The organism is Streptomyces sp. NRRL WC-3626, assembly GCF_000718785.1.
Lineage (GTDB): Bacteria > Actinomycetota > Actinomycetes > Streptomycetales > Streptomycetaceae > Streptomyces > Streptomyces edwardsiae.
In genome coordinates this window covers 113,245-227,412 of record NZ_JOCA01000023.1, presented here as the reverse complement: position 1 = coordinate 227,412, position 114,168 = coordinate 113,245, and the positions used below count along the sequence as shown (strand labels likewise).

General features: G+C 71.1%; 101 protein-coding genes, 2 pseudogenes and 2 riboswitches (1 of these 105 only partly in view). Of the genes and pseudogenes, 37 read left to right on the top strand and 66 right to left on the bottom strand.

Annotated elements, in window-relative coordinates:
- Positions 1-180: 180 nt before the first annotated feature.
- From IF28_RS0129135 to IF28_RS0129070, 13 genes are all read right to left on the bottom strand, one after another.
- Positions 181-960, bottom strand: coding sequence for a DUF899 family protein (locus tag IF28_RS0129135; protein WP_030226298.1), 780 nt, complete (start codon positions 958-960; stop codon positions 181-183).
- Between the two features lie 63 nt (positions 961-1,023).
- Positions 1,024-1,359, bottom strand: coding sequence for an ArsR/SmtB family transcription factor (locus tag IF28_RS0129130; protein WP_030226296.1), 336 nt, complete (start codon positions 1,357-1,359; stop codon positions 1,024-1,026).
- Entirely contained in the window at positions 1,356-1,853 is a 498-nt protein-coding gene (locus IF28_RS0129125) for an SRPBCC domain-containing protein (RefSeq protein WP_030226293.1), read from the bottom strand. Before IF28_RS0129125 ends, IF28_RS0129130 begins: the two co-directional genes overlap by 4 nt.
- Positions 1,854-1,970: 117 nt before the next feature.
- Positions 1,971-2,621, bottom strand: coding sequence for an aspartate/glutamate racemase family protein (locus tag IF28_RS0129120; protein ID WP_030226289.1), 651 nt, complete (start codon positions 2,619-2,621; stop codon positions 1,971-1,973).
- Positions 2,622-2,627: 6 nt separating this feature from the next.
- Positions 2,628-3,077 (bottom strand): GNAT family N-acetyltransferase, encoded by a 450-nt coding sequence (locus IF28_RS0129115; RefSeq protein ID WP_324616060.1) that lies wholly within the window; start codon positions 3,075-3,077, stop codon positions 2,628-2,630.
- The gene (gene panD, locus IF28_RS0129110) at positions 3,007-3,429 is read right to left on the bottom strand and encodes an aspartate 1-decarboxylase (protein ID WP_030226280.1); all 423 of its coding nucleotides are present in this window, start codon (positions 3,427-3,429) and stop codon (positions 3,007-3,009) included. Before panD ends, IF28_RS0129115 begins: the two co-directional genes overlap by 71 nt.
- 380 nt (positions 3,430-3,809) lie before the next feature.
- A complete protein-coding gene (locus IF28_RS0129100; RefSeq protein ID WP_030226278.1) occupies positions 3,810-4,319 on the bottom strand; it encodes a copper chaperone PCu(A)C in 510 nt (169 codons plus the stop codon).
- Entirely contained in the window at positions 4,316-6,604 is a 2,289-nt protein-coding gene (locus IF28_RS0129095; protein ID WP_030226273.1) for a heavy metal translocating P-type ATPase, read from the bottom strand. Before IF28_RS0129095 ends, IF28_RS0129100 begins: the two co-directional genes overlap by 4 nt.
- A complete protein-coding gene (locus tag IF28_RS0129090) occupies positions 6,604-6,858 on the bottom strand; it encodes a hypothetical protein (protein ID WP_030226271.1) in 255 nt (84 codons plus the stop codon). The genes IF28_RS0129095 and IF28_RS0129090 overlap by 1 nt, the downstream gene beginning before the upstream one ends.
- Positions 6,859-7,070: 212 nt before the next feature.
- A complete protein-coding gene (locus tag IF28_RS0129085; RefSeq protein WP_030226269.1) occupies positions 7,071-7,667 on the bottom strand; it encodes a sigma-70 family RNA polymerase sigma factor in 597 nt (198 codons plus the stop codon).
- Between the two features lie 152 nt (positions 7,668-7,819).
- Complete coding sequence (locus IF28_RS0129080; protein ID WP_030226265.1) at positions 7,820-8,560, bottom strand: hypothetical protein; 741 nt, start codon at positions 8,558-8,560, stop codon at positions 7,820-7,822.
- A gap of 139 nt (positions 8,561-8,699) precedes the next feature.
- Positions 8,700-9,341, bottom strand: coding sequence for a sigma-70 family RNA polymerase sigma factor (locus IF28_RS0129075; protein ID WP_030226262.1), 642 nt, complete (start codon positions 9,339-9,341; stop codon positions 8,700-8,702).
- Positions 9,342-9,531: 190 nt separating this feature from the next.
- Entirely contained in the window at positions 9,532-10,236 is a 705-nt protein-coding gene (locus IF28_RS0129070) for a hypothetical protein (protein WP_030226259.1), read from the bottom strand.
- A gap of 254 nt (positions 10,237-10,490) precedes the next feature.
- On the opposite strand from IF28_RS0129070, the gene IF28_RS0129065 reads away from it, so the two are divergent.
- Complete coding sequence (locus IF28_RS0129065; RefSeq protein ID WP_037894202.1) at positions 10,491-11,609, top strand: MFS transporter; 1,119 nt, start codon at positions 10,491-10,493, stop codon at positions 11,607-11,609.
- Complete coding sequence (locus IF28_RS38865) at positions 11,606-12,652, top strand: hypothetical protein (protein WP_030226252.1); 1,047 nt, start codon at positions 11,606-11,608, stop codon at positions 12,650-12,652. Before IF28_RS0129065 ends, IF28_RS38865 begins: the two co-directional genes overlap by 4 nt.
- Here the strand turns inward: IF28_RS38865 and IF28_RS0129055 are convergent.
- The gene (locus IF28_RS0129055; RefSeq protein ID WP_030226250.1) at positions 12,649-13,827 is read right to left on the bottom strand and encodes an acyl-CoA dehydrogenase family protein; all 1,179 of its coding nucleotides are present in this window, start codon (positions 13,825-13,827) and stop codon (positions 12,649-12,651) included. The two genes, IF28_RS38865 and IF28_RS0129055, sit on opposite strands and share 4 nt — an antisense overlap.
- A 110-nt stretch (positions 13,828-13,937) precedes the next feature.
- Between IF28_RS0129055 and IF28_RS0129050 the strand changes: the two genes are divergently transcribed.
- The gene (locus IF28_RS0129050) at positions 13,938-15,680 is read left to right on the top strand and encodes a CoA transferase (protein WP_030226247.1); all 1,743 of its coding nucleotides are present in this window, start codon (positions 13,938-13,940) and stop codon (positions 15,678-15,680) included.
- On the top strand, positions 15,677-17,347 hold the full coding sequence (locus tag IF28_RS0129045; protein WP_030226245.1) for a class I adenylate-forming enzyme family protein: 1,671 nt from the start codon (positions 15,677-15,679) through the stop codon (positions 17,345-17,347). The genes IF28_RS0129050 and IF28_RS0129045 overlap by 4 nt, the downstream gene beginning before the upstream one ends.
- 80 nt (positions 17,348-17,427) lie before the next feature.
- Here IF28_RS0129045 and IF28_RS0129040 read toward each other — a convergent pair whose 3' ends face one another.
- From IF28_RS0129040 to IF28_RS0128990, 11 genes are all read right to left on the bottom strand, one after another.
- Complete coding sequence (locus tag IF28_RS0129040; RefSeq protein WP_030226244.1) at positions 17,428-18,249, bottom strand: metal ABC transporter solute-binding protein, Zn/Mn family; 822 nt, start codon at positions 18,247-18,249, stop codon at positions 17,428-17,430.
- Positions 18,207-19,076 carry a metal ABC transporter permease gene (locus IF28_RS0129035; RefSeq protein ID WP_030226241.1) on the bottom strand — a complete coding sequence of 290 codons (870 nt, stop codon included), beginning with the start codon at positions 19,074-19,076 and terminating at the stop codon, positions 18,207-18,209. Before IF28_RS0129035 ends, IF28_RS0129040 begins: the two co-directional genes overlap by 43 nt.
- Positions 19,073-19,708 carry an ABC transporter ATP-binding protein gene (locus IF28_RS0129030; RefSeq protein WP_030226239.1) on the bottom strand — a complete coding sequence of 212 codons (636 nt, stop codon included), beginning with the start codon at positions 19,706-19,708 and terminating at the stop codon, positions 19,073-19,075. Before IF28_RS0129030 ends, IF28_RS0129035 begins: the two co-directional genes overlap by 4 nt.
- Before the next feature lie 159 nt (positions 19,709-19,867).
- A complete protein-coding gene (locus IF28_RS0129025) occupies positions 19,868-20,890 on the bottom strand; it encodes an ABC transporter substrate-binding protein (RefSeq protein WP_030226237.1) in 1,023 nt (340 codons plus the stop codon).
- Between the two features lie 36 nt (positions 20,891-20,926).
- A complete protein-coding gene (locus IF28_RS0129020) occupies positions 20,927-21,700 on the bottom strand; it encodes an ABC transporter ATP-binding protein (protein WP_030226235.1) in 774 nt (257 codons plus the stop codon).
- Positions 21,700-22,803, bottom strand: a complete 1,104-nt coding sequence (locus IF28_RS0129015; protein ID WP_030226232.1) for a FecCD family ABC transporter permease — start codon at positions 22,801-22,803, stop codon at positions 21,700-21,702. Before IF28_RS0129015 ends, IF28_RS0129020 begins: the two co-directional genes overlap by 1 nt.
- 122 nt (positions 22,804-22,925) lie before the next feature.
- Positions 22,926-23,005, bottom strand: a riboswitch (cobalamin riboswitch).
- A gap of 86 nt (positions 23,006-23,091) precedes the next feature.
- Entirely contained in the window at positions 23,092-23,787 is a 696-nt protein-coding gene (locus tag IF28_RS0129010; RefSeq protein ID WP_234325369.1) for a TauD/TfdA family dioxygenase, read from the bottom strand.
- 115 nt (positions 23,788-23,902) lie between these two features.
- Complete coding sequence (locus tag IF28_RS0129005) at positions 23,903-25,204, bottom strand: MFS transporter (protein WP_030226228.1); 1,302 nt, start codon at positions 25,202-25,204, stop codon at positions 23,903-23,905.
- Between the two features lie 187 nt (positions 25,205-25,391).
- Positions 25,392-26,090, bottom strand: coding sequence for a (2Fe-2S)-binding protein (locus tag IF28_RS0129000; protein WP_030226226.1), 699 nt, complete (start codon positions 26,088-26,090; stop codon positions 25,392-25,394).
- 35 nt (positions 26,091-26,125) lie between these two features.
- Positions 26,126-26,530 (bottom strand): hypothetical protein, encoded by a 405-nt coding sequence (locus tag IF28_RS0128995; RefSeq protein WP_078621501.1) that lies wholly within the window; start codon positions 26,528-26,530, stop codon positions 26,126-26,128.
- A 62-nt stretch (positions 26,531-26,592) separates the two neighbouring features.
- Positions 26,593-26,719, bottom strand: a riboswitch (cobalamin riboswitch).
- Between the two features lie 54 nt (positions 26,720-26,773).
- Positions 26,774-27,754 carry a ferric reductase-like transmembrane domain-containing protein gene (locus IF28_RS0128990; RefSeq protein ID WP_030226219.1) on the bottom strand — a complete coding sequence of 327 codons (981 nt, stop codon included), beginning with the start codon at positions 27,752-27,754 and terminating at the stop codon, positions 26,774-26,776.
- A 1,048-nt stretch (positions 27,755-28,802) separates the two neighbouring features.
- Between IF28_RS0128990 and IF28_RS0128985 the strand changes: the two genes are divergently transcribed.
- The gene (locus IF28_RS0128985) at positions 28,803-29,213 is read left to right on the top strand and encodes an FKBP-type peptidyl-prolyl cis-trans isomerase (RefSeq protein WP_030226216.1); all 411 of its coding nucleotides are present in this window, start codon (positions 28,803-28,805) and stop codon (positions 29,211-29,213) included.
- Between the two features lie 40 nt (positions 29,214-29,253).
- Here the strand turns inward: IF28_RS0128985 and IF28_RS40310 are convergent.
- Positions 29,254-29,439 (bottom strand): annotated as a pseudogene (locus IF28_RS40310) (hypothetical protein); the annotation flags it as partial.
- A 346-nt stretch (positions 29,440-29,785) separates the two neighbouring features.
- Between IF28_RS40310 and IF28_RS0128980 the strand changes: the two are divergent.
- The gene (locus IF28_RS0128980; protein WP_234325368.1) at positions 29,786-31,393 is read left to right on the top strand and encodes an endo-1,4-beta-xylanase; all 1,608 of its coding nucleotides are present in this window, start codon (positions 29,786-29,788) and stop codon (positions 31,391-31,393) included.
- Between the two features lie 361 nt (positions 31,394-31,754).
- On the opposite strand, the gene IF28_RS0128975 is transcribed toward IF28_RS0128980, so the two are convergent.
- Together IF28_RS0128975 and IF28_RS0128970 are read right to left on the bottom strand one after the other, a co-directional pair.
- A complete protein-coding gene (locus IF28_RS0128975) occupies positions 31,755-32,093 on the bottom strand; it encodes a GNAT family N-acetyltransferase (protein WP_030226211.1) in 339 nt (112 codons plus the stop codon).
- 22 nt (positions 32,094-32,115) lie between these two features.
- A complete protein-coding gene (locus IF28_RS0128970; RefSeq protein WP_030226207.1) occupies positions 32,116-33,105 on the bottom strand; it encodes a pirin family protein in 990 nt (329 codons plus the stop codon).
- A gap of 121 nt (positions 33,106-33,226) precedes the next feature.
- Between IF28_RS0128970 and IF28_RS0128965 the strand changes: the two genes are divergently transcribed.
- The gene (locus IF28_RS0128965) at positions 33,227-33,715 is read left to right on the top strand and encodes a carboxymuconolactone decarboxylase family protein (protein ID WP_030226204.1); all 489 of its coding nucleotides are present in this window, start codon (positions 33,227-33,229) and stop codon (positions 33,713-33,715) included.
- Positions 33,716-33,925: 210 nt separating this feature from the next.
- Here the strand turns inward: IF28_RS0128965 and IF28_RS0128960 are convergent, their stop codons facing one another.
- Complete coding sequence (locus IF28_RS0128960; RefSeq protein ID WP_030226200.1) at positions 33,926-34,336, bottom strand: (4Fe-4S)-binding protein; 411 nt, start codon at positions 34,334-34,336, stop codon at positions 33,926-33,928.
- 31 nt (positions 34,337-34,367) lie between these two features.
- On the bottom strand, positions 34,368-34,676 hold the full coding sequence (locus IF28_RS0128955) for a GNAT family N-acetyltransferase (protein ID WP_030226197.1): 309 nt from the start codon (positions 34,674-34,676) through the stop codon (positions 34,368-34,370).
- A gap of 201 nt (positions 34,677-34,877) precedes the next feature.
- Between IF28_RS0128955 and IF28_RS0128950 the strand changes: the two genes are divergently transcribed.
- Positions 34,878-35,345 carry a MarR family winged helix-turn-helix transcriptional regulator gene (locus tag IF28_RS0128950; RefSeq protein WP_030226194.1) on the top strand — a complete coding sequence of 156 codons (468 nt, stop codon included), beginning with the start codon at positions 34,878-34,880 and terminating at the stop codon, positions 35,343-35,345.
- A gap of 23 nt (positions 35,346-35,368) precedes the next feature.
- On the opposite strand, the gene IF28_RS0128945 is transcribed toward IF28_RS0128950, so the two are convergent.
- The gene (locus IF28_RS0128945) at positions 35,369-37,180 is read right to left on the bottom strand and encodes an ABC transporter ATP-binding protein (RefSeq protein ID WP_037894200.1); all 1,812 of its coding nucleotides are present in this window, start codon (positions 37,178-37,180) and stop codon (positions 35,369-35,371) included.
- 278 nt (positions 37,181-37,458) lie between these two features.
- On the opposite strand from IF28_RS0128945, the gene IF28_RS0128940 reads away from it, so the two are divergent.
- The 4 genes from IF28_RS0128940 (at position 37,459) to nhaA (ending at position 42,182) form a co-directional block, all read left to right on the top strand.
- Positions 37,459-37,956: a VOC family protein gene (locus IF28_RS0128940; protein WP_030226189.1), complete on the top strand. Its 498-nt coding sequence runs from the start codon at positions 37,459-37,461 to the stop codon at positions 37,954-37,956.
- Positions 37,957-38,136: 180 nt separating this feature from the next.
- Positions 38,137-38,781 (top strand): trimeric intracellular cation channel family protein, encoded by a 645-nt coding sequence (locus IF28_RS0128935; protein WP_030226186.1) that lies wholly within the window; start codon positions 38,137-38,139, stop codon positions 38,779-38,781.
- A 118-nt stretch (positions 38,782-38,899) separates the two neighbouring features.
- Complete coding sequence (locus tag IF28_RS0128930; RefSeq protein ID WP_030226183.1) at positions 38,900-40,156, top strand: amidohydrolase; 1,257 nt, start codon at positions 38,900-38,902, stop codon at positions 40,154-40,156.
- 148 nt (positions 40,157-40,304) lie between these two features.
- Positions 40,305-42,182 carry a Na+/H+ antiporter NhaA gene (nhaA, locus tag IF28_RS0128925; protein WP_030226179.1) on the top strand — a complete coding sequence of 626 codons (1,878 nt, stop codon included), beginning with the start codon at positions 40,305-40,307 and terminating at the stop codon, positions 42,180-42,182.
- A gap of 99 nt (positions 42,183-42,281) precedes the next feature.
- Here the strand turns inward: nhaA and IF28_RS0128920 are convergent, their stop codons facing one another.
- The 3 genes from IF28_RS0128920 to IF28_RS0128910 form a co-directional block, all read right to left on the bottom strand.
- The gene (locus IF28_RS0128920) at positions 42,282-43,439 is read right to left on the bottom strand and encodes a cellulose-binding domain-containing protein (RefSeq protein ID WP_030226175.1); all 1,158 of its coding nucleotides are present in this window, start codon (positions 43,437-43,439) and stop codon (positions 42,282-42,284) included.
- A 73-nt stretch (positions 43,440-43,512) separates the two neighbouring features.
- Positions 43,513-44,883, bottom strand: a complete 1,371-nt coding sequence (locus tag IF28_RS0128915; protein ID WP_030226172.1) for a cellulase family glycosylhydrolase — start codon at positions 44,881-44,883, stop codon at positions 43,513-43,515.
- A 265-nt stretch (positions 44,884-45,148) separates the two neighbouring features.
- Complete coding sequence (locus tag IF28_RS0128910) at positions 45,149-46,051, bottom strand: RNA polymerase sigma-70 factor (RefSeq protein ID WP_030226169.1); 903 nt, start codon at positions 46,049-46,051, stop codon at positions 45,149-45,151.
- A gap of 176 nt (positions 46,052-46,227) precedes the next feature.
- Here IF28_RS0128910 and IF28_RS0128905 point away from each other — a divergent pair, with 176 nt between their 5' ends.
- Positions 46,228-46,716, top strand: coding sequence for a carboxymuconolactone decarboxylase family protein (locus IF28_RS0128905; RefSeq protein ID WP_030226167.1), 489 nt, complete (start codon positions 46,228-46,230; stop codon positions 46,714-46,716).
- Between the two features lie 43 nt (positions 46,717-46,759).
- On the opposite strand, the gene IF28_RS0128900 is transcribed toward IF28_RS0128905, so the two are convergent.
- From IF28_RS0128900 to IF28_RS40225, 5 genes are all read right to left on the bottom strand, one after another.
- Entirely contained in the window at positions 46,760-47,227 is a 468-nt protein-coding gene (locus IF28_RS0128900; RefSeq protein WP_030226165.1) for a hypothetical protein, read from the bottom strand.
- A gap of 108 nt (positions 47,228-47,335) precedes the next feature.
- Complete coding sequence (locus IF28_RS0128895) at positions 47,336-47,668, bottom strand: hypothetical protein (protein ID WP_030226162.1); 333 nt, start codon at positions 47,666-47,668, stop codon at positions 47,336-47,338.
- A 91-nt stretch (positions 47,669-47,759) separates the two neighbouring features.
- A complete protein-coding gene (locus tag IF28_RS0128890; RefSeq protein WP_030226160.1) occupies positions 47,760-49,229 on the bottom strand; it encodes an aldehyde dehydrogenase family protein in 1,470 nt (489 codons plus the stop codon).
- Positions 49,230-49,261: 32 nt separating this feature from the next.
- Positions 49,262-49,393 carry a hypothetical protein gene (locus tag IF28_RS40230; RefSeq protein WP_267883073.1) on the bottom strand — a complete coding sequence of 44 codons (132 nt, stop codon included), beginning with the start codon at positions 49,391-49,393 and terminating at the stop codon, positions 49,262-49,264.
- The gene (locus IF28_RS40225) at positions 49,393-49,524 is read right to left on the bottom strand and encodes a hypothetical protein (protein ID WP_267883072.1); all 132 of its coding nucleotides are present in this window, start codon (positions 49,522-49,524) and stop codon (positions 49,393-49,395) included. The genes IF28_RS40230 and IF28_RS40225 overlap by 1 nt, the downstream gene beginning before the upstream one ends.
- Before the next feature lie 203 nt (positions 49,525-49,727).
- Here IF28_RS40225 and IF28_RS0128875 point away from each other — a divergent pair, with 203 nt between their 5' ends.
- On the top strand, positions 49,728-51,422 hold the full coding sequence (locus IF28_RS0128875; RefSeq protein WP_051713922.1) for an IclR family transcriptional regulator domain-containing protein: 1,695 nt from the start codon (positions 49,728-49,730) through the stop codon (positions 51,420-51,422).
- 84 nt (positions 51,423-51,506) lie between these two features.
- Positions 51,507-53,678 (top strand): DEAD/DEAH box helicase, encoded by a 2,172-nt coding sequence (locus IF28_RS0128870; protein ID WP_030226153.1) that lies wholly within the window; start codon positions 51,507-51,509, stop codon positions 53,676-53,678.
- An 86-nt stretch (positions 53,679-53,764) separates the two neighbouring features.
- Here the strand turns inward: IF28_RS0128870 and IF28_RS40010 are convergent, their stop codons facing one another.
- Complete coding sequence (locus IF28_RS40010) at positions 53,765-53,983, bottom strand: hypothetical protein (RefSeq protein ID WP_234325367.1); 219 nt, start codon at positions 53,981-53,983, stop codon at positions 53,765-53,767.
- Positions 53,984-54,005: 22 nt separating this feature from the next.
- Entirely contained in the window at positions 54,006-59,528 is a 5,523-nt protein-coding gene (locus IF28_RS36610; protein WP_234325366.1) for an AAA domain-containing protein, read from the bottom strand.
- A gap of 288 nt (positions 59,529-59,816) precedes the next feature.
- Here IF28_RS36610 and IF28_RS36605 point away from each other — a divergent pair, with 288 nt between their 5' ends.
- The 4 genes from IF28_RS36605 (at position 59,817) to IF28_RS0128845 (ending at position 64,794) form a co-directional block, all read left to right on the top strand.
- The gene (locus IF28_RS36605) at positions 59,817-60,689 is read left to right on the top strand and encodes a hypothetical protein (RefSeq protein WP_234325365.1); all 873 of its coding nucleotides are present in this window, start codon (positions 59,817-59,819) and stop codon (positions 60,687-60,689) included.
- A gap of 86 nt (positions 60,690-60,775) precedes the next feature.
- The gene (locus IF28_RS0128855; RefSeq protein ID WP_030226149.1) at positions 60,776-63,325 is read left to right on the top strand and encodes a GmrSD restriction endonuclease domain-containing protein; all 2,550 of its coding nucleotides are present in this window, start codon (positions 60,776-60,778) and stop codon (positions 63,323-63,325) included.
- Positions 63,326-63,361: 36 nt separating this feature from the next.
- Complete coding sequence (locus IF28_RS0128850) at positions 63,362-63,967, top strand: hypothetical protein (RefSeq protein ID WP_030226146.1); 606 nt, start codon at positions 63,362-63,364, stop codon at positions 63,965-63,967.
- Between the two features lie 56 nt (positions 63,968-64,023).
- Positions 64,024-64,794 (top strand): hypothetical protein, encoded by a 771-nt coding sequence (locus tag IF28_RS0128845; RefSeq protein ID WP_234325364.1) that lies wholly within the window; start codon positions 64,024-64,026, stop codon positions 64,792-64,794.
- A gap of 331 nt (positions 64,795-65,125) precedes the next feature.
- Here the strand turns inward: IF28_RS0128845 and IF28_RS0128840 are convergent, their stop codons facing one another.
- Together IF28_RS0128840 and IF28_RS0128835 are read right to left on the bottom strand one after the other, a co-directional pair.
- Entirely contained in the window at positions 65,126-66,889 is a 1,764-nt protein-coding gene (locus IF28_RS0128840; RefSeq protein WP_030226140.1) for a hypothetical protein, read from the bottom strand.
- A 239-nt stretch (positions 66,890-67,128) separates the two neighbouring features.
- Positions 67,129-67,782 carry a hypothetical protein gene (locus tag IF28_RS0128835; RefSeq protein ID WP_030226137.1) on the bottom strand — a complete coding sequence of 218 codons (654 nt, stop codon included), beginning with the start codon at positions 67,780-67,782 and terminating at the stop codon, positions 67,129-67,131.
- Between the two features lie 268 nt (positions 67,783-68,050).
- On the opposite strand from IF28_RS0128835, the gene IF28_RS0128830 reads away from it, so the two are divergent.
- A complete protein-coding gene (locus IF28_RS0128830) occupies positions 68,051-68,413 on the top strand; it encodes a hypothetical protein (RefSeq protein WP_030226134.1) in 363 nt (120 codons plus the stop codon).
- Positions 68,414-68,507: 94 nt separating this feature from the next.
- The gene (locus IF28_RS0128825; protein ID WP_234325363.1) at positions 68,508-70,397 is read left to right on the top strand and encodes a serine/threonine-protein kinase; all 1,890 of its coding nucleotides are present in this window, start codon (positions 68,508-68,510) and stop codon (positions 70,395-70,397) included.
- A gap of 25 nt (positions 70,398-70,422) precedes the next feature.
- On the opposite strand, the gene IF28_RS0128820 is transcribed toward IF28_RS0128825, so the two are convergent.
- Together IF28_RS0128820 and IF28_RS40005 are read right to left on the bottom strand one after the other, a co-directional pair.
- Positions 70,423-71,262: an SMI1/KNR4 family protein gene (locus IF28_RS0128820; RefSeq protein ID WP_234325362.1), complete on the bottom strand. Its 840-nt coding sequence runs from the start codon at positions 71,260-71,262 to the stop codon at positions 70,423-70,425.
- A gap of 26 nt (positions 71,263-71,288) precedes the next feature.
- Positions 71,289-71,621, bottom strand: a complete 333-nt coding sequence (locus tag IF28_RS40005) for a hypothetical protein (protein WP_030226125.1) — start codon at positions 71,619-71,621, stop codon at positions 71,289-71,291.
- Between the two features lie 146 nt (positions 71,622-71,767).
- Here IF28_RS40005 and IF28_RS0128810 point away from each other — a divergent pair, with 146 nt between their 5' ends.
- On the top strand, positions 71,768-72,406 hold the full coding sequence (locus tag IF28_RS0128810; protein WP_030226123.1) for a hypothetical protein: 639 nt from the start codon (positions 71,768-71,770) through the stop codon (positions 72,404-72,406).
- A 36-nt stretch (positions 72,407-72,442) separates the two neighbouring features.
- On the opposite strand, the gene IF28_RS37180 is transcribed toward IF28_RS0128810, so the two are convergent.
- A complete protein-coding gene (locus IF28_RS37180) occupies positions 72,443-74,785 on the bottom strand; it encodes a hypothetical protein (RefSeq protein ID WP_051713921.1) in 2,343 nt (780 codons plus the stop codon).
- Between the two features lie 328 nt (positions 74,786-75,113).
- On the opposite strand from IF28_RS37180, the gene IF28_RS39540 reads away from it, so the two are divergent.
- Complete coding sequence (locus tag IF28_RS39540; RefSeq protein ID WP_051713920.1) at positions 75,114-78,419, top strand: type ISP restriction/modification enzyme; 3,306 nt, start codon at positions 75,114-75,116, stop codon at positions 78,417-78,419.
- A gap of 6 nt (positions 78,420-78,425) precedes the next feature.
- Here IF28_RS39540 and IF28_RS0128795 read toward each other — a convergent pair whose 3' ends face one another.
- Together IF28_RS0128795 and IF28_RS0128790 are read right to left on the bottom strand one after the other, a co-directional pair.
- A complete protein-coding gene (locus tag IF28_RS0128795) occupies positions 78,426-78,833 on the bottom strand; it encodes a hypothetical protein (RefSeq protein ID WP_030226115.1) in 408 nt (135 codons plus the stop codon).
- Between the two features lie 101 nt (positions 78,834-78,934).
- On the bottom strand, positions 78,935-79,387 hold the full coding sequence (locus tag IF28_RS0128790) for an ATP-binding protein (RefSeq protein WP_030226112.1): 453 nt from the start codon (positions 79,385-79,387) through the stop codon (positions 78,935-78,937).
- A 174-nt stretch (positions 79,388-79,561) separates the two neighbouring features.
- Here IF28_RS0128790 and IF28_RS0128785 point away from each other — a divergent pair, with 174 nt between their 5' ends.
- On the top strand, positions 79,562-80,419 hold the full coding sequence (locus IF28_RS0128785; RefSeq protein WP_030226109.1) for a helix-turn-helix domain-containing protein: 858 nt from the start codon (positions 79,562-79,564) through the stop codon (positions 80,417-80,419).
- A complete protein-coding gene (locus IF28_RS0128780) occupies positions 80,416-80,622 on the top strand; it encodes a DUF397 domain-containing protein (protein WP_030226107.1) in 207 nt (68 codons plus the stop codon). Before IF28_RS0128785 ends, IF28_RS0128780 begins: the two co-directional genes overlap by 4 nt.
- Positions 80,623-80,664: 42 nt before the next feature.
- Here IF28_RS0128780 and IF28_RS40000 read toward each other — a convergent pair whose 3' ends face one another.
- The gene (locus tag IF28_RS40000) at positions 80,665-81,618 is read right to left on the bottom strand and encodes a hypothetical protein (protein ID WP_078621495.1); all 954 of its coding nucleotides are present in this window, start codon (positions 81,616-81,618) and stop codon (positions 80,665-80,667) included.
- Between the two features lie 154 nt (positions 81,619-81,772).
- On the opposite strand from IF28_RS40000, the gene IF28_RS0128770 reads away from it, so the two are divergent.
- Complete coding sequence (locus IF28_RS0128770) at positions 81,773-82,606, top strand: SDR family oxidoreductase (protein ID WP_030226105.1); 834 nt, start codon at positions 81,773-81,775, stop codon at positions 82,604-82,606.
- A 38-nt stretch (positions 82,607-82,644) separates the two neighbouring features.
- On the opposite strand, the gene IF28_RS0128765 is transcribed toward IF28_RS0128770, so the two are convergent.
- Both IF28_RS0128765 and IF28_RS39995 read right to left on the bottom strand, forming a co-directional pair.
- Positions 82,645-82,965 carry a hypothetical protein gene (locus IF28_RS0128765; protein WP_030226103.1) on the bottom strand — a complete coding sequence of 107 codons (321 nt, stop codon included), beginning with the start codon at positions 82,963-82,965 and terminating at the stop codon, positions 82,645-82,647.
- Between the two features lie 89 nt (positions 82,966-83,054).
- Complete coding sequence (locus IF28_RS39995) at positions 83,055-84,110, bottom strand: protein kinase (RefSeq protein ID WP_051713919.1); 1,056 nt, start codon at positions 84,108-84,110, stop codon at positions 83,055-83,057.
- Between the two features lie 151 nt (positions 84,111-84,261).
- Here IF28_RS39995 and IF28_RS0128755 point away from each other — a divergent pair, with 151 nt between their 5' ends.
- Entirely contained in the window at positions 84,262-86,259 is a 1,998-nt protein-coding gene (locus IF28_RS0128755) for an N-6 DNA methylase (protein WP_030226098.1), read from the top strand.
- A 191-nt stretch (positions 86,260-86,450) separates the two neighbouring features.
- Positions 86,451-87,116: a maleylpyruvate isomerase family mycothiol-dependent enzyme gene (locus IF28_RS0128750; RefSeq protein WP_030226096.1), complete on the top strand. Its 666-nt coding sequence runs from the start codon at positions 86,451-86,453 to the stop codon at positions 87,114-87,116.
- A 2-nt stretch (positions 87,117-87,118) separates the two neighbouring features.
- On the opposite strand, the gene IF28_RS0128745 is transcribed toward IF28_RS0128750, so the two are convergent.
- Positions 87,119-88,468, bottom strand: coding sequence for an erythromycin esterase family protein (locus IF28_RS0128745; RefSeq protein WP_030226093.1), 1,350 nt, complete (start codon positions 88,466-88,468; stop codon positions 87,119-87,121).
- Between the two features lie 385 nt (positions 88,469-88,853).
- Here IF28_RS0128745 and IF28_RS0128740 point away from each other — a divergent pair, with 385 nt between their 5' ends.
- Complete coding sequence (locus tag IF28_RS0128740) at positions 88,854-91,826, top strand: carbohydrate binding domain-containing protein (RefSeq protein WP_030226090.1); 2,973 nt, start codon at positions 88,854-88,856, stop codon at positions 91,824-91,826.
- Positions 91,827-91,889: 63 nt separating this feature from the next.
- Here IF28_RS0128740 and IF28_RS36590 read toward each other — a convergent pair.
- From IF28_RS36590 to IF28_RS0128720, 4 genes and pseudogenes are all read right to left on the bottom strand, one after another.
- A pseudogene (locus IF28_RS36590) lies at positions 91,890-94,030 on the bottom strand (glycoside hydrolase family 3 C-terminal domain-containing protein).
- A complete protein-coding gene (locus IF28_RS0128730; RefSeq protein ID WP_030226087.1) occupies positions 94,027-94,845 on the bottom strand; it encodes a carbohydrate ABC transporter permease in 819 nt (272 codons plus the stop codon). The pseudogene IF28_RS36590 and the gene IF28_RS0128730 overlap by 4 nt, the downstream one beginning before the upstream one ends.
- Complete coding sequence (locus IF28_RS0128725; RefSeq protein WP_030226085.1) at positions 94,842-95,798, bottom strand: carbohydrate ABC transporter permease; 957 nt, start codon at positions 95,796-95,798, stop codon at positions 94,842-94,844. Before IF28_RS0128725 ends, IF28_RS0128730 begins: the two co-directional genes overlap by 4 nt.
- Positions 95,799-95,808: 10 nt before the next feature.
- Positions 95,809-97,113: an ABC transporter substrate-binding protein gene (locus tag IF28_RS0128720; protein ID WP_030226082.1), complete on the bottom strand. Its 1,305-nt coding sequence runs from the start codon at positions 97,111-97,113 to the stop codon at positions 95,809-95,811.
- 139 nt (positions 97,114-97,252) lie between these two features.
- Here IF28_RS0128720 and IF28_RS0128715 point away from each other — a divergent pair, with 139 nt between their 5' ends.
- Positions 97,253-98,275: a LacI family DNA-binding transcriptional regulator gene (locus IF28_RS0128715; RefSeq protein ID WP_030226079.1), complete on the top strand. Its 1,023-nt coding sequence runs from the start codon at positions 97,253-97,255 to the stop codon at positions 98,273-98,275.
- A gap of 184 nt (positions 98,276-98,459) precedes the next feature.
- Here IF28_RS0128715 and IF28_RS0128710 read toward each other — a convergent pair whose 3' ends face one another.
- The 4 genes from IF28_RS0128710 to IF28_RS0128695 form a co-directional block, all read right to left on the bottom strand.
- On the bottom strand, positions 98,460-99,896 hold the full coding sequence (locus IF28_RS0128710) for a GH1 family beta-glucosidase (RefSeq protein ID WP_030226075.1): 1,437 nt from the start codon (positions 99,894-99,896) through the stop codon (positions 98,460-98,462).
- 60 nt (positions 99,897-99,956) lie between these two features.
- On the bottom strand, positions 99,957-100,877 hold the full coding sequence (locus tag IF28_RS0128705) for a carbohydrate ABC transporter permease (protein WP_030226072.1): 921 nt from the start codon (positions 100,875-100,877) through the stop codon (positions 99,957-99,959).
- A 12-nt stretch (positions 100,878-100,889) separates the two neighbouring features.
- The gene (locus tag IF28_RS0128700; protein ID WP_030226069.1) at positions 100,890-101,876 is read right to left on the bottom strand and encodes a carbohydrate ABC transporter permease; all 987 of its coding nucleotides are present in this window, start codon (positions 101,874-101,876) and stop codon (positions 100,890-100,892) included.
- 142 nt (positions 101,877-102,018) lie between these two features.
- Positions 102,019-103,326 (bottom strand): ABC transporter substrate-binding protein, encoded by a 1,308-nt coding sequence (locus IF28_RS0128695; RefSeq protein WP_030226066.1) that lies wholly within the window; start codon positions 103,324-103,326, stop codon positions 102,019-102,021.
- Positions 103,327-103,628: 302 nt separating this feature from the next.
- On the opposite strand from IF28_RS0128695, the gene IF28_RS0128690 reads away from it, so the two are divergent.
- From IF28_RS0128690 to IF28_RS0128680, 3 genes are all read left to right on the top strand, one after another.
- Complete coding sequence (locus IF28_RS0128690) at positions 103,629-104,642, top strand: LacI family DNA-binding transcriptional regulator (protein WP_030226063.1); 1,014 nt, start codon at positions 103,629-103,631, stop codon at positions 104,640-104,642.
- Positions 104,643-104,956: 314 nt separating this feature from the next.
- Positions 104,957-105,376 (top strand): DUF2267 domain-containing protein, encoded by a 420-nt coding sequence (locus tag IF28_RS0128685; RefSeq protein WP_030226060.1) that lies wholly within the window; start codon positions 104,957-104,959, stop codon positions 105,374-105,376.
- On the top strand, positions 105,358-105,999 hold the full coding sequence (locus IF28_RS0128680) for a dienelactone hydrolase family protein (protein WP_030226056.1): 642 nt from the start codon (positions 105,358-105,360) through the stop codon (positions 105,997-105,999). The genes IF28_RS0128685 and IF28_RS0128680 overlap by 19 nt, the downstream gene beginning before the upstream one ends.
- A gap of 40 nt (positions 106,000-106,039) precedes the next feature.
- On the opposite strand, the gene IF28_RS0128675 is transcribed toward IF28_RS0128680, so the two are convergent.
- From IF28_RS0128675 to IF28_RS0128650, 6 genes are all read right to left on the bottom strand, one after another.
- The gene (locus IF28_RS0128675) at positions 106,040-107,035 is read right to left on the bottom strand and encodes a polysaccharide deacetylase family protein (RefSeq protein WP_030226052.1); all 996 of its coding nucleotides are present in this window, start codon (positions 107,033-107,035) and stop codon (positions 106,040-106,042) included.
- Positions 107,036-107,059: 24 nt separating this feature from the next.
- Positions 107,060-108,058: a glycoside hydrolase family 11 protein gene (locus IF28_RS0128670; RefSeq protein ID WP_030226050.1), complete on the bottom strand. Its 999-nt coding sequence runs from the start codon at positions 108,056-108,058 to the stop codon at positions 107,060-107,062.
- A 249-nt stretch (positions 108,059-108,307) separates the two neighbouring features.
- Entirely contained in the window at positions 108,308-108,931 is a 624-nt protein-coding gene (locus tag IF28_RS0128665) for a hypothetical protein (RefSeq protein ID WP_030226049.1), read from the bottom strand.
- An 86-nt stretch (positions 108,932-109,017) separates the two neighbouring features.
- On the bottom strand, positions 109,018-109,821 hold the full coding sequence (locus IF28_RS0128660; RefSeq protein ID WP_030226048.1) for a rod shape-determining protein: 804 nt from the start codon (positions 109,819-109,821) through the stop codon (positions 109,018-109,020).
- Positions 109,818-110,189 (bottom strand): TraR/DksA family transcriptional regulator, encoded by a 372-nt coding sequence (locus tag IF28_RS0128655; protein WP_030226045.1) that lies wholly within the window; start codon positions 110,187-110,189, stop codon positions 109,818-109,820. The genes IF28_RS0128660 and IF28_RS0128655 overlap by 4 nt, the downstream gene beginning before the upstream one ends.
- Positions 110,190-110,240: 51 nt before the next feature.
- A complete protein-coding gene (locus IF28_RS0128650; RefSeq protein ID WP_030226043.1) occupies positions 110,241-110,564 on the bottom strand; it encodes a TraR/DksA family transcriptional regulator in 324 nt (107 codons plus the stop codon).
- Between the two features lie 273 nt (positions 110,565-110,837).
- On the opposite strand from IF28_RS0128650, the gene IF28_RS0128645 reads away from it, so the two are divergent.
- The 4 genes in view from IF28_RS0128645 to secD are tightly spaced (at most 42 nt apart) and all read left to right on the top strand, a layout consistent with a single transcriptional unit that may run on beyond the window.
- Positions 110,838-111,827 carry a HAMP domain-containing sensor histidine kinase gene (locus IF28_RS0128645; RefSeq protein WP_030226040.1) on the top strand — a complete coding sequence of 330 codons (990 nt, stop codon included), beginning with the start codon at positions 110,838-110,840 and terminating at the stop codon, positions 111,825-111,827.
- On the top strand, positions 111,824-112,510 hold the full coding sequence (locus IF28_RS0128640) for a response regulator (RefSeq protein ID WP_030226037.1): 687 nt from the start codon (positions 111,824-111,826) through the stop codon (positions 112,508-112,510). The genes IF28_RS0128645 and IF28_RS0128640 overlap by 4 nt, the downstream gene beginning before the upstream one ends.
- The gene (locus IF28_RS0128635; protein WP_051713917.1) at positions 112,507-112,908 is read left to right on the top strand and encodes a hypothetical protein; all 402 of its coding nucleotides are present in this window, start codon (positions 112,507-112,509) and stop codon (positions 112,906-112,908) included. Before IF28_RS0128640 ends, IF28_RS0128635 begins: the two co-directional genes overlap by 4 nt.
- A gap of 42 nt (positions 112,909-112,950) precedes the next feature.
- Positions 112,951-114,168 carry the 5' portion of a protein translocase subunit SecD gene (gene secD / locus IF28_RS0128630; RefSeq protein WP_051713916.1) on the top strand. It continues 1,089 nt past the right edge of the window, so 1,218 of the gene's 2,307 nt are visible here — the first part of the coding sequence; the start codon lies at positions 112,951-112,953; its stop codon lies off the right edge, out of view.

The window sequence follows — 114,168 nt, the reverse complement described above, 5'->3', positions numbered from 1 at the left end:
TCCGGGCCGGGCGGCGGCACCGGGTCGGGGTGGGTGGGGTCCGGGCCCGGGGTGGGTCCCGGGGTGGGGCCCGGCGGGACCGGGTCCGGGTAGGGGTTCGTCATGGCGCGTGTCCTCCGGCCTGTCGGTCGACGTCGGCTCTGGACTTCTCCCCCGCCTACCCGACGGCCGTCTCTCCAGTCACCCGGCCGGTGGATCAGCGCCCGGGCCGAGCGCGTCGGAGCGGCCGGCCGCGACGCGCGACCACTGGGGGATGGGGCGTCCGTCGCTCCGCAGCCGCACCTCGTCGACGGGCGTGCCCTGGACCCTGGGCCAGCCGGGGGGAGAGTCCTCCCACCGCTCCTGCCGTCCGTACACGGTGAGGTCCATGAGCGCGTAGCTGTAGTCCATGGCCTCCACACCGCGCCGGGTTGTCCAGTACGTCTCGAAGACGCGGTCGCCGTCCCGCAGGTAGCACACGATGTGCATCATGCCGACGTGCCGCCCGACCAGCAGTTCGTCCTGCGAGGGGAGGGCCGAGTACCACGGCACCTCCCAGCCCATGAAGTCGCGGTAGCGGCGGCTCTCCGCGTACGGGCCCTGGCAGAACACCGCGTAGGTGATGTCCCGGGAGTGCAGGTACGACAGCTCCTGGACCTGGGTGGTGACCCAGGTGCAGCCCTCGCACTGCCCGGCCGCGTCGTGGCCGGGGTACCACATGAAGTAGTAGGCGACGAGCTGCCGGCGGCCTTCGAAGGCGTCGAGCAGGGTGAGCGGCCCGTCGGGCCCGGTCAGTTCGAGGCCGGCGGCCACCTCGACCATGGGCAGGCGGCGCCGGGCGGCGGCGATCGCGTCGCCTTCCCGGGTGTGCGCCTTCTCCCTGGTCCGCAGGCGGTCCAGTTCGGCCTGGTAGGCGGCACGATCGGCGGTCGGCGGCAGCGCCGGCGCGCGGTCCGCGGGCCTGTCGTCGTGATCGGTCATGGCTCTGCTCCCATCGTCGTGGGTCGCGTCGTCGCAGGTCGCGTCCTCGTGGGCCGCGGTCCGTCAGGGGACCGCGTCGGGTTCGGGGCGCTCCGCCAGTTCCTTGACTCGCAGCAGACGCGTCTCCCAGGAGCGGCCGATGCGGTCGAGTTCGCGGGCCAGGGCGCCGAGCCGGGCGCCGACGGCGAGATGGACGACCTCGCGTCCGCGCTGCTCGGACTCGACCAGCCCGACCTCGCGCAGTACGTCCAGGTGTTTGCCGATCGCCTGCCGGCTCACCGGAAGGACCCTGGCCAGCGCGGACGCCGACATGGGGCCCTCGCCGAGCCGGGTGAGTATCTCCCAGCGCGTGGCGTCGCCGAGTGCGGCGCACATGACGGGGAGGGCCGGAGCGGTCATCGGCTCCCCGCCGTGGCGGACGGGTTCGTCTCGACGAACGTCTTCGCGGCGGCCAGCTCGGTGAGCCAGCCCTTGTCGTTGCCCTCGCGCTCCTTCAGCCAGGCCGCCGGGTCGTCGGCGAGAGTGGAGAATCCGCTCTCCACGACGCGCAGGGTCACCCCGCCGCCGTCCCGCTCGTCGATCCAGAACTCGACCAGGGTCGAGGGCGCCGAGTCGTCGCGGTACGGGGTGCCGATCCAGCGGAAGGCCGCGTAGCGGGGCTTGTCCAGCTCCACCGTGCGGAACCGGAACTCGCCCAGGGACGGGTGGCGCACCACGGTCACGTCGCCCTCCCGTCGCAGGTCCGGCTCGGCCTCGACCTCGCCGTCGTTGATGTACCAGCCGGGCCGTGCGATCAGCTCCCACACCCGCTCGGCGGGGGCGTCGATGTCGATCTGCCGGGCGATCCGGTCGAGCTCGGCCAGTTCCGTGTCGGTGTAGGTGGTGTCGTTCATGAGAACCTCCGTCGCCGGTCCATGTGCAACTCAAAGATTGCACATCTCGGAGGGGGTGTGCAACCCAAGGGTTGCGGTTGTCCGCATGGCCGATGCCGAGAAGACGTCCCGGCCGCCCTACGCCTCGCCGGGACCCTCCCCGCACAGGCGGGCCGCCGCCAGGAGTCCCGGGCGGGGACTGGAAAGGACGGGTACGCGGGCGGTGGTGAGCCGCCCGGCCTGAGCCATGGATGCCTGGGCGAGGACGATCACATCGGCGCCGGTGACCGCGTCGGCGGCGTCCGCGACCCGGCGTACGTACCCTGCCGGGTCGTCTGCCTCGAAGCGGGCCCACGCGCCCTCGACCAGCACGGTCCGCACATCGACGGGCCGCCCGGCACGATCCGCCTCCTCCTCGACCAGAGCCGCCGTCGGTGCGAGCGTGCTCTCCAGGGCGGCGAGGACGACGACCCGCGATCCGGCCGCCACCGCCTCGGCGGCCATCGGCCGGTCGACACGCAGCACCGGAACACCGGACCGGACGGCCGCGGCCTCCGCCACCCCGCCGATGGTCGAGCAGGTGCACAGCACGGCCCCGGCACCTCCGCCGACGGCTTCGCCCACTCTCGCCCGTACGTCGTCGGCCACCGCCGCGGGCCCGTCGGCGCGGGCGCGCTCCAGCAACTCCGCGTCGACGAAGTGCCGCAGCTCCAGCCCGGGACGGAGCTCGTCGCGCAGCGCGTCGAAGACGGGCACGTGGACGGGCGAGGTGTGCAGCAGTGCGAGCACGGGACGTCAGAACCGCTCGGGGTGCGCCGCGAGCCACTCCTCGGCCGCCCGGATCAGCTCCGGCCCGGCCGCCGGGGCCTCGTCGGGGTGGCGCTCGGCCCACTTGACGACGTACGGGCAGAGCGGGGCGACGACGCTGCTCTCGCGGGCGGCGACGGCGTACAGCTCGCGGGCGAGGGAGCCCGCGATGCCCTTGCCCTCGTGCGCGGGCTCCACGATGGTGTGGACCGGCACGAGCGCGCGCTCGGGGGCGTCGAGCGGGAAGTACTCGATCCGCCCGACGACCTCCCCGTCCGCCACCGCCTCGAGCCGGCCGGCCGCCCGGTCGTCCCGGATCTCGATGTCACCCATGGCCACGTCACACTCCTGCCTCGGTCGGTACCGGTCAGGCCGTGGCGACGGCCCCCGGGCTGCGCTCCTGGTCCGACCCCGGCACCGGCTCGGACGGGTCCGCACCCAGGGCCACGACGCGATTGTCGCCGTCCACGTGCACGACCCGGGGCTCCAGCGCCCGCGCCTCGGCGTCGGTCACCTGAGCGTAACTGATGATGATCACCAGATCACCGGGCCGGACGAGATGAGCGGCGGCCCCGTTGATCCCGATCACCCCGGACCCGCGCTCCCCCTCGATGACATACGTCTCGAGCCGCGCCCCATTGGTGATGTCGACGATGTGCACCAGCTCCCCCGGCAGCAGATCGGCGGCGTCGAGCAGCTCGGCGTCGATCGTCACGGATCCCACGTAGTGCAGGTCGGCGTGGGTGACGGTGGCACGGTGGATCTTGGACTTGAACATGGTGCGCAGCACGTTGGACTCCTGGAAGTCGGCTCCCTGCCTGCTTTGTGCAGGTCAAGGGCGTTCTTCACTCTACACCGGCACTCGTCGCCCTCGAGGATTCCGGAGAACATCGACTCCACTCGGGCAAGAAGGCTCCTCGCCTGCGCTTCCGTCCGATCCAGGCTGTCGCACCATGGCCGACCAAGCACCGACCCGAACCCCTGTCCCGGAATGCGTGCGGACTCATGCTGACCAGATGCTGACTGACCCGACGATGCGCCAGGCCCGCGACGCCCTGGTCCGCGCGACCATCACCGAAGCCGGGTACGAGGTGGCCGATGCGGTCACCGCCTGACAGCGCGTGGCGGAGCATCGTACGCCCCACGGTGCTCCGCCACGCAGCGGCGTCATCAGGACCCGGGCCGGACGACCACCGCCAGGACCTCCATTCGCCCGCTGTGCTCGAAGTGAAGGGTGAAGGACACCAGGTCGCCCTCCGCCCAGCGTTCCGCGGCCGGGACGGTCACATCGCTGCTGTGCGGAGACATGTCGAGGGTGCCCCCGGCGGGGATGGACAGTGACTCCGTGGGCCAGCGGTATGCGGCTCCGCCGGCGGTCATCCGGTGGCTGCTGAGGGAGATGCCCTCGGTGACGTCGGGCGAAGTCACCCCCACCAGCCGGTCCTGGGCGCCACCGGCGTTAATGATCTTGAAGAATGCTGCTGTCTCCGGCACTCCCCGCGACGGGAGGAAGAGCCGCGCGTCGGTGACACCGATGCGTGCGGGTGTACCGGCGTTGCCCGTGGCGGTCCAGACTGCGAGACCGCCCAGGGCCAGCACACAGGCGCAGACCGGTGCCAGAGCGGCCAGGGCGGTGTCCGCGAGTCGTCGCCGGGTGGGCGTCCAGACGGAGGGTGTCATCGAAGGCTGCTCCCACGGGCGGGCGACGTGGACGGACGGCTGCGGGCCGGTGACGGCCGCCAGGCGCGCAGCCGCAGGCTGTTGGCGACCACGAGCAGTGAGCTGACGGACATCGCGGCGGCGGCCAGCATCGGGTTGAGCAGGCCGACCATGGCCAGGGGCACGGTCACGGCGTTGTAGCCGAAGGCCCACAGAAGGTTGACGCGGATCGTGGCCAGCGTGCTGCGGGAAAGGCGGACGGCGTCCGCGAGGGCGTCGATGTCTCCGCGGACCAGGGTGACGTCGGCGGCTCCGATCGCCACGTCGGTGCCGGTGCCCATGGCGATGCCGAGGTCGGCCCCGGCCAGGGCGGCGGCGTCGTTGACTCCGTCGCCGACGACGGCGACCCGGTGGCCCTCTTCCCGTAGTTCGCGGACGAGCCGGTCCTTGTCCTCGGGGGTGCAGCGGGCGTGTACGTCGTCGATGCGCAGGGCGGTGGCGACGGCACGGGCGGGTGCCTCACGGTCCCCGGTGGCCAGCACCGGCCGTACGCCCAGGCGCCGCAGCCGGTCCACGGCCCGGTAGCTGCCGGGCCGCAGTACGTCTCCGACCTCGACGAGCGCTTCGGCCACACCGTCGACGCGGACCACGACGGGCGTGTGGGCGGCCGTCTCGGCGGCGGACAGCGCCTCGTCCAAGGGGGCGGGCAGCTCGTCGTCCGGGGCCAGCACCTCCACCAGCCGTCCCTCGACGTTCCCGCGCACGCCGCGTCCCGGCAGTGCCGCGAAGCCGGTCACGTCCGACAGCGTGCCGTCCGGTGCGGTGCGTCGGGCGTAGGCCGTGACGGCCTGACCCAGCGGGTGCTCGGAGCCCTGCTCGACCGCGCCCGCCAGCCTGATCGCCCGTTCCTCGCCGATGCCGCCGGGTGCGGCCGTGACCCGGGCGACGCTCATGTGCCCGGAGGTCAGGGTGCCGGTCTTGTCGAGGACCACGGCGTCGATGTGCTGCAGTCCCTCCAGGGCCTGTGGGCCGCTGACCAGGACGCCCAGTTGGGCGCCACGGCCGGTGGCGGCCATCAGGGCGGTCGGGGTGGCGAGGCCCAGGGCGCAGGGGCAGGCGACGACCAGGACGGCCACGGAGGCGGTGATCGCGGCCTGCGGGTCGGCGCCCGCGCCGAGCCAGAAGCCGAGGACGGTGGCGGCCAGGGTGAGCACGACCGGTACGAAGACTCCGGCGGCCTTGTCGGCGAGGCGCTGTGCCCGCGCCTTGCCTGCCTGTGCCTCGGTGACCAGGTGGGTGATGCGGGCCAGTCGGGTGTCGGCGCCGACCGCGGTGGCCCGCACCGCCAGCAGGCCGCCGACGTTCACGGAGCCGCCGATCACGGCCGTGCCGGGGCCGACCTCGGCCGGTTCGCTCTCCCCGGTGACCAGGGAGAGGTCGACGGCCGAACTGCCTTCGGCGACGGTGCCGTCGGTGGCCACGCGTTCCCCGGGCCGTACGACGAAGACCTGGCCCACCCGGAGGTCCTCCATGGCGATGCGGCGCTCGCCCGTGTCGTCGCGTACGGCGACCTCCTTGGCGGCCAGTTCCGCCAGTGAGCGCAGGGCCGCTCCGGTGCCGCGCCGGGCGTGTGCCTCCAGGTACCGGCCCGCCAGGACGAACAGGGGGACGCCGACGGCGGCCTCCAGGTAGATGTGGGCGACCCCGTCCGACGCCGTCGGCACCAGGCTGAAGGGCATCCGCATGCCCGGATCGCCGGCGCCACCGAGGAACAGGGCGTAGGAGGACCAGGCGAAGGAGGCCACGACGCCCAGCGACACCAGGGTGTCCATGGTCGACGCCGAGTGCCGCAATGCCCGTGCCGCCCGCTGGTGGAAGGGCCAGGCGCCCCAGACCACGACGGGCGAGGCGAGCACGAAGCACAGCCACTGCCAGTTGCGGAACTGCCAGGCGGGCACCATCGACAGAACGAGCACGGGGACGGCGAGCAGGATGGTGACCGTCAGCCGGTGGCGTTCCTGCTCCGTCTCCGTATCCTCGTCGTCACCGTCCTCTCGGCGCCGCGCTTCGGGCGGTTCGGGCAGCGCGGCGGTGTATCCGGCCTGCTCGACGGCGGCGACGAGCTGTTCCGGGAGCACCTCGGGCGGATGGTGTACGCGGGCCCTCCCGGTGGCCAGGTTCACGCTCGCGGTGACGCCGTCCAGCTTGGCCAGCTTCTTCTCCACCCGCTTCACGCAGGCCGCGCAGGTCATGCCGCCGACCGCCAGGTCGGTCACCTCCTGCACGGACACCGGTTCGCCGGCCATCAGTGTCCGCTCCCGTGGTTCATGCCGCCCATGTCGTCGTCCTCCACGTCCGTGCCGCCGCCCTCATGGCCGTCCTGAGTGATCCCGGGGCCGTGCATCCCGGGCGCGACGGGGCCGACGCCCCGGCCGACGGCGTAGGAGACGGCGAACACCAGCACCAGCAGCACGAGGAACCCGCACAGGGCGGGAGGGGGCAGGACACGGCGCAGCAGGCCGGCGGGCGTACCGGAAGCGGGTTGCCGTGTCTGGGCCATCTGTCGGCTCTCCCGATCGCGTCGCACGCCGCACGGCCTCCGCTGGACCGAGCCGCACCGGTACAGGAGTCGGGGCCGCAGGCTCTCCAGTTCCTCAGGGCAAGTGTGACGCCCGTCACCGGAGAGGTCCGAGGGGCTTCAGGAAGGTCGGCAGCCGTCGGCCGCTGCCCTGGAGCGGCGGCCGACGGCCGGAACGGCGCCCGGTCGTGTCGTCAGGCCACGGCGGGTTCCGCCAGGTGGCGGGTGACGGACCCGTCCGCCGCCCACTCGGCCAGGGCGGTCCGGGCGCGGGACACCCGGGAGCGCACCGTGCCGACCGGGCACCGGCTCAGCTCGGCGGCCTCGGCGTACGGCAGCCCGAGGAGCTGGGTCAGCACGAACGCCTCGCGGCGGTCGCCGGGCAGGGAGTCGACCAGCTCCATGAGGGCGACGCCTTCGTCGAAGCCCGGCAGTCCCGTCGGCTGGGCGCGTTCGGCCGCGGTCTGCCAGTCGTCGGTCCATGCCGTACGGGGACGGCAGGCGGCGTGGCGCAGGCTGTCGATGACGGTCCGCCGGGCGATCGACAGCAGCCAGGTCCGCGCCGAGGAACGCCCCTCGAACCGGGGCAGTGCCGTCAGGGCGCGCAGGAACGTGTCCTGGGTCAGGTCGTCCGCCGCCTGTGCGTCGTCGGCGAGGTACGTCACGTAGCGGCGTACGTCGCGTTGCAGTGCCCGGACGAAACGGTCGACCGCTTCGCTGTCGCCGTCGGCGGCGGCGAGCGCCCAGGAGGTGACCGTCTCGTCGGTCACGGTGGGCAGGGCAGGGGTCATGGTCCTGTGGTCCTTCCTTCAGTCCCGCGCGGACGGGCCGGGCACGGCACAGGTGCCGTCGGCGGTCGCACGGGTGATGGGGAGATCCGGCCGCGAGGAAGCGCGGGCGGGAGACCGCCGCCGTGTGGAAGGCGGTGGCGGTGATCCGGCTGTCAGACGACAGCGGTCTCCCCGGGAGGCCCCCGGGTGGTGAGGGCGTGGACGAGCAGGAGCTGCCGCAGGCGCCGCCTCGGCCGCGGAGCCGGGCGGAAGGAGGGCGGAGTGGAGGGTGGGCAGAGTACCGCCAGGACCAGCCGCAACGGTACGAACGCGCGGTCCGCGCAGGCACGGAGCATCTTGAAGACCGCGGTTTCGCCCTGGGCCAGCCAAAGTCCGCACAGGACGGCGGCCAGCACGTGGGCGGCCAGCATGCCCCAGGAGGACGAACCGGCCAGGTGCGTCATGTCGTGGCCCGTCGGCGCCATGTTGTGGGCGCCGTGAGAGGCCAGGTGATCCGTGGGGTGCAGTCCCGCCGCCACGGCGATGTCATAGGCCCGGGCAACCCGCTCGGGCGTGGGGGCCGCACCGCAGAGAAAGCGGTCGGCCCATTGCCGAAGGGACTGCGCATCCCCCGGTGCCGCCGCCATGGCCGGCCGGTTGCCGGACTGCGCGAGCGTGAAGGCGATATGCAGGCAGGTCTGGACGACAACCGTCAGGCCGGCCACCGTACGGCGGCGACGCTCGTGGGCCCCGAAGGCCCAGCCGACGGCACCGACCACGGCGGCGCCGGAGAGGAGCACCCACCAGGGCAGCCCCTCCCCCGACATCAGCACGTGGCCGAGGGCGGCGAGCACCACGCAGACGGCCGCGAACACCGCGGCCCGCAGCACACGCAGAAACCCACCGGCGAACATGGCGCCCCATCCTGGCACCCTGCGGACGAACCGCTGACACCAGGGATACCCACCCGACCGGACCGCGGCCGGGAGCGAGTCCCGCACGGCCCGGTTGCGAGGCCCCCAGCGGTCGGCCCGGGCCGCTCAGGACACCCGGTCAGTCCGGAGCCCTCACCGGGTCGGCTCGTTCCGCCTCGTGCAGTAACCGCGTCAGCGTGGCACGGGCCCGGGCGACCCGGGAGCGGACCGTACCGACCGGGCAGCCGCTGAGCTCGGCCGCCTCCGCGTAGGGAAGGCCGAGGAGTTGGGTGAGGACGAACGCCTCACGGCGTTCGGCGGGCAGCGCGTCCAGCAGTTCGGTGAGAGCGACGCCGTCGTCGAAGCCGGGCAGACCGCGCTCCTGGGCGCGTTCGGCGGCGGACTGCCAGTCCTCGGTGTCGGCGAGACGCGGCCGGGCGGACGCGTACCGGTAACTGTCGATCACCGCCCGGCGGGCGATGGACAGCAGCCAGACGCGGGCGGAGGAGCGACCCTCGAAACGGTGCAGGCTGCCCAGGGCCCGCAGGAAGGTGTCCTGAGCCAGGTCGTCGGCGGCTTGGGGGTCGGCGCCGAGGTACCCGACGAAGTGCCGGACGTCTCTTTGGAGGGCGCGAACGAACTTCTCGACGGCTTCCGGGTCACCGCTGCGGGCGGTGAGCGCCCAGGCCGTTATCAGCTCGTCGGCCGACTTGCGTTCCTCAGGTGTTCTCGTGGGGTGCGAAGTCCTGTCGCATGCAGCAGGAGGAGCGGGACTGATCACCAGGTGTCCTTTTCGGGGTCCGGAGGGCCGGCACGCGGACATCCGGAGACCGGACCGGGCGGCTCGGGGCACACGGCGGATCCGGTGTGGGCAGGGGGTGGCAGGAGTACGCCTCTACTGCGGCGCACCCCTGGTGCCCGAAGCCGTTCGGGCGTGAGAGGCCCGGGACGGTGTCGGGGAACCGGCTGTCTCAGAGGACAGCGGTTCCCGCGGGTGGACCCCGAGAAGTGATCGCGTACACCAGGAGCAGCCGGCGTGGACTGCGGTCCGTGCGGCCACGGCGCAGGACGACGCCTGGGCGGCGCGGAGGTGCCGGGAGGGCGAGGAGCAGTCGCAGCGGGGCGGCCAGCCGTCCGGCGACGGCCCGCAGGATGCGGAAGGCCGCGCGTTCGCCGTGCGCGAGCCACAGGCCGCTCAGCAGCGCGGCCAGCAAGTGGGCGGCGAGCATGCCCGGGGAGGACATCTCGCCGCCCATGAGGTGGCCGATTCCCGTCACCGGGTCCATGGCACCCGTCGGCACCACGGCGGATCCGTCATGGGTCATGGAGTGCATGGCGTGACCGGTGTGAGCCATGGAGGCCATGTGGTGCGTGGAGGGCGTGCCGTGAGCCGTGCCGCCCACGGACATCGACGACGTCGACAGTTCCTGCGCGTAGGAGAACCACTCGTGCAGTGCCGACTGGGCGGCCACCACGACGGAGGAGACGAGGAGGAGCCCGCGTTCCCGGCCGGCCAGGCACCACGCCGTCCCGCCGCACGCCGCCACCGCGACCGCGAGGGCCCACCAGGGCACGGAGGAGCCCGACATCATGACGTGCCCCAGGGCGGCGAGCAGCACGCAGACGGCCGCGAACACCGCGGCCCGTGTCGTGCGGAGACACCACCCAGCGCCCATGGCGGCTCATCCTTGCATTTCCGGCGCATCGTCTTGCGCGAGTACGAGAAGTTCCCGGGCCCGCGCCTCAATGCGCTCCCGGTGATTCATGTCACGCCAACCCCCGGGAACTCCAGGAGAGTTGCCCTCGACTGCCTCCCCAAGGAGGTGCGTCTGTGACGACGGGACGGACAGCGCAGGCCGGGCGGAACGAGGCGGGTTCGGCGATCGGGGAAGGAGCGACAAGGGCTCTGACCACGCTGCTGACGTGTGCCATGGCCTTCTCGATGATGCAGCTGTTCCTGCTCGGGGCGCTCGGCCCGCGGCTCGTGGCGGACCTCGGCGTCTCGCCGACGGTGCTCGGGCTGACGACCACCGTCGGGTTCGCCACGGCAGCCGTGCTCTCCCCGGCCGGCGGCCGGGTGGTGGACCGGGTGGGGCCCCGGCGCTGCCTGGTGGCCCTGCTCGCCGTGGCCGCGGTCGCGCTGGCATTGATCGGAACGGCTCCCGGCTCCGGGTTCCTGCTGGCCGCCGTCGCGCTCGGCGGATTGCCGCAGGCGCTGGCCAACCCCGCCACGAACAAGGCGATCCTCGCCGCCGTACCGCCTGCCCGGCGCGGCTCGGTGACCGGCATGAAGCAGTCGGGGGTACAGCTGGGGGCGTTCGCGGCCGGGCTGCCGCTCGCGGCACTGGCCGGTCTGACCGGGTGGCGGGGCGCCGTCTGGACCGCCGCCGGCGCCGCGGCGGTGGCCGCCGTGTGGGCGGCACGCGCCCTGCCCGCCGACCCGCCCGCGAAGTCCACTCCGGCCATCTGGGTGCCGCGCGGGATGACCGCGTGGCTGATGGTGTTCTCGCTGCTGCTCGGCTGCGGCATCGCCTCGGTCAACACCTACCTGTCGCTGTACGGCACCGAACGTCTGGGGCTCGGTCCCACGGCGGCGGGGGCGCTGGTGGCCGTGCTCGGTGTCTCCGGGATCGCGGGCCGGCTGGGCTGGTCGAAGGTGGCGGGGCATCCCGGCCGGGCGGTCTGGCTGCCAGGCTCGCTCGCCGTCGGAGCGGTGGCGGCGGCCCTGCTGTTGGCGGGCTCGTTGTCCGCTCGCCCGCTGGTGTGGGTGGCGGCCGTGGCCGTCGGGGTGTTCGCCGTGGCAGCGAACGCGGTGTCGATGGTCCTCGTCATGCAGCGCGCCGCGCCGGGCCGGGCCGGCCAGGACTCCGCGCTGGTCTCCGCGGGCTTCTTCGCCGGGTTCGCGGTCGGTCCGCCAATGTTCGGGGTGCTGGCCGAGGCGGGCCGGTACGGAAGCGGGTGGCTTCTCGTGGCGGCCGAGTTCGCGGGCGCCGGTGTGGTGGCGTTGCTGTGGTCCGTGCGGGAACGCCGGTCGGACGTGCGGTCATGAAGGCACGCCCGGACGGGGACGCTTCCCCGTCCGAGGACCGGCGGGCGGGCCGCGTGGAACCGGACCCGCTACCCGACTGGGCCGCCCCGGCGCTCGACTCCGTCCTCGCCAGGGTCGCCATCACCCGTATCGAGGTCGGCGACCGGTTCCCCCTCTACGCGGATCCGGACACCGGCACGTGGAGGACGACGGCGCGCGGCTCCTGGACCGGCGGCTTCTGGGCGGGACTGCTGTGGCTGCGCGCCCGGCACACCGGCGACCCCTCGGACCGGGAGGCCGCACGGGCGTGCACGGCCCGCCTGGCCGACTGGGCCGGGGCGGACACCTCCGCCCGGGGACTGATCTTCTGGTACGGCACCGTCTTCGCCGATGACGGAGACCGGATCCGGAACCGGGGCGCGCGGGCCTGCCGGGACGCCTTCGATCCGGAACTGGGCCTCGTGCCGTGGGGGTCGGCGTTCGGCGGGCCGCGTCTGATGGCCCGCGTGGACGGCGTACCCGGCATGGTGCCGCTGCTGGCCACGGTGGACGCGGAGGCCGCCCGCTCCCATCTGCGTCGGCATCTCGACCTGTGCCTCGGGAGCCAACCGTCCTCGTGGTCGTGGCTGCACACCGAGGCGACCGGCTGGACCGCCTGCGCCGATCCCCCACCGGGCTGGAGCCGTGGTCCGGCGTGGCTGCTGCTCGCCCTGGCCGAAGGCGCCTGTCTGCCGGACGGCGACTCGTTCGCCGCGCTCTTCGACACGTTGACGCCGGCCTCTTCCGTACCGCTCGCCGACACCGCTCACCCCGGCAGCCCCCTCGACACCTCCGCCGCCGCCATCACCGCGCTGGCTCTGCTGCGACTGGGACGCCGGGACCGGGCCGTCGGCCTCCTCGAAACGCTGGTCGACCGGCACCTGACCACCGACGGCCGCCTCCTGGAAGGCTGTTACGACCTCACGGCCGGAACAGCCGTCCGGCACGAGTTGATCTGGGGCGACTTCTTCCTGGCGTACGCCCTCGCGGAACTCACCGGCCGGGTGGCCGGTGGCACCGGCTAGGCCCGCTCCGCACGCAGCACATGCCGTGCCACGGAGGTGATGTGCAGTTCGTCGGGGCCGTCGAGGATGCGAGCCGCGCGCCCCGTGCGGAACAGGGCGGGGAGCGCGGTGTCCGGGCCGAGCCCCGCCGCGCCGTGGACCTGTATCGCCGCGTCGGCCACCAGTTGGAGCGTGCGGGCCGCCGCGACCTTGGCCAGCCCTACTTCGACATGGGCGTCGACGCCCGCGTCGAGCCGGGACACGGCCTGGTGGACCAACGGCCGGGTCGTGCGGAGGGCGAGCAGTGACTCGAAGACGTGGCGCTGGACGAGTTGCAGGTCGCCGAGCGGGCCGCGGGAGCGGGAGCGGGTGACGGCGCGTTCCCGCATGAGGTCGAATGCACGGCCCGCCTGGCCGAGCCAGCGCAGGCAGCGCAGGGTCCGGCCGAGCTGGAGCCGTTCGGCGGCGACGGCGAGGGCCTGGCCGCGTTCACCGATCAGGTGGTCAGTGTCCACCGCGACACCGTCGAGTGCGATCTCCGCCTGTCCGGCGGCACCGAGCACGGGCAGCTCGCGCACCACCCGGAAGCCGGGAGAGGTGGTCGGGAGCAACAGCAGGGACAGACCGTCGCGCTCCGGGGGCCGCCCGTCCGTGCGCGCGAGGACGGTGACGAGGTCGGCGGTGTCGCCTCCGCTGACGAACCACTTGCGTCCCGTCAGCCGCCAGCCGTCCTCGGTGTCGACGGCGCGGGTGGCGGTGAGGAACGGGTCGGTGCCGGGCACGTCCTGCTCGGTCATCGCGTAGCCGGCCCGCAGCTCTCCGGCGACCAGCGGCGCGAGGTAGCTTTCGCGCACACGCGGGCTGCCGTGCCGCCGCAGCATGAGCGCGTCCAGCAGGGAAGCCGACCCGAGGACCGCCGGTCCGTGATCACTGGCGCCCTCCGCCTCCGCGACATGCGCGTACGACCGCAATCCAAGCCCCTGACCGCCCAGTTCGACCGGAAGGGGCAGTGCCCACAGCCCTTCGTCCTTCGCCTCCCGGCGCAGCCGGTGCAGCGTCCGGGCCGCGTCGGAGCCACCACTGTCCAGAATGCCTTCGCACGGCACCACCCGGGAGCGGACGAAGTCCGCCACCCGCTCCTTCAACTCCCGCACCTCCGGCGGACACTGCGGGTCGCCGAGCGTCTCGTCCAGCATGTCTCCCCCACCTTTCAGGGAACTCCGGCTCTCGCCGGTCCGACTGTCTGTTCGTGGAACCGGTCGGGGGTGATCGCCCCCGGGTTCCCGCGCGTCAGGAAAGGAGAGGCATGGCACCACCAGCCACACCGGCCGTCGCGCAGACGTCCCGGCCCCTCGACGGACTGCGTCTGGAAGCTTCGGGCCCCCCGGGGCCGGCGGACGGACTCGTCGCGGAGCACCTACGGCTGCTCGGCGCGGAGGAGACCGGACGCTCCGGCGAACGCATGACACTCGTCGGACCGGAGTGCGGCGGCATCACCGCCCACGTGACGTGGGGCGACCGCGCCGTCGACGAGGCGACCGCGCAGGCGGCGACGGGCATCATGGCCGTGCACGGCCGCCGGGACGGGTCGCCCCGCGGGCTCGCTGCCGACTACGCCGCCACCGCCGCCGGTGTTCTGACCGTGCAGGGCCTGCTGGCCGGGCTCCTCGCCCAGGCCCGCGGCTCACAGGTGGCAAGCATCGAGGTGAGCGTCGAGCGGGCCGGACTGCTCGCCGTCTCGCAGTACCTCGCCGCGGCCGGAGCGGAAGAGGCTGAGGCCGCGGAGATCGCACCGGGCGGCCCGCCGTTCACCTCCGCCGACGGAATCGTCTTCGAGCTGGAGACGCTCGATCCTGGTGCGTGGGCCGCTTTCTGGCGTGCCCTCGACGCACCGGCGGACGCGGTGCGGCGCGGCTGGCGTCCCTTCCAGTTCCGGTACGCCACGGCCTGCGCGCCCTTCCCGCGAGAGCTGCACGGTGCGGCCCGCGGCCACCGCTGGGAGCGCGTCCGGGAAGCGGCCAGGGCCTCCGGAGCCGAGGTGTGCGCCCTGCACACGCTCACCGAACGGGCCGCCGAGCACGACGGGGCCCCACCCTGGGAGCTGACGGCGCACGAGGCGTCGTACTCGGGCTCCGGCGCACCACCGCCCGTCGACGCCCCGCTGGCCGGCATGACCGTCCTGGAGGCCGGCCGCCGCATCCAAGCACCGCTCACGGCGCATCTGCTGGGGCTGCTCGGCGCCGAAGTGGTGCGGATCGAGCCGCCGGGCGGTGATCCGCTGCGCGGTATGCCGCCGGCCTGCTCGGGTGTCTCGGCCCGCTGGCTCGCCCTCAACCGGGGCAAGAAGGCCGTCGAGGTGGACATCAAGTCCGCCGCGGACCGCGAGCGGCTGCGCGCGATGGCGGCGGACGCCGATGTGTTCCTGCACAACTGGGCGCCGGGCAAGGCCGCCGCACTCGGCCTGGACCACGAGGACCTGTCCGCCGACAACCCCGCGCTCGTCTACGCGTACACCAGCGGCTGGGCCGACCGGCTGCCCGGGGCGCCGATGGGCACCGACTTCATGGTGCAGGCCCGCACCGGAGTGGGCGAGGCGGTGCGGCCCGCGGACGAACCGCCCGTACCGTCCCTGATGACACTGCTCGACGTGCTCGGAGGACTCCTCGGGGCCGAGGCCGTCCTCGCGGGGCTGCTGCTGCGTCAGCGCACGGGAGCCGGTGTGCGGGTGGACTCGTCGCTGCTGGGGGCGGCCGACGTACTGACCATGCCGGCCCGGATCCGCGCGGCCCAGGGCCTCGACCCGCGCCGGCCGGCCGGATTCCGTCGGCCCGTGCCCACGGCCGACGGCTGGATCGCCCTGCCCGCCCACGCCGCCCTCCCGCACGACGCGCACCACCTTTCCACGGCCCGTGCGCTGGAGCGGCTGCACGAGCGCGGCACGGCCGCCGTCCCGGTCGTCACCGACCTCGCCGACCTGCTCTCCTCCGGCCCGGTCAGCCGCGACGCCCACGGTTCCCCCGCCGTCCCCGCCCCCTGGAGGTTCGCATGACCGTCGCCCTGCACGACCTGCTGCCCGCCACGCTGCGCCGTACCTGGGCCGTGGAGGGAACCTGCCCCGACCTGGACCTCTACAGCCTCTACCGCGCCCGTCAGATCGCCGACCCGCACCGTACGGCGGTCCTCGACGGCAAGGGGAAACTCTGTTACACCGCGCTGGACCGCAAGGCCCGATGTCTGGCCGCCGGGCTCTCCGGCCTCGGGATACACGCCGGTGACATCGTCGGCGTCCAGCTGCCGGGCGGCCGCGACGCCGTCGTCGCGGACCTCGCGCTCGCCGCCCTGGGCGCGGTGGCACTGCCCTTCCCGGTCGGGCGGGGCGGGCGCGAGGCGGCCTCACTGCTGCGCAGATCGGAGGCGGTCGCGGTGATCGCGGCAGCCGAACACCGGGGCAACCACCATGCGTCCGACCTACTGAAGCTGACGGGTGAACTGCCCGCCCTGCGGACGGTCGTCGCCGCGGGGCCGGCGGGCGCCGCACCGGAGGGAGCCGTCCCGCTGTCGGCCCTGATGCGCACCGACCCGAAGACGTTCCTGCCGGCCCGTCCCGATCCCGACACCGCCGCCCGCATCCTCGTGTCCTCCGGGTCGGAGTCCGAGCCGAAGATGGTGGCCTACTCGCACAACGCCCTGGCCGGCGGCCGGGGCAACTTCCTCGGCTCCCTCATACCCGACGGGCGCCCGCCGCGCTGCCTCTTCCTGGTCCCGCTGGCCTCCGCCTTCGGCAGCAACGGCACCCCGGTCACCCTCGCCCGGCACGGCGGAACCCTGGTCCTGCTCGACCACTTCACCCCCGAGGCCGCCCTGGAGGCGCTCGCCGAACACGAACCGACCCACGTCCTGGGCGTACCGACCATGATCCGCATGATGCTCGACCGGATCGCGGAGGGCGGACACCGGCCGTTCGCCCCGCCGACGGCCGTGGTCGTCGGCGGCTCGCCCCTGGACGAGGCCACCGCGGCCGAGGCCCGCCTGGCCTTCGGCTGCCCGGTCGTCAATCTCTACGGCTCCGCCGACGGCGTCAACTGCCACACCGGGCTGACGCACGGCTCCCCCGATGGCGACGAACGGCCCGGCATCGCCGCGGGACAACCCGACCCCCGGGTCGCCGACATACGGATCGCCGTCCCCGGCACCCGTGAGCTGCGGGAGGTCGGCGAGGGCACGGTCGGTGAGATCGTCGCCCGTGGCCCGATGACACCGCTGTGCTACGTCGCCGCCCCCGACCTCGACACCCGCTACCGCACCGAGGACGGCTGGGTGCGCACCGGGGACCTCGGTCTCATCGACGACGATGGCACGCTCCGGGTCGTCGGACGGCTGAAGGACGTGGTGATCCGCGGTGGTGCGAACATCAGCCCCGCCGAGGTCGAGGTCGAACTGGCCGCGCACCCGGCGGTCCGGGACGTGGTCTGCGTCGGCGTGCCCGACCCGCTGATGGGCGAGCGGCTCGCGGCCTGCGTCGTGCCCAGGGACGAGGCGGCGCCCACGTTGGAGGAACTGTGCGCCCACCTGGACACGCGAGGTCTGGAACGACGCAAACACCCCGAGCGCCTGCTGGTGCTGAGTGAGCTGCCCCTGACGCCGGCCGGCAAGCCGGACCGGGCGGTACTGCGGGAACGGTGCACGCCCGAAGCGGAGCGACAGCAGCAGCCTTAGGCTTCGGCCGGCTGACCCGCCGGACGACAAGGGCCGCTCGGAGTGTTCCCCGAGCGGCCCTTGTCGTCCGGTGCCACGGCTCAGGAGGCGTTCATCGCCTTCTCCAGCGTCGTCGCCGCGTTCTTGTAGACGGTCAGCAGATCCATGCCCTTGTCCGGGTAGTTGACGATCCCCACCTGACGCGCGCCCGAGTCGGGCAGCACGGTGCCGGTCGTCATGTGCACGTTGTCGAGCACCAGTTGGGGCCTCTTCTTGGACAGGTCGGACAACTGCTTGGCCGTCACGGCCTCGGGGCCGTACGTGCCGACCACCTCGGCCCCGGCCAGCTTCGCCGACCAGGCGGAGAAGACCTGGGCCACGACGGTGGGCGCCTTGGCGTCCGGCCAGGCGCTCTTGAGGTCCTTCTGCAGCTTGCCGTACTCGGTGTCGAACGAGGCGATCCACTCGGCGGCGGTGTCCTCGGTGCCGAACATCTTGCCCAGCCGGGTCACCTCGGCCTTGGCCTTGTCCGCGTCGTTGTCGAGATCGACCTCGACCAGTTCGGCGTCTCCTCCGGCGGCTTCCTTGAACTTCTCCGCGTACGGCTCGAAGGGCGCGTACAACACGAAGTCGGCGTCCGCCACGGCCGCGAGATCGGAGGGTTTCGGGTCGTAGTCGGGGGCGTGCTGCACCGACTCCGGCACGATGACCTTGACGTCCTCGGCGCCGGCGGCCTTGGCGAACGCCCCTTCCCAGCTGGTCGTGGCGACCACGACCGGGCCGGTGCCCTTCCCCGCCGCGTCCGCGTCGGATGAGGAGGACGACGTGTCGCTTTCCCCACCACAGCCGGTGGCCGTCAGCAGGAGGGCCGCGCTGAAACTCAGTGCGAGGAGGGGAGTGATGCGGACGCGGGTGCGCGCCATGAGCTGATTCTCCGTTCGGGTACGAGATGGACGGCGAGGACGACCACGCCGGCCGTAAGGACGAGGACGGGCCCGGGCGGCCAGTCGAACCGGAGCGCGACCAGGAACCCGGTCAGGTTCACGACCACGCCGATGCCGACCGCCCACACGGTGATGGACAGCAGGGAGCGGCCCAGCCGCCGGGCGGCGAGGGCCGGAAGAAGCGTCAGCGCGTCGACGAGGAGAGCACCGGTGAGCTTGATGGCTCCGGCGACGGACACCGCGACCAGGACCAGCAGCACGAGGGTGAGCCGGTCGACCCGCACGCCCGAGGCCAGGGCGAGTTCACGGTCGTAGAGGAGGAGCGCGATGTCTCTGCGACGCCACCAGAAAAGAGCCGGTACGACGACGGCCAACACGACGAGCAGCCACAGGTCGGCAATACCGACCGAGAGGATGGATCCCCAGAGCAGGGAGAAGGCGCCCGCCGCGTTGACGCCGGAGACGGCCAGCACGAGCAGGGCGGCGGCGATCGCCAGACTCATCAGCAGACCCATGGCACCTGACAGACCGTCCGGGGTACGGGCCAGCGGAGCGACTCCGGCGCCGGCGAGCGCGCAGGCCACCAGCGCGCACAGCATGGGATCGAGCCCGGTCAGCAGAGCGACGGCGATGCCCAGGAGTGCGACATGCATCATCGCGAACCGCACCGGCATGATGTCGAGGCCGACGATCACGACCCCGATCACCGGCAGCCCGACCGCGGCCACCAGCAGGGCGATACCGGCCCGTTGGACGGGCACGAGTTGCAGGAGCTGACCGACGTCGGCCGCGGCCAGGGCGCTCACCGGACCTCCCGCAGACGTCCCGCGGCCATCTCCAGCACCCGGTCGCAGCGCTCGGCCAGAGCCCGGTCGTGCGTGACGACCACGACGGTCACCGGCAGGGAGAGCAGTACGTCGGCCGCCTCCTCCTGACCGGAGAAGTCGAGGGCGGCGGTCGGCTCGTCGGCGAGCAGGACGCCCGCCCCCGCCGCCACACAGCCGACCGCCCGCGCCAGGTACATGCGCTGGAGCTGACCACCGGACAATGTATGCAACGGCCGGTCGGCGAGATGCCCGACCCCGAGCTTGTCGGCCGCCTCCGCCGCCTCGGCACGCGCACCGCCGCTGGCCAGCAACTCGCCTGCCAGCAAGGGAAAACGGCCGGTCGCCGGTTTCTGCGGGATCCACGCGCACGCCTGTCGCCGCCACGCCCACTCCGTGGCGCTCCCGGTGTCCCGGCCACCCACCAGGATCCGGCCCGCGCCATGCCGGTGCAGCCCCAGAACGGCACGCAGCAACGTGGTCTTGCCCGACCCGTTGGTACCGGTCAGCGCCACTCGCTGCCCGCGCACGATGTCGAGATCGACGTCGCGCACGGCCTCGACCCGGCCGTGCCGGCACACGACGCCCGACATCCGGACATCCAGCCCTTCCATGCCACCTCCCCGCCTCCTCACAGCAGTCGGACGGAAGAGGCGCTCGGTTCCCGGAGGGGACGAAGAAGCCGGGAAGGTGCCGGCTTCGCCTCCCTGCCGCGTGACGGCGGAGGGTCGGCTCTCCCGGACTTCGGACGGTCGGCCGAGACGGCCCGGGGCTCAGGAGCGGAGGTTCCTCAGGTCCGCCGCGAGTGAGCTGATGGCCGCGGGGTTGCGCGGACTCTCGACGAGGTCGACGTAGTCGAGGGTGACTATCCGGTCGTTCTTGACGGCGGAGACGTTCGCGAGCGGCTTGTAGGACGTGAGGAACTTCCGCTTCTGTTCCGCGGTGATGTCCCCGTAGTCGTTGATCACGATGACCTCGGGGTCGCGGGCGACGACCGTCTCCCAGCCCACGGTGGTCCAGCTGTCCTGGAGGTCCTTCATGATGTGGTCGCCGCCGGCCTTGGTGATGATGTCGTGGGGCCCCGCGAAGGCACCGGACGTGAACGGCTTGTCCTCCCCGCTGTCGTAGAGGAACACACGCGGCCGGTCGGCGCCCTTCGGTGCCTCCGCCTGTGCTTCGGCCACCTGCTCGCGAAACTCGGTGATCAGGGTCTCGGCCCTCTCCTCGACGTCGAACACCTTGCCCAGATTCCGCAGGTCCGTGTACAGCGCGTCGAGCGGTGGCATCACGCCGCGGGCCTTGCCCTGTCCGTTGCGGCACGACTCGCTGAGCAGGTACGAGTCGATGCCCAGGCGACGCAGCGCGGCGGGCGTGAAGCCTTCGCCCTCGTTGAAGCCGTAGTTCCAGCCCGCGAAGACCAGGTCGGCACGGGCGTCCAAGACCAGCTCCTTGTTGATGCGATCCTTCGAGAGCCACTCGGTCTTCCGGTAACCGTCCTTCCACGGCACCGTGGTGAGGTCGCCCTTGTCGTCGGGCATGACGTATCCGGCCATGTGGTCCTCCAGGCGGAGGGCGAACATGATCTCGGTGATGCCGACGTCGTTGGTGACCACGCGCTGCGGAGCCCTCTCGAACGTCCTCTTCTCACCGCAGTTCTCGACCGTGACCGGATAGTGGCTGCCGGAGGCCCGGGCGCCGTCTCGCTTTCCCTCCTCCGACGAGACGTCCGCTCCGCAGCCGGTGACGGTGAGGGCCAGGACGAGGGCGAGGGCGGCGGGGCGTATGAGGTTGGGCATGGGACGGTGACTCCTTCGAGGGGACCGGGGAGAGGGCTACTGGGTGGGGAGACGGTCGAAGAGCAGTTGGACCGCGCCTGTTTCGGGGTGGGGGACGCGGTGCGCCCGGACGCCGAAGACGTCGGCCAGCAGGACGGGCGTGAGGACGTCGTGGGGGGCGCCGGAGGTGACGATCCGTCCGCCGTCGATGACGTGGAGGAGGTCGCAGTGGAGCGCGGCGAGGTTGAGGTCGTGCAGCGCGGTGAGCACGGTCAGCCCGCTGGCCCGGACCAGGGACAGGACCTCCAGCTGCTGGGCGATGTCGAGGTGGTTGGTGGGCTCGTCCAGCACCAGGACCTGTGGCTGCTGGGCGAGTGCGCGGGCGATCAGGACCCGTTGCTTCTCGCCGCCGGAGAGCGTGAGGAAGCCCCGGTGGGCCAGGTGGCCGGCGCCGGCTCCTTCCAGCGCGGCGGCACACGTGCGCCGGTCCTCGTCGGTGTCCCGGGCCACCGCCCCCTGGTGCGGCAGCCTGCCCATGGCCACGACCTCGGCCACCGTGAAGTCGAACTCCGCGACCGCTTCCTGGGGAAGGGCGGCGAGCCGGCGTGCGCTCTCGCGCGTGTTCATGGCCAGCAGGTCGTCGCCGTCCAGACGTACCGCACCGGCCGTGGGACGCAGGGCCCGGTAGACGCATCGCAACAGGGTCGACTTACCACTGCCGTTGGGCCCGACGAGTCCCACGACCTGACCGCTGCCCGCCCGCAGCGAAACGTCCTCCACCAGCCGCGTGCCGGAGATCTCCACGGTGACCGTGTCGATGTCGACCTGCATCACGCGCCTCCGAAGGTGCAGGTGCGGCGGCGCATGAGCAGGACGAAGCAGGGCACGCCGATCGCTGCCGTCAATACGCCCAGCGGCAGTTCGGCGGGGGCGAGCACCACGCGCGACAGGATGTCGACCCAGACCAGCAGCACGGCGCCGGCCAGGGGCGCGACGGCCAGCAGCCGGCGGTGGTCCGCCCCGACCAGCATCCGGGCGGCGTGCGGAACCATCAGGCCCACGAAGCCGATCGCCCCGCTGACCGCGACCACCGCCCCGGTGACGGCGGCGGTCGTGAGGAAGAGTTCCCTGCGCAGCCGCCCGGGGTCCACTCCCAGTGCGGCAGCGGTCTCGTCGCCCATCGCCAGGGCGTTCAGGCGCCGGGCCGACCATCCGAGGTGGACGAGGCCGCCGAGCACCGCGCCCGCGGCGATCGGTACGGAGGACCAGTTCGCGCCGCCCAGACTGCCGAGCAGCCACATCATGGCGGAGCGGGCCGCTTCACCGTGCTCGGCGGCGAAGACCATGAACGTGGTCACGGCGGAGAAGCCGTAGTACATCGCGGTACCGGTCAGCAGGAGGCGGAGCGGTGTCAGGCCCCGCGGGGTCCGGGCGACCGCGTACACCAGTGCCATGGCGGCGAGCGCGGAGAGGAACGCCGCCATGGACAGCGCCCAGACACCGAGTGCGCCGAAGGCGCCGAAGATGAGCACGGCGTTGGCTCCCACGCCCGCGCCGGAGGAGATGCCGAGGACGAACGGGTCCGCGAGCGCGTTGCGGACCATGGCCTGGACAGCGACGCCCACGGCCGCCAGACCGGCGCCGACGACCGCCGCCAACACGGCCCGCGGGAAGCGCAGTTCCCACACGATGACGTAGGAGGAGACCTCGTCCGGAGCTATGGACCCACCGGTCAGCCCCGCCCAGAGGTAGTGCAGCGCCTCGCCCCACGAGAGTCCCGACGCCCCGATGCCCGCCCCGCAGGCCAGGGAGACGGGGAGCGCGACGCACAGGCCGGTCACGAGCAGGGGCAACGGGACGCGCCGGGGCGGTGGGGGCCCGCCGCTCGTGGTGCGGTGCGGTACGGCGGGTGTGCGGTCGCGGAGCGTGGCCACAGGCGGATCGCTTTCGCCTCGGGCCGTGCACCTACGTGATCGAAGGAGCAGCTCCGGGCGCCGGGCGCCCCGCGCAGCGCCCTCTCGCAGTCCACGGCGATTGACAGGAGCTTCACCACCGCGGGTAATCGGGCTCACGGAACCCCGTACGGGACTCCGCCTACCGTTGCGGGACAGCGCCGGACTTCGACCGGACTTCCCCCACGAGGCACTTGCAGCCTAGTGCGTGTTCCCACGCCTTCTCTCCCTGCGGAGGCGCTGGTTCGCGCCACCGCAGTGGAGGCTCACTCAGCGGGCGTCGGCCGTGCGCAGGGTGAGGATGCGGACGGTGCGCTCACCGGTGTGCGCGTCGCGGCCGTGCCGGCAGCGGTAGTTGTCGAGGACGAGGATGTCGCCCTCGGCAAGCCGGAAGCGCGGGAGGGTCGGTTCGAGGGCGTGCACGGTCTCGTCGAAGCGGGTCAGCATGGCGCGCACCCGGTCGGTGTCCGGATCACGGTGCAGGGGGACGGCCCCGTCGGTGCGGCGGACGATGCGGCGGCCGGTGCGGGTGTACTCGACGTGCCGGGCGACGCGTGGGGTGGAGGGAAGTCCGCGCAGTCCCGCCCACTTGCCGTACAGGTCGACGTCGGTGCCGGTGAGGAAGTCCAGGAGGGTGGGGTCGGTCGACGCGAGGCCGTCGACGAAGCCGTACGCGTCGAGCGCGCAGGAGTCGCCCCCGGAGCGAGCGGGCCGGACGTACTGGATCAGGACGTGGTCCTCATCCGGGTGGCGCCGCCTGCTGGGCACGCCGCCGACGTCGACGACGAGGTCGAAGCTGTCGGCGTGCAGGTGGACGGGACCGGCGTCCTGCGAGGTGCGCACGCGATGCGGGTACAGCTCACGCAGGCGGCTGCCGAGGACGCGGGCCGCGGCGACCACGAGGGCGTCGGCGGTGTTCTCGTAGCCGGTGAGGACGACGGCTCCGTCCCGTGCCAGGAGGGGCACGGGCCTCCTGCTCCCGTTCACCGGACACCCGGTCGGGGACGACGCACGGAAGCGCGGGGGGGAGCAGGCGGCTGGGTGCTGCTGCTGAGTGAGTGCATGACCCGAGACTGCCCCATCAGGCGGCCCTCCTGGCTTCTCGCTCGGCTCCGGACGGCGTTTCGGACCTGTGGGAGAAGTGGCGGGCGCTGGGCACCAGGGCGGCGACGGCCGGTGCGGCAAAGCAGGTCAGGGCGCAGACTGCGAGGACGGCGCGGGTGCCGAAGGTGTCGATGGCCGGCGCGATGAGGACCAGTCCGACCGGGGCGAGACCGTAGGAGAGCAGGAAGTCCAACGAGGAGACCCGGGCGAGCTTGTCCGGTGCGACCTCGCGTTGGGTCGCGGTGAACCACGGCACGTTGAACAGTTCGATGCCGATGCCGGCGACGGCGTAGGCGGCCATCACCACCACGGGGTGTACAGGGACCATCAGACTCAGCGGGGCGAAGCCGTAGGCGGCGAGGCCCGCCAGAGCGGTCCAGCCCGCCGACCGCGGGCGCCAGCGGGCGATCAGGAGGGCCGCGGCCAGCGCCCCGGCGGTGTAGGCGGTCATCGCACCCGCGAGCACGACCTCGGTGCCGTACTCATCGCGGCTGACCAGGGGCAGGGCGACGCCGGTCGCGGAGTAGCCGGTGGCTATGACGGCCGTCAGGGCCGCCAGCCCGGCGAGGAACCACGGGTGCCTGCGGGCTTCACGGACGCCGTCGGCGAACTCGGCCAGGAACGACACCCGTTCGGGTCGTTCGGCGGAGGCAGTCTCCTCGGTCTCGGCACGGGCGCCCGGTCCGGGTACGAGGGCGGCGACGAGCCACAGCAGCCCGATGCCCAGCAGCAGGGCCCGGGTGTCGAGGAACACGGCGAGCAGGGCGGTCAGCGAAGGGCCCGTGAGGGTGGTGACCCGGACCGAGAGGGTCATGGCGGCGTTGGCCTGCTGCCTGCGGCCGGCGTCGACGACCTCGGCGGTCAGGGCCTGGAAGGCAGGCCGGCAGGCGCCCTGACCCGCGCCGGCCAGGGCTGCGGCCGCCGCCATCAGCAGGACCGAGCGGCCGAGTCCGGCGACGATCAGCGGTGCCGCGGCCCCCGCCGCCAGTCCCGCCCACAGCACGACGCCCCGGCGGGAGTGCCGGTCGGCCAGTACCCCGGCGACGGGCACCGCGGCGAGGAATCCCGCGGTGCGTGCCGCGAGCAGCAGGCCGAGGTCGGTGGCGGTGAGCGTGCGGTCGAGCACCGCGAACCCCAGCACGAACGGCAGGGCCCAGGTCGCCAGACCCGATGCTGTGGCGCCCGTCCACAGTCGCAGGAAGGCGGCGTCGAGCAGGATGGGCCGTTGCTTTCCGGGAAGACTCTCGGATGCTGTGGTCGGTACGGGTGGGGTCGGCACGTCGTGGCGCTCCTGTCGTTTCGTGGGCCTGGTCGGGGCCGTACCGGCTTCGAGGCGGCCCGTGGCCGCCGCCCGCACCATCCGTGACGAGCTGTCCCGCTCCTGACTCCCGGCTCACCGGGCCGGGCGCACGGCTTCCGGCCCGGTGAGCGGCACAGCCCGAAACGGAAGTACCTCATCGCAGGGCTCAGCGGGGCACACCCTCGGCCAGCCCGCAGTCACCGCACTTCGAGCCGTTCGGCGCGCGGTAGTAGAGGCAGCAGCTTCGGCGGCGGAACGCGAGGTCAGGGCCGGTGAGCACTCCGGTGCCCACCAGGCGTCCGGTGTCCAGCAGCGCGGTCGTGAGGTCGGTGAGCGGCCCGCGTACGGCGGGACGGAGCGCGAGCAGGGCGTGGGCCGCCCCGGCGAGCGCCGACGCCGAGTTGCCGTCCAGCAGACGCGGGGCGACCTTGACGCGCAGTCCGTCGGCCAGTGCCGACAGGTGACGGGTCACCTGCTGGTACAGGGCGCGGGCAGTGCCGTCGTCGAGCCGGTCGGCGTACCAGCCGGCCGGGCGGGGCACCCGGAGGGCCGGCCCGTCGTCGGCCCGCTCCAGCCCTTCCAGGGCGGGGACGATTCCGTGCAGGACGACGCAGGCCAGGGCCGGCGACCAGAGGCGGGCGGCGTGCCCGAGCTGGGCGATGGAGACGTCGACGCGCGGCTCCGAAGTGTGGTGGCGGCGTGCGACGGCCTCGGCGAGATCGGCGAAACCCGCCCTGTAGGAGCGGGCGACCGGATGCCAGCCGTCGTCCCGTCCGCCGACGTGCAGGGCGAAGAAGCCGCCGAGTCCCGCCACGTCACGCAGGGCGGCGGCAACGGAGGCGGCCGAGGCACGGGCGTGGTGCACGGTCCTGTCCTCCTTCCGGCTCTCCGGCCACACGCTCAGGAGGCCGTACGCCGTCGCGACGGCGTGATGGCGTACAGGTCGAGAATGTCCGGCCGGGGCGCCACCCCAGGACCGCCTGTGCGGATCCACGCGACGATGTCCTCGGTCGCGTCCGGGTCGTTGACCAGCCCCAGCCAGACTGGCCGGGCACCTGCTGCCCGGCCCTCCGCGGAGGGCTGTACGACGATGACGTTGGCGTGTTCGCAGACGTCGAGGCAGTCGGAGACGCGTACCGGTGCTGCGGCACGCAGGCGTTCGGTCTGGTCCGCGTGGTCGACGCCGGTCACCTTCGGGGTGCCGCAGCAGCAGTCGCGGCACACGACGATGCGGCACGGCACGGGGCCGGTGACCCTCGCGGGCCTCTCGTCGTCAGTCGTTGGTCCGGTCGGCGTTGCGGGCATGCGGTGCCGTCCCTCTCTCCGGGGAGATCCGCCCCGGTGGTTTGTTGAGGAGGCGACCGCGTGAGTCTCCTGGCTCCCGGGTCGATGCTCGTCCCGGCCTTCCCACCCGTCGCCGGGCAGTGGCCTGTCGGGACTCGGTCGCCGATCACAGTGGCGGGACCGCGCCGGATTCACACCGGCTTCCTCGTTCCGCCGTCGCCCTGTCGCCGGCCATCATCCCACCCCGGTACGCCGTGCCGGCCGTCAGTCCGTCTCCTGGGCGTGCGGGGCCGTCGCGGGCGGATGGGTCGGACGGTCCCGTCCGCCGTCACGGCCCGACACCACCACGACGACGAGCCCGACGACGACGGCCGCGACGGCGACCCGTCCCGCCACCCGCAGCCACCATCCCGGCCGGGCCGTGCCCCCGCCGACCGACCCCAGCCGTTCCGCCCGCCGGGCCGGTCTCAGCAGACGCAGCAACAGCAGCAGCGCGACCGGCAGTTGCAGCAGCCACAGCACGGTGCGCGGCCACTCCCCGTACCAGACGTTGGTCCCGTACAGCAGCGTGTGCCACACGCTCAGCACGTACACGACGATCACGAGGCGGTGCAGCCGCCGCCAGGTGTTCGCTCCGATGCGGTGCCGGACGTAGAACAGCAGCCCCAGCGGAATCGCCAGATACAGGGCCCCCTGTCCGAGCGGGATGGCGATCCTTCCGGTTCCGGAGTCGTACCAGCCCGGCACGAAGCTGTCCGCGAAGGCCACCCACAGCCGTTCCGCCCAGTCCACCTTCGTCTCGTAGCGCACGAGTTCGGCCGCGAACATCAGGGCGTGCGCGAACATCAGCGCCATGGTCGTCAGGCTGGTGGTGCGGTGCCAGCGCTCCAGCACCTGCCGGGAGACCGGCAGCCGGGCGGGACGCGGCCCCGACAACAACAGACCCAACGTGACCGTGCCCCACGCCCACAGCAGCCCCGACCAGCCGAACGCCTGGCTGAGCAGATACATCCAGTAGGTGCCGGCATCGTCCATGAACGGCATGACCGCGACGGTGTCCGAAGCACCCGATTCCATGCGCGCCCACAGGAGAGCGAACACGAGCACTGTGACCACCACCGCCGCGCCGGCGTCGGGAAGGGCGGACCGCAGGTCACCGCGCAGAGCCACGCGGTCACCGGGAGGCCGCCGCCGTCCGGGCGGGGTCACCGCCCCGTCTTCGTCCGGCCTCACGTCTGACGTCATCAGGGGCCTCCCGGGCACGGGCCACCGCAGCAGCGGTGCACATGTGGCGTGAGGCAACAAGTCTGGCCGAGGGGACGGCGATCCCCAGAGGCGTTATCCGGCCAGAGCCACCACGAGAACTGCACGGGGCACACCTGTGTTCTGCCTTCCCTCCACATTCAGGACAACCGCCGAAGCCCTCCTGTCGCAGGAGGACGAGCGCCTCTGCGCTGATACACGCCGCCGGTTCGCGCCTCCCGTCCGCCTGGACGCCCGGTGGTCCCGCACCGGTCGTAAAGGTCGTGCCGCCGCCGCGTCGGTGCTCCGGGTACTCGAAAGTGGAGAACTCGAATGCAACGATGCCCATGACAGACACAGAAACCCATCATCCAAAAGCCCCGCCGGGCCGCACCTGCGGTGCTTCTCGTGGAACTCCACTGTCATAGGCGCTCTCACGCGCCTGTCACCAACTACGCCGACTCCCCCGAACCGCGATGCCCTGCCTGCCATATTGCGCCCGTCATGGACTGACGTGGACGCCCATGGACGGGATGTGCCACCTGGAAGAAGGACCCCATCCCACGAGCGAGCTGTCGAGCCACGTATCTAGCCTTCCGAGCAGGGCGCCGGGCGGCGCAGCAGGCCCCTGCCGTAGGCGCAGGTCAGCAAGCCGGACACCGTCCGGTCCGATGCTGACCGTTTGCTGACCTGGAGGCCGCGATCAGGCCTCTGATCTGCGGAAACACCCAAACGCTAGATCTTGGACTTGAACATGGTGCGCAGCACGTTGGACTCCTGGAAGTCGGCTCCCTGCCTGCTTTGTGCAGGTCAAGGGCGTTCTTCACTTTACATGGGCACGTCTCCCGGTCGAAGACCTCGCAGAACATCGTGCACCGTACCGTGCAGGCTTCCCGCCTGGGCTCCTACGCCCACGTCCGGCTCCACCCGCGACGCCAAGCCCGCGCTCCGGAAACCGGCGTGCGCGTTAGCGTGATCCTCTGCCGCATGGAGTGTCCATGGGCCGGGTCGGCCCGCACATGGGTCTGCGACGGAGAGTGACGGAACTGCGATGAGTGAACTGACGAAGCCCGAGGTCGACGTCCCGGAGGGTGCTGCGCCTGCCGAACTGACCGTCCGGGACCTGGTCGTCGGGGACGGGGCCGAGGTGAAGCCGGGCACGGTGGTCAGGGTCCACTACGTCGGGGTGACCTTCGAGACCGGGAAGGAGTTCGACTCCTCCTGGGACCGTGACCAGCCCTTCAAGTTCGCCCTGGGCAGCGGCAGGGTCATCAAGGGGTGGGACCGGGGGTTGAGGGGGATGAAGGTCGGCGGCCGGCGCGAGATCGTGGTTCCCCCGCGTCTCGGCTACGGCAACCAGTCGCCCTCGCCGTTGATCCCGGCGGGCTCGACCCTGGTCTTCGTGGTGGACCTGCTCGACTCGTACTCCGCCGGCACAGGCGGCTGGAGCAACTCCCGCTGACCCGGACCGTTCCTGTTTCCGCGCCCTCGCCCTCGCCCTCGCCCCAGGCGCTCTCCTCGTCCTCGTACCAGTCCGCGCCGATGAGCCGGTCCCGGAGGTCTTCGAGGCTGAACTCGTCGTGGGCGCACCGGCGGCCCAGGGATGCGAGGTCGGCGGTGGAGCGGTGTCGGGAGGCGGCCTGGACGTCGACGAGGTCGCGGACGGTGCCCCGGTCGGCGAGGGCACGGCTGAAGCGTTCGACCGGGCCGTCGGCGCCGACCGTACCGACCGCTTTCCGGCCGTCGTTCCCGATCGGTCCTCGGCCGACGGTCCCTCACTCGCACCTGAGACAATGGCGATCAGTCACAGCCCGGCGGCGCGATCGGTTGCGCACCGTTCTTGCCGCGCCTGGGGAGGACGGTGCTCGGCGACGGTGTGGCTGAGGGCGGCGATGCCGTCGGAAGACGGCATGAGGATACGGAGTGCTGCTGTTCATGCGGTTTCGCAAGAGCGCTGTCATCGCGGTTGCGTGTGCCTTGGTCGCCGGTGTCTCGGGGGACCGTGCCGGCACCTCCGCGCCCGCGGGGGGACCTGTGGAGGACCTCCTGAACGGCAGGGACTGGGCTCACTTCGCCGGCGCGAAGCCCACGCGCACAGGGGTACGGGTCACACCCCTCGACCGGCGCATCACCCGCCAGGACGGTACCGGCGGACAGCCGAACCCGCCGGTGAACCTGCGCGGTCCCCACATGGTGTTCCGAGGGGATGTCCGGATCGAAGCGGGCCTGCGGCGCACGGATGAAACGGATGCCTACCTGCATCTGTACGGTGAGACGCCGGTCGTCTACGACGAATGGCGCTACGAACGGCGCGGCGTACGCATCGGCGTGGTCGGCGGGAGGCTCCGGATCGACCGCTGGGACGGGGACTCCGACAGACCCGCGATGACCCGGACCTTCGGGAGCGGCCTGGGGCGCGTAGTCCGCCTCGCCGTCGAAGTCCGCGCGGACAGGCTTGTGCTGGAGGCCGACGGCAGGGTCGTGGGAACCGTTCCCGCGCGGGACGTCTTCGGCAGCGGCCGCATCTGGTTCGGCGCGGATGCGGGAGTGCGCGGGAAGGGCTGGACCCTCAGCGATCTCCACGCGCGGTCACTGGGACGGGGCCGGATGTCCGTCGTGGACGCGCCCCGCCTGCGAGTGCCCCGGTCCAGCGATGCGATGCGTGATCTGGCGGCGGTTCTCCCACGCCCGATCCGCATGGGAACCGCCCTGGCCGCGGGCCCCTTGCTGACTGACAGCGCCTACCGCCGGACGGCGGGTGAGGAGTTCTCCATGCTCACGCCGGAGAACGACTTCAAGCCGCAGTTCGTCCAGCCTCGACGGGGCGTGTTCGCGTTCGCGGAAGGCGACACCTTGGTGGACTTCGCCGAGGCCAACAGGATGAAGGTGCACGGCCACACCCTCGTCTGGTTCGAAGCCCTGCCCGCATGGATGCGCGCCGAGATGACGCACGAGCGACGCAGGCGCGTCATGGTGGAGCACATACGCGCGGTAGCGGGCCACTTCCGGGGGAAGGTGGCGGAATGGGACGTGGTGAACGAGCCCATGTCCGACGAGGACGAGGACTACTCCAACGGCAACCGGGGCGTGCGGCCACAGTTGTGGTTCGAAGCGATGGGTGAGCAGTACATCGACATCGCCTTCCATGCTGCCCGCGAGGCCGACCCGCACGCGGTGCTGTACCTCAACGAGTACGGGGTGGAGGAGGACGGTCCACGCTGGGATGCCCTCTACGCGCTGCTGATCCGGTTGAAGGAGCGGGGCGTTCCGATCGATGGCGTCGGTTTCCAGGACCACGAATACGCCGTCGGCGACCGTACCGACCCCGAGGTCTTCCGACGCAAGGTCCGGGCTTTGGCCGGACTCGGCCTGAAGGCCCGGGTCTCGGAGGCGGACGTCCTCGTCGACGAGGACGAAGAGGACGTCCAGGCCCGCCAGTTGGCGGGGAAACTCGCGGTCTGCGGCGAAGAACCCAACTGCACCTCGTTCTCGACCTGGGGTTTCACCGACAAGTACGGTTCCACGGCCGACCTGCGACACTATCCCCCGAGTCCGGGGAACGCTCTTCCCTGGGACGCGGCATACGAGGCGAAACCCGCCTACTGGGCACTGCGTGACGTCCTGGACGACGCTCACCGCTGAGGTACTGGATAGGTACGGCGAACACCGCGAACGACCTGAGGCCGATCCGGCCCATCACCACGCCGTATCGGCCGGTACCACGTCACGAACGGGATCGGCATCCGCATGCGGAGGGCCCGCGGGCCCGGTGACGGAGCCGTTCGGTCAAGTTGATGCCGCGTCACCTACATGAGCATCATTACTTGACGCGCCCACGAGATGAACGTGCCCCGGCGTTCCGCGACTCCGGTGTCACAGACGGCAGTTGACTGCCCGTAACGCCCCGACCGAGCAGGCCGTTCCGGCGCGTTCCGAAGCCGCCGGGTCCGCGGTCCACCAGCCGTCCGGCAGCCGACCGGCAGCCGTCCGCCGGCAGGACCACTCAGCCGAGCTGCGCCTTCAGCCACCGCAGGACATCGGGTGTGACCGGGTCCGTGATGTCCGCGAACTCATCGTGCCGCTTGAGGAACTTGGCGACGTAGGGGCAGACCGCAACGATCCGCATCCCGGACGCGCGCACGTCGACGAGTGCCTGCTGGACCAGCTGTGGCGCCAGCCCCTGGCCGGCGAAGGCGTCGTCGATCTCCGTGTGGAAGAAGACGCGTCGCACGCCCAGGTCACGGTAGGCGGTCAGACCGGCGCGCCGGCCGTCGACCAGGATCTCGTACCGGCTACCGCCGTCCGTGCGCTCGACGACCGTGGTGGTGGAGGGCTCGCTCATGGTGTGCCTTTCGCAAGGAGGGTCAACGGGTCGGTGGGTTCCGGCGCGGTGTGATGACGGCGTTCGGCAGGGCCGGTGCGGGTAGGGGACCGCCGGGAAAGTCCTCGATGACGCCGAAACGGCCGGAGGATGCCTCCCAGTCCTCGCGGGCTTTCACCATGTCCTCGTGGCTGCGGCCGACGAAGTTCCACCACATGACGATCTCCTCCTCGAAGGGAGGTCCTCCGATGAGGACGGCCCGCGCCGGGGCGTCGGTCTCGTTCACCATCGTCAGGGTGTCCGCGCCGCGCGGGACGTAGCCGAGTTCGGCAGGCCGCAGCACGGTGTCGGCCAAGCGGATGTCACCGCCGTCCACCAGGAGGCCGTGCTCGAAGGTCGCGTCCACGGCGAGGGTGAGCGTCGCACGGGGTTCGATGACGATCTCGGCGCCGAGCAGCGGCGTGAAGGTCCGTACCGGGGAGGTCCGGCCGGCGAGCGAGCCCAGGAAGACCCTGATCCCGGCGCCGTCGACCTGCGCGGGTTCGGGCACGTGGTGCTGGAAGTCCCGGGCGGTGTGGCGGTGTTCCCCGGGCAGCGCGACCCACAGCTGCACGCCGTGGAGGACGGCGGTGTCCGGGGTGGAGACCTCCGAGTGGGCGATGCCGTGTCCGCCGGTCATGAGGTTCATCTCGCCGGACCGGATCAGGGCGTGGGTGCCGAGGGTGTCGCGATGTTCGATCTCTCCGCTGAACAGCCAGCTCACCGTCTGCAGTCCGGTGTGGGGATGCGGGGGCATGTTCATGCCCCCCGAGACGGCGACCTGGTGCGGGCCGTAGTGGTCGGCGAAGCACCAGGCGCCGATGAGTGTGCGCCGCCGCTGGGGCAACGTCCGCCTTACGCGCATCGCGCGTGGCCCCCCGAGAGGGACTTCGCGCGCCGACAGGACATCGACACCCGGGGCTCCCGCCGGCCGGTCGCCTTCGACGAGCGCACCACAGCGCAGAGCCTCGGCATCGGTTTCCGCGTTGCTCACCGAGAACACCTCCCCTACGAATTAGTTGTTACGTCAACTATGCTGCCACGGGGCAGGCCGACGGCCAAAGCACCCGCACGAACACAGGCCACTCCGAGCGTGGCCCGAAGGAGGCCCCGACATGAGCGAGCGCACCCACGTCTCCCCGCCCCGAAGGATCTACATCGACAAGCAGAGCCCCAAGGCCTTCCACGCCCTGGTGCAGGTCTCGGAGGCCGTCCGAGCGGCAGCCTCCGAAGCCGGACTCAACCGCACCGTCGTGGAACTGATCAATCTCCGCGTGTCGCAAATCAACGGCTGCGCCTACTGCCTCGACGTGCACACCACAGCGGCCCTGCGCGCCGGTGAATCGCCGCAGAGACTCGGAGTCCTGAGTGCGTGGCGGGACACCGGCCTGTTCACTCCCCCGGAGCGCGCCGCCCTGGCCCTGGCCGAGGCCACGACCGATCCGGTGGACGCCGCGGCCCAGGAATCCGCCTACGAGGCCGCCCGGGAGGTTCTCTCCGGGGACCAGATCTCCGCCGCGATCTGGGTGGCGGTCACCATCAACGCGTTCAACAGCGTGTCGATCATGAGCAAGCATCCCGTACGTCCGCATCGCAACGAGTAGAGGCGGCCGGGGACATGAAACCTGGCGCGGGCCCGGTCACCAGCCATGACGACCGGGCCGGCTCAGCCGGGGCGACGGGTGAACCCCTTGCGGAGACGGCCGATGAGTCCCTGAGCATCGAGCACGGCGTGTTCCACCCCGGCGACGGTGATCAGGCCGCCGTCCGTCTCGCGTGCCGCGCAGACCCACCAGATCAGCCGAACGGCAGCGTCACCGGCCGCACGGCCCCGCGTGGTCGCAGTAGGGCGGGAGGCGGCTCTGCCCGCAGCCGCACAGCACGACCCTGGTCTCGGTGCGTGCGCCCTGCGGCGTGTCCACACTCAGCTCCCCGCGCACGGTCAGCTGGCCGGCGGCACCGCGGGTGATCGTGGTGGGCCGGTCGGGGGTTTCCGTCCCGCCCTCCGCGAGTTCGTACCGGAGCGCGCCCGAGGGGCAGCGCCGCACCACTTCCGCCAGGCGTTCGGCCGTGGATTCGTCGGGCTGGATCCACGGCCGCTTCGCCGTGTCGAACACCTCGGGCAGGCCGTGGACGCATTCCGCGGCATGGAGGCAGCGCCCGGCCTCGAAGGTCACCGTGATCGACTCGGTCCGGTACGCCTTCGGCCCGGATTCACCGCTCATACCCGTCTCCCTCACCGCCGCGCCCGGCTTCTCAGTCACTGACCTTGCTGCGGGACTGGTACAGCAGGTCCTGGTACTCGGGGTGCCGGCTGATCCAGCCCGCGAAGAAGGGACAGGTGGCCAGCACCCGCAGGTTCGCGGCGCGCGCCTCGTCAAGGGCGGTGCGGACCAGCGCGGAGCCGACCCCCCGGCCCTCGTACTCCGCCTCGACCTCGGTGTGCACGAACGCGACGAGCTCCGTCGTACGGATGTATTCCGCGACGCCCGCCACCTTGCCCTCTCCGTCGACACGGGCCTCGTAGCGCTTCGCCTCGGGTACGTCGCTCACTTCGACCGTCATGCGTCCTCCTCGTGGGTCCGATCCCGCTCGACGCGACGAATGCCCGTCGGCCGGACATGAGCCTAACCCCATCAGGTTGATGCATCAACTTAAAGGCGACGAGAGTGCGAGCACCGCCACCACGGACACGGCCCCGCCGAAGGCCGCGTCGCCGCCACCACAAGTGGATGAGCTGTCAACAATTTCGTTAGGCTGCCCCTCATGGACGCACCACCGCGCTGGCTCGATCCGGAAGAGAAGGCCGCCTGGGACAACTTCATCCGCATGCAGGAGACACTCATCGGACGGCTGTCCCGCCGCCTGCAGGCCGACTCCGGAATGTCCGCCTCCGACTACATCGTGCTCGTCAGCCTCACCGAAAGGGGCGACGGGCGGATGCGCTTCCTGGACCTGGCCAAACTCGTGGAGTGGGAGAAGAGCCGGATGTCCCACCAGGTCACGCGGATGGCCAAACGCGGGCTCGTCTCCAGGGAGGAGTGCCCCGACGACGGACGCGGAGCGTTCATCGTCGCCACCCCGGCCGGTTACCGGGCGATCGAGGAGGCCGCGCCCCAGCACGTCGAGCACGTCCGCCGCCTGTTCATCGACGCCCTGACACCGAACCAGCTCAGCACACTCGCCCGGCTCAGCAAGCGCGTCCTGGACCACATGGAGAAGCAGCCGGACTGACCTGGCGCGGGGACGCGGCGCGCTCACGCGTCCGGGGGTGAGGCGGGGTCCGTGAGGAAGCCGCCTGACTGGTGGTGCCAGAGTTTGGCGTAGGCGCCGTTCGCTTCGAGGAGTTCGGTGTGGGTGCCCTGTTCGACGATGCTGCCGCGGTCGAGGACGACGAGGCGGTCCATGCCGGCGACGGTGCTCAGACGGTGGGCGACGACGACGGCGGTGCGGCCGTCCATCAGCCGCCACAGGGCGTCCTGGACGAGGATCTCGCTCTCCGAGTCGAGTGCGCTGGTCGCCTCGTCGAGGAGCAGGATCGGGGCGTCGCGCAGGACCGCGCGGGCGAGGGCGACGCGTTGCCGCTGGCCGCCGGAGAGTTTCACGCCCCGCTCCCCCACCAGGGTGTCGAAGCCTTCGGGGAGCTGGTCGGCGAACTCCGTGACGTGGGCGGCCGCGGCCGCCGCGTGGATCTCCGCGTCGGTGGCGCCGGGCCGGGCGAAGGCGATGTTGTCCCGCAGGCTGCGGTGGAACATCGCCGGGTCCTGGGGCACGTAGGCGATCAGTGAGCGCAGGTCGGTCTGGCGCAGCCGGCGGATGTCCTGGCCGCCGATCAGAAGGCGTCCCTCGTCGATGTCGGACATCCGCAGCAGGAGCCGGGTGAGGGTGGTCTTGCCGCCGCCGGACCTGCCGACCAGGCCGATCCGGGCGCCGCCGGGGACGTCCAGGTCGAGGCCCTCGAAGATCGGTTTCGCGCCCTCGTGGGCGAAGGTGACGGCCTCGAAGCGGATGCCGGTGTCGCGCGGTGCGAGCGGTTCGGGTTCGGCCGGGTCCAGGACGGTGGGCGGGTCCCGCAGCAGTTCCGTGAACTGTGCGGCCTCGGTCGTCGAGCTCTCCAGACGCCGGTAGATCTGGTTGAACTCGAACATGATCTGGGTGGCGTTGGAGTAGTAGGTGAAGGCGACGACGATCTCCTCCACTCCCTGGCCCGGCCCGCCGAAGGCGATGGCGACCAACAGGCCCAGTACGTTGGTCAGTACGGACATGGGAGCGACCAGGGTGTCGACGCGCAGATTGCCGTAGTCCCACGATTTCAGCGTCAGGCGGCGGGATTCGGCGACCCGGCTGCGGTGTTCGCCGGCCTCCCTCCGCTCGGCCGCGAACGCCCGGATGGTCTCCATGTTCATGAGGCTGTCGGCGACATGGCCGGAGACCCGGGCGACCGCGGCCTCCCGGTCGTGGACGAGCGCCTGACGTCGGCGGATCAGGGGCGTCGCACCCGCCGCCGTCAGTACGATCATCAGCAGGAGGCCGGCGACGAGCAGGGGTTCGTAGTGCCAGAGCACGACGGCACCGAACACCAGTGGCACGAGGCTGCCCACGATCCGGTACGTCACCGTGTCGACGAAGTCCTCGAAGCGCCGGCCGAAGCTGAGCACCCGCTTGGTGAGGGAGCCGGCGAAGTTGTCGTGGAAGAACGAGGCGTCCTTGGCGAGGAGTTCGTCCATGCCGAGCACGTACAGGTGCTCGGTGCCGAGGGCGCCCACCCGGTTCAGGCAGTGCTGTCCGATCCGCCAGACGACCTCGGCGAGCAGCAGCACCGCGCCGAAACCGAGGACGTACGGCAGTGCGGGGGCGAGGGTGAGACCGCCGTCGGCGGCGGCCTGCCCCGCCAGTTTGGCGACGAGCAGCGGGGCGACGTAGCGGATGCCGATGTTGCCCACGGCCGGGAGCAGCAGCGCGGGCAGGGCCAGCAGCCGTAACCGGATCAGTTCACGGCCGTAGAGCCGCAGCGCGAGGGCGACCGCGCCCCCGCCGGGTACCGGCCGCCGTTCATCTGTCGTCGCCATCGCACTCCCCGAGGTCGGAACTCGGAAGTGTCCCGCCGGACAAGGGTGCCAGTCCACACATTTAACGTGTAAGGGCGAGAACCGGACATCGTGCGCCGGTCCTCCGCCCGTACGCGTTGATTCCGGACGACCGGACGCCGGGGCCGAACCCGCTGCCGCGCGGGTCGGATCCGAGGTGGACCGCGTGGGCCACGCGCTTGACCTGAACCGGACTTGAGCTTCTACGTTCGCTCGCAGCCGCGGGAACCGGCCGGCGGCGTTCTTCGAGGAGGTTCGTCATGGCCGAGCGCACAGCCGGCACGGACGGGGTGGAGATCCCCGACCGTTACCGCTACGCGGTGGTCCCGCACATCATGGTCGACGACGCCGCCGCGGCGATCGACTTCTACGGGCGGGCCTTCGGCGCCCGTGAGGACTTCAGGGTCGACGCCCCGAACGGCGGGATCCTGCACGCCGAGATCACCGTCGGGCGGTCGGTGCTGATGCTGGGCGACGCGAGCACGGACGAGGCGGAGGCCGGCTCCTTCGCCGCGCCGGCCAGGCTGGGCGGGGGCACCTCCGTCACCCTGCACGTCTTCGTGCCGGACGTCGACGGCCTGGCGCAGCGCGCAAAGGCGGCCGGCGCCGAGATCCTCCAGCCGCCGACCGACATGTTCCACGGCGACCGCACCGTCGTCCTCAAGGATCCCTCGGGCCACATATGGGTCTTTCTGACGCACCTGGAGGACGTCTCGGAGGAGGAGCTGCGGCGGCGCCTGGCGGCCGCCGCCCCGTGACCGCTCCCCCGACTCGGGTGCGGTCGTCCCCCTCGCGACCGAGGGCGAAGCCCACGCACGGGTGAAGCAGTCCTCGACGCCCGTACCGGTCAGGTCCCCTGAGAAGTGATGCGCCGCCATCGGGGTCCGCGCGCCGGCGTTCCGAGCTGAGCCGGCGCGGCACGGGGTAGGGAGGCCGGTATGAGTTCCCAGCCCGCGCCGCTGCTCGCGCTCGACCTGACCGGCACATTCGCCTTCGGGCTGAACGGGGCGCTGACGGCGGTGCGCACCGCGCGGCTGGACGTGGTCGGTGTGGTCGTCCTCGGCATGATCACCGCACTGGGCGGCGGTTTCATCCGCGACGTCCTCATCGACTCGCTGCCGCCCGCCACCCTCCTGGACTGGCGTTATTACACGCTCGCCGCCGGTGGCGGGCTGATCGCCTTCGCGCTCAGCAGGCATCTGCGCCGGGCCGAGCGGGCGATCGACGTGGTCGACGCGGTCGGACTGAGCACCTTCGCGGTCATCGGCGCGGCCAAGGCGCTGGACGCCGGGCTCGGCGTCGCCCCCGCGATCCTGCTCGGCGTGATCACCGCGGTGGGCGGCGGCACGATCCGCGACACGCTCGTCGGCCAGGTCCCGACGGTGCTCCGCACCGGCCTGTACGCCATTCCGGCCATGGTCGGCGCGGCGGTGACCGCCGTCACCGTCGAGACGGGCGCGTACGGGCTGCCGGCCGCGCTGGGGGCGGCGACGGCCTGCTTCCTGATCCGTGTGCTCGGACTCCGCTTCGGGCTCGACGCGCCCGAGCCGCCCGAGACCCGCAGGAGCAGTGCCGGGGCGTAGACCGCTCCGTCCGGTTCACCCGTACGGCCGTCCGCCCCGCCCCATCTTCGTCCGGTGGCCGAGGATGGCCGGGAAGCCGCCGTTCCAGGGGGCCGGAACACGTCCGCGAGGAGCCTCGATGACTCGTCCAGCCGAGACCGTACTGGCCGGCCTCGACAGCGTCCGCGCCGACGTGGAGGACCTCTACCGGGACCTGCACCGGCACCCGGAACTCGGACTGCGGGAGCACCGCACGGCCGGGAAGGCCGCGGACGCCCTGCGGGACTGCGGCTACGAGGTGACGGAGGGCATCGGCGGCACGGGCGTGATCGGGGTACTCGCGAACGGGGACGGCCCGGTCGTCATGGCGCGGGCCGACATGGACGCCCTCCCGGTCCGCGAACAAACGGGCCTGCCGTACGCCTCCACCGTCACGGTGACCGACGGGGACGGCGACGAGCAGCCGGTGATGCACGCCTGCGGACACGATGTGCACGTGGCCTGCCTGATCGGCTCCGCACGGCTGATGGCCGGGCGGCGGGACGCCTGGCGGGGTACGTTCGTGGCGCTCTTCCAGCCGTCGGAGGAGGGGGGAAACGGCGCCGAGGCGATGATCGACGACGGTCTCACCGCGAAGTCGCCCCGGCCCGACGTCGTCCTCGCCCAGCACGTCCTGCCCTACCCCGCCGGATATGTCGGCACCCGTACGGGGTCCTTCCTGTCCGCCGCGGACAGTCTGCGCGTCACCGTCCACGGACGCGGGGCGCACGGCTCGATGCCGCAGGCGGCGGTCGACCCCGTGGTGGCGGCGGCCATGATCGTCGTACGTCTGCAGACCGTCGTCTCCCGGGAGCTGGCCGCCACCACCCCGGCCGTGGTGACGGTGGGCAGCATCCGCGCCGGCAGCGGCCCCAACGTCATCCCGGACCGGGCCGTCATCGAGCTCAACGTCCGCACCTACGACGACGCCACGCGCACGCACGTCCTGGACGCGATCGAGCGGATCGTCCGTGCCGAGTGCGAGGCGTCCCGCTCCCCGGAGCCCCCCGAGATCGAGCGGATCGCCTCCTTCCCGCCCACCGTCAACGACGAGGAGCCGACCCGGCGCGTCGCGGACGCCTTCGCCGCGTACTTCGGCGACGACGCGCACACCGTCGACCTGCAGACGGCCAGCGAGGACATGAGCGAGATCCCCCGGGCCTTCGGGGCGCCGTTCACCTACTGGGCGATCGGCGGCACCGACCCGGAGCGCTACGCCGAGGCCGTGCGGAACGGGACCGTCTCCGAGGACATCCCGGTCAACCACAGCGCCGGCTTCGCGCCCGTCGTCCAGCCGACCCTGGACACCGGAATCGCGGCGCTGACGGTGGCGGCCCTGGCCTGGCTCGGCGGCTGAGCGGTGTCCGGCCTCCCCCTTGCCCCGGACGGTGCAACACCCGGCCGCCCCGGATGCCCGGACGCCGACGGAACGCGACGATCGGGTGAGGAGAGACAGGAAGGACACCCATGCACCACGCACCGCGCGGGTCCCTGGCCGCCGCGCTGTGAAGAGTGCGGAGAGCGCCCCGCCCTCCCAGACCAGGGCCCGGCGGCGTTCGCTGGCGGCTCAGCTCGCCGATCCGGTACGCACCTACCTGACCACCGAAGCGGGCAGCGCCGGGCTGCTCCTGGCGGCTGTCGTGGTGGCCCTGGGGTGGGCCAACTCGCCCTGGTCCGGGGGGTACGAGTCGCTCTGGGCGACCGAGGCGTCCGTGTCGCTCGGCGACGCGGAACTCTCCATGGACCTGGGGCACTGGGTCAGCGACGGCCTGATGGCCCTCTTCTTCTTCGTCGTCGGCCTGGAGGTCCGCTACGAGTCCTCGGTCGGCTCGCTGGCCGGCCGCCGCCGCGTGCTGCTCCCGGCCGCGGCCGGTATCGGCGGCATGGTCGTTCCGGTGCTGCTCTACCTGGCGATCGCTCCCTGGGGCGAGGCCGGCGGCGGCTGGGGCACGGTCATCGGCACCGACACGGCCTTCATGCTCGGGGCGCTCGCCGTGGTGGGGCCCCGGTTCGTCACCCAGCTGCGGGTCTTCCTGCTGGCCGTCACCGTCATCGACGACATCGTGGCGGTCAGCGTGATCGGCCTGGTCTACTCGGACACGGTCCGCCTGCCGCCCCTGCTGATGGCACTCGCCCTCGGAGCGGTACTCGCCGCGCTGAGCCCGTTGGGTGCCTGGCGCGCGGCACCGTACCTCCTCGTCGTTCTCGCGCTGTGGCTCGCCACGCTCGCGTCCGGTGCCCACGCCTCCATCGCCGGCATGCTCGGCGGTCTCCTCATCCCCGCACATCCCCCCGCGCCCGAGACGGTGGACCGCGCCACCCGGCTCGCCCGCGCCTTCCGCCAGTCGCCCCGCGCCGACGTGGGGCTGTCGGCACGCGTGGGGCTGCAACGGGCGGTCTCGGTCAACGAGCGGCTGCAGCTGATGCTGCACCCCTGGGCGAGCTATGTGGTCGTCCCGCTGTTCGCCCTGGCCAACGCCGGTATCGACCTGCGCGGGGGCATCCTGGGAAGCGCCCTGTCCTCCCGGCTCACGTGGGCCGTCGTCGCCGGCCTCGTGGCCGGAAAACTCCTGGGCGTGTGGGGCGGAACCCTGCTCGGCACCCGCCTCCGCCTCGGCAAGCTCCCCCAGGGAGTGGGCCCGGGACACGTCGTGGGCGGTGCCGTGCTGTCCGGCATCGGCTTCACCGTCTCCCTGCTGATCGCCGGTCTCGCCTTCGACGACCCGGTCCTGCACGACCAGGCGGTCGTCGGTGTCCTGCTGGCCGCCGTGCTCGCCACCGCCCTGGGGTGGCTCGCGTTCCACCTCGCCGCCGTCCTGCGCGGCGAGACGGACGCCGATCTGCCCCGTGTCCTCGCCCGCCCGGTCGACCCGGCCACGGACCACATCGCCGGCCCCGTGGACGCGCCCCTCACCCTGGTGGAGTACGGCGACTTCGAATGCCCCTACTGCGCCCGCGCCACCGGCGTCACCAAGGAACTGCGGGAGCGCTTCGGAGACCGCTTCCGTTATGTCTTCCGGCATCTGCCGCTCCCCGATGTCCACCCGCATGCCGTGCTCACCGCACGGGCGGCCGTGGCCGCCGGCGCGCAGGGGCGCTTCTGGCAGATGCACGACCTGCTGTACGAGCACCAGGACCGGCTGGAGTTCGAGGACATCGCCGCGTACGCCATCGAGATCGGCCTCGACGTGGAGCGCTTCCTCGAGGACATCGACGCCGAGGAGACCGCCGAGCGGGTACGCGCCGACGCGGCCGGCGCCGAGGCCAGTGGCGCCCGCGGCACACCGACCTTCTTCGTCGGCGACCGGCGGCACACCGGGCCGTACGACGCGGAGACGCTCGCCGGCGAGCTCGAGAGATCCGCGTCCCACGGATCGTCCTGAACGGGGCTCGTCCGGAACACGGCCGTCCGCCCCGGCGTCCGGCCGTGTTCCGACCGGGACGCCGGGACGGGAGCGGGCCGTGGCCTGGCCGGCGGGCCGTCAGCAGCCGATGGGACTTGAGCCCACGGCCACGTCGTCGAACCACAGGGTGTCGTCGCCGGTGCCGTAGCTCTCCCAGCCGAAGCGCAGGGCGGTGGGGCGGGGCGGGGTGGTGCGGACGAGCCACTGCTGGTCGACGTCCTGCGTCGGCACACCGTCGGCGTGCAGCCCCGGAACCTGCTCGTCGTCGAGCCAGGTGTCGAGCCCTGGGGCCGTCGTGTCGATCGCGAACCGCAGGCACTGCCATCTGTCCGTCGGCAGCGGCCTGCTGAGCGCCACGCCGGCCGGACTCTGCGCCGGCAGGGTGGCGTCGTCGCTCTCCCGGTTCCACTGCAGCGCGCCGTTCTGGCCGCCCACGCGCAGGCTCCGCCCGCTCTGCGAGGAGTCGGGGAAGGACACGAAGGTGACGTGGGCGGCGGGGAGTTCGGTGGTGTGCCGTACCCACATGCGTACGTACATCACCGGTCCGACCGATGAGAGGTCCGCGGTGGCGGCGACGAAGGCGTGGTTGCAGTAGCCGGCCCGGCCGTCGACGCGCAGCGACCGGCTGCCGCTGTGCGCCACGGCGGTGTCCACGGCGGCCGTGCCGGTGCCCTGGCAGTCGGGCGCGGTGAAACGCCAGTCGCCGGACGGGGTGGTTCCGGTCTGGTCCTCGAAGTCCGAGCAGAGGGCGGCGCTGCCGCAGTCCGCGCCGGGTGGCGGGGTGGTGGGCGGCGGGGTGGTCGGGGGTGTGGTGGCGTCACCCCCGCAGGACACTCCGTTGAGGGCGAAGTCGCTCGGATCGGGGTCGGCCGAACGCCAGGTCCCCTGCAGACCGAACTCGGCCGAACCGCCCGTGGACAGCGCGCCGTTCCAGCCGAGACCGGCGGCGACGACGGACCGGCCGGTCTGCGTGACGGTCGAGTTCCACGCCGAAGTCACCTGCTGGTCACCGGCGTACGTCCAGGTCAGCCGCCAGCTGTCGACTGCGGGACCGAGATTGGTGACCTTGATCTGTGCGGTGTAGCCGCCGGACCACTTGTTCACGGTGTAGTCGACCCGGCACCCGGTATCCGCACCGCTGGCGGGGAGGACGATGAGGGCGGACGCGGACAGCACGGCCGCCGTGAGAGCCGCCGTCCAGGGACGACGCGGTAATCGTGCGAGGAGAGCGCGCACTTGAGCCTCCGGGGTAGGGGGAGCGCTCCGGCGTTCGGGATGGGGAGCGCTCCCAGTCGGGACGGGACGAGGGTCAGCTCGTGGGGAAGTTGTCGGACGTGCTGATCCGGCTCTTGAGCAGCGCGCCGGACTCGGTCAGCACACCGCTGCCGCTGTAGTCGGAGCCCTCGCAGGTGCCGGGCCGGAACGCCGCGCTGCCCTCGTCGGCGTCGGAGAAGGTCCAGTTGGCGTAGCTGATCTTCAACTGGTCCAGCAGGTCCAGCCAGGCGACGCTGCTCGCCCGGTCCACCGCTCCCCCGCCGGTGGCGCTCACCGTGCCGAACTCGGAGACGAACAGCGGGAGCCGGGAGGCGGCCCGGCCGAGTGTGGCGCGGTAGGTGTCCTTGTGGCTCGCCGCGTAGAAGTGGAAGGCGTACATGACGTTGGAGGCGTTGACGGGGTTGTCGACGACCTCGTTCTCGTTGGAGCCGTCCGAGACACCGAGCGAGGACCAGCCGCGGGTGCCGACGATGACGACGGCGTCCGGGTCGGCGGCCCGGATCACCGGGATGACCTGCTCGGCGTAGCTCTTGATGCCCGCCCAGCTCACCCCGTTGGGCTCGTTGGCGATCTCGTAGATCACGTTGTTCTTGCCGGCGTTGCGGGCGGCGACGGACGCGAAGAAGGTCTTCGCGCGGGCGAGGTTGAAGTTGGGGTCACCCGGCGTGAGGGTGTGGAAGTCGATCACGGCGTACATGCCGCGGGCCCCGGCCATGTCGACGAGGCTGTTCACGCGGCTGGTGAAGCCCGCGGGATCGGTCTCGTAGCCGTCCTCCTGCACGTACATGGAGACGCGCAGCAGATCCGACCGCCAGTCGTTCGCGAGCGCGTCCAGGGAGGCGGTGTTGTAGCACTGGCTGAACCACTGGATGCCGTGGGTGCTCATGCCGCGCAGCTGGATGGGACGGTCGTACTGGTTGCAGAGGTTGACGCCGCAGACGTGCAGCTGTCCGTTGATGCCGACGGGGGTGTCGTCGTCCGAGGTGGGCGGGGGTTCCTCGGTGGATCCGGTACAGGCGACGCCGTTGAGCGTGAACGCGGCGGGCTGCGGGTTGGCGCCGGTGAAGGTGCCGGTGAAGCCGAGGTCGACGGTCGCGCCGGTGGCCAGCGTGCGGTTCCAGCCGGCGTCGGCGGCGGTGACCGTGGACCCGGACTGCGACCAGGTGGCGTTCCAGCCCTGGACGATCCGCTGTCCGGCGTCCGGCAGGGCGAATTCGAGCGTCCACCCGGTGACGGGGGCACCCAGGTTGGTGACCTTCACCCCGCCCTGGAAGCCGCCCTGCCATTGGCTGGTGACCGTGTAGTCGACTCTGCAGCCGGCGGCCGCGGCCGCCTGGGGAGCGGTCAGCGCGGTGAGGCCCAGGACCGTCGCGCAGGTCGCCAGTAGGGCCACGAAGCGTTTCAAAGCGTTCCTCCTCGTGCGATGCGGACATGTTCGGTGCGAACTGGTGCGAGACAGGTGGAACGGTGCGACGGGAGCACGGTGGGGAGGGGGCCGTGCGCGGTGGGAGCCGTACGCGAGGTGTGATGGGAGCGCTCCCAAAGTCCGTCGGCCCGAGACCGTACACCGGTGCGTCGATGTGCGGTAGGTATGCGACGGTCAAGTGATACGGCGTTGCGGATGACCGCAGTTGGGACGGGTGCGCCGATGCGCGGCGGGGCGGGAGCGCTCAGCGCCGCAGTGCGGTCTCGTCCGTCATGTGGGACAGCTTCTCGGGGTTGCGGACGGCGTACAGGCCGCTGATGAGGCCGTCGTCGAAGCGCACCGCGAGGACGGTGTCGAGCGCTCCGTCGAGCCGGACGATCAGCGCGGGGTGGCCGTTGACCTCCGCCGGCCGCAGCGACATCTCGGCGGTGAGCCTGCCCAGGCCTCCGTACATCAGGCGGGCCACCTTGTCGGCCCCGACGACGGGGTTCAGGACGGCCTGCTTGATGCCGCCGCCGTCGCCGAGAAGGACGACATCCGGTGCGAGGACGTCGAGCAGGCCCTGGACATCGCCCGTCTCGACCGCTCGCCGGAAGGCGTCGAGGGCGTCCCGTGTCTCGGCGGACGAGACGGCCCCGCGCGGTCTGCGGGCGGCGACATGGGCCCGCGCCCGGTGGGCGATCTGGCGGACCGCGGCGGGGCTCTTCTCGACGGCCTCGGCGATCTCGTCGTACCCCACGTCGAACACCTCGCGCAGGACGAACACGGCCCGTTCGGTGGGGGCGAGCGTCTCCATCACCAGCAGCATCGCCATCGAGACGCTGTCGGCGAGCTCGACGTCCTCGGCGACGTCGGGTGCGGTGAGCAGCGGCTCGGGAAGCCAGGAGCCGACGTAGGACTCCTTGCGGCGGCCGAGCGTACGCAGCCGGGTCAGCGCCTGCCGCGTGGTGATCCGTACGAGGTAGGCGCGCCGGTCGCGCACCGCGGCGAGGTCGACGTCTGCCCACCGCAGCCAGGTCTCCTGGAGGACGTCCTCGGCGTCGGCGGCCGAGCCGAGCATCTCGTAGGCGACGGTGAACAGCAGGTTCCGGTGGGTGACGAACACCTCGGTCGCCGTGTCCGTCCGCTCCGCGCGCTCACTGTTCACCGGCTGCTCCCGTCGGCTCGTACGTCGGTCGGTCCCCCGCGCACAAGACGCCGGGCCGCCCGCTTCCGTGACACCCGTGACCGGTGGCGCACGTCACATTCCTCCCCCGTCACAGGCGCCGGGCCGCCGGCATCTCATGGTCGACCCCCTGCACCGACACGAGTGAGGACACAGCGATGGACATGCGATTCGACCTGTTCGCGAACGAGCTCGCCACCCAGTTCGCCAAGCGGTTCGCCGGAGCGGCCCTGGTGATCCAGGACTCGCCGCTGCCGAAGGCGACCCAGGAGCTGGTCTCACTGCGCGCCAGCCAGATCAACGGCTGCGGCCACTGCATCGACATGCACGTCAAGGAGGCCGCGGCGGCCGGTGAGAGCGCGGTCCGGCTGCACCTGGTCGCCGCGTGGCGCGAGTCGACCGTGTTCACGGAGGCCGAGCAGGCGGCCCTCGCCCTCACCGAGGAGGGCACCCGCCTGGCCGACGCCTCGCACGGTGTCTCCGACGAGACCTGGGCCCTGGTCCGCAAGCACTACGACGACGACCAGACCGCGGCGTTGGTCGCCCTGATCGCCCTGATCAACGCGGCGAACCGCCTCGCGGTGATCACCCGGCGCAAGGGCGGCTCCTACGAGGCGGGCATGTTCGCGACGGCGCTCAAGAGCTGACCGCGGGCCGCGTGCGGGCCGGTCCTGCCCCGCCCGCACGCGGCTACCCGCGGGCTATCGCCAGATCCGACCGCGCCGCCTCGTGCAGGACGTTCAGCGTCTCCACCAGGGGGATGGCGCGGAGGGCGGGGACGCCGCTCGACTGGTCGCGCGCGGCCCTGAGCAGGTCCCAGGTGCGCTGGTTGACGGCGTGCGCGGCGGTGGCCGCCCGTTCGTCGCTCAGCAGGACGAACGCCTCGAAGAGGATCGACCTCCGGTTCTCACTGCTTTCCATCTCCGCGAGCGCGCCGGAGGCGTCCTTGTCCTCTTCCCGTGCCTGCCCGGCCTCCATGGCGGCCCGCTGGATCTCCTTGATGCAGGACACGTACTCGATGTACGTGTCGAGCTTCCGCTCGTCCCAGCGCGTGGTCATCTCCCGCCGGAACTTGGCCCGTTCGGCGGCCGCCGTGGCGAGGAAGGAGGTCAGGGCACCGACGAGGACGCCGATCAGCGTGATGATCTGAGTGGCCATGTCGATCAAGTTACCCGTGGGGCGCGCCGATCGGGCCGCGGCGACCGGCGGTGACTGCCGCGCCCTGAGCGCGACTGCCAGCCGACCGGCGTCAACTCAGCATTGCCGTCACGGCACTTCGTAGCGAACGAGCGCCCTGGCGAAGGGCTCGCCGGTACGACGAGCGTACGCCATCCGCTCGCGCACCTCCCTCAGCGTGCGCGGCCGGTATCCGGGCCCGCCGCAACAGCTCTTGTGGAAGCGGACGCCCGCGTGCAGCAGCACGGACAGCACCCTCCACCCCTCGGTGTCCCGCCGCGAAGGCGGTGCGAACGCCGACCCCACGTGGATCAGCGGTTCCGCGCAACGCGGACACCCCCTGTACGGCCGGTCCCTGTCGTAGGGCTGCTTGTACGAAGCCCGACAGGGCAGGCAGACGAAGGAGGTCTTGGCGTGGCCCATGCGGCAAGGGTAGGCGGCGACTGCGCGAGTCTCGACGCAATTTCGGGCAAGGCGACGCACCACGACAAGCCCCGCCGGCACCGCCCCGCCGTCAGATCGGGAAGCGGGCGTGGCCCCTGGCCCGGGCCGTGACCCAGCGGATGTCGGTGAAGGCCTCGGCGCCCGGTTGGCCGCCGAAGCGGCCGTAGCCGGAGCTCTTCACGCCGCCGAAGGGGGCCTGGGGTTCGTCGGCGACGGACTGGTCGTTGACGTGGACGATGCCGGTGCGCAGTCGGCCGGCGGCCTCGAGGCCGTGGGCCAGGTTCTCGGTGATGACGCCCGCGGTCAGCCCGTACGGGGTGTCGTTGGCGAGGGCGACGGCCTCGTCGGTGCTGTCGACGACGTGGACGACGGCGGCGGGGCCGAAGACCTCGTCATAGTAGATCTTCATGTCCTTGGTGACCCCGGTGAGGACGACCGGGCGGATCAGGGTGCCCGGTTCCTCGATCTCGCCGGTGCCCGCGGCGAGTTCGGCGCCCTGGGAGACCGCGTCCCTGATGAGGGAGGCGACTCGGCGGGCGGCGGCCTCGTTGACGACCGGCCCGATCGCCGTGCCGGGGTCGCTGGGGTCCCCGCAGGGCAGTGCGCGCACGCGGGCGGCGAACTTGGCGGTGAACTCCTCGGCGAGCGACCGGTGGACGACGACCCGGTCCACGCACATGCAGATCTGGCCCGCGTTCATGAAGGAGCCGAAGACGGCGGCGTCCACCGCGTAGTCGACGTCCGCGTCCTCGAGTACCAACAGGGGGTTCTTGCCGCCGAGTTCGAGGAGGGCGGGCTTGAGGTGCCGCGCGGCCTCGACGCCGATGGTGCGACCGGTCTCCGTGGAGCCGGTGAAGTTGACCATCCGCACGCGCGGATCGGCGATCAGCGCGGAGACCACGTCGGCCGCGTCGGCGCGGTCGTTGGTGACGACGTTGAGCACGCCGGCGGGCAGTCCGGCCTCGTGCAGGACGTCGGAGATGAGCAGACCGCAGGCGATCGGCGCGTCCTCGCTGGGCTTCATGACCACGGTGTTGCCCATGGCGATCGGCAGTGCCACCGCGCGGACGCCGAGGATGACGGGCGCGTTCCACGGCGAGATCGCGGCGATCACGCCCTTGGGCACCCGCACCTGTGTGGAGTGGACTCCGTCGGCGTCGGTGGCGAGGATCCGGCCGGTCGGGCGGCTGACCTCGGCCGCCGCCTCCAGCAGCATGTCGGCGGCCAGGTGGGCGTTGAATCCGGCCCAGGGGGCGACGCCGCCGACCTCGGAGGCCATCAGCCGTACGACGTCGTCGGCGCGGTCGGCCATCAGCTGCGCGGCGCGCAGGAAGATCCGGCGGCGCTCGGCCGGCCTGGTCGCGGCCCACGTCTCGAACGCGGCGTCGGCGGCGTCCACGGCACGGCGTACGTCGTCGGGGGTGCCCGCGGCGACCTCCGCGCAGACGGCGCCGGTCCAGGGGTTGATGTCGGTCGCGGTGCGGCCCGAGGAGGCGGGGACCTCCTGGCCGTTGATGATCAGTCCTCGGGAGAGGGACACGGGGTGCTCCTGGAGAGAAGGGGTCCGACGGCTCAGGCCTCGGCGGGCGGGGGCGCGGGGGTGGCCGGGTCGGTGCTCGCCCCGGCCTCGGTGCCCAGGGTCGCGATGACCGCGCCCACGCCGATGGCCACCGGGCTCAGCCCGCCGGGTGCGGGCCAGGTCATCACCGGGCGACCGCGACGAGCACCGCCGCGAGCGCGGCGCCCTCGATGAGGAACAGTTTCGACCGTACCGGTGCCGGGAGCGGGGTGCACGACACCGTGAGATCGCAGCGGCTCTGGGCGGAACTGCTCATGCGAGTCCTCATCGGAAGGGGCGGGCGGCGGGATGCGTCCCGTACCGCACCGGGCAATTGTTTTTCGCTGAGTGAACTTACTTTCGCTGGCCGAGTGCGCCGAGTGTGTGCGATCGTCAGGACTCTGTCAATGGCCGCTAGCGTTCTCACCCGGACGAGTACGGCCGCACGCGCCTGGGAGCCGAGACACAGGAGGAGGTGCCATGGCGCCGGGCGGTGCAGGGGCGTCGGGGGAAACCGCAGGTCCGCTGGAGCGCGGACTCGCCGTGCTGCGGATCGTGGCCGAGTCCCCCCATTCCGTACGTCCGGGCGACCTCGCGCGTGCGACCGGTCTGGCGCGTTCGACCGTCGACCGGATCATCGCGACCCTCACCCACCTCGACCACCTGCGCGCCGTGGGACGCGATCTTGTGCCCGCCCCGCGCCTGATGGAGTTCGGCAACGCCTATCTGCACGCGAGCGGCATGTCGCGCGCGCTGCGGCCGAGCCTCGACCGGCTGGCCCGCACCCTGGACGAATCGGTCTCGGCGATCGTCCTCGACGGCTGCGACGCGCGCATCGTGGGCAAGGCCGTTCCGCCCGGCCGGGTGATCCCGCTGGGGTTCCGGGTGGGCGACCTGCTGCCCGCCGAGCGCTGCGCGGCCGGAGCCGTACTCGCCGCCGGCTGGAGTCCGGACACGTACGACGCGTGGCGGGCCCGCCGCGCCGCCGACCCCCTCGACGAGACCTTCCCGGCCGTTCCCCCACGTCGCACCCCCGCCCTCCTTGAACGGACGGAGGCCGACTTCGCGGCGTGGACCTCGGCGGCCGACGCGGACGGCTGGGCGCTGGACGACCAGCTCGTCGCCCCCGGCCTGGTCGCCGTAGCGGTGCCGGTGCGCGACCCGGACGGCCGGCCCGTCTGCGCGATCAGCGCGCTGGCGCACACCAGCCGCCACAGCGGCGAGGAACTGCGCGCACGCGCGCTGGCCCCGATGAGGGAAGAGGCCGCCCGCGTCGCGGACGCCCTGTACGGCCCCGCGGCGCCCACGACCGCACCCCCCGCCATCCCCGCGATCCCCGCCTACACCGACGCCAAGCCGGAACTGGGCCCGTCCTTCCTCCAGGCACTGGCCCGGGGCCTCGCCGTCCTGACCGCACTCGGCGGGCGGCGCGGCGGACTCACCCTCACGGAGGCGGCCGAGGCCACGGGACTCTCGTACCCGAGCACCCGCCGCAACCTCCTGACACTCCGCGAACTGGGTTACGTGGACCAACGGGGCCGCCGTTTCCTGCCGTCCCCGCACGTCCTGGAACTCGGCTACGCACGGCTCTCCACCCTCACCCTCGCCGACATCGCCCAGCCCCATCTGACCGAACTGGCCTCACGTGTACGGGAGTCGGCATCCCTGGCGGTCCTCGACGGCACCGAGGTCCACTACGTCGCCCGAGCCGCCGCCCAGCAGATCACCAGCGCCCGCATCACGCCCGGCACGCGACTGCCCGCGTACGCCACGTCGATGGGCCGGGTCCTCCTGGCCGACCTCCCGGAACCGGACCGCCGGTCCCGCGTCGCGGCCTCACACCCCCGGGCCCTGACCCCGCGCACACTCACCTCACCCGGCGCACTCGACGCCGAGCTGGACCGGGTCGCCCTGGAAGAACACGCTCTGGTCGACCAGGAGTTGGAGGCGGGCCTGCGCTCACTGGCGGTACCGGTCCGGGACCGGACCGGCCGGGCCGTCGGAGCGGTGAACATCGCCCTGCACGCGGGCCCCGAACCCCCCGAACACACCAGAACCACCCTCCTCCCGGCGCTGCGCGCCTGCGCGGCTGGCATCGAGTCGGACCTGGCGGTGGCGTTCGCGGACGGTGCCGTACTGACGGGCAGACCGGCTTTGTTGACTCAGTTCACATGACGAATATGGGGTGCTCCGTCGCACCGGGCGCCTGAGGTCTCTAGGCTGGTCCTGACCTCCGCCCGCCCGTCACCGAGGACGCCGATGCCCCGACTCGCTCTCTCCGACGACTTCGTCGGGGACCTCATCTCGCTGCAGCGGCCGGTTCAGAAGGAGGTCGGCGACGCGATCCAGATGTTCCGCGGCATGACCGTCCCCCAGCTCCACGCGAGCAAGGGCATGCACCTGGAGAAGCTCGAGCGGGCACGCGATCCCCGGATCCGCACGATACGCATCACCAAGTTCTACCGGGGTGTCCTGCTCGCCCCCGACGACGGCAGCGAACTGTTCATGCTGCTGCGGGTCGCCCCGCACGACGAGGCGATCAACTGGGCCTGCAAACGCGCCTACTCGGTCAACAGCGCGACCCACGGCGTGGAGGTGCGCAACGTCGAGGCCCTCGAGCAGATGGAGACGTACTTCGAGACCAAGGCGGACACCACCCCCACCCGTCTCTTCGAGGGGCACTCCGACACCGTTCTGCGTGACCTCGGCATCGACGACCAGGTGCTGAGGTTGGCCCGCGTCTGTGTCACGGCCGACGACCTGACGGTCATGGCGCCGCCGATGATGCCCGCCGACCAGTACGAGGTGTTGTGGTTCCTGGCGCAGGGCGAAACCGCGGAGGACGTCTGGGAGCAGTTGATCGCTCCGCGGGGACAGACGGTGCGCACGGCGGAGGAACGTCCGGCGGTCACGCTCGCCGAGGCGATTCTCAACACGCCCGACCGCATCGTGGAGGTGACGGGCCCCGGCGAGCTGGAACGCATCCTCAGCGAGGACTTCGCCCGCTGGCGGATCTTCCTCCACCCCGCCCAGCGCCGCCACGCCTACCACCCGGGTTTCAACGGCCCCGCCCAGGTCACCGGCGGCCCCGGCACCGGCAAGACGGTGGTCGCCCTGCACCGCGTACGGCACCTGCTGCGCACCGGCCGCGAGGGCGAACGGATCCTGCTCACCACGTTCACCAACGCCATGGCGGCAACCCTGCGGGACAGCCTGGCGCTCCTGCTCGGGGACGCCGACGCCCGTCTGCTGGACCGCGTCGACGTCACGACGGTCGACTCCCTCGCCGCCCGGGTCGTCCGGGAGGCGCGGGGCAGTTCCCCGAAGCCCCTGACGGGCGCCGCCGAGAAGAGCGCCTGGACCCGCGCCGCCGCAGGTGAGGAGCTGCCCTGGACGGAGCAGTTCCTGTCCCGGGAGTTCCGCAACGTCGTCCTGGCGCAGGGGCTGCGCACGCCGGAGGAGTACCTGCGCTGCGTACGGCGCGGACGCGGCACCCAGGTCGGCCGGGTGCAACGGGCCAGACTGTGGCGGGTGATGGAGCGGTTCACGGCGGACCTCGCCTCACGCGACTCGGCGACGTACACGCAGCTGTGCGACCAGGCGGCGCGTGTCCTCGCCGACAGCCCGCCGCGCTACCACCATGTCGTCGTGGACGAGGCACAGGACCTGCATCCCGCCCAGTGGCGGGTACTGCGCGCCTGCGTCGCCGACCGGGCCGACGACATGTTCCTGGTCGGCGACCCGCATCAACGCATCTACGACTCCCGCGTCTCCTTGCGCTCGCTGGGCGTCAACGTCCGGGGACGCACCTCCCGACTCCGCCTCAACTACCGCAGCACGGAGGAGATCCTGCGCTGGTCGGCGTCCCTGCTCGACGGCCGGCCGGTGGGACGGCTCGGCGAGGACGACGACGAGGACGGCGGCATGGACTCCCTGCGCGGCTACCGTTCGCAGCTGCACGGCCGTATCCCGGAGGCGCGCGGATACGGCAGCCAGGACGAGGAACTCCGGGCGCTCGTCGAGCAGGTGCGCACCTGGATCGGGCAGGACGGGGTGAAGCCGTCCGAGGTGGCGGTGTGCGCCCGGTTCAACACCCTGGTCGACGCCGTCATCACCCGCCTGCGACGGGAGGGCGTCCCGGCGGTGGCCGTCAAGGACAACCCGGGACCGGACGTCTCCGGTGTCCGCGTGGCCACCATGCACGCGATGAAGGGACTGGAGTTCAGGTGCGTGGCCGTGGTGGGCGTGACGTCGAGCGTGCTGCCCTTCGCCCCGCAGGTGACACCCGCCGAGGTCGACCCCGTCCAGCACCAGTCGGATCTACTGGCGGAGCACTGCCTGTTGTTCGTGGCGTCCACGCGGGCGCGCGACGCGCTGGCGATCTCGTGGAACGGTGACCGCAGCCGTCTGCTGGACCCGGTGACCGGCTGAGTCGGCCGGGGGCCCTGGTGTCCCGGCCCCTGAGTGGGGTCCGGGACACCAGGGCCCCCGGCCGCGGGAGCTCCGGCTCCCCCTCGTCAGACTCTGATCTCCCGGACGACGACCGTGTGGCTCCTGCCCACTGAGGCGTCGTACGAGAGCTGCCGTCCCGTCGGCTGCCACATCAGCGCGTGACCCAGCGGCGACGAAGGGGAGATGATCTCCGCGTCGTCGGTGGGCAGTTCGGCGACGGTGTACAGAGCCGTGTCGTCGACCTGTCCGTCGAACTCGAGGACGAGCAGCGCGCCGGGGTGCACCGCCGTCGCTGTCCCCCTCTCCTCACCGACCCGTACGGCGTCGAGGAAGGACCGCAGGAAGCCCAGGCGCTGTGTGCGGCGCTCCCGCTGGTCGGCCCGTGTCTTCCGGAGGAAGACGAGGTTGGCCGGGTCCACGTCCACGGGCAGCTCGTCCGGTGCGTCGATGGCGGCCTGCAGCCCCTGCATCTCCCGCACCAGCCGCTGGAAGGCGGCGGCGGGGATCTCCCGGACGGGGAGGGGGCTCTGCGGGGCGTGGTCCGCCGGGCCGGGCGCGGCCTCCGGTTCCGGGGCCGGTTCCGGGGCCGGCCGGGACGCTCCCGGCGCCTCGGGTGATGGAGACGGGCTCCGTCACCGTGTCGGGCGCCGGGCTCGCGTCGCGCTCCCGCGGCTCCCCCGCTCCGTCGTCGTCCGGCTCCTCGACAGGCAGGCCACGGGCGTCGTCCGCCCCGGCGGGAGAGACGGATTCCTCCGGTGCTGTGGGGACCGGCTCGATCCCCAGCCGTTCCAGCTCCGCCCAGAGCGGGGCGAGCGCCTGCTCGCGGTCGAGGTGGAAACGGCTGCCGCGGATCCGGACGAAGGTCCAGTCGACGCGCTCCAGATCCCGCTGGCGTGCTGCGGCCGTGGACGCGTCCTCCCCCTCGGCGAAGGCGTCGCCGTCACACGCGACCGCGAGTCGGCGGGTGCCGCCCTCCACGACCAGGTCGATGGTGTGGCGGCCCACCCGGTAACCGGGCCGCACCCGGTACCCCCGCCCCGTCAGCTCCAGGTACACCTGCTGCTGGAAGAGACTGTCGAAGGCTTCGTGTCGTACGTCAGGCAGCACCTCGCCCTCGACCGCGACGGTGTCCTCCTCCGCCGGCCGGGTGAGGTGGTCGAGCCACCGCCGGCGCAGGTCGTTCTCGTGGAACTGCTCGGGCCGGGCGCTGTGGAACACCCACACCTGGTCCTGGGCACGTGAGGCGGCCACGTTGAGCCGCTGCTCGTAGGTCTTTCCGTTGAAGCCGCCCGGCACGGTCCCGGCGGCGGTGGTGGCCGAGTTGGCGCAGGACACGAACATGACGTGCCGCTCGTCGCCCTGGAAGTCCTCGGCGTCGCCGACCCGGATGCGGCGCTCCTCGCGCTGCTCGTAGTCGAGGCGTTCGGCGAGCAGGTTCTCCAGCTCCGTCAGATGTCCCTTGGCGCCACGGAGGCTGACCACGCCCATGGTCTTCCCGTCGTACGCGGGGTCGGCGCAGCAGCGCACGACCGTGTCGACGAGGGCTTCGGCCTCGGCGGTGTTCACCAGCCGTTCGCTGCCGCCGACGGCCTCCCCGTCCTCGACGTACACCGTGCGAACGGGTGGCAGGCGGTCGGCGCCGTACTGTCGCAGCGGCTGGAGCCTGCCGTTGTAGCAGAGGTCGTTGGAGAAGGAGATGATCTCCGGCATGCACCGGAAGTGCTCCTTGAGCATGAGTGTGCCGCGGCCGGCGGAAAGCGCCTCGGTGAGGTCGAAGAAGCTGGAGTCGGGGCCGAAGAGACTGCGCACGTCCGGTTCCAGCGCGGTCAGCAGCCGGTCCCGCAGATGGAAGTACTCGTCCTGCTTGAGGCCGACGTTGGACGGGCTGACCTGCTTGCTGTCGCCCACGACCACCATCCGGTCGGCCAGCCAGCTCAGCAGCATGGCCTCCAGGCCGGACTGGCTGGCCTCGTCGACGATGACGACGTCGAACAGTCCGGGCCGGTCCATCGGCACGGTCTCGGCCACCTGGTGCAGCGGCATGATCCAGGCCGGTACCGCCGTCTGTGCCTTGCGCAGCGCGGCCTGCGCGTCACGCCGGTAGCGATGCTGGTACTTGCCCCGGATGCGTCGGGCGGCCTGCTGGTACGCGCTGAGGGCGCGGGACTGGTCGCCGGTGAGCAGCCCGAGGCAGCGGTGCCAGGCGCGGGCGGCGGCGAGCCGGTGGAGCATGATGCGGGCCTCGTCGTCGGCCTCCGTCAGCCGTCGCCGCAGCGTGCGCTCGGCCTCGGGGTCGGTGAGCCGTTCCATCCTCTCGCGCCACGCCGACCAGGCCCAGGCCTCCGCGAGCAGCGGCAGCCGGTCGTCCCACGCGGGGTCCTGCGGGGAGCCGGTGACACGCTCGGCGAGGAAGGGGAACGCCTCGCTGACGCGGGCGAGCGCGGAGTGCTGCTCGGCCCGCAGCCGGGCCGCCTCCCGTACCTCGGCGATCTCGTCGCTGAACTCCCGGTAGCCCTGCGGGTCCTGGGATCGGACGGCTTCGAGTACGCGGGCGACCGCGGGGGCCACGCCGGGCCGGTCGTTCCAGGAGCGCAGCAGTTCCTCGGCGGCCGTGACGATCCTGCGCGACCGCTCGGCGGCGCGCAGGGTGGTCGCCGCGCGCAGCAGGGCGCGTACGGCGTTCTCGACCGGGGTGTCGTGCCAGGTGGCGACGGCGAGTTCGGGCGAGGTGGCGGCGGCGGTGAGCACGTCGGTGCGGGCGGTGGCGACGGCGAGCAGAGCCTGGAGTACGTCGGCGTCCTGCCGCAGGCGGGCCAGACGGGGGCCGTGGCCCTGCCAGGCTCCGGCGGGGGTGCCCCACTCCGCCTCCACCTGGGCCAGGCGCAGTTCGAGCTGGACACGCGCGACGACGACCGCTGCCGTGGCGGGGTCCTCGGGGGTCCTCCCGTCGACCCGCACGGCCTGGACGAACGCTCCGACGGCCCTGGCCAGCTTCGTACGGGTGCCGAGCGGCCCCCGCAGCTTCTGCCCCTGCGCCAGTCCGTCGTAAAGGGTGGTGGCCTGGCCGAGCGCGACGGCCGGGTCGTACTGCTCGAGGCCGCTGACCATCGCGGTGCCCAGTGTGGTGAGCGAGGCGTCGAGGGCCGCGAGGGCGTCGGTGACGGCGGTGTGCCGACTGCGGGTCTGCCAGTCCTGCCCCGCGGTCACCTCCTCCATGAGCGACCCGGCCCACGCTCCGGCGGCGGCAGCGAGGGACGCGGCCCTGGCGCGGGCTGCGGAGAACGCGTCCAGGGCGTCCGTCAGGCGCCGCTGTTCCGTCTCGTTCAGACCCCGTACGGCGGTGTCGTAGCGCAGGCTCAGTGGGTCCTGGCGTACCGCCTCGTGCGCCTCCTCGGCGGAGCGCACGACCCGCACGGCCTCCTCGAAGTCGCCGGGTGCGGGCAGTTCGGAGGGGCCGGGCGCCTCGGCCGCCAGGGCCTGGTGGTGCGGGGTGTAGGCGCGTGTGGTGTGCAGCAGCCTCAGCGCGTCCTCAGCGGTGACGGAGGGCTGTTCGCCGGGGACCTGCCCGAGCCAGTCGTGGCGTTCCGTCTCGGCGGTGAGGCGCTCGGCGATCTCCTGGAGGCTGCCGGTGTAGTCGCCGATCTCCGCCTCGAAGCGGTGGGTCTCCTGCTCGCGCAGTACGGCGAGGTCGCGCAGCATGGCCTGCTGGGCCGCACGGGCCGCGGCAAGCCTTGCCTGGAGCGTACGGATGTCCTTCTCCGAGGCCTTGGGGTCGTAGCCGGCGTACTCGCCGAGGATCCGCTGAACGGACGCCTCGAGCTCCCGCTGCGCTGCGGCGCCGTCCTCGGTGCGGCTCACGCACAGATCGCGGATGCTCTCGGGCAGTTTGTCCCGCAGGACGCGCAGGGCGCGCGGGGTGTGGCTGGTGATGAGGACCCGCTTGCCCTGGGCGAGCAGGTCCGTGACCAGGTTGGCGATGGTGTGCGTCTTGCCGGTGCCGGGCGGCCCCTGCACCACGACGAGCCGGTTGGCGCGCAGGCGTTCGGCGATGGTGCGCTGCTCCTCGTTGGCGGGCAGCGCGAAGTACATCTCGCCGGCGCCGGCCTGCGCACCGTCGTCCTCGGTCGCCGCGAGGTCGGCGGCGGTCAGCGCGCCGTCGCGGCCGGCGATGTAGCCGAGCAGTTCGGTGGGGGGTGTGCCGGCGTCGATCTGGCGGGCAATGGCCTTGAGGGCGTCCATCGTCGAACGGCGGTTGCGCTCGCGCAGGACGAGCGCGGGGGTGAGTCCCACCTGGGGCACGTCGAGCGTGCGCGGCCGGGCGCGTTCCACGGTCGGCGAGTAACTTCCGGCGCTGTGCGCCGCGTTGGTCCAGCTGCGCAGGGCGGTGTGTACGGCGTCCAGGTGGGTGGGGTCGGTGACGTCGGCGGCGCCGTCCAACGCGTCGACGATCTGCTCGCGTACCGCGCCGGGCACGTGCTGGGCGCCCTCCAGCATGCCCTCTTCCAGTTCCAGCCCCGTTCCGGTCGGGTCGGGGGCGGCGGTGAGGGTGCCGGTGGCCGGGTCGAGGTGGAGGGTGGCGCGGTGAGTGACGAGGTGGCGCTCCACGCGCTGTCCGCCGGTCGTCTGCCAGGTGAGCCGGCCGAGCCCGAGGACGAGTTCGTAGGCCTCTCCGAGGTTGGCGGCGTCCTCGTGCATCTTGTGCAGGCGGTCGTACAGCCGCACGACGGGGTCGACGGCCCGCCGCCGCTCCGCCCAGGCGAGCCACTCCTGTTCCCAGGCGGCGTACAGCTTCTCGATCTTCTCCCGCTTCGGGTGGTCGTCGAGCTCGTGGTACGTCTTGTCGAGGGGGATGCCCCGGGACCAGTCCGGGAACTCCGGCTCGATCCGGCGGCGCAGGTGCGGGGCACGGGTCTGCTTGAAGTCGCGTATGCGGGTCTCGTCGACCCAGGGCGCCAGCAGTGGCCTGGGATGCGGGGCGTCCTCGCGTTCGGGGCGGGCGAGGGTCAGCCAGGCCGGTTCCTCGGTGCCGAGGGTCCCGTCGAGCATCACGGCGACCTCGGGGGTGTCCGGCAGTTCCTCGAACCAGACGGCGCCGGCGGCACCGTCGAGCGTGCGGACGGGGCGGGTCTTCGACTCCTCGGCCTCGGCGAGGAACCGGAAGATCTGACGGACCCGGGTGGCGTCGAGTTCGCCGGAGGGGGTGGAGCCGGGCACGGGAGACATGGCCGGACGGGGGCCGGGACCCGTGGGCTGCGACGGTACGGCTCCGAGCACAGTACGTGCGGCTCCCCGGCCTTCGTCGTCGCCGTCGGCGGACAGGGCCGGCTGCCGTTCGCCGAACAAGGATGTCTGGTCCGGGAGTTGTGCCGCCTGTACGGGCGTCATGTCCTTCGCCGTGGTGAAGGTGACGCTCTCGCGTTTGTGGTCGTACGGGAACCGCACCTCGATGTCCAGCTCCGTGGCGGTTCCCGCCGGGATGCTGTAGGCCCAGGTCGCGGACGCGCGGCGGCCCTTGCGGAGGGTGCCGTCGAGCCTGTCGTCGAGCAGCTCGGTCCGGTAGTCCTGCACCTGGCGCCCCGTCTTGCCGTACGGCCCGCTCCGCACCAGCAGGGTGATGCCGTCCATGTCCATGGGGTGGTCCGTGCCGTTGCTGAGATACAGCGTGCACCGGACGAGGTCGTCGCCCTGACGGTACCCGTCGGAGCCCTCGGGGTCGACGAGCTCGTACGGCAGTACGTCGTCCACCCGTACGTGCAGCCCGTCGTCGTACTGGTAGTCGAATCCGACCGGCTGCATCTCGTCGCCCGGACCGTACTCACGTCGGCTCATGCGCCACCCCCACTGCTGTTCCGAGCCACCCACGTGACCGCTTGACGCCATCCCGGCCCGGCCCACCCGAACACGCTTACGCCCCCCAGCGCGTCGCCCTCAAGTGTGAACTAAGCACACGCTGCGAGCGTAGCAGCAGACCGCCGAGCCTCACTTTGAGTCAGGGAACAGCATCACACTCATCGACACAACCCAGTGGATGCGTTGACCCTGTTCACAGTTGTGCGTCACTATGACTCGGCATCACTCGCACAGCTCCAGGCCGACGCCACGGAAGGGCCGCGCGCCATGCGTATGGAAGTGCTCCACGTCAGTCCGGAAATCGCGACGGACACCCGCAACCCCGGCAACCGCCCGCTCAGCAAGGCGGCGGTACAGCGACTGGTGGGCCGAATCGAGTGCGGCGAGTGGCAGTTGACGCACCAGGGCATCGCCTTCGACGAGGACGGCGTACTCATCGACGGTCAGCACCGCCTCGCGGCGATCGCCAAGGCGGGGATCTCCGTTCCCCTGACCGTCACCCACGGCGTTCCGCGCACCGCGTTCACCGTGATGGACACGGGGCGCAAGCGCACCGGCCGGGACGCGCTCGCCCTCGCCGGCGAGGCCAACGCCACGCATCTGGCGGCGGCCCTGCGCGGCCTGCACCTCTACCTGAACGCGCCCAACTCGTCGTGGAGCGGCGGATCGTCGGTGACCAGCAACGACCAGCCCCTGACCATGCTCGACGAGCACCCCGGCACCCGTGACGCCCTTCAGCACGGCGTCGCGCTCAACCGCGCGTGCCGCATCACCGTCACGGCGGCAGCCATCGGCTGGTACGTGACATGCGAGGCGCGGGCCCGACATCGATCAAAGCACCTGGAAGGAGGGCATCGTGACCGGCGCACGTCTGGAGCCGGGCGATCCCCGTCTCACCTTGCGCAACACGATGCTCAATCTCGCCACGGGCACGTCGCTCCGTCGCCGCGACGACTCGCGCGAGCACCTGCTCTACTACCTCAAAGCCTGGAACGCGTGGGCCGAGGGCCGGTCGATCAAGCTGCTGCGCCGCTCCCCCAACGAGACGATGCCCCGAATCTCCAAGCAGGCGGTCACAGTTCCCACTCTCAGGGGCACTGCCTCACAGTAGGCGGCCCGAAACTCCTCACTGTTGACTGAGTACACCGTAGATTGAGTGACCGTCTCGGGCGCCAGCCGTTGGACGAGCCGGCAGGCACTTCCTGCCTGGCCGGGAAAGGAAGCGTATGCGTGCGCAGGAAATCACCTTCCTCAAGCTGATCCAGGGGGAGAAGCAGTTCCAAGTCCCCCTCTATCAGCGGACATACAGCTGGGGCAGGGAACAGCTGTCGCGACTCTGGGAAGATGTGAGCGAACTCGTCGACCAGCATCTCTCGGGCGAAAGCGCCACACCGCACTTTCTCGGCTCCGTGGTGCTCGCACCCGGCCAGTTCCAGGCGGGCGGCGTGCAACGGTGGCTCGTCGTGGACGGTCAGCAAAGGCTGACCACGCTGATGCTGGCGTTCGCCGCGCTGCGCGACCACCTCAAGAAAGCGGGTGATGCACGCGATGTCACGAGGATCCACCACCAGCTCCTGGTGAACGAATATCACGAGGGCCTCGAGCACTACCGGTTGCTGCCGACACAGGCCGACCGCGAGGCGTACACGGCCTGCATCCAGTCCCGGGCGGAGGCCGGCGGAAGCGACAACATCGGCGCCGCCTACCGCTTCTTCCTCGGCGCGCTCGCCGAGGGGCAGGAAGCCGCCGGGCACGATCAGTGGGTCGCGACGGTCGGAACCGTCCTCAAGGATCTGCTGTCGATCGTGGAGATCACCGCGGAGCCCGGTGACAACGTCTACCGGATCTTCGAGTCGATCAACAACACGGGCGTCGGGCTCAGCCAGAGCGACCTGCTGCGCAACTACGTGTTCATGCTCTTGCCCAAAAGGGGCGAGCGTGTCTACCACGAGCTGTGGCTGCCCATGCAACAGAGCCTCGGTCCCAAGAACCTCGAACTCCTCGTCTGGCTGGACCTGGTCGTAAGGGGCCACCACAAGACCAAGCAGAGCGAGATCTACCGGGAGCAGCAGAGGCGGCTTCAGCCGCTGGCCGGCGACGAGGACTCGCTGCAGCGTGAGATCGCACAACTGGCCGAGCGGGGGAGACGGTTCCTCCGCATCATCGAGCCCCGGCGTGAGCAGTCCCCCGCGCTGCGCACTGCCCTGGAGCGTCTGGCCGCCTGGGGTGGCCAGACCCACTACCCTCTGGCCCTCCACCTGCTGGACCTCGTCGACGGCGGAACCACCACATCCGAGGACGCGGCGGAGGCCCTGAGGTACGTCGAGGCATATCTGGTGCGGCGACTCATCTGCCAGACACCGACCACCAATCTCAACCGCATCTTCATGGAGGCTCCGAAGGAACTGGAGACCGACCGTCCCGCCGCCGAGGCGGTCCGGCGGTTCCTGTCCGGCCGGCGCCGCCGGTGGCCGAGCGACGAGGAACTGCACCAGGCGATCCGCGGCAAACCGTTCTACTGGAGCGGCCGGCCCCCGCAACGGAGTTACATCCTGCGCAGGCTTGAGGAGAGCTACGGTTCCAGCGAGCCCGTCGACTTCGTCAAGGCGGCCCTCACCGTCGAGCACGTGCTTCCGCAGCGCCCGGCCCCCGCCTGGTTCGACCTGCTCGCCGACGAGACCGAGCCGGACCAGACCCCCCAGGAGCTGCACGACCTGCTGGTGCACACACTGGGCAATCTGACCCTCACCGGGGACAACGCGAAGTTGTCCAACAGCCCGTTCGAGCGCAAGCAGCAGATCCTCGACTCGAGCGCCCTGCGCATGAACCAGGAGATCGCCGCGGAGCGGCGCTGGGGCAAGAGCGAGATCCTGGCCCGTGCCGACCGTCTGACGGAACGGGCGGTGGAGCTGTGGCCCGGCCCCATCGGCGGAGTCAAACCGACCGGCGAGGAATGGCCCGGATGGGCGGAGCTGCGGGCGGTCCTGGTGGCGATGCCGAGCGGGACGTGGACGACATACGGTGATGTAGCCGAGCTGATTGGCAGTCACCCGGTGCCGGTCGGCACCTACCTGGGCTCCAATCCCACCGTGATCGGGGCCTACCGTGTCCTGACCGCGGACGGGAAGGTCTCCCCTGCGTTCCGCTGGACGGACGGCAGTGACCGGCAGCCACCGCAGGAACTGCTGATGAGCGAAGGCGTGAAGTTCGACCCGTCGGCCCGTGCCCACGGCTCGCAGCGCCTGACCGCGGCCGAGCTGGCCACCCTGCTCGGCAAGGACGTCGCACAACCCGCCTCGCACGACCCGCTTCCGGCCGGAGAGGACACCGCTGCGGCCGAGCGCTTCCGCGCACAGTTGCAGGAGTACTGGCCGGACGCGTCCGCCGGGGTCCTGAGCACACTCGACTTCTGGCGCCTCCAGGGTGGTTACGTCAACTACGGCCGCCACGAGGAGACGAGCTGCTTCCCGATGCTCGACGCCGGCACCAGTCGCCGCCCCCACCTGATGTGGCCCATGGCGATCTACCCGGTGAGCGGAACGGTCGAGGTCGTCTTCCAGTACCTCAAGGACCGCAGCCCCTTCGACGACACGGAACAGCGCCGTGAGCTGCTGAACCGCCTCAACAAGATCGACGGCATCGACCTGCCGGAGGCGAAGCTGGAGCTGCGTCCGTCCTTCCCGGTCAGGGTGTTCGCGGAGCACGGCGAGGAGATCTGCGGGGTGCTGGACTGGTTCGTGCACACGGCGGCGCTGGATCTGGCACAGCGGAACTGACGAAGCGAGCATTGCGATGAAGGGACGCCTGTGCACGTGCTGAACGAACTCACGCTGACGCGCGGCAGTGGCCGAGTGTCGAAGACCGGCACGACGCCGTCCGGCGAGACATCGGTGGCGAGCGCCGTCGAGTGGGAGCTGCACCTTCCCGGACGTCCGACGCTGAAGATCCACGACAACCATTGGCGCAACGGCGAGCGGGATCTGGTGGTCCACAAGCCCCCGGTCATGCCCGAGATGCCCTCGGCCCTGTCGAATCTGCACGGTCGTCTGCGTTCCGGTATCGCTCCCACGCCGGGGCGGCACGAGCTCCGCGTCATGGTGTATCCGACGTACGTCGACAGGCACGGCAGGCCGCGGATCAACAAGTCCCTGACCACGGAAGTTCTCGCCGACCGGATGGGACTGTTCGTACTGCGGGAGCTGACCGCCAGGGAAGACGTCACCCTGGAGCCCGCTTACGACCGCCCGGACCTGCCGCTCGTCGACCTGGACGACCCGCAGGACGAGAAGCCTCTCCAGCACGCCTTGTTCTTCTCCGCCGAGGACGACGAGACGCCGGTACTCGGCTTCGTCCATTTCCGTGTGCTGCCGGTGCTCCGTCACATCGGTTGGCTTCATGAGGAGCGATGTCAGGGTTGACGTGCCAAGGAACCGTCCGCAGCCTCCGCGGCCACACCGTGTGCTTCACGGGTCGCGTGCTCATCCACGGCGAGTGGACGGTCAGGCCGCGCTGTGCGGAACTGGCCGAGGAGTGTGACGCGGATACCAAAACTGATTTCTCGCGAAAGATCACCCTGCTCGTCTACGGCGATCTGGCCAGCAAGGTCGTGACGGATAGCCGCCGGGCCTACAGCAGCAAGCTCGTCGACGCCGATGCCTCACGCAACGGGGGACGGCACGTCTGTGTCGTGGATGCCGATGGTTTCTCGAGGTTGCTCAAGCGTCGGCCGGCCCCGTGTCTGGAGCTGAGGAAGTCGGGTGCCGGGCGCGTGCGCCCCGTGCCGGCCGCTCCGGCTCGGAAGGAGATCCTCGGCGGCCCCCTTCGAGTGCGCAAACCGGGCCAACGCCCGTCCGTGGACCTCACACTCGATCTGACCCGTCTCGACAAAGCGACGGCCGTGCACGAGGCGACGGTGGGTGCGCTCCTCGCGTACCTGTCCGACCAAGGTATCGGGGTACGCACCCACGCCCTGGGCGCTCCCGCGTTCGACGCGGGGTGGTTACGCGGGAAGGACGTGTTCATAGCCGAGGTCAAGAGTTTGACCGGAGCGAGGGAGGACCAGCAGATCCGTCTGGGTATCGGACAGGTTCTCGACTACGCGCACCAACTCCGCACCGCCCACCCCGGTCGCCGCCTTCATCCCGTCCTGGTGCTGGAGAAACGCCCGGTGGACCCCCGGTGGTCCTCATTGGCCCAATCCGTTGGCATACGGCTCACGTGGGCGCCTGAGTTCCCGGACGTCTGAGAGTGAAATGCGCGCACGGGACGGCGTGTCCTGCGGCCCCATCGTGCTCGAAGGGGCCGGCGAGGGAGCAGGGCATGGAACCGTCCCCTGCCGGTGACAAGATGCTGCTGGCGAATCCGTCGGACGGCCGCCAGACACCCGCCCCGGCACCACGATTGGAGCGTTTCTCCCGGCGAAACACCGCGTAAGCGGTACCGCGCCGGGAGAAACGCTCCAATCACCGAACGGTGACGGATTCGCCAACAGCATCGTGCCAACGGCGGAGGGCATCGGCCCGTCCATGCCGGTCCTCCATCGGTCCGGCCACCGAACTGGTCAATCGGCTCGGGGCCTAACCGGCATCGCAGGCCCTGGCCTCGGATCCGGTCGATTCGGTAAACCTCGTACCAGTACTCTCGCCCTCGCTGCCCGCCTCGATGGGAGCGTGGCGCCGCCGTTGAAGCGCATCGCGTTCAAAGTCCGGGATCGTCATCGATTCGGCAAGCACGGCGGCGAGCCCATCCACTTGACTGTTGTCGATGTCGGCGTGGAAGAGCCACCGGATGTTCTCGTCGCGCGTGATGAGGTCGATCGCCAAGCGCGTGCTTCTGTCCTGTGTGGTCGCTGCTCGGACGTATCGCACTCGGTCGATCGGAATGTCTTGACCGATCTCGCCTTGCTCAAGGAACGCGTTCGTCCTGGCCGTGATGATGCGGTGATCCGTGACAGCGACCAGGTCCTTTGCCGCGGCCTTGTCCCTCGCTGCGGCCAACTTCTCCTTCGCTCCGCCGAGGATCGCAGAAATGGGACCGAGGGCGTCGAGCTGGTCGGGGAAGCCGAGGACACGTAGGGTCTCACCGTCCTCGAGGAACCATCGCAGGATGCGGAGGTACGGCTCGAGCTTCAGCGTTTTGGGTGCGCAGACGACGCCCGGAGCCTCGAGGGGAGGGGCCGGCGGGTGGAGAGCGTCGGCAAGAGGCTCGATCGCCTCCAGAAGACGGGCGGAGGTCTCGCGGGCTGCCTTCACGTCCTTCCGCTTCCCCGGGAGCGGCCATGCGTCGGGGCCGGGGAGCTCGGCGGTGATGCGCAGTTCCCGCGTCAGCGCGTCGACGAGGCCCGTCGCCTCGGCGAGAGCGGAGTCGAACTCCGCGCGGGTGTCACGCGCGATGACTTCGGCGTACTGCGCCTCGGCCGCGTCTTCGCGTCCAGCGGCCCTTGCCCTCGCGGCGCGGAGCGCGTGATACCCGGTCCATGCCTTGAGGGAGGACAGGAGGGCGTAGGCGTCGAAGGCGATCGCTTCGGCGTTCGCCTGCAGATACTCACGGTGGCTGCGTACGTCGGGCCGACCGATCTGCCTGACGTGGTCGCGGACGTTCCCCTGATGGAGGTCGAGCTGCTTCTGCAGCAGCGCTCCACTACCCGCGATGTCCTCCCACAGAGACGTAGGGACCGATTCGATCTCTCGCGCCTGGTCGACCGCGCGATCGACGGCGGCGACGAGCCCCGTCAGTTCGGCCCACTGATCCTTGCGGATGGTGGTGAGAACCTGGTTTGTCACCGCGAGGTTGGTCCTGACCAGGCCTGAGACCTCGCTGAGCATCATCTGAAGGGCGACCATGGCCAGCGCCGGCCCGATCGAGGCTGCGGTCTGCGCCTTGCTCACCGCAGTCACGGGATACAAGCGGGCCTGAGCGATGAAGCGGCCAGGAACCATCACTGTTCCGAGGTTCGCGCCGTCCTTGACGGCGAGCGTCGCGCCACTCCTCAGCAGAGCCTGTGTCGTGTCGCCGAGCCTGTAGAGCCCCTGCACACTGGCGAACGCGTTCCTGAGGTTGCCGGCCACGGTCGCCGCGTTCCCGATTGAGGCGAGGATCGCCGATATCTGCTTGCGGTCGGCAGCCGGCACGATCCCGAAGTCGATCAGATCGGGCTTCAGTTCCGGCGGGACCTCACCGGCAACGAGAGCCACCCCCGGGAGCACCTCCACCAGGACCGTCGACGCCGAGTCGATGTCCGAGTCGGACGTCGACTCGTCCACGACTGGCGAGTCGGCGGTACCGCTCCAGCCGTTCTCCTCAGGTTCGGCGATCCCCGTCGAGTCCGAAGGTTCCTGCATGCGATCTCCTCCCCGCGAGGGCGCGCAACGAACAGACGTCGTCGGCGTTCCCTGGCGAAGTCTACGGTTCGACACCCTGCGGTTCGGTCCGAATCCACCGGCGCTGATTCCGGATCAGCCTGACCGTGCGCTCATCCATCCACCCACCGTGATTCAGCTCGGACCAGCACCTCTACAGGGTTCGAAGCAGATCGTGAAGTATGAGTGGGGCACTGACCTACGGCGGAACCGACACGTGGTCAGCAGCTCTCGCCGAACTTGACGGCGCCGATCCTCACCGGCTGTCCGTCGAGCTCCGCCCCGGCCGCCGGGTCGGTCGAGCAGACCTGCCAGTTCGACTCCATGAGCACCATCCGGTCCTGGCCGGAGACGTCGTCGACCGTGATGCTGGTGGAGCCGTCGAGCGCCTGGCGGGCGACCTTGACCGACTTGCCCGTGAAGTCCGGCATGGTGCCACCGACCGTCTCGGGTTCGGCCTGGTCACCGCTCGCAGGGCAGCTCTCTTCGAGCTTGACGGTACTGAAGTCGACCTTCGTCTCCGTCGCGTGCGCGCCGGGCGCCGGGGCCTGGGCGCAGACCTTCCAGTTCCGGTCGAGGAGCTGGTTGCGGCCCCGGCCGAGCGCGTCGTGGGACGTGAGGAGGTAGAAGCCGGCGGCCTGCGCCTCGTCCTGGGCGCTCTGCAGGCCCTTGCCGGCCACGTCCGGCAGCGTCGCGGTGGACTCGGTGTCGGCCGGGGGTTCCTCGGCCGTCTCGCCGGTGCCGGCGACCGGCGCCTCGGAAGTCGGCGGGGCGGTGGACGCGGCGGCGTCCGTGCCGGTGTCGGCGGTCGGGCCGCAGGCGGTGAGGGCTGCGAGGAGCAGCATCGCGGCTGCGGAGACACGGGTGATGCGCATGGTGAACCCCAAAGCTGTTGCAGATGAGAGTGGCCCGTCATGCGAACGCACACAGGCGGAACCCGTTGCCCCGCCGGTCGACCCCGGAAGGGTGCTTCACCGGCGGCGAGTCGGACCTGCTTGGCGGCACCAGTCGGCCCAGTATGCAGTTCGTGCACTCAGTTCACAACTTTGTGCTAGAAATTTGATGTGCACCCCTTGCCATCCGACGGGGGGCGCTTAGGCTCTGAGCCTGTTCAGAGCCGAACAGCGGGGCGGGGAGAGGGCGATGAAGAAGGACACACCGGAGTACGAGCGGGCGCTGGACGCCGTGGTCGACATCCTGCGGGAGCGGGCACGTGCGGGGGCGGCACCACTGACGTACGGCGATCTCAGCAGCGAGTTGGCCCGGCGCCGCCACCACGTCCCCGCTTTCGAGGGCCCCATGCCCTATCTGCTCGAGGACGCCTCCGTCCGGGAGAGCCCGGACGGCACGCTGCCGTTGCTCTCCGCGCTGGTGGTCCTGCGGGAGACGGGGCAGCCGTCCGGCGGCTTCTTCAAGCTGGCCCGGCGTCCGCCGTACAAGCGACCGGGTGACGACATGCAGCTGTGGATCGAGGAGATCAACCGGCTCGCGAGTCACTGTGAGTGAGAACGGCTCCGGCGGAAGAGTCCGGCCGGCCCGTCCCGGCGACCCTTCCCGCATAGGCCCGTACCAAATCGTCGGCCGTCTCGGGGCGGGAGGCATGGGGACCGTCCACGCCGGCGTCGGTTCCGACGGAACGCGCGTCGCGGTGAAGGTGGTTCATCCGGAGCAGGCCCAGGAACCGGAGTTCAGGGCCCGCTTCAGGCGCGAGGTGGAGCTGTCCTCCCGCGTCACCGGCCCGTACCTGGTCCCGCTCCTCATCGCCGACCCGGACGCGGAGACCCCGTGGCTGGCCACCGCGTACGTCCCCGGTCCGACGCTGTACCAGCACCTGCTCGCCCACGGACCGCTCGCCGGAGGCAGCCTGTACGCGCTCGCGGCGGCCACCGCGCACGCGCTAACGGCCATCCACGCCGCAGGCGTGGTGCACCGGGATGTGAAGCCGCAGAACGTCATCCTCACGCCCGGCGGCCCGCGCGTCCTGGACTTCGGGATCGCCCACGCCGCCGACGGAACGAGCGTCACCCGCACCGGTGTCATGACCGGCACCCCCGGCTGGATCAGCCCCGAGCACTACCGCACGGGGACCACCGGCCCCGAGAGCGACGTGTTCGCCTGGGGGGCGCTCCTGGCCTACGCGGCCACCGGATGGCTGCCCTTCGGCACCGGCGCACCGGACGTCGTCGCGTTCCGCGTGATGTCCGGGGAACCGGACCTGGACGGAGTTCCCGGACCGTTGCGCCAGATCGTGGAGAAGGCACTGGCGAAGGAGCCGGACGCACGCCCGTCGGCCGCCGAGACCGCCAGGGCGTGCACGGAACTGCTGGCTTCCCAGGTCACACAGGTGGTGCAGGCCAGCGCGGTGCCGGAGACGGCCGTGGACATGGTCACGGCCCTCTGGGACGTGCCGACCGAGGCCGATCCGGCCTGGCACGTGCCTCCGGAGCGGCATCGGTCGAAGCGACGGCTGGTGGGCGCCGTGGTCCTCGTCGCCGCCCTCGTCGGCGGCCTGGCCGGAGGGGCGGCCGCCCTGATGCCCGGCGACACCGACAACGGCGAACGGACCTCCTCCGCCACTCCCCCGGCGTCGCCCCTCTCCTCGGCCGAGTCCGCACGGCCGTCCGCGGACACCGCGAGGGACGACACGGCGGGAGGGGAACAGCAGGCTGCGGGCGGGAACTCGGCGGCGGATGCGGAGAGCTGGGGGCAGGCGCGTGCGGCTCGGGGCGAAGGCGAGCACGACGTGGCACGTGCGGTCCTGCACGACCAGGGAGTCATCGCCCGGGACCTGAGCCCGATCGAACTGGCCCCGGGAGCCGTGAGGTTCCACGAAACACGCGGAGAGGTCTACTTCTCCTACCGGCTGACTTCCGACGAGCAGGGAATGGCCTACGCGGAAACCGAGATCGCGAGGTCGATGTGCCTGACGCTGCGAGACGTCGTTCTCCGTCTCCATCCGGACCTGCCCTACCGCACCTACGTCCTGATGAAGGAGGAGAAGGGCCGGGACGCACAGGTGACGTGGTATGAGGATTTCGTCGGCGACGCACAGTGCCAGTCTGCTGTCGACGTCGGAGCCGGCTGGGAGCCGGACGAGTACGGTCTCGGCGAGGCGATGATCCCCAGCACCGACAGCGAAGAGATCCGGGTCGCGGACCGCGCCGCCACGAAGATCATCGAACGGACCAACGCGATGCGCGGGACGCTCGGCACCGACCAGGTGCTCGGCCACGACGAGATCAAGGTGGGCTTCGACCCGGCGAACTCGGCCATGTACGTCTGGTCGGACTACCTGATGTGGAACCAGGGCCAGATCGAGACCTGGGCGGACAAGGTCGCCGGTGAGGCGTGCCGGGTTCTGGAGAACCAGCGGCAGACCTCGGACGAGGGCTGGCCGTACACCCGCTACGCCGTGGCGGAGATCGGCGGGTCGGGCTACCTGATGATCCGCTGGGGCACGATCACCTCGCAGGCCGCCTGTCCCGCCTGAGCCGCGCCCTCGGGGCATGCGCCGCCTACGCTTGCGTGTCCTCGTCGGCGGCCGTGTCCCAGGCCGATAGCGGCACGCCGTCGGACGCGCTGATCCGGGTCACCTCGCACCGCATCCTCCGGACGGCGGCGAAAAGGCGTCGCCGGGCCGCGGGACCGTCCTCCGGCGGGAACGAGATCCGGATCTGGTGCGGGTGTGACATGTCGTAGGTGAGAAGCCAGTCGGTGTCGACGGTGGCGAAGTGGTCCTGGCCCGCGTCGCCCTGTTCCGACCGCCAGGTGCCCCGGTCCGCGGTCGGGGCCAGTGCGTCCCGGAGGACCGCCAGTCGCCGGCCGTGGTCGAGTGGCCCCTCCGTGAGGCGCAAACATCGGTGGACACGGGGCCGGAACGCGTTGAACCACGGGGCCGGCCCCGGCTCCATGTCCGCGAGCAGTCGGGAGGTGATGCGACCCCCGGTCCATGCCTCGACGAACCCGGCGGCACCCATGGGATGGGTCTGGTACCGGCCCTCGCTGCTCCACACCACGACGGGCCAGTTCTCGGCCGTTCCCGTGGTGAGCCAGCAGAGCCGGTCGGCGTCGATGGTGGTGCCCCAGATCAGCAGTCCGCCCGGAGCCGGACGGAGAGGGTACGGGTAGCGCTCCCGGTCCCTCTCCGCCGTACCGGACGGCCTGCCGACCTGCCACGCGAGGCCGTTGTGCCTACTCGTGCCGAACGGGGTGTGGAGATTGAGGTAGTCGCAGAACTCGCCCCACCCGTACGTCTCGACGAGGTGCTTGTAGTCCTCGGGCAGCCGCGTCCCGAGCGCGGCCTCCACCGTCGACCAGTCTCCGCGGGCGTCGACGGGGACCGGGGGCGGCGTCACGGACCGTGCCAGTCCTGCGTTTTCCGTCACGGCACGTCGTGGCGTACGAGCGCCCTGGCGAAGGGCTCGCCCGTACGGCGGGCGTACGCCATCCGCTCGCGCACCTCCCGCAGCGTGCACGGACGGTATCCGGGCCCGCCGCAGCAGCTCTTGTGGAAGCGGACGCCGGCGTGCAGCAGGACGGACAGTACCCTCCAGGCTTCGGTGTCCCGGCGTGGCGGCGTGGCGAAGGCCGACCCCACGTGGATGAGCGGTTCCGCGCAGCGAGGACAGGTGCGGTGCGGCCTGTCCCTGTCGTAGGGCTGCTTGTACGAGGCCCGACAGGGCAGGCAGACGTAGGAGGTCTTCGCGTGGGCCATGCGGCAAGGGTAGGAGGCACCTGTGCGGGGCTCGACGCATTTTTGGAAGCAGGGGCGCTCCCTTGAGGTCTTCGGGGATCCTCACGGACGGTGGCCGTCGCGCTATGGCCGTGCGGAACGGGGACGACGTGCCGCACACTCTCCGGGTGATCGTGTTGCAGCCCGTCCTCGAAGTCTCCGATCCCGCCGGCTTCACGCTCTGGCCGGTCGCCGGGATCGAGCCGTACGGCTTCCTGCCGCTCAGTGGCGCGCTCGCTCCCGCCGAAGTCGGCACGGCGGTCATGAGCATCGCCGCCCACAACGACGCCGTACCGGCGGCCGACGACCACCCGCCGCGGCCCGCGGACCCGCTCGGCTCCTTCCTGCACGGGCTGCTCACCACGGACGACCTCCTCGCGTCCGGCGGCCTGCGGGTCACGGACACCGCCACCGGCGTCACCTTGCTGCCAGGCTGCTGCAACGGCCTCGAGGAGCGCCGCGACTGGCTCGACGTCGTCGACGGGGACGGCTGGGCCTCCTTCGGCCACGACCCGTCCCCGCTCGCCGAACGCCACGGCGACGCCGTCCGCCTGACCGTGGACGCCGACCGGGACGACGGTCCCGTGATCGAGCTCGCCGTCGGCGAACTGCGGCGTCTCCTCACGGGAGCGGAGCGCGACCTGACCGAGTTCCTGGCCCTGGCGGTCGCGTGGGCCGCCCGACAACTGCCGGGCCACGCAGCCCCGGTGACGTCAGCCCTCGCCCGCGCCCTGATCCTCCACGACCCGGGTCCGCCGTGCGCGTAGGCCGTTGCCCCGCCGTCATGTGCGCGGAGGCGTGGCTTATGACACCGTCGGCACCAGGCGCGGCGGCAGCGGGCAGGGAGGGTTCCCGTAGGCGGCGTACGCTCGCTCCTGTTCTCGGCGCCAGATCTTGAGCAGGGCCTCGTCCGTCTGCGGGACGGCCAAGCCGGCGGTCCTGAGGACGTCGCGGAAGAAGGGCACGGGGCCTCCCGTGTTTCCGGTCACCAGTGCGGACAACAGCGGTGTGTCGGAGGACGGTTCCCTGTCGACCGCGCTGAGTACGTGGCGTACGTCGAACGTCCCGGAATCGCTGCCCAGGTCCCCCAGCGTCACCGTTCCGCGTCGTGCCGCGACGTCAACGAGTTGCCGTGTGAGGCGTCCTACCGGGTCCTCCGCGACAGCGCGCGGGGAGGACCCGGCCCGCCGTGTGCGCGAGGCCAGGTCGGCGGCGCGCGGGAGACGCTCCTCCCGGGCCCGCAGCTTCGCCTCGTTGCGCTTGGCCGCGCCAGCGCTCTCCCTCGCCGCCTTCAAGGCGTCCTCGATGGTCACGACGAAGTGACCGGCCGTCTTACGGGCCACGATCGCGTGCTGCGGCGCGGTGAGTGCCGCGCCGTCGTGTGCGGCGAGCCAGGTTCGAGCCGCGCTGAGCGACTTACGGGCCCGTTTCCGTGATCCCTTGTCGAGTGTCGGCAGCAGGCCTTCCAGCTCCGTCACGAGCGTGCGGAGACGCCGTACCTTCGGGGAGTCGGACGGCACCGGGCCAGTGCCTCTGTGCGCCGCCGTCTCCCGTTGGATCGCGCGCCGCCGGACGTCGGCAGTTCGTGTGAATTGCCCAGGGATTGCCGGCTGCCGCACCGTGGGACGCTCCGGCTCCAGGGAGAGCCGTGGCGGCATGGCTCGCGCAGGGACGCCGTAGGCGGCGAAGGCACGTTCGGTCTCCACTGCGGCCCAGCGCTTGATGCGGTGCGAGACCGCCGCGTGCGGAACACCCAGTTCGGACAGCACCCTGAACAGGTACGGAAGCGGCTCGCCCTTGTCCCGGACGAGTGCGGAGAGGACCGGGACATTCTCGCGCAGCGGGCTGTCCACCACGATCAGCAGATCGCGTCGGCCGGTGTCCGAGTACTCGGCGAGCGCCGGGCTGACGGTGCGTGCCAGAGTCTCCCACGTGGTCGTCGTCCGAAGCCGCGCGTGCTGCGCGAGGGCGTCGCGCAGGGCGGTCGCCATTTCGGTGGGGGTGAGCGGCGCAGGGGCGGCCGGAGCCTCGGTGCTGATGGTCGGCCTCGCCGTACGGACCGGATCGGGTTCGTGTGTTCTGGGCTCGGGCACGATCGGGGCAGCCACCGGTGCGGGAGGGGCTGGGGGCGTCCACAGCCCGGTGCGCTGGGCGTCGTGCGCGTTGAGGCGTGTGTACCGGCGTGCTTCGACAGCCCAGCCCGCGGTGCCCTCGGCGATCAGCAAGCGAGCGCCGTCGGCGACACGGTAGACGTGCTCGGCCGGCGGCACCTCGGTGTCTCCCGGAAGGGACACCAGCGCTCGGACGATCGGGCTGTCCACGGGCTTCACGTCGGCCACGAGCAGGTGCCGGTCCTCCACCACGAACGGGGAGTCGGCCGGCACATCGGCCTCGGGTGCGAGTGCGAAGGCGAGGCCGCCCTGGAGCGGAAACGCGGTCGGCCGGGGCCTGGGGCGGGTGAGGCGGATCCGGTCGATGTCCGGTGTGACGATGCCGGTCGGCGTCACCGCGCAGTCCTCCAGTGGGGTCCAGGACACCGTACGGTCCCGTTCCTCGGCCCCGATGTGGACGCGGCGCTCGCCGCCCACCGTTTCGCAGCGAACCCGGAGGCAGTAGCCGTGGCGGCCGACGAACTGCTGGGTGACCGGTCCTTCCGACGAGAAGATCCAGTCGATGCCGTCGGCGTCCGCAGCGAGTTCGTCGTCGGCCCGGCGCCAGGACCGGTAGTCGACGGTGCCGAGCTGGAAGCGCAGCCGACGGCGGCTGTCGGGCAGGTACACATCCACGGCATCGCCCGGGCCGGTGCCGAGGTCGCGTGTCTCGACCCGCCCCTTCACCTTCCGCGTGCCGAGCAGCCTCTGCACTCCCCGTTTGATGAAGAGGTGGTCGGCGCTGGACTCGCCGTTGTTCTTCCGGTGGCAGACCGGAGCCGTCGGATGGTGGGCGAAGTGACACACCTTGGTGGTGTACCGCCGGTCGCTCAGTTCCCCTCCACAGCCGCCGAGTTGCAGTCCGCACCAGTAACTGTAGGCGGGGTGCGCCCTGCGCCAGCGGTCCAGCTCCCACGCGTCCATCGGCAGGATGACCGGGTGATCGGAGTTCTTGTGACCGATCACGGCTGTCTGCACGAGACGGTGGTCGAGCATGGGACCTCGCAGTGGGGCGTCAGAGAAACGTCCGCCCGGTCGGCGGAAGTGGCACGATCCACTTCAGTATGCTTTTCATGCACTGAGTTCACAAGGAATCCGCGAGATTACGCGTACACCCTTGCTCTCTTGACGCGAGTGCCACACACTCACAACGCATCCGCACCAGCGGCGAGGACGACTCCGGCCGTGGACGGCCGTACGAGCGTGCAAGCCGGGCGCGCCAACCGATGTACACGCCCTGCCGTTTGGTCAAAAACTGCCCCATACTGCACATCAGGAGGGGCCGGCTCCGTGTCACTTCCGGGGCCCGAGGTCTGGGGGGACCATGACTGACGCACGCCTGCAGTGGTTACAGGAGGCCGTCTCTGCGTTCGGCGCGGAGTGCAAGCGCAGTCTGGCGGGGCCGGGTGATCGCGAGGCGGCGATCCGGGGTCCGCTGGAGCAGTTGTTCCGCGTCCTGGGGAAGCACCACGCCCTGCGCGAGATCGGCTGGCATCCGGAGACGCGCATACCGCACCTCGGCGTCCGGCCCGACTACGCCGTACGCGTCAACGCGCAGATCACCGGCTACATCGAGGTAAAGCGGCCCGGCAAGAGCATCGACCCCGACACCTTCACCGGTCACGACAGACGGCAGTGGCAGCGCCTACGCGACCTGCCGAACCTGCTCTACACCAACGGCACCCATTGGCGCGTCTTCCAGTACGGCACGCAGGTCGGCGAGGAGGTCGTGCTGTCCGGGGCGCTGAAGAGCGCCGGGGCGAAACTCGCCGCCGTCGATCCGGCCGCCTTCGACGCGCTCGCACGCAGAGTGCTCTTCTGGGAGCCGCAGGAGGTCCGTCGGGCCTCGGTGCTCGTGCAGCACATCGCCCCGCTGTGCCGCCTCCTGCGCGAGGCCGTGCGGGAACAACTACGCGCGGAGAGCGGGACGGACGCCGACGACCCCACCGTCGAGCGCCCCTTCACCGGTCTGCGGAGCGACTGGCGCCGCCTGCTCTTCCCCACCGCCGACGACGCGACCTTCGCCGACGGCTACGCCCAGACCGTCACCTTCGCCCTGCTCCTCGCCCACACGGAGGGCATCCCGGTCACCGGCACGAGCTTCCACGAGATCGGCCGGCGGCTGCACGCCGGCCACGCCCTGATGGGCAAGGCCCTCCAACTCCTCACCGACAACGTCAACGAGCGCTTCGAGGTGACCCTGGACCTCCTCGCCCGCACCGTCGAGTCCGTCGACTGGGAGACCATCCGACAGGGCAACCGGGACGCCTACCTCCACCTCTACGAATCGTTCCTCTCCGTCTACGACGACGACCTGCGCCGGCGCAGCGGCTCCTACTACACCCCGCACCAGGTGGTCGAGGAGATGGTGCGCCTCACCGAGGAGGTCCTGCGCACCCGCCTGGGCAAGGCCCGCGGCTACGGCGACGACGGCGTCCACATCGTCGACCCCGCGATGGGGACGGGAACCTACCTCCACACGATCATCGAGCGGGTGGCGCGGCAGGCCGCCGCACGCTCCGGCGAGGCCATGGCGCGCGACGCGATCGGCCGCCTCGCCGGGCGCCTGTACGGTTTCGAGCTGCAGATGGGCCCGTTCGCGGTCGCCGAACTCCGCACCGCCGACCTGCTCAAGAAGCACGGCGCCGAGCTCCCGCCGGGTGGGCTCAACCTCCACGTCACGGACACGCTCGACGACCCGTACGTCCAGGAGGAGCAACTCGCCTCCACCTACGCGGCCCTGTCGGTCTCCCGTGCCCGCGCCAACCACGTGAAGGCCAACGTCCCCGTCACCGTGGTCATCTCCAACCCTCCCTACGACGACAAGGCCGAGAACCGCGGCGGCTGGATCGAGAAGCGCGTCAGGGGCCAGGGCCGCCCGCCCCTCGACGACTTCCGTCACCCCGGGAACGGCCGCTACGAGCACGCGCTGAAGAACCTGTACGTCTACTTCTGGCGCTGGGCCACCTGGAAGGTCTTCGACGCCCACGAGGGCGACCGGCACGGCGTCGTCTGCTTCATCACCCCGTCCGCCTTCGCCACCGGACCCGCGGGTCGGGGCATGCGCGACTACCTGCGCCGGACGTGCGACGAGGGATGGGTCATCAACCTGTCTCCGGAGGGGCAGCGTTCGGACGTGGCCACCCGCGTCTTCCCGCACGTCGCCCAGCCACTGTCCGTCTGCGTCTTCGTCCGGCGAGCGGACCACGACACCACGCGTCCCGCGCGCATCCACTACCGGGCCCTGCACGGTAAGCGGGCCGAGAAGTTCGCCCAGCTCCGGGCGGTGGGCCTGGACGACGACGGCTGGCGGGACGCGCACACGGATGGGGTGCGGCCCTTCACCCCTGCGGCGTTGTCCGGCTGGGAGGAGTACCCGGCGCTGGACTCGCTGTTCCCCTGGGGCAGTCCGGGCTGCAAGACCAACCGTTCCTGGGTCACGTCACCGCACCCGTCGGTCCTCCAGCGCCGCTGGGCCCGTCTCGGCGGCGAGGAGGATCCGGAGACCAAGGCCCTCCTCTTCAAGGAGACAGGGGACCGTCGGCTCGACACGCGAATAACGTGTCTTCCCGGCTTTCCACACCCTGACCGAACCATCGACGAAGAAGGCGGTACTCACCCACCGCTCCTGCACATCGCTCTTCGCAGTTTCGACCGTCAGTGGCTCATTGCAGACCACCGGATGCTCGACCGCCCCCGGCCCGAACTCTGGGAGTCGCTCCAGCCAGGGCAGGTGTTCCTCAACCAGCAGAGCAGTCACGAGATCACCGGCGGCCCCGCACTGGTGGCGACGGCGCTGCTCCCGGACACGCACCATTTTAACGGCCGGGGCGGAAGGGTGCACCCCGTCCTCCACCCGGACGGCAGTGCCAACGTGCCCACCGGCCTGCTCCGGTACCTGTCCGGTGTCCTCGGCCTGGACGGGGTGACGGTGCACGACCTCGCCGCCTACGCCGTGGCCGTCACGGGGCACAGCGCTTTCACGGAGCAGTTCGCCGAGGAACTGCTCACCCCGGGCGTCCGGTTGCCCCTCACCCGCGACCCGGAACTGTGGAGCGAGGCGGTCCGGGTCGGTCGTGCCTTCCTGTGGGCGGCCACCTACGGCGAGCGGGGCGATCCACCCGACGCGCCCGCGTCCGGCCAGGAGGAAATCGACTTTCCTCCGGGGGACCCGCGCCAGGTGCGGTACGCGACACCGATCGGCTCCGCCGTGCCCGACACGCTGGCGTACGACGAAGAGAGCGGCACCCTCCATGTGGGACCGGGCACCTTCACGGGGGTCCCGCCCGAGGTCTGGAACTACGAGGTCGGCGGCATGCGGATCGTGAAGAAGTGGTTCGGCTACCGGAAGGCCTCCCCCACCAGCCGGAAGACCAGCCCCCTGGACGACCTCCACGTCACGACGTGGCCGAGGGAGTGGTCCGCGGAGCTGATCGACCTGCTGTCCGTCCTGCGCCGCCTGGTCGACCTCGCCCCGGCACAGCAGGCCCTCACCACGCGGATCGTGAACTCCCCGGTCGTCACCGTCACCGACCTCACGTCGGCGGGCGTCCTTCCGCCGCAGCCCAGAGCCGACCGTGCCCGGCGACGCGTCGTGCTGGACTTCGACCGCCCGGCGGACGAGCCGTGACCGCGGCTACGCACCCTCGCCGGCCGCGACGTGGACCTCGGCCTGCTCCAGGTTCCACGTCCCCTCCGCGAGGAGTCTCAGGGCGTGGCCCGCGGCACGGGGTGCCGTACCGCGGGCCACGGTGTCGGCGAAGGACGACACCGCGCTCAACCGTGCCGCCAGCTCGTCGCACTCCACCGCCCGCAGAGCCGCCGCTCCGGTGGCGGTGAGGCGGAGCGTTCCCCGGTTCCCGTCCCGCTGCTCGACCAGCCCTTCCCACAGCAGCGTGGGCAGGGCGTCCCGGACCGCGTCCGTGTCGAGGTCCCGGGCCGCGTAGGACTCCGGCCCCGCTTCGGGTGCCGGGAGGTCACTGAGGTCCAGCTGCCGCAACAGGTGGCGTTGGAGTGGCGACAGCTGTCCGATGGGATCGAGCATGGCCCCAGTATGACCCGCGCCACGCGGGGCACAGACCCGCCTCACGTCCCCACGCCGCGGTGTCCACGGGGGCTCGGCCCGACTGCCTGCGCGGCAGGGAGTCAGGTGGGTCGTCCGATCTCTGCCCAGACCGTTTTCGTGTACGCGTCCCGCACCTCGCAGCCCCATCGTTCGGCGTACGCCGCCACGAGCAGCAATCCACGCCCCGACGGCGCGTCAGGCGCCGCCGGTTCGACCCCCGGGTCACGGGGCAGGTGCCCCGGTCGGGTGTCGGTCACCTCGACGCGGACGACGTCGTGCTCGGGCAGGTGGAGCAGCGTCAGACGGAAGTCCCGGCCGGGGGTACGACCGTGTGTGACGGCGTTGGCCGCCAGTTCGGCCGTGACGAGGGCGAGGGCCTGTGACGTCTCGGAGTCGTATGGGATTCCCCAGGTCGCGAGCTGCTGCACGGCAAGCCGGCGGGCGAGCCTGGCGCCGCGTCCGGTGCTGCTGAGGAGGACGGTGAGGTGTGTGGCAGCGGTAGGTGCTTCGACCCTGACATTGGTTGACTTCACAGAGTCACGGTCCCGTCACGCAGATGGCCTGGCGAGGTCGGACTTCCGTACCCGGGCACGCGGTACGACCGCTGTACGGGTTCGTACGGCAGGTGTACGAGTCGACGCCCGTGGCCGAAAGGCTCACCGATCGTTGCCGTTCATGACGGACCACTGCGCAGAACAGGGGGCGGGATGACCAGGACGACCCAGCGCGAATGCGGAACCACCGGCCGACGCGGCCCGGAGAAGGAACACCCCGCGGCCTGGAGCGCCTACGGCAAGCTGGTCCGCCTCTTCCGTGAACGGGCCGGCCTCACCCAGCAGGCCCTCGCCGAGGCGATCGACTACTCGCTGGAGCAGGTCGCCTCCGTCGAACAGGGACGGAGACCGGCGAAGGCCACCTTTACGGAGGCCGCGGAGCGGGTGCTGGAGGCGGGCGGGGCGCTGCGGGTGCTCCAGGAGGATGTGGACCGGGCAAAGTTGCCCTTGTTCTTCCAGGATTTCGCCTCGTTGGAGGCTGAGGCGGTCAGCCGCTTCTCGTACGACCCGATGCTGGTGCCCGGGCTGTTGCAGACGGAGGCGTACGCCCGCGCTCTTCTCGAAGCGCACTTCCCGCCGCTCGAAGAGGAGGCCATCGAGCAGCACCTCACCGCCCGGCTCGCCCGGCAGTCCCTGCTGACGCGCCAGAACCCGTGCGTCGTGTTCTCGTTCGTCCTTGAGGAGGGCGCTCTCCACCGGACGGTGGGCGGCAGAGCAGTCCTGGAGGAACAACTCGCGCACCTGCGGGACTGCACCCGCATGCGGAACGTGGAGATCCAGGTAATGCCGACCCAACGGGCCGCGCACAGCGGGGTCAACGGCCAGTTCGTCCTGCTGGAAACCGTCGAACGGCGGCAGTTCGTCTCCATCGAAGCCCAGGGAGTCGTGAACATCCGCTCGGACCGAAACGAGGTCAGCGAGTTCTGTCTCCAGTATGGAATGCTGCGCTCACAGGCCCTCAACACCGAGGAGTCTGCCAGGTTCATCGAGCACTTGGCAGGGGAGCTATGAGCATCGACCAGCGCGTTGAGCAGCCCGTCGACCTCATGTGGTTCAAGAGCAGCCACAGCGGGACCAATGGCGGCGACTGCGTCGAGGTGGCCGCCGGCGCGGGCGCCGTGTACGTACGGGACTCCAAGGCCGCGGGTGACGGTCCCGTGCTGCGGGTCGGCCGGGACGAGTGGGCCGCGTTCGTGGCGCTGGCGGCCGGGTAGTCGCTCCCGGATCTTCGGGTGGGACCACTCGACGTCGATGGCTCACGCTTCGATACGCAGCCAGGTATCACCCGCGCGGAGCCAGAGGGTGCCGTCGCGGCCCTGGCCGCAGCGTCCGACGACCCGGCCGGGGACGCGCAGTGTGCGGCGGTCGGTCGCCGTCCAGGTGGTGCCGTCGAACTCGGCGCGGGTGAGTTCGACGGTCCGTCGGTTGTGGTCGCGGCAAGTCAGCACGGCCCGGTTGCCTCGGACGGCGAAGCCGTCCGGCTGGTGAACGGGGCAGCGGTGGCTGGTCACTTCACCGGTGGACGGGGTGACGCGGGTCAGGAAGGTGCCCGACCGACTGTGGGTGTACCAGACCAACCACACCTGATCTCCCTCGGTCGCGGCGGTGCAGCCCTCCAGTGGGTGGGCGGGCAGCCGGTCCCCCGGAGTCCACGTCGCTCGGCCTTCGGTGTTCCAGCCGGCGAGGCCGCCCCCGGACTCGGGGTGACCGCCGTAGATGCCTTCGTCCCCGTAGGCCGTCCAGATCCCTCCGTGGCGGTCGGTGATCAGGGCGGGTATGTCGTCGCCGACGCAGAACTCGTTCTCGGGCGTCCCCGAGGGGGAGAACACCACGGCGTTCGGCGCCCAGAGCCCGTCGGTCCCGCTCCGAGGCGTACGGCTGTTCACCAGCAGGAAGCGGCCGTCGGGCAGCAGGGCCAGGTGGCTCGGCCAGACCCGTACGTCCTTCACCGTGGTGCGCCGCTCCCCCTGCGCGGTGACGGTGACCAGTTCGCCCGTGAACGGGCTCTTCGGCCGCCATGCGAGCCACCCCTTGCCGTAGCGGCTGCGCTCCAGGTGGCGCCGGTGAACGAGCATGACCGCGAGTTCCCCGGCCGGCCCGGCGCACCACCACAGGGCTCGATGTCCTCGGAAGGTGTCGGCGGCGGGCAGGCTCCACGCCTTGTGCGGAGCGCTGCCGGATTCATCGCTCGTCCACTGCCGGATCGTCAAAACGTGTCACCTCTGGGACTCCGGCGGCCCACGCCGACCGAAGATCCCGACTTTACCGTCCTCGGACGCCTCCCCGTCCGTTTGACCTGAATCCCGGTTGAGGTCCTAGCGTGCGGCAGAAGTGATCACCGGCCGACGGCGGGAGAAGACGACGATGATCCTCGTGACGGGTGCCACCGGAAACGTCGGCAGCGCTCTGGTACGGCAGTTGCACGGGTCCGGCGGGTTACCCGTGCGAGGCCTGACCCGTGACGCCGCACGGGCCTCGCTCCCCGACGGAGTCGAAGCCGTCGAGGGTGACCTCGTCCGGCCCGCCTCGCTGAAGCCGGCGCTGGACGGGGTGCGTTATCTGTTCCTCGTACCGGGCATGGGCGCGGACGCGGAGGTTCTCACGGCCGCCCGGCAGGCGGGGGTGGAGCACGTGGTGCTCGTGTCCTCCATCACGGTGCGGACCCATCCGCACCTGCCCGCCGCCGCCGGGAACCTGGCCGTCGAGCGGCTGCTCCGGGACAGCGGGATGAGCTGGACGATCCTGCGTCCGACGCAGTTCGCGTCCAACGCCCTGTGGTGGGCGGGGTCGATCCGGGAGCACCGGTCAATCCGGGTGCCCTATGCGGACATCGGGCTTCCCGCCGTGCACCCCGCCGACATCGCGGCGGTGGCCCGGGCGGCACTGACAGAACAGGGACACCGCGGGCGGACGTACGCGCTGACCGGGCCGGCGCGGATCACGCCCCGGCAGCAGGCCCTGGCGATCGGGGCGGCCCTGGGTCACGACGTGTCCGTCGAGGAGATCAGCCGGGAAGGGGCACACCGGCAGATGGCCCCCTTCCTGGGGGAGCAGACCGCTCACGCGGTGCTCGACCTGATGGGCGGGGACGTCAACGACGAACTGCTCACGGTGCACGACACGGTCAGGCAGGTCACCGGCTCTCCGGCCAGGCCCTTCGCGCGGTGGGCCGCGGAGAACGTCGCCGCGTTCCGCTGACGGTCCCGGCGGGACCGCTTCGCGGCGGGGCGTGGACGTCAGGGCTTCGGACTGTACATGGGCGCCCGGTTCAGTATCTCGACGTACATGATCCGGGCGTACACGACGTCGAGGATCAGCATGCCCTCCGAAGGCGAGAGCGGTACGCACCGGTGGCCCTCACCGTACGGCTCGCCCTTCGGGTGCACCGCCGTGTGGATGCTCTGACAGAAGTCGTCGCCGCAGTCGCACACGGCGACCAGACGGACATCGCGCACGCAGATCGCCAACGCGTGCTCTCCCTTGTCTTCCAAGAGGGTGGTCAGCTCGGCGACAAGGTCGGGGAAGACGTCACGGACGAGGGGATGGCCCTGCTCCATACAGGGAGGGTAGCCGGAGCGGCACACGAAGCTTCGCCAGCGGGCTACGGGACCGTTCGAAGGGACGGGCGGCGGCCTCGCATCGCCCCTCATCGGTTGACAGTGACAAGAAAAACCGCTGTCACGCGCGTATCTCGTCCCTCAGAATCCCTGAGTGGACTCGGGCATCGCAGGGATCGCGGGCGCAGCCGTGGGTGTTGTGGGGACGAGATCGAGGGCCCGGAGAAGCTGGCGCGCATGGCGGAAGAGCTTTCCCGGTCACTCTCGGCCTGTGTCACCACCGTCCATGTGGTCACCCTTGGGCAGGGCCCTGGCGCCCACGCCGCAGTGCCGGAGGCCGAGGCCCGACGGATCAGACGTTTCCTGAACCATGCGGTCGCGAAGCGAAGCCAGTTCGTCGAGCACGCTCGGAACACCATCGACGTGTGAACCACCTGGACTCCAAGGACAGCGACGCTCAGCAGAAGGTCCCACCAACTGCACATAGACCAGCGGACACTCTTCGGCGGCGATCCGTCGTGGGTCGCGGAGCGTCTGCTCGGGCAGACGGCCGGGCAACGGCGGCCCTCTGCTCCGCCCGTTGTACGGGCGTTGTACGGACCTCGGGCCGTGCCCGGGTAGTTGCCCCTCGCGTTGATCCACGGGTCGGGAGCCGCTGTGGTGCGGGTGAGCGGGGTGCGTTCGGTGCGGCCGTCGAGCCGGTCCTGCCCGGAGAGCAGTTCGGGTGAGGCGCACGCGATGTCGCCGATGCTGTCCCCGGTCATGGTCAGGCGCGGGTCGGTGTCGCTCAGGACCTTCACCAGTCCGAAGTCCAGGATCTCGACGACAGCGTCCCGGCGGACCATGTCGTTCTGGGTCTTGAGGTCGCGGTGGACGAGGCCGTCCGTGATCGACGCGTCGAAGACGGTGGTCGCGTTGGGGTGGTGGAGGCGTGCCGCGGCCTTCGCCTCCCGCTGGAAGCGCCGCAACGCCTCTTCCCGGCTCCGGGGGACGGCGAGCAGGTCCGCCGCGACCGTTTTGACGGCCACGGGTCGCTCCAGGCGCAGGTCACGCCCCTGCCAGACATGGCCCATCGCGCCGCGACCGAGGACCGATGTGAGCTGGTAACGGTCCAGGAGCACCGTTCCCGGCGTGAATTCCTGCATTTCTCCCGTCCTCCACACTTCCCGCACAGCGATCCGGACATTTGCGCTGTGAACAAAGTCAATGAGCGTAGTAGCCTCTCACATATATCCATCCCAAGACCCGTCCACCGCCGGCCCGCACACCAGCGCCCCAGCACCTCGGAGACTGTCGATGAGTACAACCGACTCCGTACCCGTCAGCCTCGCCGAGATCGCCCGCATCGCCGGCGTGGGACGGGCGGCGGTGAGCAACTGGCGGCGGCGGCATGACTCCTTCCCCACCCGCATCGGCGGTACGGACGTCAGCCCCCAGTTCTCCCTGGCCGAGGTCGAGCAGTGGTTGAGGGACAACGGCAGGCTCGACTCGATCGGGGGACGCGAGCTGCTGTGGCCCCGGTTCGAGGCGCTGGGCAGCAGGGACGAGACCGGCCTGGCGGTCGCCGAGGCTGCCCGCCGCATGCACTCCCCCCGGGCACGTGTATCCCACATCGAACTTACGCCGGAGGCAGAGCAGTTGGCGGCCGATGCGGCGAAGCTGGGGCGGAAGGAGGGGGCACGCGAGACGTTCGAGTTCCTGCTGCAGCGGTGGCTCGAGACACATGTACGTCAGCTGAGCACGACACCTCCGCCACTCGCCGCGCTGATGGCACGGATCGCGCTCGATGTCCGCGTCGGCGGGCAGGGCGAAGGGTCCGACGAGAAGCTGACCGTTCTCGATCCGGCGTGCGGGACGGGGCACTTGGCGGCCGCGGCCGCACAGGAGGGCGCGGGTTCGAGCCTGTCGGTGCTGATGTGCGAGCGGGATCCCGCCCTCGCCGCGCTGGCGTCCGCACGGCTGGCGTTCCTCACGGACGACCATGACATCCGTACGGAGACCGTCACGGCGGACGCCCTGCGCGAGGATCCGTTCAGCCGGGCGCGGGTGGACATCGCGCTCTGCAACCCTCCTTTCAACGAACGCGATTGGGGCTACGCGGAACTCGCCACCGATCAACGCTGGACGCACGGCCTGCCGCCGCGGACCGAGCCGGAGCTGGCCTGGGTGCAGCATCTGCTCGCCCATCTCAAGCCGGGCGGAGCGGCCGTCGTCGTCCTGCCTCCGGCGGTCGCCTCGCGCAAGGCCGGCCGGCGCATCCGGGGCTCCCTGCTGCGGACCGGCACGCTCCGTGCCGTGGTGGCCCTCCCGCCGGGCAGTGCCCAGCCGCACAGCGTCTCGCTTCAGTTGTGGGTCCTCCGCGCGGCACCGGACGGGACGGCCGCGGTCCCGCCCGGGCAGGACGTGCTTCTGGTCGACGCCACACGTTTCGCCCGGACCGGCACGCGTGAGACTGGTCCCCACTGGGAGCCGCTGCGGGCCTTCGCCCTCTCCGCGTTGGAAAACCTCGACCGCACGGAGGCCGATCTGCCGGACGGGGCCGTCCGCGTTCCCGTCATCGAACTCCTGGACGACGAGGTGGACGTCACTCCGGGACGCTACGCGTCGGTGACCGCCGAACCGTCTGGCCTCGAACTCGCGGCGGCCTGGCGGGAGGCGGGGACGGTACTGACCGAGCTGGCCCGTCAGGCCGAACGGCTGTCCGAGCTCAGGTTGTCGACCGACCTGCCGCAGACCACGACCAACGTGGGCGACCTCGTCAAGGCCGGTGCGCTGTCGCTGCGTTCCGGACAGCAGCCGCCGGAGGGCACGTCGGCGCCCGGCAGGGAACCCGTGCCTCTCCTCACCGTCGCCGACCTGCTGGCGGACGGCGCTCCCAGCGGGCTCGCCGCCGCCGGATCGGCACCCGTGATCGTCGAGGAGGGCGATGTCGTGGTCGCCGGTGTCGTACGCGCGTACCGGGCATGGGTGCACGAAGGGCCCCCGATGGCCCTGGGGCCGCAGCTGCACGCCCTGCGGGTGGACTCGGCCAAACTGAACGCGCATTTCCTCGCCGGCTGTCTGCGCGCGCCCGCCAACGGACGTCAGGCGGGCACCCACGCCTCCAGTTCGTCACGGGTCGACATCCGGCGCCTGCAGGTTCTCCATCTTCCTCTGCGGGAGCAGGAAGCGTACGCCGAGGTCTTCCGGAGCCTCCGGGACTTCGAGGCAGGACTCGGTGCCGCCGAGGACCTGGGCAGGAGACTGGTCAGCGATGTCTCCGACCTGCTCGCGGCGGGCGGGCTCGGCGTCTGACCCGGCCGAGGTGCTCCAGGCGGCAGGTCCAGCACCGCCTTGCTCCATGGCGGGAGCCGGTTCCAGGTCCCCCGAAGCGGCGGTCGGCCGTCGAGACGGGCGTGCCATCTGCGATGAGTTTCCGGCCGAGTTCCGGTCTCCCCCACGTACGCCCGTGGTGGGTGCTCGAACCTTGACAGGAGACCTCCCGTATGAATGATCCCGCAGTGGCGGCGGCACGGGGCCGTGGGGCCGGGGTCTGGCCTCTGATCCGTGCCGAGCGGGCCGCGTTGGCGGCCGATCTCGCGGACTTGACCGACGAGCAGTGGCGGACGCCCTCGCTGTGCGACGGGCTGACGGTGCGTGAGGTGCTCGCGCATCTTACGGCGGGGGCGAGTCTCGGAGCCCTGCGCTGGATGGCGGGGGTGATCCGTTGCCGGTTCGACTTCGACAGGCAGGTGGCCGTGCGGCTGGCCGAGCAGCTGGGTACGGCGCCGGCCGAGACGCTGGAGCGGTTCCGCAGCGTCGTCCCGAGTACCACCAAGCCGCCCTTGCCGCCCCTCGCCATGCTGGGCGAGACGGTCGTGCACGGTGAGGACATCCGGCGTCCGCTGGGCATCCGCCGCGACCACCCGGGCGAGGTCGTCACCCGGGTGGCCGAGTACTACCAGGGCACGGACCTCGTGGTCGTCGCCAAGGGGCGCATCGGCGGGCTGAGGCTCGTCGCGGACGACGGTCCTTTCGCGGTCGGTTCGGGACCGCTCGTGTCCGGACCCACCTTGGCGCTGATCATGGCTATGACCGGGCGCGCAGAGTTCTGCGGCGACCTCGAGGGGGCGGGTGCGGAGATTCTTCGCAGTCGCTGTGGCGCAGCCTGACCTCAGGGCCTCCCCAAGTACGTCGTCGCCTCCACCTCGTTCAGGTGGATCAGGATGTCGTGGGCCTTGCCGAGGGCGATCCGGTACTCCGTGGGGTCCGGCCAGCCCGCGCCGATGTTCCAGGTGGGGCGGGGGTCGGACAGCCATGCGCGTACCGCCCGGGGAGCCGTGCGCAGGTCCAGGATGTAGTCGCGTCGGCGGGGCTGGTCCAGGGTGTGTTCGTTGGAGTCGGGGGGTGCGGCGCCGACGCGGTAGGTGCGCATCACGTTGTCGTCGGTGCCGAACGCCTTGAAGGCGCCGCTGTGGAAGCTGAAGCCGATGCTGACGTAGTCGTCGCCCAGCGTGTCGTGCAGGAAGGCGCCTTGCGTCTTCGGGTAGCGGGCGTCGAAGGAGTCGTAGGACACGTGGGTGTTGTGGGCCGAGAGGAGGATTCGGTCGGCGGTGTGCTCGTGCCACCAGGCGACGTTCTCGGCCATCACCCGGTCGCGGTATCTCATCATCTCCGTGACCTGGGCGTCGTCGGTGATGTCGTACGCGTAGCCCTGGGCCATCTGGTGGATGGCCTTCGCGTGCTGGACCGTCCAGGGGTGTTCCCTGCCGCTCGTGTCGCGTAGGAGTTCGTACGCCTCCAGCGTGCGCTTCGCACGCTGCTTGCGTTCTGCCAGGGGGAGTTCGAGGTACCGCTCCATGTACGTGCCGGCGTCGGTGGTCGGGGCCAGGCCGGCGTAGAGGGCGGTGATGCGGGACTTCAGGTGCGGGTGGGTGCGGGCGACCTCGTCCGTCACCCGTCGGTACGACTCCGGTCCCGCGTAGCCCATGTCGTTGCCCGCGAAGTGCACCGGGTCGGTGGGGTGGTGGCGGTTGTAGGTGCGCATCCACCGGATGAGGTTCAGGTAGTCCGCGTTGTTCCAGATGCGGTACGAGCCCTGGAACTCCTCGCGCGCGATGCGGTCGAGGTCGCCCTTGCCGTACAGCACGTACTCGTTGACGCGGAGGCCGCTGCTCCAGGGCAGTTCCAGGGAGAAGGTGCGGAAGCCCTTCTCCTCGACCAGGTAGCGGAAGACCCGGTGCTTCATACGGAAGAAGTCCCGGGAGCCGTGGGTGGCCTCGCCCAGGCCCACGACGTCGGCGTCCCCCACCATGCGGCCCAGTGCGTGCAAGTCTTGCAGGCTGCCCTCGGGTTCGGTGCTTCTCAGGGTGTGGGCGCTGTGCTCGATCGCGTCGATCACGTGCGAGGTCCGATGGCCGGTGGAGTACCTGGGCGTGTCGGCGGTGGCCGGGGCGGCCTGCGCGCCCGCCCCCAGGGAGAGGAGGAGGGCCGAGGCGAGTACCGCTGCCTTGCGTCGTGTCATGGCTTCAGGTTTTCGCGCGCGCGGAGGGTCGCACCAACCCCCACGCTGCCCGGTTTCCGGTAGCACAGGCACTACCAGGGGCGTGCAAGTTCTTTCGCAACTCTTGCAACGGTGTTACGTTCAGGCCTGCTTCCGGCCCGGCAGGCCGGAGGGCGGGACACCTCCCCCCTCACGCGCTCGGCCTGCCGGGCCGGTTGTCCGCTACCGGTGCCGGACCCCTTTACGAGGGTGTCATGCACAGGTAATCTCCCAGCGCCTGCAAGGGTTTTCTGGAACTTTCAGAAAGCCCGGCATCGGATTGCATCGGGATCTCGAGGCGCGTCAGGATCCGCGGTGTGCGTCCACGAGGAGTCGCGAGGCTCCCCTCACCCCACTGGAGACGCACATGGGACGACGTCATCAACAGCCACCCGGCCGCGGCTGGACCGCGGGAGCCCTCGTCGCCGGGCTCCTCGGCCTCGCGGCCGTCACCGGGCCCCCGGCCCCCGACCCGGAACCGACAGCGGCGACGGCCGGTGAAGCGACGGTCTTCTACTACACCAAGACCCGCAACTGGGCCTCCACGTACCTCCATTACGCCCCGGACGGCGGCTCCTGGACGACCGTGCCCGGCACCCGTATGGAGTCGGCCTGCACGGACTGGGTGAAGGCCACCGTCGATCTGGGTTCCGCCGCGGGGCTGCAGGCCACCTTCAACAACGGCTCGGGCACCTGGGACAACAACGCGGGAAGCAACTACGACCTGGGCACGGGCAGCATCACCGTCAAGGACGGTGTCGTGGCGCACAGCGATCCCTGTGCCGGGTCCGAGCCGGGGACCCCGCACTCCGCCACCGTCTACTACTCGGCCCGGTCGCTCGGCTGGACCACCGTGAACCTCCACTACCAGCCGGCCGGCGGCTCCTGGACCACGGTCCCCGGGGTCGGCATGGCCGAGGCCTGCGCCGGCTGGTGGAGCCGGACCGTCGACCTCGGATCCGCCACCTCCCTCAAGGCCGCCTTCAACAACGGCAACGGCGTCTGGGACAACAACAACGGCGCCGACTACACGATCCGGGCCGGTACCAGCACGGTGGAGAACAACACCGTGACCGCGGAGGCCGACGACCCCTGCGCCGCGCAGGAGCCCGACACCCAGGCGCCCAGCAGTCCCGAGGGCGTGCGGGCCGCCGTCAGCGGCACCTCCGTCGTGCTGTCGTGGGAGCCCGCCTCCGACGACACCGGTGTGACGGGCTACCAGGTCACCCGGACCGGTGGCACCAAGGGGGCGATGGTCACCGACGTCTCCTCCACCGTGTTCTCCGACACCGGGCTGGAGGAGGAGACCCAGTACACCTACACGGTGCGCGCCGTGGACGCCGCCGGGAACCTCTCCCCCGCCTCGGCACAGGCGAGGGCCACCACCGGCAGCGCGCCGGGCGGTCCCGCCACCGGCACTCCCCTGGGCACCGACCCGCGCAAGGACCCCATCTACTTCGTACTCACCGCCCGCTTCAACGACGGCGACAGCTCGAACAACCGCGGCGGCAGCCAGCACGTCAAGTCCGGCAACGCGGCCAACGACGACCCCATGTTCCGGGGCGACTTCAAGGGACTGGTCGACAAGCTCGACTACATCAAGGGCCTGGGCTTCTCCGCCGTCTGGATCACCCCGGTCGTGCTCAACCGCTCCGACTACGACTACCACGGGTACCACGGCTACGACTTCTACAAGGTCGACCCACGGCTCGAATCGGCCGGCGCCTCCTACCAGGACCTCATCGACGCCGCCCACGCCAAGGGCATGAAGATCTACCAGGACGTCGTCTACAACCACTCCTCCCGCTGGGGCGCCAAGGGTCTGTTCACCCCGACCGTGTACGGGGTGCGCGACTCCCAGTGGAGCTGGTACTACGACGAGAGGCAGCCCGGTTTCGAGTACGACGGCCTGACCGTCGAACCGAAGAGCGGCAAGTCCTTCTACAACGGCGACCTCTGGTCAACCGCCGAACCGTCCGGCAACACCTGTGTCAACTGGGGGACGCCCACCGGCGCCAAGAGCCCCGAGGGCTACACCATCTACAACTGCCAGTGGCCGAACCCGACGTCCGGCATGTTCCCCAAGGCGCTCTACCACAACTGCTGGATCGGCAACTGGGAGGGCGAGGACTCCCGTTCCTGCTGGCTGCACGAGGACCTCGCCGACTTCAACACCGAGAACGCGCAGGTGCAGAACTATCTGATCGGCGCCTACGACAAGTACATCGACATGGGCGTCGACGGCTTCCGTGTCGACACGGCCGTCCACATCCCGCGCACCACCTGGAACCGCCGCTTCCTGCCCGCGATCCAGGAGCGCGTCACGCAGCGGCACGGTGCCGGGGCGGCGAAGAACTTCTTCGTCTTCGGCGAGGTCGCCGCCTTCGTCAACGACAAGTGGAACCGGGGATCCGTCAACCACTCCGCGCAGTTCTACACCTGGAAGGAGCGCAGGGAGTACAGCGCCGACGACGCGACGGCGGCACTGGAGATGTACGACTACGAGCAGCAGCAGGGCACCGGCAGCCAGCCGGTCTCCACCAACGCGTTCCTCGACGGCAACGCCTACCACGCCCCGGATCACAGCCGCTTCTCCGGCATGAACGTCATCGACATGCGGATGCACATGAACTTCGGTGACGCGAGCAACGCCTTCCACAACGGCAAGGACAGCGACGACAGTTACAACGACGCCACCTACAACGTCGTCTACGTCGACAGTCACGACTACGGGCCCAACAAGAGCAGTGAGCGCTACACGGGCGGCACCGACGCCTGGGCCGAGAACATGTCCCTGATGTGGACGTTCCGCGGCATCCCCACCCTCTACTACGGCTCGGAGATCGAGTTCCAGAAAGGCAAGAAGATCGACTGCGGCCCGAGTTGTCCGCTGGCCACGACCGGGCGCGCGTACTACGGCGACCATCTCGCCGGAAGTCTCAGCGTGTCGGACTTCTCCAAGGTCGACTCCGCCTCCGGTGCGGTGGCGACGACGTTGGGCAAGCCCCTGGTCAAGCACGTCCAGCGGCTCAATCAGATCCGGCGGGCGGTCCCCGCGCTGCAGCTGGGGCAGTACTCGACCGCCGGGATCTCCGGTGACATGGCCTTCAAACGGCGCTACACCGGCGGGGGTACGGACAGCTTCGCCCTGGTGACCGTCTCGGGCGGTGCCACCTTCACCGGCGTACCCGACGGCACGTACCGGGACGCGGTCACCGGGGACGTACGGACGGTGTCCGGCGGAACGCTGGCCGTCGCCGCGCCGGGCAAGGGCAATCTCAGGGTGTACGTCCTCGACGGACCCGGGAAGATCGGGACGGACGGCCCCTATCTCAGGTAGCCCCGCCCACGAGGCGGCCCCCGGCCGGTGCGTACCGGCCGGGGGCCGCCTCGTGGGTCCGGCTCAGTCCCGCGTGGCCGGCTCCTGGGTGAAGTCCGCGTGCAGGCGACGGGTGTGGTCGACACGGCGCTCGGGGCCGGTCAGGGTGACCGTCGCCGTCAGGCGGGCGTCGGTGCTGGACGCGGCGAGGCGGAGCTCCAGGTCACCGGGTTCGACGATCCGCCGGCCGTCGCGGCCGGTGAAGGAGGCCACGTCGGCCGGGACGGTGACCCGGACGCGGCGGGACTCACCCGGCTCCAGCTCCACCCGGGTGTAGCCGACGAGCCGCTGCACCGGCTGGACGACGGAGGCGACCGGGTCGTGGAGGTACAGCTGGACGACCTCGGTGCCGGTCCGTTCCCCGGTGTTGCGCACGGTCAGAGAGAGCGTGAACTCTCCGTCCGTGCCCGCCTCTTGCGCGTCCACGGCGAGGTCGCTCCAGGCGAAGCCCGTGTACGTCAGACCGTGGCCGAAGCCGAACGCCGGGGTCGGGTCGATGTTGGACACGTCGCTGAGCTGGGCGAGGCGGGCGCCGAGGTAGGTGGTCGGCTGGGAGCCCGGACCGCGCGGCACACTGACCGGGAGCCGGCCGGAGGGGCTCGTACGGCCGCTGAGGACGCCGGCGATGGCGTGGGTGCCCTCGGCGCCGGGGAAGAAGGACTGCACGATCGCCGCCGACTCGGTGACGGCGCGGCCGAGCGCGTACGGCCGTCCGGCGAGCAGGACGGTGACCACGGGTGTCCCGGAGTCGAGCAGCGCGTCGAGGAGTTGCTGCTGGGCGCCGGGCAGGGCGAGGGAGTCGGCGTCGCAGCCCTCGCCGCTGGTGCCGCGGCCGAACAGACCCGCGCGGTCGCCGAGTACGGCGATAACGATGTCTGCCTGCCGGGCCGCGTCGACCGCCTCGCCGAGTCGGGTGAGGTCGCCGTCGTCGACGCCGGTGCCGCGGGCGACCGTGAGGTCCGCGTCGGGGAACTCGGCGGTCAGGGTGTCGCGCAGGGTGGGCAGGTCGATGCCGACCGGGATCTCCGGGTGCTGCACGCCGACGTGCAGGGGGAAGGAGTAGCAGCCCAGTACGGCCGTCGCCTCGGCGGCGTTGGGGCCGACCAGGGCGATACGGCGCGGCGCGGCGAGCGGCAGGGTGCCGTCGTTGGTGAGCAGGACGACCGCCTTCTCGGCGATCTCGCGGGCGAGTTCACGGTTCTCGGGCCGGTCCAGGTCGACGCGGCCGCGCAGTGCCTCGGGGTCGTCGAGGTCGACGCCGTCGAGTGCGGGCGGAACCGGGCTCCAGTCCGGGTCGAGGAGGCCGAGCATCGCCTTCTGGCCGAGGACGCGGCGCACGGCGCGGTCGACGACCGCCTCCGGGACCCGGCCGTCGGTGACGGCGTCGACGAGGGGTGTGCCGAAGGTCTTGACGGTGGGCAGTTCGACGTCGACGCCCGCCCGGAGTGCCGCGCCGGCGGCGTCCGCCCAGTCGGCGGCTTGCGTCCCGCGCGGGAGGCGGAGTAGCCGGCGAAGTGCTTGAGGGTGGCGACGATCCCGGCGGACTCCAGGCCCTGGACGTAGGCCGTCCCGATGGTGGCGACGAGGTACGGGTCCTCGCCGATGGTCTCCTCGACCCGGCCCCAGCGGGCGTCGCGGACCACGTCGAGGACGGGGGCGAGGCCCTGGTGGACGCCGACGGAGCGCATGTCGCGGCCGATGGCGGCGGCCATACGGCGCACCGTGCCGGGATCGAAGGTGGCGCCCCAGGACAGCGGGACGGGGTAGGCGGTGGCCCCCCAGGCGGCGAAGCCGGCCAGGCACTCGTCGTGTGCGAGGGCGGGGATGCCGAACCGGTTCGAGGAGGTGATGCGGGCCTGGGTGCGCATGAGGGAGAGCGCGCCGAGGGCGGGGTCGACGGGAACGGTGCCGAAGGGGCGGGTGAGTTGGCCCAGTCCGCTGGGCAGGAGCGCGTCGAGGTCGACGGGCTCCTCCATGTCGTACTGGTGCGGGGCGACTTCGCCGCCCTTGTCGGAGGCGCCGACCCATACGCCGTACAGCTGGGCGATCTTCTCCTGGAGGGTCATCGCGCCGATGAGCGCGTCGACCCGGGCGGAGACGGGGTGGGCGGGATCGTTCCAGAGGGGGATTTCGGGGGTGGTCTCTACGGCCACGTCGGCAGTCACTTTCCTCCGACGCCCATCAGACCCTGGACCAGGGCGCGACGGGCGAACAGGTAGACGAGCAGGATGGGCACCATGGACAGCACCACGGCTCCCAGCAGACCGGGAATGTCGATGCCGTGCGCGGTCTGGAAGTTGTACAGACCCAGGGTGACCACCTTGGTGGAGTCGGACTGGGTCAGGACCAGCGGGAACAGGAAGCCGTTCCACGCCTGGAGCGCGGAGAAGACCACGATGGTGGACACTCCGCCGCGGGACAGCGGCAGTACGAGCTGGAAGAACATCCGGCGCGGGGACGCGCCGTCCATGGCCATGGCCTCGTACAGCTCCGGGGAGATGTCGCGCATGGCGCCGCTGAGGATCAGCGCCGACATGGGCAGGCAGAACGCGGCCGTGGGCAGGATGACGCCCAGCAGGTTGTCGTACAGGCCGGCCTCGCTGATCAGGTAGAACATCGGCACGATGACGGCCTGGGCGGGGATGGCGAGTCCGAGCAGGAACAGCCGGAAGATCGCCGAGGTGGTACGGCCGCGGCTGCGGACGATCGCGTAGGCGAGCGGCGGGACCAGCAGCAGCACGATGCCGATCACGCAGGCGGTGACGACGAGGGTGTTGAAGAAGTACTGCCCGAAGCCGGAGTCGAAGGCGCGGCTGTAGTTGTCCAGGGTGAAGGTGTCCGGCAGGGAGACCGGGCCGTTCTCGGCGTAGTCCTGGCGGGTGCGCAGCGTCGCGGCGAGCATCACGTACAGCGGCAGGCCGACGAGGAAGAGCCAGACGAGCGAGCCGGCGCCGGCCACGTAGTTCGGTCGGCGCCTCATGACACACCCTCCATGGAGCTGCGCATCTTGTCGTAGCCGGAGACCCGGACGACGATCAGCGAGATGATCGTGGACGCGACCACCAGGGCCAGGGCGATCGCGGAGCCGGTGCCGTAGTCGAAGCCCCTGAACGCCTTGTCGTACATGTAGTAGGCGCTGATGGTGGTGTCGGTGCCGGGGCCGCCCTGGGTCAGGATGAGGACGGTCTCGAAGGTGGTCAGACCGCCGACGATCATCAGGATCATCGAGGTGATCATCGCGTTGCGCAGCTGCGGCAGGGTGATGTGGAAGAACTGGCGGTAGCGGCCCGCTCCGTCGATCTCCGCGGCCTGGTAGAGCACTCGGGGGACCGCGCGGGCGGCGCCCTGGTAGATCAGGGTGTGGAACGGGGTGAACTGCCAGGTACTGACGAACGCCAGGACGCCGATGGCGGTGGCCTGTTCGCCGAACAGGTTGCCGTCGCCGAAGAGCCAGGTGGCCTCGGCCGGGATGCCGAAGTTCGGGTCGAGCAGCGCCCGCCAGAGCACGGAGACGGCCGTGGCGGACAGCAGCAGCGGGATGAAGTAGATGACGGAGAGGACGGCCCGGTTGCGCTGGTGGCCGGCCGCCCAGACGCCGAGCACGATGCTCAGCGGGGTCTGGATGACCACGCCGAGCACGGTCAGGAGCAGGGTCAGCCAGATGCTCTTGAGCATCACCGGGTCGTCCGCCAGTCGCGACCAGTTGTCCATGCCGACGAACTGCGGCGAGCTGAGCCCGTCCCAGGTCATGAAGGACAGCACCGCCACCATGATCAGCGGGACGATCGCGAACAGGGCGAAGAACACTGCGGCGGGCAGTGCCCAGGCGAAGCCGGGGCGGCCCACCGTCGTTGCGGACGGTGCGGCCGGCCGCCGCCGGGGCCCCTTGCGGGGGCCGGCGGCGGGCCGGGCGCTCGTGATCTGTGTGGTCATGAGCCGTTCGTCACTCGGTGGGGAGGGCCTGCATGGCCTTGATGAAGCCGTCCGCGTCGAGCTGTCCGTTGAAGAACTGCTGGATGGCCTTGTGCATGTCCGAGCTCGCCTTCTGCGGGTACGCCTGGTCCCACGACAGCTGGAACGAGGGGGCGTCGGCGACGAGGTCGTACTGGAAGCGCGAGTACTCGGGGGTGGCCGAGCCGTCGATGAACCCGTCGGTGTTGGTCGTGGTCGTCAGGTTGCCGATGTCCAGCTGCGACTTGACGAAGTCGTCCGAGTACATGAGCTTCAGGAACTCGGCGACGGCCTCGGGGTGCTTGGTCTTCTTCATCACCGAGTAGTAGTTGTTGGTGTTGCCCGCAACGTTCGCCGCGTCACCCTTGCCGCCCTCGACGGCGGGGAAGGCGGTGTAGCCGAGGCCCGTCTCGGCGAACTCCGGGTGGTCCGTGAGCTGCTGGGAGTAGTACCAGGAGCCCATGAGCTCGAAGCCGGCCTTGCCCGCGGCCACCAGCTGCACCGAGCCGCCGTTGGTGTACTTGACGGAGTCGTAGTTCTTGCCGAAGGCACCGCTGTCGACGAGGTCCCTGATCATGCCGAGGGCCTTCTTGCTGTCGGCGCTCTCCCAGGCGCTCTTGTCGCCGCCGACGGCCTTCTCGAACAGGCCCGGTCCCGCGATACGGTCGTAGAGGTACTGGAACCACATCTGCGTGGGCCAGACGTCGCCGCCTCCGAGCGCGATCGGCGTGACACCCTTGTCCTTCAGCTTGCCGACAGCGTCGAGCAGTTCGTCCCAGGTCTTCGGCGGCTGCACGCCGGCGTCCTTGAGGACCTTCTTGTTGTGGAAGAGCAGGACCGGCTGGGTGCCGCGCATCGGTATGCCGTACGGCTTGCCGTCGACCACGGCGTTGTTGAAGACGGACGGCAGGAACTTGTTCTCCAGCTCCGGGTTCTTCTTGATGAAGTCGTCGAGCGGCAGCAGCAGGTCGGCCTTGACGAACGGCTTGATGCTGCCGCCGCCCCAGTTGAAGAAGACGTCCGGGGCCTGCGGGGTGTTGATGATCGTCTGCAGCTTCTGCTGGTAGTCGGCACCGGGAATGGTGTCGAGGACGACCTTGACGTCGGACGTCTTGTTGAACGTGTCGACGATCTTCTTCTCCACCTTGTTGGTGGCGTCCCCGTAGACCAGGACATGGATCTTGCCGTCGTCCCCCGACGCCCCGCCGTTTCCGTCACCGCAGGCCGAGAGGCTCAGTGCCAGGGCGAGCGTCGCACCGGTGGCGACCAGTCTGGGCAAGCGCGCACGTGTCTTCATCGTTCGCCTTTCGAAAGTTTCGGCATCATCACCGAAAGTCCATGCCGTGGGACAGTAGGTCAGACCCGTGTTTCGGTCAACGGTCGGAGCGGTACTCACCCAAACCGTTACCGAGCAAGCGGTGCCCTATCCTGCGGGTATGCACGAAGACAACGAGGCGGGCGGCAGAGTAACCCTGGCCGCGGTCGCGAAAGAGGCCGGTGTTTCGATGCCGACAGTTTCGAAGGTCCTCAACGGCCGTTCGGATGTCTCCCGCGCGACCCGGGCCAAGGTGGAGCGGCTCCTCGAGCTCCACGGCTATCGCCGGCGCAGCCAGCCGGCGTCCCGCTCCCCGCTCATCGAGCTCGTGTTCCACGAACTGGAGAGCATCTGGGCGATGGAGCTGATCAGGGGCGTGGAGAACGTCGCGAAGGAGAACCGCGCGACGGTGGTGCTCACCGAGAGCGGCACCCGGCACGCGCCTGCGGCGGACTGGCTCCCGGGCGTGCTGCAGCGCCGTCCGCTGGGTGTCGTGCTGGTCTTCTCCACGCTGCCGGAGGACGTCAAGCGCCGACTGCGGGCGGCGGTCATCCCGTTCGTCGTCATCGACCCGGCGGGGGACCCCGACCCGGACGTGCCCTCGGTCGGCTCCGCGAACTGGGCCGGCGGTCTGGCCGCCACCCGCCATCTCACCGACCAGGGGCACGAGCGGGTCGCCATCATCACCGGGCCCGAGGACATGCTGTGCTCGCTGGCGCGCCTCGACGGCTACCGCTCGGCCATGGCGATGGCGGGGCTGGAGGCCGACCCGCGGCTGACACGCTACGGCGACTTCCATGTACAGGGCGGCTTCGAGCACGCCATGGACCTGCTGGACGGGCCGGACCGGCCCACCGCGGTCTTCGCCGGCAGCGACCTCCAGGCGCTCGGCGTACTGGAGGCGGCCCGTGTCAAGGGGCTGCGGGTGCCGGAGGACCTGTCGGTGGTGGGCTACGACGACGTACCGCTGGCGCAGTGGTCGAGTCCGCCGCTCACCACGGTCCACCAGCCGCTGCGCAGCATGGCCGAGGAGGCCGCCCGGATGCTGCTGCGCCCGGACGACCCCGGTACCGCGGCCCAGCGCATCGAACTGGCGACCCGACTGGTGGTACGGCAGAGCACGGCCGCTCCCCGGAAGACGTGAACGCCGGGCCGGCCGCGCGAGTGCGGCCGGCCCGGCGTACGGCACCGCGTCGGCGGGGAGGCCGGGCGCGCGGTGCCGAATGTTTCGGGCGACCACCACATCGCGTCGCGTCGCCGTATCGGCCGTGCTTCAGGCCGTCCTGTGCGCGGTGGCACACCCGGGGTGCGCCACCGCGCGCGTTCCGTCAGGCGCCGGGGAGGATTCCGGTACGGGCCACCTCGGAGTACCAGCGGGCGCTGGCCTTGGGGATGCGGGTGCCGGTCGGGTAGTCCACGTAGACGGCGCCGAAGCGCTTGCCGTAGCCGTGGGCCCACTCGAAGTTGTCCAGCAGCGACCACAGGAAGTAGCCGCGCACGTCCGAGCCGTCGACGATGGCCCGGTGCACGGCGGCCAGGTGACCGCGCACATAGGCGATCCGCGCGGTGTCGTTGACGTTCCCCGACGGGTCGGCGTAGTCGTCGAAGGCCGCGCCGTTCTCGGTGATGACCAGCGGCAGCTTCGGGAAGTCCGCCGACAGTCGGCGCAGCAGGTCGTACAGGCCGGTGGGGTCGACGGCCCAGCCCATGGCGGTGGTCTCGCCGGGCGGCTGGTGGAAGGCGACCTTGTCGGCGCCCGGCCAGGGGCTGTGGGTGCTGTTGCCGTGGCCGTCCGAGTTGTGGGTGCCGCTGCCGTCGGCCTCGGAGACGACGGTGGGCGAGTAGTAGTTGACGCCGAGGAAGTCCAGCGGCTGGTGGATCCGCGCGAGGTCGCCGTCGCGCACGAAGGACCAGTCGGTCAGCCCGGCGGTGTCCTTGAGCAGGTCCTCCGGGTAGGCGCCCTGCAGCATCGGCCCGGTGTAGACCCGGTTGGCGAGCGCGTCGATCCGGCGGACCGCGTCGGCGTCGGCGTCGCTGCCGGTGAGCGGGCGGACGTGGTGGATGTTGAGCGTCACCGAGCACTGGGCGTCGGCGCGGATACGGTCCCGCAGCGCCTGGACCGCGAGGCCGTGGCCCAGGTTGAGGTGGTGGGCGGCACGCAGCGCGGCGACCGGGTCGGTACGGCCGGGGGCGTGCACGCCGGAGCCGTAACCGAGGAAGGCGCTGCACCAGGGCTCGTTCAGGGTGGTCCAGGTCTTCACCCGGTCACCGAGGGCGTCCGCGGCGAGGGCGGCGTACTCGGCGAACCGCTCGGCCGTGGCGCGCTCGGGCCAGCCGCCGGCGTCCTCCAACTCCTGGGGCAGGTCCCAGTGGTAGAGGGTGGCGACGGGCTGGATGCCCTTCTCCAGCAGGTCGTCGACGAGACGGCGGTAGAAGTCCAGGCCCTTCTGCACGGCGGGGCCGCGGCCGGTGGGCTGGATCCGGGGCCAGGCGAGGGAGAACCGGTAGGCGCCCAGGCCGAGTTCGGCCATCAGGGCGACGTCCTCGCGCCAGCGGTGGTAGTGGTCGGTGGCGATGTCACCGGTGTCGCCGTTGCGTACGCGGCCCGGCGTGCGGGCGTAGGTGTCCCAGATGGACGGTGTACGGCCGTCCTCGGCGGCGGCCCCCTCGATCTGGTAGGAGGCGGTCGCGGAGCCCCAGAGGAAGCCCTTGGGGAAGGGGCGGGCGGCGTCCGGGGCGGACGCGGTCTGCTGTGCGGTGACCACGTAGATCCTTTCGGGGTGAGGGGAGTTCGCAGGCGGCGGGGCCTGGCGGGGAGGTGCGGGTCAGCCCTTGACGGCGCCCGCCATGATGCCGCTGACGATCTGGCGGCCGAAGACGATGAACATCGCCAGCAGCGGCAGCGTGCCGAGCAGCGCGCCCGCCATGATCAGCGACTGGTCGCGGACATAGCCCGCGCTGAGCTGGGTGAGGGCGACGGGGACCGTCGGGTTGGTCATGTCGAGCACCACGAACGGCCAGAAGAAGTCGTTCCACGCGTGCACGAACGTGATCATGAACAGCACGGCCATCGCGGGCCGTGCGATGGGCAGCACGATGCTCCAGAAGATCCGCAGCGAATGCGCCCCGTCCACGCGGCCGGCCTCGACGAGTTCGTCGGGCAGCGCCTCGGACAGGTACTGCCGCATGAAGAACACGCCGACGGCGCTCACCAGGGTGGGGAAGATGACGGCCGGCAGCTGCTGCGACCAGCCCAGCTCGGACATCATCATGAACAGCGGTACGACGCCGAGCTGCGGCGGCACCATCATGGTGCCGATCACCAGCATCAGCAGGACGTTGCGTCCCTTGAACCGCAGTTTGGCGAAGGCGAATCCGGCCAGCGTCGCGAACATCACCGTGGACAGGGCGATCACGCCGGCCACGATCAGGCTGTTGACCATGGCCTTGCCCATCGCGGCCTCGTCCCAGGCGCGGGCGAGGTTGCTGAACAGGTTCGGCCCCGGCAGGAACGGCGGCGGGGTCTGGCTGACCCGGGTGTTGTCGGTGGAGGCGGCAACCATCGTCCAGTACAGCGGGAAGATCGACAGCACCGCCATGACGACGAGCAGGACGTAGGCGAGCGGGCCGGCGTGGTGCTGGCGGCCGGCGCCCGGGCGCAGCAGCCGCCGGCCGCCGCGGGCCGGCTTCTCGACAGGGGTCCGGGCCGGTGTCTCCGTCCGGACCGGGAGGCTGTGAGTGGTCATGATGGCTCCAGGTCAGGACGTACGGGAACGCAGGCGCTTGATCAGGTGCTGCGCCACGAAGGCGAGGACGAGCAGCATGAACATCGCCCAGGCGACGGTGGCCGAACGGCCCATCTGGTAGTTCTTCCAGCCCTCCTCGTACAGCAGCAGGCCCAGCGTCTGGTACTGGTTGTCGGCGCCGCCGGTGACTCCGTTGGGGCCCTGTCCGAAGATCAGCGGCTCGCCGAACAGCTGGGTGGCGCCGATCGTGGAGAGCACGATGGTGAAGACGATGGTGGAGCGGATACCGGGCACGGTGACATGGGTGAACTGCTTCCACCGGGACGCCCCGTCGAGGGACGCGGCCTCGTACCGCTCGGCGGGAATGGCCTGCATGGCGGCCAGGTAGAGCAGCGCGTTGTAGCCGGTCCAGCGCCAGATGACGATGGTGGAGATGGCCGCCTGGGCGGGCCACTTGTCGGCCTCCCAGTCCACCGGGTCGATGCCGACCGAGCCGAGCGCCCAGTTGATCATGCCGAAGTCACGCTCGAAGATCATGGTGAAGACGAGCGCGGCGGCGGCGACCGAGGTGGCGTAGGGGACCAGCGAGGCCACGCGGAAGAACAGCGAGGCGCGCATGCGGTAGTTGAGCAGGTGGGCCAGGCCGAGTGCCATCATCAGCTGCGGCACCGTGGAGATGACGCCGATGGTGATGGTGTTCTGCAGTGCGTTCCAGAACCGTGAATCGCCCCAGAGTTCGACGTAGTTGTCGAACGCCACCCACTCCATGACGTCGAGGGTGGCCAGTTCCACGTCGTGCAGGGAGATCCACGACGTGTAGACGAGGGGGTAGAAGCTGAACGCGGCGAAGACGACGAAGAACGGCGCGACGAACGCGTACGGGGCGCCCTTGACGTCCAGCCGGTGCAGCAGGGCGCCGCGCCGGCGGGGGGTGTTCCCGTCGCCCGTGGTGCCCGGCGGCTCCTCGCCGGTCAGGGCCTTGGTGGTGGAGGTGGCCACCGGACTTTTCCTTCCTGGATACGGATGTGTGAGCCGGGCCCCGGGCCCGTCGGCGTGCTGCCCCGTCACCGGACTCGCGTGGCAGGCGGGAGTCCGGTGACAGGGCCCGGCGGGCCGGGGTGGCCGCGGGAGAGACGTCGGGTCAGCCGACGGCCTTCTCGATGCGCTCCGTGGTGGTCTTCCACGCCTTGTCACGCGCGGTGCCCTGCTCGACCAGGGCCAGGCCCTGGGAGAAGGTGTCCTTGATCGTGCCGTCCTTGCGGCCGAGGACCTGCTTGTCCGGGATCTCCTGCGCGGCGGCACCGAAGATCTGGCCGATCGGGGCGTTGTCGAAGTACTCCGACGTGGCGTTCTTCACATCCGGGTTCTCCAACGCCTCCTTGGAGGACGGGATGTTGCCGATCTCCTTGAAGATGTGGGCCTGCTGTTCCGGCGCGGTCAGCCAGGCGACGAGCTTCTTGGCCTCCTCCTTCACCGGGCTCTGCTCGACGACACCGAGGAAGGAGCCGCCCCAGTTGGCGCCCTTGGGTGCCCGGGCCACGTCCCACTTGCCCTTGTTGGCGTCACCGGCCTTCTCGCTGATGTGGCTGAGCATCCAGGCCGGGCAGACGGCGGTCGCGAAGGTGCCGTTGGCCAGACCGGGGTCCCAACCCGGCTGGAACTGGCGGAGCTTGGCGGTCAGCCCGTCCTCGGCGGCGTCCGAGGCCAGGCCCCAGGCCTCCTTCACGGCCGGGTTCTTGTCGTAGATCAGCTCCCCCTTCTCGTCGTAGTACTGCTCGGGGTAGCCGTAGACCATGGCGTTGAACAGACCGCTGGCCGAGTCGGTGAACGCGACCTTGTCGCCCTTGAAGTCCTTCTTGAAGGTGCGGCCGACCTCGACGTACTTGCTCCAGTCGCCCTCCCAGAGCTTGCCCACCTCCTCACGGTCGGTGGGCAGGCCGGCCTGCTCGAAGTAGTCCTTGCGGTAACAGACCGCCATGGGGCCGATGTCGGTGCCCAGACCGAGCACCTTGCCGTCCGCGGTGCTGATCTGGGACTCCTTCCAGGGCAGGAAGTGGTCGGTGCCGGCCATGTCGGCGAAGTCGGCGAACTTGTCCGCCTGGGTCTCGGTGATCTCCTTGGCCCGGCCGATCTCGATGCCCTGGATGTCCTTCAGACCGTTGCCGGCGGCGAGGTGGGTCTGCAGCGCGGTGTAGTACGTCTGCTCGTCACCGGCGATGTCGGCCTTGATCTCGACATTCGGGTTCTCCTTCTCGTACTGCTCCAGGAGGCCCGTCTCCTTCAGGCCCATGACGCCGTACAGGCCCATGGTGATGGTGACCTTGCCGTCCTTCTTGCCACCGCCGGTGGCCGAGTCGTCACCGCCGCTGCAGCCGACGACCAGTGCCAGCGCGCCGGCGGCCGCGACTGTCGCGACCGCCTTCCTGCGCAACGAACCGTAAGTGCCCATGGATCTCCTCCTAGCGACGGCGCTGACACACCGGAGTGACGAGTTCTGCGATGACTACAGCGGCTCTGACAGGGATGGGAACGTGCCCATTTCGGGGTGGGCACGTTCCCACCGCGCAACGAAGACTCATGGCTGGCGGATAGGTCTGTCAATAACTTGAAACCAACTCGTCGCCTCGGATCCGGCTACGTGTGCCTCGTCCCGCCGCCGGGGGGTGCTGTGCCGGCGACCGCGTCTGCAAGAATTGCCGCAGGTCAACTCCGCGGCGGACATCGTCGCCGCGGCCGCACAGGGGGGAGCACATGAGCGGCAACCGCCGTCCGACCATCAAAACGGTCGCCGCCCGCGCCGGCGTGGGCCGCACCACGGTCTCCCGCGTCGTCAACGGCTCGGATCTCGTCAGCGACGACGCCCGTGAGCGGGTGCTGGCCGCGATCAAGGAGTTGAACTACGTTCCCAACTCGGTCGCCCGCGGTCTGGTGACCAACCGCACCAACGCGGTGGCCCTGGTGATCCCCGAGTCGGAGAGCCGGCTCGGTTCGGAACCGTTCTTCGCCGCGCTGATCCGCGGTGTCTCCGGCGCGCTCGCGGAGAGCCGGACCCAGCTGCAGCTGATGCTCGTCCGTGACCAGGCGGAACGGGACCAGCTCACGGAGACCGTGGCGACGCACCGGGTGGACGGTGTGCTGCTGGTCTCCGTGCACGCCGACGACCGGCTGCCGGGCATGCTGGAGGAGATGGGCCTGCCGACCGTGCTGGCCGGCCGCCGCGATGCGGGCGAGCGGCTGAGCTACGTGAACTCCGACAACGCGGGCGGTGCGACCGCCGCGGTACGGCATCTGCTGCACCGCGGCCGGACCCGGATCGCCACGATCACCGGTCCGCTGGACATGGACGTCGGCCGCAGCCGGCTCGCCGGGTGGCGCACCGCGCACCGGGAGGCAGGGGTGGCGGCGGACGAACTGCTGGTCGAAGAGGGGGACTTCACGGAGGAGGGTGCGTGCCGGGCGATGCGTTCGCTACTTGAACGCGCGCCGGATCTGGACGCGGTGTTCGCCGCGTCCGACCTCATGGCGGTGGGGGCGCTGGCCGAATTGCGCCGGCGGCGGTTGCGGGTGCCGGAGGATGTCGCCGTCGTGGGGTACGAGGATTCCATCCTCGCGCGGCACACGGCGCCGCCGCTGACGACCGTGCGGCAGCCGGTGGAGGAGATCGGGCGGACCATGGCCCGGATTCTCACCGGGATCACCCAGGAGGGCGCGCCTCGGCAGCAGCGGACGTTGCCTACGGAGTTGGTGGTGCGGGAGTCTTCCTAGCGGGGGGACTGTCGGGTCGTCCGCTGTGGGCGGTTTCGGTACGTCGGGTTCGCCGTTGTTGTTTCGCCCCCGCCGCCCTTTCCCGTTCCCGTCCCCGGGGGGCTTCGCCCCCGGACCCCCTGCCGGACCGCCTCCCGGCCCACCCCGCCCCGGGGCGCCCCACCGACGGCCCGGCCCCGCGCCCACGCCGTCACTCCCCGTCCCAGGCGTTTGCCCCCCGGGCCTCGGACTCATTCGTTGGGCGGGCTGAAAGTGGGTTCGGTGGGGTACTCGGTGGAGACGTGATCGCATCGTGAGGGAGGACGGGGCCTCATATGCACCATGACGAGTTCATCGGGAAAGTGCAGGCTCTTACGCGGCTTCCGGATCGCGGTACGTCCGAGCAAGCGACCCGGGCGGTGCTGAGCACGCTGGCCGAGCGGCTGCCGGGCGGACTGGCGGAGCATGTGGCGGCCCAGTTGCCGCCCACTCTGGCCGCGCCCATGAGGGAGGCCAAGGACTCCTCCTCGGGCGAGCGCTTCGGCCTGACCACGTTCGCCGGACGGATCGCCGGGCGCGCGCGGACGGACGAGGACGGTGCCGTACGGGAGGCCGCCGCCGTACTGGAGGTGCTCGACGCGGCGCTCGCTCCGGAGCTGACGGAGAAGGTGGTCGCGGCGCTGCCCAAGGACATCGGCGGTCTGCTGCCCGCCGCCCGTGCCGTCGAGGACACCACGTGGTCTCCGAATCCGTGACGGTCCCCTCGGATGCGGCGGGGCTGTCGGGCGATCTCGTGATCCCGGCCGGAGCGCGCGGAACCGTGCTGTTCGCGCACGGCAGCGGCAGCTCACGGCTCAGCCCGCGCAACCGGGCGGTCGCCGCCGCGCTGCGGGACGCGGGGTTCGGCACGCTGCTGCTGGATCTGCTGACGGCGGAGGAGGAGCGGGAGGACGACGCGACGGGACGGCACCGCTTCGACATCGGGCTGCTCGCCCGGCGGCTGGCGCATGCCGTCGACTGGCTGGAGCAGCGGCCGGACGGTGCGGATCTGCCGGTGGGGCTGTTCGGGGCCAGTACGGGTGCGGCGGCGGCGCTGGTGGCGGCCACCGAGCGGCCGGAAAGGGTGTCGGCGGTCGTGTCGCGGGGCGGTCGCCCCGACCTGGCGGGCGACGCGCTCGCCCTGGTGTCATGTCCGGTGCTGCTCGTCGTGGGCGGTGCCGACGACACGGTGCTCGGCCTCAACCGGGAGGCCGCCGGCCGGCTGTCCACGGCGCACGAGGTCCGTGTGGTGCCCGGCGCGACCCATCTCTTCTCCGAGCCCGGCGCGCTGGAGCAGGTCGCCGAGCTCGCCGCCGGCTGGTTCCGCGAACATCTGTGAACGGGCCGCGGCGCACAACGCGCCGCGGCCCGCCACGGGTTCAGCCGGTGCTGCAGGAGACGGTCGGCCAGTTCCAGTTGCCGTTGGCCATGATCGTCACCCCCCAGTTGTCGCCGCTGCCGTTGGGCTTGGCGACGAGGGTCTGACTGTTGGGGTACGAGGTGCTGACGTTCCAGGTCGTGGAGACCTTCGCCGGGGACGGCACGTTCATGGTCACCGTCCAGTTGCTGGAGCCGCTCACCGAGACGTTGAGGTTGTAGCGGTCGCCCCACCGGTTGCCGGCGGACAGCGTCGCGGTGCAGCTTCCGGTGTCGCCGCCACCGCCCCCTCCCCCGCCGCCGGAACCGTCGGGGGCGACGGCGCGGCCGGTCTGCGGGGAGATCATGCCCGCGCACAGGCCCCGGGAGGCCAGGTTCTGCGCGATGCGCGGGATCGCGGCGATGGTGTTGGCCGGCCAGTCGTGCATCAGGATCACCTGGCCGCTTGTGAGCCGGGAGGCGGCCTGCACGATGGCGTCGGTACTCGCGTTGTTCCAGTCCTGCGAGTCGACGTCCCAGATGATCTCGGTCAGGCCGTACTTCGCCTCGACCGCGCGCAGCGTCGAGTTGGTCTCGCCGTACGGCGGACGGAACAACTTCGGTGTGCCGCCGCCGGCGCCCGCGATCGCCTGCTGGGTGCGGGCGATCTCGGAGTCCATCTGGGACTGGCTCAGCTGGGTCATGTGGGGGTGGGTGTAGCTGTGGTTGGCGACCCACATGCCCGCGTCGACCTGGGCCCTGACCAGTGAGGGGTTGGCGGCGGCGTACTGGCCCTGGTTGAACATCGTGGCCCGCAGCCCGTTCTGCTTCAGCGCGTTGAGCAGGTTCATGGTGGTGCCGGTGGACGGGCCGTCGTCGAAGGTGAGTCCGACGTAGCCGTTGCAGGCGGCGGCCTGTGCCGGTGCGGCGTCCAGGGTGGCGGTGGCGGTACCGGCCAGGGTCAGCGCGGCGACGGCCAGTCCCGACAGCAGGGACCGGGGGACTCTTCCGGTGGTCATCTGCGGTGGTCCTCCTCGTGGGGGTCAGCCTGCGCTGCAGGAGACCGTCGGCCAGTTCCAGTTGCCGTTCGCCATGATCGTCGCGCCGAAGTTGTTGCCGTTGCCGTTGGACTTGGCGACGAGGGTCTGGCTGTCGGGGTAGGACGCGCTGGCGTTCCAGGTCGAGGAGACCTTCGCCGGGGACGGCACGTTCATGGTCACCGTCCAGTTGCTGGAGCCGCTCACCGAGACGTTGAGGTTGTAGCGGTCGCCCCACTTCTCGCCGGCGGACAGGGTCGCGTTGCAGCCGCCGTTGCCGCCACCACCGCCGCCACCGCCACCGCCGGAACTGCCTTCGCTCACCGTGATGTTGGAGCTGCCGCTGCTCTGGTAGCCCTCGGTGGCCATGATCATGTAGTTGTGGCTGCCCAGGTTCATGCCCTTGCTCGCCCAGGCGTCGAAGTGGTTGCCGCTGGTGATGGTGCCGCCCGTGCGCTTGGACTGCCGGACGCTCCAGTACTGGTCGAAGGTCCTGGTGCCCTCGATGGACGGGGCGTTGTACCGGGTCGTCTTGTAGATGTCGTACGTGCCGCCGTCACTGGTGACGGTGCCCTTGTACTCGCCGGTGGGCCGGTAGGTGCCCCAGTTGTCGACGATGTAGTACTCGATGAGCGGGCCGGTGGTCCAGCCGTAGAGCGTCAGGTACGCGTTGCCGGACGGGTTGAAGCTGCCCGAGTAGCTGACGGTCTTGCGTCCGCCGGTGCTCCAGCCCTTGCCGGCCACGAAGTTGCCCGTGTTGCTCCAACGGGTGGAGTAGTTGCCGCCGGAGCCCAGGTCCATGGAGACGGTGCCCTGGGAGTCGGTCCAGAACGAGTACCACCAGCCGTTGTTGGTGCCGGTCTGGTTGGTGGTGACGGCGGCCGTGGCGGTGGTGGCGGTCAGGAGCAGCGCGCTGACGGCGGCCAGCGCGATGGTCCAGACGCTTCTGACACTCGGCAGCAGGCGGCCGCGTCGGCGGCCCTTCGGTCGCGCGAGCACATGCATGGGTGTGCCTCCTGTGACGGCTCGGTGGGGGGTTCGATGCCGGACAGTGTTGGCCTGCACGCGTCAACCGTCAACAGTTTCGGTGAATGTTTCGAAATCTTCGCTCGATCGAAGGGGCGGGTAGAAGTGGAGTCTTCGCAGTTCAGGGTGGGCACTGAACCGGTTGAGCCGCGGAAGGCATCACCGATGTACGGGCAGTCGTCGAAGTCCGTTGAGTAGGCGCCGAAACTTTCGAAGGCCCCTATCGGATCAGGTCGGTGTCGTCCAGCGCGGAGCCGTCCTCGCCCAGGCCGTGTCCCAGTCGTCGAGGTTGCGGCGGCGCACGGCGAGACCGGTCGCGGCGTGGGCGGCGGCGCCGGTGAGGGCGACGCCCATGGCCGCGAGGAGCGCCCAGCCCATGGTGCGGCTGCGGATCTCCTTCGGGGTCAGCGGCGGATCCGTCGTCTCGCCGTCGGCCGTGATCCAGATACGGACGGTGTTGCCGGCGGCGAGTCCGGGCTCCACCTCCGCGCGGGTATGGCGTTCCACCCCGTCCCGGGTGACCACGCGGACCTCGGCCGGGTAGCGGGTGTGCTCCTCCTCGTCCGAGCCCGGCTCCGGGTGGCGGGGCGCGTCGTGGGTGAGGGTCGCGGTCGTCACATGCCGGGTCAGCTTCTGGTGACGGGCGGTGTCCTCGTAGTGGGCGCGGGCGGTCTTGGCCGCGACGAGGGCGGCCACGGGTGCCAGGGCAAGTACGGCGATCAGCACCCCGAGGCCCAGCCAGGCGTGAAGGCTGTCGGTGCGCCGGCGCAGGGGATTGTGCCGCCAGCGCCACAACAGGGGGCGCGCGGGCGGGCCGGGGGGTGGCTGTGCCGGAGGTATTTCGCCGGCCACGTCAAAGCTCCTTCCGGGTACGTGACTTCTGGGTACGTGAAACGGGCTGGTGGGGGGGTGCCGGTGGCCGCGGACCGCGGCGCCGGTCAGAGGGTGCCGCTGTCCGACGGGTGGTGGTGCGCCGACGCGAGCAGGCCGGCGGCCCCCCGCACGGCGGCGGTGTGCGGCGACGGGACCTGCGTGACCGGGCAGCCGAGGCTGCCGGGCAGGTCGCGGGTGATGTCGGGGCGCAGCGCGCCCCCGCCGGCCAGGAGTATGCCCCGGCGCAGGGCGGTACGGGTGAGCGAGGTGCGGTCCTGCCGCAGCATCGCGGTCACCATGTCGGTCACCGCCGCGGTGATGTCGCCGGGCGGCGTGCCGTCGGTCAGGTCGGCGGTGCCCAGCGCGGTGCGGCGGGCGTCGGTGACCGCGCCGTCCACGAGCAGCACCACCTCGGTGAGGTGGGCCCCTATGTCCACCACCAGCAGCGGCCGGATGTGGTCGGCGCCCGCCGCCAGGGCCACCGCGCGGGCGCCCGGGACGGTCATGACGGCGCGCGGGCGGAGGATCTCGACGGCGGTGCGGGCCTCGGTCCGGAAGGCGAGGCCGTCCAGGACCGGCGCCGTGACGACGACCAGCGGGCGGCCGATCCTGGGCAGCCGGTGCCCGAGCAGCCGCTCCAGCATCCGGGCCGTACCCGGGGTGTCGACGATGGTGCCGCGCTGGATGGGGTGGATGGCCCCCGTGCCCGGGAAGGTGACGGTGGGCACGTCGAGGACCATGCCCCGTCCGGCGATCCACGCGCGCGTGCGGGCGCTGCCCAGGTCGAGAGCGATACCTGAGCAGCGCCGGCACAGCGGCCAGTGCCGGTGCCGTACCGGAGCCGGAAGGGTGCGCCGGATCACGGTCACCGGCCGGCCTCCCTCACCTGCTGGCAGCGCCCGCAGTAGCGGGCCTGGGGGACGATCAGCAGGCGGTGGCGTTCGACGGCGCGACGGCACAGATGGCACGTGCCGTACTGCCCGGAGTCCATCCGGGCCAGCGCCGCCTCGACGTCGGCGAGCACCATGCGCGCGGAGGCCGCGAGCCTGACGCCGACCTCTACCTGGGCGGCGTCCGACTGACGGCGTTCCTCGGCACGGTTCGAGGAGTGGGTCGCGAACTGCCGGAGCTGCTCCTGCCGGAACAGCCGCTGCTCGTGCAGGTTCTCGCGCAGCGCGGCGAGGTCCTCGGCGTCGAGGACCGTGTCGCGCTCGCCGATGGTCTGGTGGGTCACCACTGCACCCCTTGGGCAGAGCGGGAGAGAAGGACGGACGGGGCCCGGTCGCGCCTAGGCGCGACGCTGGCAGGCGACGCAGTACCGGGTGTGGGGGAGAATCTCCAGGCGCTCCGGCGGTACGGCCTTGGAGCAGCCCAGGCAGGTGCCGTAGGTGCCGTCCTCGACGCGTGCGAAGGCCTCGTCGATCTCCGTGAGGACGCGCTGGATGGCCTCCCGCTGGTTGGACATCAGGTGGTCGCCGGGACTCTGCCCCGTTTCGTCGAGCGCCTTGAGCTGTGCCAGGCGGGTCGAGCGGGCGTGCTCGAGGCGCTGACGGACCTCGTCGGGAGCGGGATGGGCGGTACGGGGTTCGGTGCGGGGCAGGTCGAGCGACACGGACGGTCCTCCTCATGACGTACGGGTGATGACTCAACCCTGGCCCGTTTCCGGGCCGGCGCCCATTGGGCGCGGTACCCATCTGTGCGGGGTCCGAGGACCCACCCCGTTCGGGATGGGCCCGGTGGACGGGGGGAAATGGGTCGCGGGGCCCATCGACCGGGGCCGGTCCCTGGTGCATGCTGGCCGGTGTTGTCCGCCGGGACCATGAGGCCGCCGCCGCGTTCGCGGGCGCGGTGACCGACAGTAGAGGCAGACGAGAAAGAGGAAGGCGTGACCTCCGTGTCCCTGTACTGGCGGATCTTCGGGCTGAACGCGGTGGTGCTGGGCAGCGCCACCGCGCTGCTGCTGTGGGCTCCGGTGACCGTGTCCGTCCCGGTGCTGCTCACCGAGGCGGTGATCCTCGTCGGCGGCCTCGCCGTCATGCTCGTCGCCAACGCGGCCCTGCTGCGCATCGGTCTCGCCCCGCTGGACCGGGTGACCCGGCTGATGACCACGGTCGACCTGCTGCGCCCCGGCCAGCGTCTGCCCGTGCGCGGCGGCGGTGAGGTGTCCGAGCTGGTCAGCACGTTCAATTCGATGCTGGAGCGGCTGGAGGGGGAACGCGTCGCGAGCAGTGCCCGCGCGATCCTCGCCCAGGAGGGCGAGCGGCGCCGTATCGCCCAGGAGCTGCACGACGAGGTCGGGCAGAGCATGACGGCCGTGCTGCTGGCGCTGAAGCGGGCGGCCGACGAGGCGGAGGAGCCGCTGCGCGGGGAGCTCCAGCAGGCGCAGGAGATCACCCGGGAGAGCCTGGACGAGGTGCGCAGGCTGGTGCGCCGGCTGCGTCCGGGCGTGCTGGACGATCTCGGTCTGGTCAGCGCCGTCACCTCGCTGGCCACCGAGTTCGCCACGCACACCGGGCTGCGTGTGCTGCGCCGTTTCGACTCCGATCTGCCCGCTCTCGACCACGAGCAGGAGCTGGTCATCTACCGTGTGGCACAGGAGGGTCTGACCAACGCCGCCCGGCACGCCGAGGCGCGGAGTGTGGAGGTGAGCCTGCGCGCCGTCGACCGCTGCGTCGTCCTCGAGGTGAGCGACGACGGCCGGGGCATCGGTGCCGCACGCGAGGGCGCCGGGCTCCGCGGGATGCGGGAACGGGCCCTGCTGATCGGGGCCGACCTGGGCATCTCCAGCCTCGACGACCACCCCGTCGCCCCCTCCGCTCCGCCCGCCGGTACCCGGATCCGGCTCACCGTGCCCGTTGTCAGGAAGCAGTCATGAACCACGAGGACACCCACGAGGCCCGCCGGACGGACGCCCCGATCCGGATCCTGCTCGCCGACGACCACGCGCTGGTGCGGCGCGGCGTCCGGCTCATCCTCGACCGGGAGCCGGATCTGCGGGTGGTCGCCGAGGCCGGTGACGGCGCGGAGGCGATCGCCATGGCCCGTACCCACGACGTCGACCTGGCCGTCCTGGACATCGCCATGCCGCGGCTGACCGGCCTGCAGGCCGCCCGCGAGCTGACGGCGCTCAAGCCGGGGCTGCGCATCCTGATGCTGACGATGCACGACAACGAGCAGTACCTGTTCCAGGCGCTGAAGGCCGGCGCCGGCGGCTACGTCCTGAAGTCCGTCGCGGACCGCGATCTGGTCGCGGCCTGCCGGGCCGCGATGCGGGACGAGCCGTTCCTGTACCCGGGGGCGGTGACCGCCCTCATCCGTAACTACCTCGACCGGGTGCGGCACGGTGAGGAGGCTCCCGAGCAGCTGCTGACCCCGCGCGAGGAGGAGGTGCTGAAGCTCGTCGCCGAGGGGCACTCGTCGAAGGAGATCGCCGAGATGCTGTTCATCAGCATCAAGACGGTGCAGCGGCACCGCGAGAACCTGCTGCACAAGCTGGGTCTGCGGGACCGCCTCGAACTGACCCGTTACGCCATCCGCGCCGGGCTCGTCGAACCTTGACCGCCGCCCCGCGGGGACAGCGCACCCGCCTTCCGTTCCGGGCCGTCGCGGCGGTCCTCGCCGCGTTCGCGGCCGTACTGCTGACCCTCGGGTTCAGCGGCGGCGGCACGGAACTCGTCCCCGCCCCGGCTCCGTACGGTCCCTCGGCCTACGAGTCGGACACCCGTCCGTACGGCGACGACGCCTATGTCGGCTCCCGCACCCCGCACACCAGGCCGGAGCGGGACGCCGGTGAGCGGGCGGTGCCCGCCGGTCATGCGCTCTTCACCGCGGCGGACACGCCGCGGATCCCGCCCCGGCCGGCCCGGCCCGCGCCGGCGGCCGGACACGCGGCGCCCGCCGCCGCGCACATGCCCTCCGACCTCGGGCGCGCGCCGCCCGCCGCCTCCAGCACCTGAGACTTCCTCTTTCCTTTTTCCGCGTGCCTGCTGGAGGCATCTGTGAAACGTCCCGCCCGCGTCAGGGCGTTGTTCGCGCTCGCCGTGATCGCCGCATCCGTGTTCATCGCCGTCACCGTCCCGGTCCGTCTGGGTCTGGATCTGCGGGGCGGCACCCAGATCGTGCTGGAGACCCGTTCCACCGAGACCGTGAAGGCCGACGGGGCGGCCACCGACCGCACCCTGGAGGTGCTGCGCGGCCGGGTCGACGCGCTCGGCGTCGCCGAACCGAGCATCGTCCGCTCCGGGGACAACCGCATCATCGTCGAGCTGCCCGGCGTCCAGGATCCGCGCAAGGCCGCGGACGTCCTCGGACGTACCGCGCAGCTGTCCGTGCACTCGGTGCTCGGCGCGGCCACCGCGACCGACAAGGCGAAGGACGGCGAGCGTCTCCTGCCCGACGAGCAGACCGGTGAACAGCTCCGGCTGGCCGACGCGGCGCTGACCGGCCAGGACGTGAAGGACGCCGAGGCCCTCTTCGACCAGCAGAGCGGCGCCGGCTGGCATGTCACCGTGGACTTCGAGGACGACAAGGGCTGGGCGAAGCTGACCGGCGAGGCCGCCTGCCACCCGGCGGGCGATCCGCAGCGCCGGGTCGCGATCGTCCTCGACAACAAGATCATCTCCTCGCCCCAGGTCGACCCGTCCGTCGCCTGCGGCGCGGGCATCACCGGCGGGTCCACCCAGATCACCGGTTCGTTCACCAGCGACGAGGCCAAGGAGCTCGCCCTGCTGGTCAAGGGCGGCGCGCTGCCGGTGCCGGTCGAGACGGTGGAGCAGCGGACGGTCGGCCCGACGCTGGGCGCCGAGGCCATCGAGGCCAGCGCCTGGGCGGCCGTCGTCGGCACCGCGCTGACCGCGCTCTTCATCATCGTCGTCTACCGCCTCATGGGTGTCCTCGCCACCCTGGCCCTGCTCTGCTACGGCCTGATCTCCTACGCCGGTCTCGCGGCCCTCGGCGCGACCCTGACCCTGCCCGGCCTGGCCGGTTTCGTGCTGGCCATCGGCATGGCCGTGGACGCCAACGTGCTGGTCTTCGAACGGGCCCGGGAGGAGTACGGCGCCCGTAACCGGCCGAGCAGCCGCTCGGCCCTGACCGCCGGCTTCAAGGGCGCGTTCAGCGCCATCGCGGACTCCAACGTCACCACCCTGATCGCGGCCGCGCTGCTGTTCGTGCTCGCCTCCGGGCCGGTGAAGGGCTTCGGTGTGACGCTGGGCATC

Coding starts and splice junctions, on each gene's coding strand:
- IF28_RS0128670 (WP_030226050.1), bottom strand. CDS start 108,058: ATGCATGTGCTCGCGCGACCGAAGGGCCGCCGACGCGGCCGCCTGCTG.
- IF28_RS0128940 (WP_030226189.1), top strand. CDS start 37,459: ATGGCCGAGCGCACAGCCGGCACGGACGGGGTGGAGATCCCCGACCGT.
- IF28_RS0128770 (WP_030226105.1), top strand. CDS start 81,773: ATGATCCTCGTGACGGGTGCCACCGGAAACGTCGGCAGCGCTCTGGTA.
- IF28_RS0128990 (WP_030226219.1), bottom strand. CDS start 27,754: ATGACGTCAGACGTGAGGCCGGACGAAGACGGGGCGGTGACCCCGCCC.
- IF28_RS0129055 (WP_030226250.1), bottom strand. CDS start 13,827: ATGCTGGACGAGACGCTCGGCGACCCGCAGTGTCCGCCGGAGGTGCGG.
- IF28_RS0129040 (WP_030226244.1), bottom strand. CDS start 18,249: ATGGCGCGCACCCGCGTCCGCATCACTCCCCTCCTCGCACTGAGTTTC.
- IF28_RS0128740 (WP_030226090.1), top strand. CDS start 88,854: ATGGGACGACGTCATCAACAGCCACCCGGCCGCGGCTGGACCGCGGGA.
- IF28_RS0128995 (WP_078621501.1), bottom strand. CDS start 26,530: ATGCCCGCAACGCCGACCGGACCAACGACTGACGACGAGAGGCCCGCG.
- IF28_RS0128720 (WP_030226082.1), bottom strand. CDS start 97,113: ATGAAGACACGTGCGCGCTTGCCCAGACTGGTCGCCACCGGTGCGACG.
- IF28_RS38865 (WP_030226252.1), top strand. CDS start 11,606: ATGAAGGCACGCCCGGACGGGGACGCTTCCCCGTCCGAGGACCGGCGG.
- IF28_RS0128785 (WP_030226109.1), top strand. CDS start 79,562: ATGACCAGGACGACCCAGCGCGAATGCGGAACCACCGGCCGACGCGGC.
- IF28_RS0129085 (WP_030226269.1), bottom strand. CDS start 7,667: ATGACCCCTGCCCTGCCCACCGTGACCGACGAGACGGTCACCTCCTGG.
- IF28_RS0129095 (WP_030226273.1), bottom strand. CDS start 6,604: ATGGCCGGCGAACCGGTGTCCGTGCAGGAGGTGACCGACCTGGCGGTC.
- IF28_RS0129135 (WP_030226298.1), bottom strand. CDS start 960: ATGACCGATCACGACGACAGGCCCGCGGACCGCGCGCCGGCGCTGCCG.
- IF28_RS0128900 (WP_030226165.1), bottom strand. CDS start 47,227: ATGGCCACTCAGATCATCACGCTGATCGGCGTCCTCGTCGGTGCCCTG.
- IF28_RS0128730 (WP_030226087.1), bottom strand. CDS start 94,845: ATGAGGCGCCGACCGAACTACGTGGCCGGCGCCGGCTCGCTCGTCTGG.
- IF28_RS0129080 (WP_030226265.1), bottom strand. CDS start 8,560: ATGTTCGCCGGTGGGTTTCTGCGTGTGCTGCGGGCCGCGGTGTTCGCG.
- IF28_RS0128870 (WP_030226153.1), top strand. CDS start 51,507: ATGCCCCGACTCGCTCTCTCCGACGACTTCGTCGGGGACCTCATCTCG.
- IF28_RS0128795 (WP_030226115.1), bottom strand. CDS start 78,833: ATGCTCGATCCCATCGGACAGCTGTCGCCACTCCAACGCCACCTGTTG.
- IF28_RS0128935 (WP_030226186.1), top strand. CDS start 38,137: ATGAGTTCCCAGCCCGCGCCGCTGCTCGCGCTCGACCTGACCGGCACA.
- IF28_RS36610 (WP_234325366.1), bottom strand. CDS start 59,528: ATGAGCCGACGTGAGTACGGTCCGGGCGACGAGATGCAGCCGGTCGGA.
- IF28_RS0128945 (WP_037894200.1), bottom strand. CDS start 37,180: ATGGCGACGACAGATGAACGGCGGCCGGTACCCGGCGGGGGCGCGGTC.
- IF28_RS0128715 (WP_030226079.1), top strand. CDS start 97,253: ATGCACGAAGACAACGAGGCGGGCGGCAGAGTAACCCTGGCCGCGGTC.
- IF28_RS0128750 (WP_030226096.1), top strand. CDS start 86,451: ATGAATGATCCCGCAGTGGCGGCGGCACGGGGCCGTGGGGCCGGGGTC.
- IF28_RS0129100 (WP_030226278.1), bottom strand. CDS start 4,319: ATGACACCCTCCGTCTGGACGCCCACCCGGCGACGACTCGCGGACACC.
- IF28_RS0128725 (WP_030226085.1), bottom strand. CDS start 95,798: ATGACCACACAGATCACGAGCGCCCGGCCCGCCGCCGGCCCCCGCAAG.
- IF28_RS0128705 (WP_030226072.1), bottom strand. CDS start 100,877: ATGACCACTCACAGCCTCCCGGTCCGGACGGAGACACCGGCCCGGACC.
- IF28_RS0128875 (WP_051713922.1), top strand. CDS start 49,728: ATGGCGCCGGGCGGTGCAGGGGCGTCGGGGGAAACCGCAGGTCCGCTG.
- IF28_RS0129065 (WP_037894202.1), top strand. CDS start 10,491: ATGGCCTTCTCGATGATGCAGCTGTTCCTGCTCGGGGCGCTCGGCCCG.
- IF28_RS0129090 (WP_030226271.1), bottom strand. CDS start 6,858: ATGGCCCAGACACGGCAACCCGCTTCCGGTACGCCCGCCGGCCTGCTG.
- IF28_RS0129070 (WP_030226259.1), bottom strand. CDS start 10,236: ATGGGCGCTGGGTGGTGTCTCCGCACGACACGGGCCGCGGTGTTCGCG.
- IF28_RS40225 (WP_267883072.1), bottom strand. CDS start 49,524: ATGAGCAGTTCCGCCCAGAGCCGCTGCGATCTCACGGTGTCGTGCACC.
- IF28_RS37180 (WP_051713921.1), bottom strand. CDS start 74,785: ATGCTCGACCACCGTCTCGTGCAGACAGCCGTGATCGGTCACAAGAAC.
- IF28_RS0128905 (WP_030226167.1), top strand. CDS start 46,228: ATGGACATGCGATTCGACCTGTTCGCGAACGAGCTCGCCACCCAGTTC.
- IF28_RS0129050 (WP_030226247.1), top strand. CDS start 13,938: ATGGCACCACCAGCCACACCGGCCGTCGCGCAGACGTCCCGGCCCCTC.
- IF28_RS0128985 (WP_030226216.1), top strand. CDS start 28,803: ATGAGTGAACTGACGAAGCCCGAGGTCGACGTCCCGGAGGGTGCTGCG.
- IF28_RS0128960 (WP_030226200.1), bottom strand. CDS start 34,336: ATGAGCGGTGAATCCGGGCCGAAGGCGTACCGGACCGAGTCGATCACG.
- IF28_RS0128830 (WP_030226134.1), top strand. CDS start 68,051: ATGAAGAAGGACACACCGGAGTACGAGCGGGCGCTGGACGCCGTGGTC.
- IF28_RS40230 (WP_267883073.1), bottom strand. CDS start 49,393: ATGACCTGGCCCGCACCCGGCGGGCTGAGCCCGGTGGCCATCGGCGTG.
- IF28_RS0128835 (WP_030226137.1), bottom strand. CDS start 67,782: ATGCGCATCACCCGTGTCTCCGCAGCCGCGATGCTGCTCCTCGCAGCC.
- IF28_RS40005 (WP_030226125.1), bottom strand. CDS start 71,621: ATGGCCCACGCGAAGACCTCCTACGTCTGCCTGCCCTGTCGGGCCTCG.
- IF28_RS0128755 (WP_030226098.1), top strand. CDS start 84,262: ATGAGTACAACCGACTCCGTACCCGTCAGCCTCGCCGAGATCGCCCGC.
- IF28_RS0128640 (WP_030226037.1), top strand. CDS start 111,824: ATGAACCACGAGGACACCCACGAGGCCCGCCGGACGGACGCCCCGATC.
- IF28_RS0128825 (WP_234325363.1), top strand. CDS start 68,508: ATGGGGACCGTCCACGCCGGCGTCGGTTCCGACGGAACGCGCGTCGCG.
- IF28_RS0128675 (WP_030226052.1), bottom strand. CDS start 107,035: ATGACCACCGGAAGAGTCCCCCGGTCCCTGCTGTCGGGACTGGCCGTC.
- IF28_RS0128840 (WP_030226140.1), bottom strand. CDS start 66,889: ATGCAGGAACCTTCGGACTCGACGGGGATCGCCGAACCTGAGGAGAAC.
- IF28_RS0129125 (WP_030226293.1), bottom strand. CDS start 1,853: ATGAACGACACCACCTACACCGACACGGAACTGGCCGAGCTCGACCGG.
- IF28_RS36605 (WP_234325365.1), top strand. CDS start 59,817: ATGCGTATGGAAGTGCTCCACGTCAGTCCGGAAATCGCGACGGACACC.
- IF28_RS0128975 (WP_030226211.1), bottom strand. CDS start 32,093: ATGAGCGAGCCCTCCACCACCACGGTCGTCGAGCGCACGGACGGCGGT.
- IF28_RS0128695 (WP_030226066.1), bottom strand. CDS start 103,326: ATGGGCACTTACGGTTCGTTGCGCAGGAAGGCGGTCGCGACAGTCGCG.
- IF28_RS0128690 (WP_030226063.1), top strand. CDS start 103,629: ATGAGCGGCAACCGCCGTCCGACCATCAAAACGGTCGCCGCCCGCGCC.
- IF28_RS0128745 (WP_030226093.1), bottom strand. CDS start 88,468: ATGACACGACGCAAGGCAGCGGTACTCGCCTCGGCCCTCCTCCTCTCC.
- IF28_RS0129130 (WP_030226296.1), bottom strand. CDS start 1,359: ATGACCGCTCCGGCCCTCCCCGTCATGTGCGCCGCACTCGGCGACGCC.
- IF28_RS0128950 (WP_030226194.1), top strand. CDS start 34,878: ATGGACGCACCACCGCGCTGGCTCGATCCGGAAGAGAAGGCCGCCTGG.
- IF28_RS0128965 (WP_030226204.1), top strand. CDS start 33,227: ATGAGCGAGCGCACCCACGTCTCCCCGCCCCGAAGGATCTACATCGAC.
- IF28_RS0129045 (WP_030226245.1), top strand. CDS start 15,677: ATGACCGTCGCCCTGCACGACCTGCTGCCCGCCACGCTGCGCCGTACC.
- IF28_RS0129025 (WP_030226237.1), bottom strand. CDS start 20,890: ATGCCCAACCTCATACGCCCCGCCGCCCTCGCCCTCGTCCTGGCCCTC.
- IF28_RS0128685 (WP_030226060.1), top strand. CDS start 104,957: ATGCACCATGACGAGTTCATCGGGAAAGTGCAGGCTCTTACGCGGCTT.
- IF28_RS0128930 (WP_030226183.1), top strand. CDS start 38,900: ATGACTCGTCCAGCCGAGACCGTACTGGCCGGCCTCGACAGCGTCCGC.
- IF28_RS39995 (WP_051713919.1), bottom strand. CDS start 84,110: ATGCAGGAATTCACGCCGGGAACGGTGCTCCTGGACCGTTACCAGCTC.
- IF28_RS0128955 (WP_030226197.1), bottom strand. CDS start 34,676: ATGACGGTCGAAGTGAGCGACGTACCCGAGGCGAAGCGCTACGAGGCC.
- IF28_RS0128765 (WP_030226103.1), bottom strand. CDS start 82,965: ATGGAGCAGGGCCATCCCCTCGTCCGTGACGTCTTCCCCGACCTTGTC.
- IF28_RS0129020 (WP_030226235.1), bottom strand. CDS start 21,700: ATGCAGGTCGACATCGACACGGTCACCGTGGAGATCTCCGGCACGCGG.
- IF28_RS39540 (WP_051713920.1), top strand. CDS start 75,114: ATGACTGACGCACGCCTGCAGTGGTTACAGGAGGCCGTCTCTGCGTTC.
- IF28_RS0128855 (WP_030226149.1), top strand. CDS start 60,776: ATGCGTGCGCAGGAAATCACCTTCCTCAAGCTGATCCAGGGGGAGAAG.
- IF28_RS0128780 (WP_030226107.1), top strand. CDS start 80,416: ATGAGCATCGACCAGCGCGTTGAGCAGCCCGTCGACCTCATGTGGTTC.
- IF28_RS0128895 (WP_030226162.1), bottom strand. CDS start 47,668: ATGGGCCACGCCAAGACCTCCTTCGTCTGCCTGCCCTGTCGGGCTTCG.
- IF28_RS0129030 (WP_030226239.1), bottom strand. CDS start 19,708: ATGGAAGGGCTGGATGTCCGGATGTCGGGCGTCGTGTGCCGGCACGGC.